This is a genomic window from Arthrobacter sp. TJ-265 (assembly GCF_058269135.1).
Map to the genome: position 1 here is coordinate 787,064 of NZ_JBZCND010000001.1, position 111,403 is coordinate 898,466.

The following is a 111,403-nucleotide window of genomic DNA, read 5'->3' on the forward strand; positions in this document are numbered from 1 at the left end:
CATATCCCCGGAGCCGTCAGCGCCCCGACGGCCGACAACCTCGGCGACGACGGCCGCTTCCGGTCCGCGGAGGAGCTCCGCCGCCGCTTCGGCGCCCTGGGTGCCGGCCGCGGGCGCACCGCCGTCTACTGCGGGTCGGGTATCACCGCGGCGCATGCCATCGCCGCGCTGGACATCGCCGGCTTCGACGCGGCGCTGTTCCCGGGCTCGTGGTCCCAGTGGTCGACGACCGAGGGACTGCCCGTCGCAACGGGTGCCTGACGCCGCCCGGGGTGCGGGACGAACCGTGCGGCGGGGCCCGTGGTGGCCCCGCCGCACGGTGGCGCGGTAGCGTCGGGGCATGACCCCAGGACGACCCGCGCCGCCGCCCCTGCGTGGCGGCATCCCGCTGCCCGCCGGCCGGGGGCGCCGCGGCGTCCCGCCGGCAGCAATCCCAGGAGGACCACCGATGGCCACGCTCTTCACCAGAATCATCGACGGCGAGATCCCCGGACGCTTCGTGTGGCAGGACGACGACGTCGTCGCGTTCCTCACCATCGCCCCGATCACCCCCGGGCACACACTCGTGGTCCCGCGGCGGGAGATCGCGCACTGGCTCGAGGCCGATCCGGAGACCCTCACCCGGGTGATGGCCGTCGCCCAGACCATCGGCAGGGCGCAGGAGACGGCCTTCGGCGCGAAGCGCGTGGGGGTCCTGCTCGAAGGCTACGAGGTGCCCCACCTGCACGTGCATGTCTGGCCGACGCAGTCACCGGAGGATTTCGACGTCCGGCGCGTGGACCACGCGCCGGACCCCGCCGCGATGGACCGCAGTGCCGAGGCATTGCGGAGCGCGCTGCGCGACGCCGGACACTCCGCCTCCGTCCCCGCCTGAACGGGCCGCCGGCCGCTACCGCGAACCGCTCCCCGCTGGTAGGTTGCCGGTGCATGGAAGCTATCGAGAGCATGTTGACCGGCGGGCATCCCAACTCGATGGGGCGCACGGTCGAGGTCGTGGAACTCGTGGTGGCGGACCGATCGCGGCTGGAGGAGTTGTTCGGGTGCTACGGCAGCACCGACCCGGTGGTGCGGCTGCGCACCTCGAGCGCCCTCAAACGCCTCGAGGCCGCGCGGCACGAGTGGCTGGTCCCGTTCGCGGACCGGCTCATCGACGACGTCGGCATGCTGGACCAGCCCTCCGCACAGTGGACGCTCGCGAAGCTGCTCCTGCGGCTCACCCCGGACCTGACACCGGACCAGCGCCGCCGCGCCACGGTGATCCTCCAGCGCAACCTGGAGCAGCAGCACGACTGGATCGTGCTGATCAACACCATGGAGACGCTGTCCGCCTGGTCCGCCGGCGATCCCGCCCTGCGTGCGTGGCTGGACCCCCAGCTCGAGCGCCTGGCCGGCGATCCGCGGACGTCGGTCGCCGAGAGGGCACGGAACCTCACCGCCCGGGCCAGGGGCGACCGGATGCCGTCCGGTGCTCCGTCACCGGACGGCGCCCTGCGGGTCGCGGTCAGCGCGTCTCGGCGAGGGCCTCGTTGAGGGCCGTCCTGACACGCTTCTCGGACACCGAGTAGGCGGTGCCGAGGTCCTGCGCGAACAGGCTCACCCGCAGTTCCTCGATCATCCAGCGGACCCGGGCCAGGGACGCCGGCCGGTGCCGTCCTGCAGCGAGGGACGCGACGGCGTCGTCGTACTCGTCCTCGAGCCGCTGGACGACCGCCGTCCCGAGGCCGTCGCGCTGCACGTTGGTCGGCAGCTTCTCGAGCCGCACCTCGACGGCCCGCAGATAGCGCGGGAGGTGCGCCAGCTGGGCGTAGCCCGTGGCCGCGACGAAGCCGGGTCGCACGAGGTGCTCGAGCTGGCTCCGGACGTCGTTCAGGGCCGTGATCAGTGCCAGGCTCGTGGTCCCCTTGAGCTGCTTCTGGATGCGCCGGTTGCTGGCGAGCACCTTCTCCACTGTCGCGGTCACGATGAAGACCGTGTCGATGAGCTCCGCGCGGACCTCCTCGTACAGCCGGTTGAACGCCTCCTCGGTCCAGGGCAGCTGCTCCGGGACGAGCTTGTCGATCGCCGCGAGCGAGCAGTCCCGGATGAGCTCGGCGACACTGCCGTGCGGGTTCTGGCTGAAGGTGAGCTTCTCGGTGTTGCTGAGGTGCTCCAGGACGTACTTCGCCGGGCTCGGGATGCGCAGGGACAGGAGCCGGATGATCCCGGCCCGCATCGCCGTCGACTGCTCGCCGGCGGTCGGGAACACCCGCAGGCCCACCGAGGTTCCCTCGTCGACGACGGCGGGGAACCCCGTGACACGGTGCCCGGCGACCGTGCGGGACACCTCGCGCTCGATGTCCCCGAAGACCCAGGTGCTCTCGCCCGTCCGCTCGGCGACCGCGGGCGCCTCCGCCACGGCCACCGCTCCGTGGGGCAGGGCGGCGCCCTGCTCGGCCTGCCCGCCCGCCGCGGTGTCCGCTGCGTGCGTCCGCCCGGAGCCGCGGCCTGCCGGCTCGGTCCGCGTGCCGTTCCGGCCGGCGGGACCGGCGGACGCCTTCCCGCGGCCCCCGCGGCGCGGACCGCCCGCCGGGCGGGTGCTCCCGGGCGTCGCTCCGAGGGATTCCGCGATCGCGCGGCTGACCGCCGGTGCCAGGGCCTCCTTGAGCGCCTCCAGGTCGCGGGACTCGTCGAGCACGCGACCGCCGGCGTCGACGATCCGGAACATCATGAGCAGGTGCGGCGGCACCGCGGACCAGGTCCACGACCCGGGCGGGATGACATGGCCCCGCAGGCGGCGCAGGGCGAGCTCGAGGGACGCCTCGAGGTCGTCCTGCGCGGGATCGAAGTCGGCCGCGAGGGCGGCGACGGCGCTCCGGGCGACGTCCGGCGCGGGCACGAAGTTCTTCCGCACCTGCTTCGGCAGCGACTTGATGAGCGAGGTGACGAGTTCCACGCGCTGGCCGGGGATCTGCCAGCGGAACGGCTTCGGGTCCAGCTGGTTCAGGAACAGGACGGGGATGGTCACGGTCACGCCGTCGTGCGCGCCCGGGGTGAGGGGTGAGAACTCGTAGGCCAGGGGCAGCTCGAAGCCCGCCTGGTGCCAGGTACTGGGGAAGGCCGTCTCGTCGAGCTCCGCCGCGTCCTCGCTGAGGAGCTGCTCCGGGTCGAAGTCGAGCAGGTCGGGCTGCTCGTGGCGTGCCTGCTTCCACCAGGAGTCGAAGTGCCGCTCGGAGACGACGTCCGGGCCGATCCGCTGGTCGTAGAACTCGAACAGGGTCTCGTCGTCGACCCGCAGGTCCCGCCGTCGGAGCCGGTTCTCGAGTTCCTCCACCTCGGCGAGGCGGGCCTGATTGCGACTGAAGAAGGTGTGGTGGGTCTTCCAGTCGCCTTCGACGAGGGCGTGCCGGATGAACAGCTCGCGGGCCACCTCCCGATCGATCCGCCCGTAGTTGATGCGGCGTTGGGGCACGATCGGCACGCCGTAGAGCGTCACCTTCTCGTACGCCATGACCGAGCCCATCTTCCGGGACCAGTGCGGTTCGCTGTACGTGCGCTTCACCAGGTGCGGCGCCACCTGCTCGGCCCACAGGGGGTCGATGCGCGCCACGACGCGTGCCCAGAGCCGGGAGGTCTCCACGAGTTCGGCGGCCATGACCCAGTCCGGTGACTTCTTGAACAGCGCGGACCCGGGGAACACGGCGAAGCGGGTCCCGCGTGCGCCGGAGTACTCCCGCTTGCGCTGGTCGTAGAGGCCGATGTTGCCGAGCAGACCCGCGAGCAGGCTGATGTGGATCTGCTCATGGAGTCCCACGGGGTCCACGGGGCCAGCGGGCAGGGTGATGCCGAGCGGCTTCGCGAGCTGGCGCAGCTGCTGGAACAGGTCCTGCCACTCGCGCACGCGCAGGTAGTTGATGAATTCGGTGCGGCACAGTTTGCGGAACTGCGTGGACGAGAGTTCGTCCTGCTTCTCCTGCAGGTACCGCCACAGGTTGAGGTAGGCGGTGAAGTCCGAGTTCTCGTCCACGAAACGCTTGTGCTTCTCCGCGGCCTGCTGCTGCCTGGCCGGCTGGTCCGCCGACGGCCGCTCCCGCGGGTCCTGGATGGTCAGCGCCGCGGCGAGCACCATGACCTCCTTGACGGAGCCACGCGTCCCGGCCTCGACGATCATGCGCCCGAGGCGGGGATCCACGGGGAGCTGGGCGAGCTTGCGGCCCACCGGGGACAGGCCGCCGTCGTCCTTCAGCGCACCGAGCTCACGGAGCAGGGCGACGCCGTCGTTGATCGCCTTGGTCTCGGGGGGCTCGACGAACGGGAATTCCGCGATGTCCTTGGGGCTGCGGGTCACGCCCATGGCCGCCATCTGCAGGATGACCGCGGCGAGGCTGGTCCGCAGGATCTCCGGCTCGGTGAACGGCCGCCGCGACGCGTAGTCCTCCTCCGAGTAGAGGCGGATGGCGATGCCGTCGGACACCCGGCCGCTGCGGCCCGACCGCTGGTTCGCGGAGGCCTGGGAGACACGCTCGATCGGCAGCCGCTGCACCTTGGTGCGGTGCGAGTAGCGCGAGATGCGTGCGGTGCCGGTGTCGACGACGTACTTGATGCCGGGCACGGTGAGGGAGGTCTCCGCGACGTTCGTCGCGAGGATGATGCGGCGGTGGCTGCCGGTGGGGCGGAAGACGCGGTGCTGCTCCTCGAGGGAGAGCCTCGCGAAGAGGGGGAGGACCTCCGTGCCGCGCAGGCGGGTGGTGGACTGGATGCGTGCGCGGAGGGCGTCGGCGGCGTCGCGGATCTCGCGCTCGCCGGAGAAGAACACGAGGACGTCGCCGGGGGCTTCGAGGGACAGCTCGTCCACCGCGTCGCAGACGGCGTCGAGCGGATCGCGTTCCTCCTCGAGCTCGCTGTCCGCGCCGCCCTCGCCGTCGTCGAGCCCGCCCGGCGGCTGGTCCAGGGGCCGGTAGCGGATCTCGACCGGGTACGTGCGGCCCGAGACCTCGATGATGGGTGCGGGGGAGGTGTCCGCGACGGCGGCATCGGCGGCGAAGTGTGCGGCGAAGCGCTCGGGGTCGATGGTCGCCGAGGTGATGATGACCTTCAGGTCCGGGCGCTCGGGCAGGATCCGCTTGAGGTAGCCGAGGATGAAGTCGATGTTGAGGCTGCGCTCGTGGGCCTCGTCGATGATGATCGTGCTGTACTTGCGCAGCATCCTGTCGTGCTGGATCTCGGCGAGGAGGATGCCGTCCGTCATCAGCTTGATCTTCGTCCGGCGGCCCACCGACCCGGTGAAACGGACCTGGTAGCCCACCTCCTCGCCGAGCGGCACCTGCAGCTCCTCGGCGATGCGCTCGGCGACGGTGCGGGCCGCGAGGCGCCGGGGCTGGGTATGACCGATCAGCCCGTGCTCCGCCAGGCCGAGCTCGAGGCACATCTTGGGGATCTGCGTCGTCTTCCCGGACCCGGTCTCGCCGGCGATGATGGTGACCTGGTTGGCCGCGATGGCGGCCATGATGTCGGCCCGGCGTTCCGAGACGGGAAGATCCGCGGGGTAGGAAATAGTCAGTGGCATAGTTGCCTGCCAGTCTAGTTCCTCGCACCGGGCCGCAGGCGGGATGTTCACCGAGGGCCGGACTCCGGCCCTCCGCCGTCGTGCAGCATGCCCGGCGCCGCCGTCCCTGTGGCCTCGCCTGCGCGGCGGAGCCGGTCGGCGACGACGGCGGCGCGGTCACGCATCGCGGCCGGTTCGAGGACCTCGAAGTCGATGTCCCAGCTCGCCAGGTAGGCCAGCGGGAAGTCGAGGGAGTCGAAGCCCGCCCTCAGGAGCGTGTGGTGGTCGCCGTCGGCCTCGAGGGTGCCCGTGCTGGGCGGGACGTGCGCTGCCAGCTCCTCGAGCGGCGCGTGGAACCGGATCACGGCATCGTAGGAGAAGGGCGAGCGCGTGATGGACTCCTGCACGTAGACCGCGAGGTCGGGCGCGGGCAGCGGGCGCGGCACGAAGCGGTCCCGTGCCACCGGCACGCTCCGGCACCGGTCCACGCGGAACGTCCGCCAGTCCTCCCGGGTGCGGTCGAAGGCCACCAGGTACCACCGCCGGCCGGTGTCCACGAGCCGGTACGGTTCGACGACGCGCCGGGAGGACTCGCCGTCGTGCCGGTCGTAGCGGAACGCGACGCTGCGACGCTCGGTGATCGCCGCGGAGAGGGCGGTCAGGATCTCCGGGTCCACCGGGGTGCTCACCGCGGCCATGCGCGTCACCGCCGAGCGCAGTCCCGCGAACCGGGGCCTCAGCCGGGGCGGCAGGACCTGTTCGAGTTTGGTGAGCGCGCGCACCGAGGCTTCCCCCACGCCGGAGACCGGGCTGGCCGTCACCGCGGTCAGGCCGATCGCGACGGCGAGCGCCTCGTCGTCGTCGAGCAGGAGGGGCGGCAGCTGGGCCCCGGCGCCGAGCTGGTATCCGCCGGCTACCCCGGGGGAGGCGTTGATCGGGTAGCCGAGCGTGCGGAGCTTCCCGATGTCCCGCCGGACCGTCCGCTCCGTGACCGCCATGCGCTGCGCGAGGGCGGGTCCGGTCCACTCGCGCCGGAGCTGGAGGAGCGAGAGGAGCTGCAGCAGGCGCGCCGAGGTCTCGATCATGGGTCAACGGTACGGCGGAAAGCGGACGGGAGCTGTCCTGATTCAGGTCTCTTCCCCGGATGGTCCGCTGTGGTGCGTGTCAGGGGCCCGGGCGCCGGATGAGCCATCCCGCCCACGCGATCAGGGCCGCCACACCGGCCAGCACCGCGGGCAGGCTGGATCCGGCATCGCCCAGCAGGAGGGCGAGGACGGCCACCGGCTGCGCCACGGCCTGGATCCGGAGGAAGGACACGGCGAGCCGACGGAGCGCCGCGACGCTGACCCATCCCCGCAGGGGCAGGTGCAGGAGCAGGAGGTAGAGGATGAAGACGGCGTGCAGCCCGGCGACGACCACGAGGAGCCACGGGGACCCGGCGGGCACGTTCACCGCGTAGGCGACGACGAGCAGCAGCAGGGACAGGGCCACCACGCCGACCGACGGGAGTACCGCCGCGCCCACGGCCACCACGACGGGCAGGACGATCCACAGGGAGCCGCTCCAGGCGATGCTGCCGAGGAGAACGGCAAGGAGGGCGGTCGCGCTGCGCACCACCCACAGGGGTACGAGGCCCCGCCGGTCGGGCACGGCCGGCGAACCCGGAGTCCGGGCACCCCGTTGCAGGGTCATGGCGTCCTCCGGGCGGACCCCTGGCCCGTACGCCGCCCGGCCCGGCGCGCCAGCAGCCGGAATCCGGTCTCGAGGTCCGGCCCGAAAGGCGCACCGAGGCCGCCCGCCCGGTCGGGCTGTGGAGCGAGCCGTGCGGCCGGCTGCGCGTCGGCGGTCGCCCCGGCGATCACCGGGATGCCGTCGCCCTGCAGGTCCTCGAGCAGGAGGCGACGCCGCAGGAGCGTGAGCCGCACCGCCTCGGCCTGCGCCGCCGTCGTCTCCGTCCGGTCGAGCGGCAGCATGCAGTCGACCCCCGCCACCACATGCCCCTGCGCGTGCCAGAGCCGCAGCAGGCGTGCCGGCTCGCCGTCCAGGAAGGCGGAGAACACGACGACGACGGCGCCCTGCGGCGGCACGGGATCCCTCCGGCGCCGCCGCCGCGGCACCACCGCCGTGCCCGCGAGCCGGACCCGGATCTGTTCGAGATGCCGTGCTCCGGCTGCCGAGCGCAGGGCGCGCCGCGTGCCGGACAGGTCATCGACGCCCACGCGGTCACCGACGGAGAGGTAGGAGGCCGCGACCGTCGTGGCAGCCGTCCGTGCCACGTGCAGCGATCCGGCCGCCAGGCGTGGAGGAGCCGCAGCGAACCAGTCGGCGGTCGAGGACGGCAGATCGTGCGCCTGGTCGACGACGAGGACGACCGAGGCCTCCGCGTCCGCGAAGGTGCGCCGCACCATGAGCCGGTCCTGGTCGGCCGACCGGCGGGCCGTGGCACGCCAGTCGATCCTCCGCAACTGGTCTCCGGGTTGCAGGGGAGCGACGGACCGCAGCTCGCCGCCGTCGCCCGGGCGTCCCGAGCGATGCGTGCCGGCGAGGCCCACCAGCCGTCGGGAGACCGGGCGTGCGAGCGTCGCGCCGATCGGCGGCAGGATGCCCACGCGCACCGGTGGCGCGGCCACGAACGCGGACGGCCGGGCGAGGTCGGCACCGAAACTCGCGGCGCCGTAGGCGAGGACGTCCTGCTCACCGGAGGGCGGCGCGTCCACCAGCAGGGGGCACTCCTCTCCGGCCAGCAGGACGACGGCGTCCTGAGGGTACCCCGGGGCAGCCAGGGTGGTGACGACCAGGCGTCCCGGGTCCGGGGTGCCGCCGGCGTCCCTCGGGGCCAGCAGCAGGCGCAGGCGCGGGCCCCGGGTCTCGGTCCGCCGGTCCGCGGCGATGCGCACCTCGCACGCGCTCCCGGGTTGCGGCCCCGCGCGCCCGGCGAGCGCGAGGAAGGCGAGCGGTGCCGCGAGTGCCACGGTGTCCGGGCGGCCGGAGACCAGGCCCGCCACCACGCAGACGAACGTGATGATGACGGCGAGAGCCCAGACGGGGGACCGGACGGCGGCGGCCCTAGCCACGGGGCACGGTCGGCGGGGTGGGCACCTCGGCCAGCACGTCCCGCACCACCTTCTCCGTCGCCACGCCCTGCGCCCAGGCCGACGGCGTCAGCGTCAGCCGGTGCGCGAGGACGGCCGCTGCGCCCTCCTTCACGTCCTCCGGCAGCACGAAGGTGCGGCCGTCGAGGACCGCGAGCGCGCGGCCGAGCAGGACCAGCCCCTGCGACCCGCGGGGGGATGCGCCCACCTCGACCGCCGGATGGTTCCGCGTCGCGGCGGTGAGCCGGACCGCGTAGTCGATGACGTCGTCGTCCACGCCCACGGATTCGACGGCGGCCTGCAGGCGCAACAGTCCCTCGGCCGTGGTCACGCTCGCCACCCGCGTCTCGTCCTGCCGCCGCGCGATGCGTCGCGTGATGATGTCCTGCTCGCCGCCGGGGCCGGGGTAGCCGAAGCGCAGGCGGACCAGGAAGCGGTCCAGCTGCGCCTCGGGCAGCGGGTAGGTGCCCTCGAACTCGATGGGGTTGGAGGTGGCGAACACGTGGAAGGGGCGCCGGAGCGGCAGGGTGGTGCCTTCGGCGGACACCTGCGCCTCCGCCATGGCTTCGAGGAGCGCGGACTGGGTCTTCGGGGACGTCCTGTTGATCTCGTCGGCGAGGAAGAGGCCCGCGAAGATGGGGCCGGGCTTGAACTCGAACTCCCGGGTGGCCGGGTTGAAGATGGACGAGCCGGTCACGTCCGAGGGCAGGAGGTCCGGCGTGAACTGCAGGCGCCGGAAGTCGAGCCCCAACGCCTGGGCGAGGGTCTTGGCCGCAAGGGTCTTCCCGAGGCCGGGCAGGTCCTCGAACAGGACATGGCCACCCGCGAGCACGGCCGCGAGGGCCAGGCGCAGGGCGCCCTCGGCGCCGACGACGACCGTCCCCGCGCGGGCGAGGACCTCGCGGCCCACGCGAGCGGCATCGAGCCGATCCGCGCCCGGTGTGTCGGCAGGGCCGGTCAGGACCGCGCCGGGGTCCGCGGCGGCGCTCGACGGGGAGGAGCTCGGCTCGGTCATGGGGCCTCCAGGCGATGGATCGGCGGGTCGGTCTGCGGGGCGAGGACGATGCGCTCCAGTTCCGCGCCGAGCTCCCGGAGCTCGCGGTGGGTCAGCGCGGGCGGCCGGACCTCAGCGAGGAAGGCATCGAGCCCTTCACTGCGGGGCGTGCCGGGCCGCGCCGCCGCCACGGAGCGGGCAAGGCCGTGAACCTCGAGGACCGCGCGCATCCCGGGGTCCGTCGACGCGAGGGAGAACTCGAGCGACTGGACGTCCGCGAGGCCGCGCTCCGGCTCGGGCGGACGCGCCAGGACGATCCGCGGGACATCGACGGCCTCGAGGACACCGTTCGCGATGCCCGCAGCGCCTGCTGCGCCGACGAGGACGACGCCGTGGCGGGCGTCGAGCCCGAAGAACCAGACGGCGACGAGCGCGAGGCCGACGAGCACGACCGTGACGGCCCATGCGGACCGCTTCACGGCCGGACCCCCGGGTGCCGGGCGCGTGCGGCCAGGGACCGCGTCAGCTCGTCCACGCTCGCCACCGCCGTGTCCCGATCGGCGGGACCCAGGGGATCGGTGGAGCGACTCCGGCCTGCCTGCCCGAAGCGGGCGCGCTGGTACAGGTGGTTGAGGGTGGTCAGCGGCAGGGGAGGGACATCGAGGGTGGCAGCCAGGGCGGAGGCGAAGTCCGACGTCGTCTGCGAGGGCGTGCGGCCGGCGCCCGCCTCCGCGCACACGCGCTCGAGGTCGAGCCAGCACCGGATGATCGTGTCCGAGGTGGCGCCGCCGCTCACCAGCGCGGCATGCGACGTCGCCGCCCACGCCGGCAGCGTCACCGATGCGAGGGCGACGGTGCCGGCGTGGTCGAGATCGGCCTGCTCCAGGGGAGCCCCGCCGGGTCCGTGCCGGCCGCGGAAGCGCAGCAGGAACCGCGTCAGGAGGGCCAGCGCGAGCATGAGGAGGACAAGCGTGACCGCCGCCAGGGTGCCTCCGTCGACGACGATGCGCTCGCCGTCGGGCAGGGAGGAGGCCGTGACCGTCACGGTCGGGGCGGGGGACTCCGGCTGTCGGGGGGAGCTGACCGCCGGGTCCATCACGGGATCGGCGGAGAAGTCGCCGACGAAGGCTGCGGCGAGGACGACGAGGACCAGGACGACCAGGGTCAGGGCGGCGGAGGCGCGCGGCGGTCCGGCTGCTGTCCCCACGATCCCCCCGCCGGTCGGTGCCCGTGCGCACCCCGAGGCCCGCATCCTGTGGAGCCTACCAAAACAGAACCGCCGCCGGCCTGATGGCCGACGGCGGTGGATGTGCCCTCGATAGGATTCGAACCTACGACCTTCTGCTCCGGAGGCAGACGCTCTATCCCCTGAGCTACGAAGGCAGATACGGGAACTCCCGTACCCGTTAGGGACTCATCGAGCTTAGCAGGTGGCGCTTGTGTGGGAAAACGCCGGCGCGGGGAGCGGAGCGCCGGGCACTCGGGTCCGCGGAAGTGTCCGCCCGCGACCGGGGCGCCCCACGGTGATCCGCGCCAGCGGTCAGAGTGTGATGGCGACCTTGCCGCGGACCTTCCCGGCGTGCAGGTAGCGGATGGCGTCCGGAGCCTCTTCCAGGGGAAAGGTACGCTCGAGCGGCGCGCGCAGCCGGCCCGCCTCGACGAACCCCGTGAGGGCGGCGAGATCGTCGCGGCTTGTGACGGCCATGAGACCCCGGAGTTTCTGACGGGTGACGAGCGACAGGGCCGGTGCGCCGACCATGGCCCGCTCGAAGCCGCCCAGCAGTCCACGGCCGCCCTCCCCGCCGACGAGGACGAGCGTTCCATCGGGGGCGAGGGCCCGCCGCAGCTTCCGCAGCGGGCGGTTGCCGCCGGTGTCGAGGATGAGGTCGAAGCGGCGTGTGCCGTCCACCGGGTCCTGCCGGGTGTAGTCCAGCACCTCGTCAGCGCCGAGGCCGCGGACGAAGTCGAGCTTGCCTGTGCTCGCTACTCCCGTGACGTGGGCGCCGGACGCCTTCGCCAACTGTGCCGCGAATGATCCGACGCCGCCCGAAGCGCCGAGCACGAGCACGCGCGTGCCCGCTGCCACGCCACCCCTGCGGAGACCCTGGAGCGCGGTGCAGCCGGAGATCGGGAGGACCGCCGCCTCGGCGAAGCTCAACCCTGCAGGCTTGGGCGCCAGCCCTTTCTCCGACGAGGCGAGCGCGAAGTCGGCGAAGCTGCCGGATGCGACGCCGAAGACCTCGTCGCCCGGGGCGAACCGAGTGACCTCGGGGCCCACCGCTTCGACGATGCCCGCGACATCCGCCCCGCGGGTGCGCTGCCGCGGCCTGCGGACGCCGAAGGCAGGTCGCACCCCGATGGGCCGGCCCGCCATGATGTGCCACACACTGGGATCGACGCCCGCCGCGCGGACGCGGATGAGGACCTGGTGGCGCCCGGGCTCCGGCCGCTCGACCTCCTCGAGGCGCAGCACGTCCGCGTCTCCGTATTCGTCCTGCACGATCGCCCTCATGTGGATGCTCCTTCGTCGGTGTCCGGGTACTGGAAGACGGCGTCGAGTCCGACGCCGAAGACTCGCGCGATCTGGAACGCGAGCTCGAGTGTGGGGGAGTAGCGGCCCTGCTCGATGGCGATCACGGTCTGGCGGGTGACGCCGATCCGGTCTGCGAGCTCGGCCTGGGTCATCTCGCCGTGCGTGGCGCGCAGGGCGCGGATCCTGTTGCGGACGCGGGTGGGCTTCACCATTCCGGCAGCCCCCGCCGGTAGCCGACGACCTTGGTGATCGATCCGAGGACCGCGGACAGCACGAACCCCAGGTAGATGACGTTCGCGATCCAAAAGGAGTCCGCCTCGAGCATCGCGAGCAACAGCGCCGAGACAGCGCCGAGGATGACGAACGACTGGCCGACCTGGTCACCGAATCGCGCGATCTGCCGGTCCCGCTGGTCGACGCGCCCGGCATCCCGTCGGAACATACCGGAGACGATGCCGACAAGGATGTTGATCACGATGCCGGCGACGATCCCGCCCACGATGGTCCAGAGCATGATCGGCGCGTAAGGGCGCTCCGTCAGTGCGCCGAAGCCGCTGCCGAGCAGCAGGCGGAGGTAGACCGCGTACCCGAGCACCGCGACCATTCCGAGAATCCACGCGTTCTTCTCCTGCGCTGACACGGCCACTCCCTTGTAAAACATTATTGACACGCACAAGCTATGCCTGCCTCGGGGATGTGTCAAGGATCTTTTACATGATCGGGTGGTCGGGCCCCTGTGACACGACGCCGGCCGTCAGGACAAAGCCACTCGCCAGGAGGGCGGCGACGTCGAACGCGGAGTGGTGCTGCACCGATTGCCGAGAGGGATGGTCTGCGCCGTTGCGGGAGTCGATCTCGAGCGATCTCTGCCGGCGGTCAGATGAGGGAGAGGACGAAGGAGAGGACGAAGCCGGCGGCGGTGCTCATGGCAACTGCGGGTCCGCCGTGCTCGTAGGCTTCGGGCATGAGGGTGTCGGCCAGAGATGCGATCACAGCGCCGGCGGCGAAGGCCAGGGGCAGGGAAATGGCTTCCGGGTCTGCCCCGGACAGGGGGCCGGCGCCGATCACGACGGCCAGGACCAGCAACACCGCGCAGGCGCCCCACAGTCCGAGGATGCGTCCCGTCGACCTGCCCTGGGCGCGCATGGATGATGCTCCTACGAGAGCTTCGGGGAGGTTGGACACGAAGATCGCGGCCAGCAGAGCCAGTCCGCCGGTTCCTCCGCCGAGGGCGACGCCCAGCGCCACATTCTCGGGCACGCCGTCGAGTGTGACAGCGGCCAGAAGAGCGAGACCTGCTGCGCCGCGCGTCGATGCCTTGGAGGATGTCTCCCCAGTCGCCGCGGCGTCGGTGTCCAGTTTGGCGCTGCCCTGATAGTCGTCTGCGGCCTCCGGTTCGGGACCGGCCTGGGCCCACCGGTCGAGGAGTGCGCTGAGAACGGTGAAGACCAGGGCGCCCGCGAGCAGGCCAAGCGCTGCCCGCCAGATCCCGCCCTGTTCGAAGGCGTCCTCGAACAGCTCGAACGCCAGCGCGGTGATGAGAGACCCCGCCGCGAAGGACAGAAGGATCGCCAGCACCCGTTTGGGCAGATCGAACCGGACCCCGATCACTGCTCCGATGATCAGCGCACTGGAAGCCACCACACCGAACATCAGCGACATCATCATGGGCCCAGTATAGGAATCCGTGCCACGGGGTGAAGGAGTGCGGCGACAAATGCATCGGGTGCTCAGTCAGGTGCTCGGTCAACTGCTCCAAGGACGGCCTCATCGGATTCGCCCACCACGAACCGCTCCAGCTCCGATACGCATCCTGTTCCTCAGGCGGCTGTTCAATGGGATTGCGGAAGTATTCGTGAGGTACTGGGATGAGTCCCAGCCGCTGACGGGCAGTGTCGCGGGCGAGCGGGATACCTTTATCGGAACAGTGGAAGGACGGATTGATGGTCGCGAATGCACTCGGGGTGGTGGTGACAGGGATGGGGGCCATGACTCCTGTCGGAGAGACGGTCGCCCGAACCTGGGACAGCCTCATCGAGGGTCGGTCCGGCATCGCGGTCCTGGACCAGCCATGGGCGCAGGAGCTGCCGGTACGGGTTGCCGGTCTTGTTGCTGCCGATCCCGCGGCATCGCTCTCCACCAGGGAGTATCGGCGGATGGATCGGTGCGGGCATTTCGCACTGGTCGCATCAAGGGAGGCATGGCACCAGGCCGGCAAGCCGGCCGTCGAGCCGGACAGGCTCGCCGTGGTCATCGGGTCCGGTTACGGAGGTCTGGGTACGGTGTTGTCCCAGGTCCGGACCTTGGATGCCCAAGGCTCGCGTCGAGTGTCTCCGCATACGTTGACGCAGATCATGGCCAATGGTCCGTCGGCGTGGGTGTCCATCGATATCGGCGCGCAGGGAGGCGCCCGGACGCCGGTGAGTGCCTGTGCCTCCGGGGCCGAAGCGATTGCCCAGGGCGTCGAGATGATCATGTCGGGGGCGGTCGACGTCGTCGTGGCCGGGGGAGTGGATGCCTGCGTGAACGAATTGGCGATCAGCGGTTTCGCCCAGCTCCGGGCTCTGTCCACGAGTGAAGGGGATCCGGCGGGTGCTTCGCGGCCTTTTGATCGGGACCGGAACGGGTTCGTGATCGCCGAGGGTGCCGGCGTCGTCGTCCTCGAGCGGGAGGACTTCGCCCGGGCGCGGGGAGCAGAGATCCTGGGGCGGATCGCAGGGGCCGCCGTCACCTCTGATGCAGGGGATATTGTGGCCGCGGATCAAGCCATCCAACACCGGGTCATGCAAAAAGCTCTTGCGATGGCAGGGCTGACAGGGTCGGATATCGACTTCGTCCACGCGCACGCCACGTCCACCCCCATCGGTGACCTGGTCGAAGCCGGTGCGATCACTGCGGTGGTCGGCAATGATGTGCCTGTCACCTCGACCAAGTCCCTGACCGGTCACCTGCTAGGAGGAGCCGGAACGCTCGGCGCCATTGTGGCCATCGAGGCCCTTCGGACAGGACAGCTTCCCGGCACGCTCAACTACGAGAATCCCGACCCGAAGATCCATCTGAACATCATCAATATGACGACGGGATGTGCAGCCTCGAAAGCTGCCATCACCAACGCCTTCGGATTCGGCGGCCACAGCGCCGCCCTCATCATCACCGCTGCCTGACGGACTCCTCCTGGAGGGCGGTGTCCCGCCGCCCTCCAGTCGCTCCAGCACGCAGCTGTGGCACGAAGAAGAGCACGCAGATACGGCTCCGGTCCGAGCGACAGCTCGAGGGCCTGATCGACCTTCGGCGCGTAGCAGCAACAGCGATGGTGATGCCTGCAGATGTCAAGACCCCAGTAGGTTGCTCAGCCTGTGAAGCAAAGCAGCCTTACTATCAGTATGCTTAGGTTGTGTACGTGGAGGCTTGCCTCTGCGAAGGAGTTATGACGAGGCTCTTTCAACGCCTGAAGGCGGGCGAACAATCAACCGCGCGCTGCCGCGGCCTTCCACTTCGGACCCTCCGACGCTATGTCGGAGGCGCAGTTCGGAGAAGGTTCCCACGAAGCGGCACGTGTATGACTGAGACGAAAGAAGATCTGACATGGCAGAGAACAACACTTCCGGGGCGAGTACCCCCAAGAGCCGCAGGAACGACGTCGTCGCTGCGGAGAAGGAACGCTTCGGCGGCATCAAGTGGGGCTCGGCGTTCTTCGGCTGGCTCACCGCCATCGGACTGACCGTCCTGCTCAGCGCGCTCGCCACCGCAGTCGGTGCAGGTGTAGGGGCCGCGAACACCAGCGGCGCCTCGGACGCCGCGAACCAGGCTACGCAGAACGCGGAGACCCTCGGCATCGTCAGCGGGATCGTCCTCGCGATCATCCTGTTCGTCGCCTACTACTGCGGCGGGTACGTCGCCGGGCGCATGGCCCGCTTCGACGGTGTGAAGCAGGGCGTCGCCGTGTGGGTATGGGGCATCATCATCGCGATCATCGTCGCGATCCTCGCCGCCATCGCCGGCGACCAGTTCAACGTCCTCTCGAGCATCGGCGGCGCACCGCAGATCCCCGTCGACGGCAGCCTGCTCACCGCCAGCGGCCTCATCGCCCTCGCGATCGCCGTCCTGGTCCCCCTGATCGGGGCCATTCTCGGCGGAAAGGCCGGCATGCGCTTCCACCGCAAGGTCGACCAGGTCGGCATCGACCACCAGACCGGTATCACCCACTAACACCGGCCTCCGGCACCGCCCCAGCAACACATCAGCAGGACCAGCGACATCGACCGGCCCCGCACGGGTCCGGTTCCACATCAGTCATTGCCTCACGTAGATCGGAGGAAGCCGGGTATCACTCCCGGTGTCCTCCGGAAGGAGATCTCATGATCACGCAGAACGACATCGACACCATCCTCTCCGGCCGCGGCCACGTCCTGGACTCCCACGGATCCAAGATCGGATCGGTGGGCCAGGTGTACCTGGATGACCAGACGCAGGACCCGAGCTGGGTCACCGTCAAGACCGGCCTGTTCGGCACCTCGGAGTCCTTCGCGCCCCTGCAGGGAGCGAACGTCAACGGCAACGATGTGACCATCGGGTACACGAAGGATCAGGTCAAGGACGCGCCCCGCATCGAATCCGACGGAGACCTCAGCCCCGAAGAAGAGAACCGCCTCTACCGTCACTACGGCCTCTCCGGACACACCACCGGTACGCCTGCCGGGACCACGGGCACGTCCGGCGGCGACTTCCTCGACAGTGACACCACCTCGGGCACCACGAGAGGGACTGCCGGTTACGAGGCGGGGTACCAGGCCGGCGACGAGCGTCACGACCGCTCGGGCACCACGGTCGGTCATGACACCTCCGGCCCCACCACCGATGACGCGATGACCCGCTCGGAGGAGCAGCTCCACGTGGGTACCGAGCGGCGCGAAGCCGGCCGTGCCCGTCTGCGCAAGTACGTCGTCACGGAGAACGTCACCAAGACTGTTCCCGTCACGCACGAAGAGGTTCGCATCGAGCGTGAGCCCATCACCGACGCCAACCGGGGTGACGCCCTCGACGGCCCGTCGATCAGCGAAGAGGAACACGAAGTCGTCCTCCACGCCGAGCGTCCCGTGGTCGAGAAGGAAGCCGTTCCGGTCGAGCGCGTGCGCCTCGACAAGGAAACCGTCACCGCCCAGGAAACCGTCACCGAAGAGGTCCGCAAGGAAAAGATCGAGATCCTCGACGCCGACGGCACCGACGTCGGCGACACCACCGACGGCACGGGCCGTCGCACACAGTAGGGTCAACGGCGGGTAGATCCGCCGGCACCACCAGCTACACGGAGGGGCGCTGCCTAGGCAGCGCCCCTCCTCATTGTCCAGGAGTTCCACCGTAGGACCGATGCTGACGGGCGTCGGGGTGGGCATTTCGACAGTCCTACATCAGCCACGCGGTAGGAACCTCACGGCCGCCCCGCCGAACTGCCAGGTCAGGTCTTCAAGCCCCGCGCCCGCGTGGGGTCACCCCGGGTGGGTGACGCGCCGCTCGGCACCGGCACACAGGATGTGACTGCGGCGGCCTGTCGGATCGCCCGACACTGAGAAAACGGGGGCCTTCAGCCTGGCTGAGACGGTCCCGGGAAAGCATTTGCAAAGGAGCCTCCGATGTCGAGATCAGGCCCGGGCCTTGCTGGAGTCGTCGCACTCGGGGTAGCTGTCGCAGTGCTCACGGGCTGCAATACGTCGACCCCCGGCACGTCGACCCCCGGCACCTCGATCCCCAGCACAAGCGCCAGCAGTAGGGCGCCGGAGAACGTCTCGGAGGTGTGCACGGCAGCGAGCGACTTTGCTGCAGCCCTGACAGCTTTCAAACAGACACTCACGCCGGGTGTCACCGTGGAACAGCTCGATGCGGCGCGGGATGAGGTCGTGACAACCTACGGCGACCTGATCGATGCGAGTCAGGACGTCGCGGAGGACCAGGTGGGCGCTGTGCGGACGGCCAAGGATGAGTTGGTTCGAGCCGTCGAGGCCGTTCCCGACGATGCCACCCTGAGTCAGGCGATCGCCTCCCTGCGGGATGAAGCCGCCGACGTCCAGGCCACGGTCAGTGATCTGCAGGCGGAGGCCACGTGTTGAGTGTGCAGAAGTCACGGGCCGGCTCCGGGCTTGTTCTGGCCGTCCTGGCGTCCGGCCAGTTCCTGATGACTCTCGACAGTTCCGTGATGAACGTCTCGATGGCCGCGGTGGCCGCGGACCTTGGGACGACGATCACCGGCATCCAAACCGCTATCACCCTGTACACCCTGGTCATGGCGTCGCTGATGATCACCGGCGGCAAGGTGGGGACCATCATGGGCCGTCGGCGTGCTTTCGCGCTGGGTCTGATCATCTATGCCGCAGGTTCACTGACGACGGCGCTTGCGCCGAACCTGGGAGTGCTGCTCGTCGGCTGGTCCCTTCTGGAGGGTATAGGGGCTGCATTGATCATGCCCGCGATCGTGTCGCTCGTCGCGGCCAACTTCCCGCCGGAACGCCGAGCCGGGGCATACGGACTGGTGGCCGCTGCAGGGGCCATGGCGGTCGCCGCAGGTCCTCTCATCGGTGGCGCCGTGACCACGTTCGCATCGTGGCGTTATGTTTTCGTCGGCGAGGTGATCATCGTCCTGGCGATCCTGCTGGTTCTGCGCAAGGTCGAGGACGTCCCTGCGGCCAAGGTCCGGCTCGATTTCGTAGGATCCGCATTGTCGATCGTGGGACTGGCCATGGTTGTCTATGCCGTGCTGCGTTCGGGTGAGTGGGGATGGGTGCAGTCGAAGCCCGGCGCGCCGACGGTTCTGGGTCTGTCCCCTGTGGTGTGGCTGATGATCGGCGGGCTGCTCGTCCTTTATGTGTTCCTGCGGAGAACAACGCATCTTGCCGCAGTGGGCGGCGAGCCGCTGATCGACCCCGGACTGTTCCGGAACGAGCGCCTCACCGGGGGGCTCAGTATATTCTTCGCTCAATTCCTCGTGCAGGCCGGCGTATTCTTCACCATTCCGCTGTTCCTGTCGGTGGTGTTGGAACTGAGCGCTCTGGAGACCGGGATCCGGATTTTCCCGCTGTCCGTGGCGCTGATTCTGGCCGCGGCAGGAATCCCGAAGGTGTGGCCCCGTGCGAACCCGCGCCGTGTCATCCGCCTGGGTCTGATGTTGATGATCGTCGGCATTCTCATCCTCGTGGGAGGTATGGATCCAGGGGCGGATGCGGGCATCGTCGCAATCCCGATGCTGCTGATGGGCTTCGGATTGGGGGCGCTGTCGTCGCAGCTGGGCGCCATCACGGTTTCGGCGGTCCCGGACTCCCAGAGCGCGGAGGTCGGCGGGCTGCAGAATACGGCCACCAACCTCGGGGCCTCCCTGGGTACCGCGCTGATCGGGTCGGTACTCATCGCGACCCTGAGTACCTCGTTCATGGCCGGCATCCAGAATAATCCCGCGGTTCCGAGTTCGGTGCAGGAGGAAGCATCGGTCCAGCTGGCCAGTGGTATCCCGTTCATCTCCGATACGCAGCTCCAGGAAGCGCTGGACAACGCCGACATCGACCCGGAAGCCGCTGATGCCATCATGGCGGTCAACTCGGACTCGCGGCTGGAAGCACTGCGGGTGGCACTGGCTCTGGCCGCACTGCTGGCGACCGCCGCCCTGTTCCTCACCGGACGGCTCCCCGAAGAGGCCGTCGGAGCACCGGACGAAACCCCACACGGTGCGGAGCCCACGGAACCCGCGGAGTCCCGCTAGGTTTCCCACGGCGACCAATGAGCCGTCATCAGTCCCACGAAGAAGCCGTCGAAGGCGGCGATGGATCGTTGGGATCCACCCGTCCTTTCAGGGACGTATGGCCCTAGCAGGCACGGCTGGCAGGGGATGAAGCTGACATTTGGTGTCATCACGAATTCATGAAGAGCCACTTGGATGGCGTGAAAGGCGGCCCGGATGCAGGCGATAAGGCTCAGCAGGTGAAGGACGTCACGGTATTCCTCCTCGATGACCACGAACTGGTGCGGCGGGGGCTGCGAGAACTGTTGGAGACCGAGGGGTGTGTGATTGTCGGGGAAACCGGTTCCGCCGAGGAAGCCACGCGCCGGATCCCGGCCCTGTCACCGGACGTCTCGATCCTGGATGTGAGGCTCCCGGATGGAACGGGGATCGAGGTATGCCGGAATGTGCGCTCCATCAACCCTTCCCTCTCCTGCGTCATTCTGACCAGTTACGACGATCGCCAGGCCGTGCGCGGGGCGGTACTCGCCGGTGCCGCGGGGTACATCCTGAAGGAGATTCTCGGCTCGGATCTGGTCGGGAAAGTCCTCCGGGCCGCCGCGGGTGAGTCCCTGTTCGAGCCCGGCATGAAGGAGCGCATCATTGCCGGGCTGAACGATCCACCGGAGGAAGATGCCCGCCTCGCCCGCCTGACGACGCAGGAAAGGAAGATCCTGACCCTGATCGGGAAGGGGCTGTCCAACCGGGAAATCGCCGGCGAACTGTTCCTGGCCGAGAAAACCATCAAGAACCATGTGTCCTCGATCCTGGCGAAACTGGGCTTCCAGCGGCGGACCCAGGCTGCCGTCTACATTTCCACATCGGTCGAGCCCTTGCCCAGCTAGCTACGCAGGGGCACAGCGAGCACGACCTCGGTCCTGGACCGAGCGCCCCCGAGATCGACAGGGTGCACTGCAGAGTTCCGATCGGAGACGCGTGCGAAAAGGACGCATGAAGGGGTTGGACATGTTGCGTCGGGCACGTCGCAACGCCACTTGGTCGAGTACATTCCGACGCCACACATCTGTCGTGGTCGGGGCCTGTGACATTGAGGTCGGGTGTGGTCGTTCTGCATTGGATGCGTCCGGGAGTCCAGGTGCGCTGCATCCAATGGGTGGTGCGCTTGGCCTTCGAGATCGAAGTCGAGGTCGAGCCATTCGGGACCGGTAAGTTCCTGCTAGGTCGAGGTGATCCGGGCGGTGGGCAGTGCTGCGGCCATGGTGAAGATTGTCCGCAAGAGGATCTCGAGCCGTGCAGCACCGGCGTCGAGCGAACTGGATCGCAGGTCCGCGGAGTCCTGCATTCATCGAGTCGGTTGCGTTGGGCGGGAAATCGGACTCCAATAGTGCGATGACCAACGAGCCCGGCACGACTACATCAGGTGCACCAAGTGGATTGAAGCGGGCGATCGGAGCCCCGCTGCTGTTCGCGTTCATCGTGGGAGACACCCTCGGTGCCGGCATCTACACCCTGGTGGGCACCATGGCGGCTGACATCGGGGGTGCGATCTGGATACCGCTGCTTATCGCACTGGTCGTAGCACTGCTCACTGCCGGGACATACGCGGAACTCATCACAAAGTACCCGCACGCGGGAGGAGCCGCACGCTACGTCGACCGGGCCTTCGGCATTCCCTATCTGTCTTTCCTCGTGGGCTTCCTCATGATGGCCTCGGGCATCACCACGGCCGCTGCCCTCGCGAATGCCTTCGCCGGCGACTACCTGACAGCGCTCATCGATGTGCCGGCCGCTCCCGCAGCGGTGGTGTTCATCATCCTGTTGACCTTGATCAATCTTCGCGGCGTCCGGGAGTCCCTCACCGCGAACCTCATCGCGTCGATCATTGAGGTGACCGGCCTCGTGCTCGTCATCGTCGTTGCCGCCATCGTGCTCGCCAGCGGTAACGGTGAACCATCCCGGCTGCTCGAGTTCGCGCCGGACGTACCACCGCTCCAGGGCGCGTTCGCCGCATCGATCGTCGCGTTCTTCTCCTTCCTCGGCTTCGAGGCAGCCGCCAACATGGCTGAGGAGGTCCGTAACCCCTCCAGGGCTTATCCTCGCGCCCTCTTCGGCGCCATCGGCACCGCGGCCGTCGTCTATCTCCTCATCGCCCTCGGCGCGGTCATCGTCCTGCCCCCGGCCGACCTCGCCGAATCCACCGGCCCGCTGCTCGACGTCGTCGCCGCCAGCGGGGTGGGGATTCCGCTCGGACTGTTCAGCCTGATCGCCCTGATCGCCATCGCGAACGGTGCGCTGCTGTTCATGGTCATGGCCAGCCGCGTCGGCTACGGACTGGCAGAAGCAGAACTCCTCCCGCGCGCATTCGGTCGTGTGCTGCCGGGACGCCGCACCCCATGGGTCTCGATCGTCGTCGTCGCCGCGTTGACCATCGCACTGACCCTCACCGGAAACCTCTCGACACTGGCCGAGACGACCGTGCTGTTACTGCTCCTGGTGTTCCTCTCGGCCAACGTCAGTGTCCTCGTCCTCAAGAAGGACAAGGTCGACCACGACCACTTCACAGCCCCGCGGGTCGTGCCGGTACTCGCGATCATCGCCAGCATCGCACTTCTCACGCAGCAGACCGGGATCGTCTGGCTCGGCGCCGTCGCCTACATCATCGTCGGGTCCCTGCTGTTCCTCGCCGCGCGCGCCGGACGCAAACGCGAAGACCGCGCCCGCGCCAGCTGACCACCAGCCCCGCTGCTGGAACCGATCAGACCTACTCAGGGCACCGAACCATGAACCAAAAGGCCCGGGCTCGGGTTCCCAAGCGCCGGACAGCAGCCCGCAACGTCAACCCGCCGGCGTCGGAAGTACAGACAGCCACGAGAAGGAAGTGACACTGATGAGTGCGGATACCAGCAAGAGCAGCACCAACTCGGGTGGTTTCTCGGAGGAGGAGCGGACTGCCATGACAGAGCGTGCCGCCGAACTCAGGAAAGAAGCAAGCCGAACACGCGGTGGTAAAGCAGCTGCCGAGGAGCTGGAGGTGTTGTCGAAGATCGCTGGGATGGAGATGCCCGACCGCGCCGCAGCGGAGCGCATCCACGCCATCGTCACCACCCATGCCCCCGAGCTGTCACCGAAGCTCTGGTACGGTCAGCCCGCTTACGCGCGCAAGGGGAAAGTGGTGTGTTTCTTCAGGAGTGGGCACACCGACAGCGAACGGTACTCGACCTTCGGCTTCTCGACCGAGGCCCGCCTCGACGATGACTCCGGACTCTGGCCCACTTCCTACGCAGTGAACGAGCTGACCAACGAGGCCGAGATGGCGATCATTGCCCTCGTCAAGAACGCGGTGCGCTGAACCGTCGGCGCACCGGTCCTACTTCTCAGGAGTGGTCTGGCGTGAGTGCTGATCATCCGGAGCTGCTCGTAGAGGCAGGGCTCTTGGTATTTCCCCGGCGCCTCCCGCCCAGGCCTAAACTTGAGGTACTGAGTGTCCATCTGGAGATATTCCGGTTCTTCAGTGGTGTTTCAAGGAGCACGGGCACGTTTCGTTTCCGGTCGCACGTGTAAGCAGGTCTGGCTATGACCGCACAGGCTCAACAGCGCAGCGCACGGTTCGCCGCCGACGCCGCGGAACTGACCGTGCAGGAGCTCTGGCTGCACTACTTCAGCATCGGGGGCAACGTCCGGGCCTTCGAGCTCGATGCCTATCTCAACGGCGTCTATCCGCTTCCGGTGGGGGACCGTAACCTCGTAGCCCTTGCGCTGAACGAGTTGATCGACGATCTGCCGCAACGGCCCAGGGCCGTCTTCGACGACGATGTGGTATCTCCCTAGCCCCTACGAGACCGGGCGTCATGGCCGGCCCAGCCGTGGCTTGCGGGTCCCTCTGACGGCCGGCTACCTGATCATTGGCCGGCCGTCACGCCCTGCCCGTCATCCCCATGAGGTCTGCTCAGGTAGCGTACGTGCCGATTGTGCTCTCGAGAGGAAGGGTCATGCTTCAAAACGTGTTGTGCACACTGAATCTGCGCCATCTCTGGCACATCGAATCTACCGACGACGGCAGTCGTTACAGGCGTTGCGGGCACTGCGGGAAGTACGACCGCGACAGAGACAGCAGTGGCTTCATGCATTGAACAGTTCCGTTGGAGGCCTCCTGTGAGGCGCCGGTCCGGCAGCGCTCTGCGCCCGGGTGGAACAGCGCGCAGCGCAGGCAGGCTGCAACAAGCTCCACCCCGCCGTCTGCACCGAGAACCCCGCTTGGCCCGATGGCTCTGCCAACACTTAGGCGTGCGTGGGCCGATCAACACCACAGCGGTCTCGTTCTTCCGTGGTAGACAAGGATCATCTCATCGATGGAGGACCACTCGTGACTCATGCGAAGCAGCACCTATTGACCGATCCGGCGTCACCGGTTTTCGGCATCACATCGACGGCGATCATGGGGAGTCTTACCCTCATCGATCCATCCAAGCTGGACGACCAGCAGCGCCGCGCTGTCCACGTCGCGACCGCTGCTGTCACCGGCCTGTACATCGGCGTCACGGTCGGTGGCAGGCGGTCACTGTTGCGAGCACTTGCGGGGCTTGCGGCAGCAGCCGCCGCCCTTCGCTTTGCTGATGTCGGAGATGTGATCGATGCCCGTCTCGAGGAGAAACTTCGGCGGGCCGGCACGCGGTACCCGCGCCGGTGGATGGCAGCAGGCACCGCAGCATTCACCTTCGCTGGTTTCCTCGGTGACCGTGCTGCAGCCAGGAGGGAGCAGTTCATGGCGATGCTGGACGATGAACCTGAGCAGGTGAGGTCGCTGGACCCGCGCATTCGAGGCCTCATCGAAGGCATGCTCGATGCGACCGAAACGGCGGGAGTTCGCGAGCTCCGCGCGCAGCTGGCCGTCGCGCACGAGGTCCACTGGGCCGACGAATTCACCTCGACCGTGTACTTCGAAGTCCCAGCCGACGTGCCGCGCGCAGTACCACATGACCAGGTCTTCCCGGTGCGCGCTCAATTCGTCGGACCGGAAGGTGCGCCGCATCAGGTCCTCCTGCAGCTTTCCGCCGGCCGGTTGGATCACCTGACTGCAGAAGCGTCCGACCAGGAGACCGTCGAGTTCGTCGAAAGTCTCCTGTCGGAATGGCCCGATCCTTCCAAGGTCGTTTACGTCATGGACAGCGCGGACGGGACGAACTCACCGATCGGTTCGTGACGCGATGTCGTCCGAGCCGGCTTCGCCGCGGAACTCGGTGAGCGGCCCGCAGCGGCCGTCACGTTGTCGGACTTCTCCTTCGACGAGGAAGAGATCCTGACCTGATCGAGTCCGCCGCGGAGCAGTTACGGCAGGACGCGGGATGCTCCTGCTGACGCTCGATCCGACGGAGGACGTGGCTGCGGTCACCGAGGCTCATACGGACGGGCTCGGCGACATGCTCGCCCGGTTCAACTCCAACGGTGTCCCGGTCATGGTGCTGACCAGCCCGCCGGGCAGAACGACGGTGCGAACGGTGATGATTCGATGCTCCCGGACTTGTATGGTCGCGAACCACGGATGTAGGCCTGGGTGCTCTCATCGGATGTGGCGACGCCGACGCATTGGTGTGCGCAAACGCATCCGTTACCGGCCGGTGCCTTTCCGTCGTACCCCGGTGGTCCGCATGCCGAAGAATACGCGGTCAGCGTCATCGCGCTTCGTCTCATCAATGCTGTCGGCTACTTCTTCATCCCTCCCTGATCGATCAGGTGGGCCGCCATGACACCGGAACCATCCGCGGCATCGTGGTGGCGCTCCCGATCGGCTGGTGGGCACCCCGTCAGGACGAAGAACTCTGTGGATGGTCTTGTGTTTGAAGTAGGTTCAGGTCCATGAATGCTCAGCAACTCATGGTCACGGCCTCGGATGGCAGTCAGCTGGCTGTGACGCGGTGGTCAGCACCGGGACCTGCGGTTGTCCTTCTGCACGCTGGTGTCGCCGACCGGCGATCCTGGACCACGGTGGCGGACGCGCTGCAGGGCGACGGTCTCGATCTCATCGCCTATGACAGACGCGGCTACGGAGACACCCCGGCAGCGGCGGACTCATCGTCATTCACACACGTGGACGACCTGCTTCACGTCATGGACGAACTCGCCCTGGACCGGGCCCTTCTGGTCGGCAACTCGATGGGCGGGGCAGTCGCGCTGGATATGGCGCTGCTGCATCCTGATCGCGTCAGCGAAGTCGTGCTGATCGGCGCTGCGGTATCAGGAATGACCGACGAGGACACCCCGTTCGACTGGGAACCGGACGACTCCTCCGCCCCGCTCATGGCACGTGCAGACGACCCGACCGTGGCAGACGACGACAGGATTCGGGCGCTTGCCCACCTGTGGTTGGACGGCCCAGGAGCCGCGGAAGGCCGCGTCGCAGGAGATGTCCGTGCCCTCTTCGAGGCGATGAACCGGAAGATCCTGGCGGCCGCTGCACCCGATTCTGCCGGCAGTGCCGGTGTCGATGCCTGGACCCGACTCGGCGAGGTGACCGTGCCGGTGCTGTGCACCTGGGGTGACCTCGATCCGCCCTGCGACGTGCCGTTCTACAAGGAGACCGCACGCCGCATTGGACAGGGGGCAGGACGCGTCCTCCCTGACGTGGCACACCTGCCTAGCCTCGAGCAGCCCGCACTCATCGCGGAGATGGTCCGAAGCGCCGCACACCACTAAGCCATACCCAGCGAGGTATCCGATGTGCCCGAGGAAGTTGCGCGACGCTCACAAGGGCTTAGGGCAAGTTTGCAGTAGTCGCAGAACCCATCAGCGGATGAGGTGCCCCCTTGGCGGGGACGGACGTCCCGCTGACGAGGTGCATGCGCGGGTCGTGGATCGCATCGACTGACCGGGCCATGGTGCTGAAGGCAGCTACGTGCGGCTGAAGTTCCACGCCTGGACGTGGTGGATGGTTGCTGCCTTGGGGTAGCGGCCTGAGGCGGGCCCGATTTCGAAGAGGTCGATCATGAGGAGCAGCGGGTAGGTCGGCGCTTGGGTCAGGCGCCGCACAACGCGGCCTTCACAGCCGATGATCGTTTCGTTGTTGCCCCAGATCACGGTCCACGTGTGGGGCTCGGCGGCGTCGAGGGGGACGGCGACCTCGGCGATGTCCGTGACCAATCGGGAGTCGTGGTGCGCCTTGATACCGGAACGAGCAATGGTGGTCTCGCCGATCGTCTCAGCGTCGATCTCGAATATGCAGATCTCTCCAGAATGCTCGGCAGAGAGATGCTCGGTGCCGACCAGCCACGCCGCCAGCATGCAGCCCTCGTCTCGGCTGGCCGTGACGGTTACGTCGATGCGCCCGCTGGAGGGCGCGAACAGCAGTCGCTGTGGGGTCTGGGTTCGAACGTGGAGTTCGTCATCGCGATGGCGGTGTGTTCCGTTCGGAGATCCGACCGGACCCGAATAGGTGCCGGTCTGGAGGTTCGAGACGCGCAGAGGCGCGTCCTCGGGCCGCCAGTCGCGTTGATCGGCTTCGATCCTGAGCTCGACACCCTCCGGAGTGACGCGGTAGCGGGCTTCGGATCGGTCCGGCGTCGTCCAATGCGGCAGATAGTGCGGGACCCACCACCGCGTGGACAGTCCGTCCGAGAAGTTGTCGTCGAGGTCTGGAGTCCGGTCCGGTGGCGACGGCAGCTCTTCGGGAGTCACTTCTGTTCCCTCCGTATCCAGCCGTCCAGAAGCATATCCACGAAACCGCGGCCGAGCTCCGTTTTCACTTCGGGGGATGGCAGGTACCGGGCCGGCACGGAGTGGACGCTTTGCACGAGGGCTACCAGGGCCATCGCTGCCTGATTCAGGTCCGTGATCGACAGCGTCTCGGATTGCGCATCCCGCGCCGCCGCGAGTGCGGCCGAGATAGGTTCTCGCAGCGAGTCGTACGCCAGCGCAGCGAGCTCGTCCGCCGCGGCTGGAGGGAGGGCAGGGAAATCGGCCAACGCCATTCTCGCCACATCGACCGGGGGGTGGGAGGTGAACCAATCCGCCACGGCGTAGAGCGGGCCCCGGACTCCGGAAGGAGCAGTCGCGACGGCTTCCTCGAGTCCGCGGCGATGTTCGTGGAAGCTGGCTGTCATCACGTCGACATAGATCTGTTCCTTGCCGCCCGGGAAGTAGTAGTAGATCGAGGCGTGATGCAGGCCCGAGGCCTCCGCGATGTCCCGCAGCTTGACCGATGAGAATCCGCGGGCAGCGAACAACTTCTCCGCCTCGGTGAGCAACTTCGCGCGGGAGGGACTGTTGAGGCTTGTCGGCCGTGCCATCTCAGGCTCCCGCCGCGGGGTCGGAACCCGGAGATGGACGGGGAGATGCACTGGCGGGAGGTTGATCGATCCGCTGCGTTCGGGTCACCGGTCTGCTTGTCCGCAGGTGCGCCACGGTCGACCAGGTCAGCATGAGGACCGCGAAGCCGAGTACCAGGCCGGAGAGGAGAACGACGCTCAGCGCGACCTTCGCCGCTTTCGCTCCCACCCCGATCAGGGCCCATGACCCGAGGCCTTCCGGGTTCCAGATCGCCAGGGCGAAAAAGACGTTCTCCGTCCAGTCGAACAGCGCCCCGACCAGCGGGATGAGCACCACCCTGTTGACCGACGGGAGCCCCCGCAGCCGCTGCAACACCGTCAGCGACCGCGCCAGAACGAGGCAGAGGAGCAAGGAAGCCGCCAGGGGGAAAACCGTGTCGACCAGAAGGAACAAGAGGTAGGCCTGCCGTGCGGGCCCGTCGTACAGCGGAGCCTGTACGAGGATCGACTCGACGCCCAGAGGGGTCTGCAGGTCGAACGGCGGATATCCGACGAATTGATCAACCCGGGCACCCACACCCTGCAGCACGATCAGGGAGGCCGCCGTCGCGGCGGCGGTCACAGCAACCACCCACCACCTTTGCGACGCGGCGACGATAGCGGCTGCCAGCCGGTGCGTCATCACCCACCTCCTTCCCGATTCGTCCACCAACATGTTGGTTGAATTATTGCTTGGTAGACCGCACCAGACAAGAGACAATCTCGAAAACCTCCCGTCACACGACGTCCCAGGGGCAGCATCGTACTGTTCCGCATCCTGAGCAACGGCCGCGGCGTGATCACCCTCTCTTGATGCGCCTCCCGTCGACGATTCAGTGCGCACACCTGATTCGAAGGACTTTCGGCCCTGAACGTGCACAGGCCCAGGGGTGAGTGTAGAAGGACGGTGGGACTCGCTTTCTCGGACGGGCGCCGCTGTCTCGGAGACAACGATCTCCCGTCACCGCACGATCGGAGTCACCACAGTGAGAAAGGAAATCCTCATGCCCCTCTCCGATGATCTGAGCAGGCTCGCGGCCAGAGCCAAAGAGGCTGAAGACCGCTTTGCCGCCGCCGAGCAGGATGCGCACGCGAAGTTGCAGCAGGACGTCCGGAGCGCACGGAACTCGCTGCAGAAGGGCACGGACCGGCTGCGCGAGACCGCCGAAGCGAACCAGGGAAAAATCGCCGCGTGGTGGAGCGACGTAGAGAAAAGCTGGGACGATGACATCGCGTCGATCCGTCGGTCGCGACATCGGATCAAAGAAGGCAGAGCACGACGTCAAGGCCGCGCAGCGAACAGCAGAGGACGCCGAGGACGACGCGAGATTCGCGATCACGTATGCCTATTGGGCGGTAGAAGAAGCCGAGTACAGGGTCCTCGACGCGGCGTTGGCTCGAAAGGACGCCGATAGCAAGGCATCGGCGGGAAGGTGATGCTGGCGGGCAGCACCTCGATGCCGACGGTATTGCCGCCGGCATCGCGGCCCACAGGCAGATGCACTTCCTCCCCATAGGTGAGACACCACCGATTGTGGTGCAGCGACTCTAGGAGCAGAACGTGGCTCCCGTCCTCTTCAGCGGACCGCCCGGCGCGGACGCGCAGCAACGCTCTGAGGTTCTGAAGGAGCGTGTGTACGTCACGTTCACCACCCTGGCCGTGACGATCGCCTTCGAACGCGACTCCGAACACGCCACAGTAGGCGGCGCCGCGTTGACGCTGCTGCTCACCGTCGTGGGCACGCTGCTGGCGGTGTTCGTCGCAGATGTAACCGCACACATGGTGCGGGAGAGTTCCCTGCCATCCCGGGCCGAACTCGCCCACCTCACCTATGTCAGCTTCGGGTCCCTGGGAGTGCTTCTGGCACCGATGGCGATCCTCGGGCTCAGCGCCTTTGGCGTGCTCGAACTGGCACCCGCACTCCGGCTGATAGCGGTAGCGCTCGTCGCCACGCTGATCGTGGTCACGCTGTTCGCCGTGCGTCGTCTGCGCGTGAGGCCATGGCTCAAGATCCTGGTCCTTGCCATCATGGCGGCGCTCGGACTGGCAGTACTCGCTATCGAACTCGCCATCCACTGAGCGAGGATCCTCCGGCGGACGGCATGTATCTACTCAGGAGCCGGAGCCGAGGGCAGCTGTGATCGATTTGATGTGGCCTGTAAGACGATCTGCGTCGATGGCTGACATCGTTTCGGTAAGCGCGAGGACACGTTGGGCGGCAGGGCGATAGTGCCGGCCCAGTATCTGCCAGACCTTCGGCGTCAGTGTCACCAGTTTCACCCTGCGATCCGTCGGTGACGGCTCGCGGGCGACCAAACCTGCAGCAGCCAGTCGATCAACGATCGTGGTCACCGCCGCGCGGGTGACGTGCAGGTGGTGCGCGAGGTCGACCTGCGAGGTCGACCCTCCTTCCAACCGGTTGAGGAGCCGAAGCTCGGTCCGCGATACCCCCAATCGCTGGGCCACGAGTGCGTCATGAGCGTCGAATGCCGCTCCGAGCGCCCTGCACGCCAGAAGCAAAGGATGCTGAGTGTCAAAGTCCATTAGCTCGAGTATATTACAGTCAAATCGCTTGACTATTTTCAGAGGCATCTCATGAAGTGGACCGAGACCATCACGATCGAAGCACCCAGGGACGTCGTGTATCAGGCCTTTCGTGATCAGCACACCCTGATGCAATGGTCGGCGTGGCCCGAAGCCACCGGGTTCACCTGCCGGGTCGACGGTGACGGGACGAGTCCCGGCTCCCAGATCGTCTTCGCCGACCAGAAGGGCGTCGAACAGGGTCGCCAGACCCTGGTTTCCGCTGACGCCGGTGCCGTCCGGAATACGATGCGCAATAGGGGCCCCCGCGGTCGCTGGGTGAGCCCGAACGTCGACTTCCATATCGATTCCGCGACACCGACCCGTACCCGGGTGGCGCTTGCCTTCGATGTCGATCCTCCCGTGCCGCGCATCCTGAAACCCCTGGCGAACAGGTGGCTGCGCCGCTCGATCCGGCCGCTGCACGTGAAGGACTTGCAGCAACTCAAGGACCTCGTAGAGGCGCCGCATGTCCGCTGACCCACACTCGGCGGCCGTTGCCCCACGGGCATGGGCTGAAGATGAACGTGCCCGGAAACGCGGGCGGGTGCAGATGTTCAACGCGACCCGGCCTGATGGCTTGGACGGATGGACCATCGCACTCGAGCAGTACGAACTGCTCGTCGATGTCATCCTGACCACGATCGACGCCTTCGCCGCCGACGACGGCACCGTGCCGCTGCAGGTCATCGTCAACGAAGGGCAAACCAGACTCGGGTCCCATCCGGCTTTCCCCAACGGACGGCTCGCCAACTACGTCCGCTACACCAAAGTCGACCTCGAAGCCCGCGGACTCGTCGAGCGCGTCCCCAAGAGCTCACCCCAACGCATAGGCCGATTCCACGAACCCTCCGATCAACAGTGACTTCAAACGGCCTCACCTGGTAAGTCCGCATGCGCTTCGGCGAGATGTACCCGAAAGTGATTCCCCGAACCACTCGACGGCCGGAGCAGACGACGTCGATCGAAACCACGTCGGGCACACGTGACTTCGAATATCTCTGCGCGGATGGTCGTTCAGGAACGGAGTGGCCCGTTGTAGGAGGACGACAAGAAATTGTTCCAGGGTGTAGTGGTGAACTGAACAGGCGTCTAGCATATTAAACATGCGTTCAGCACCCGAAGATCTGAGCACCCGCGCGCGGATACGTGACGCTGCGGTGGCTCTCTTCGGGCGCGACGGTTTCGGCACAACAACTGTTCGTGCGATTGCCGCTGCGGCGGATGTCAGCCCTGGGCTCGTGCTGCATCACTTCGGCTCGAAGGATGGACTGCGTCAGGCGTGCGACCGCTACGTGGTGGAGGAGTTCGTCGGCCGGAAGGACGAACTGACCCGAGACGCGACCTCGGCAATTGCTCGCTGGCTAGCCGATGTTGATCGGTTTCATCCGCTCATCGATTACCTCGCCCGCATGCTGTCCTCGGGAACAACCGCCGCGGATGAGCTTTTCGACGCGCTGCTCACCGGTACGTCCCGGATGCTGGACGAGCAAATCGCCGCAGGCATCATGCGGGAGCCCGAAGACCGCGACATCCTCGCGCTGTACCTCACGCTGCACGGCTTGGCCCCACTGGTGATGCGCCGGCAGGTCACGCGGGGTCTCGGCCTCGACCAACTGAGCGAGGAAGGCATCCGTCGATCGACGATCCCGATACTCGACCTCTACACGCACGGCCTCTACTCCGACGATCGGATGCTTGTCGCCGCGCGCGAGGCACTGACGAGGACGAGTGGACCTCGCTCCGACAAAGGGGAGAACGACCCCAATCAGGACCCGGACCCGCCGCGCCCCCGCCGGTCCTGACTCCATCCACTTCATTCGCACGAAAGGAACACGGGGCGATGATCCCTGCTATCGAAACCTTCGAACTGACCAAACGCTACGGCGCACATCAAGCACTCCATGGCCTCGATCTCGACGTGACACCAGGGGCGGTGTTCGGACTGATCGGCCCGAATGGGGCCGGCAAGACCACGACCCTGCGTATCCTGCTCGACATCATCCGGCCGACGTCCGGAACCGCGAGGATCCTGGGTACCACGCCCGGCGGGGGCGGCCCGGCCTTACGGCGGCGTATCGGCTATGTCCCCGGGGAACTGCGGCTCGAGGGACGCCTCCGGGGCCGGCAACTGCTTCGGCATCTCGCCGAGATCAGCGGTCCGGTTCCACCAGGGACGATCGACAGGCTCGCCGATCGGCTCGGCGTGAACCTCGACCGACCGGTCCGCGCGCTCTCGAAGGGCAACAAGCAGAAACTCGGACTCATCCAGGCATTCATGCACCACCCTGAACTGCTGGTGCTCGACGAGCCGACGAGCGGGCTCGACCCACTCGTGCAGCGAACCTTCCTTGAAATGGTGCGCGAGGCGCGCGACGCGGGTCAGACGGTTCTGCTCAGTTCGCACGTGCTCAGTGAGATCCAGCAGACCGCCGACGAGGTCGCGGTGCTCAGTGGTGGCAGGATCGTCGCTCAGGGTCGCGTCGACTCGCTGCGCCTCAGCAGCGTCCGGCATGTGCGGGCGGGCGTCGACGGGACCTCCCTTGCACTGCTGCGCGGGGACCTCGAGAAACTGCCCGGACTGAGCGACATAGCCGTCACCGGTGACGGAGGCGGTGGGATCGCGCGCCTCGGGGCGAAAGTCGAGGGCGACATCGATCCGTTCGTGAAGCTGCTGGCCCGCCACCGGGTTGTCGACCTCACGGTCGAGGAACCGGATCTCGAGGAGTCGGTGCTCCAGCTCTACGGTTCCGGCAGCGTCGAGGAGGCGACTCATGTCTAGGATCCTGCCGGTCTTCCGTCGTTCGCTCGGTGACTCGTGGCGTTCACTCCTGGGCTGGAGTCTTGGGGTCGCAGCCGCGCTGCTGCTGTACCTGCCACTGTTTCCGAGCATCGGAGGCAACGGTGAGATGCAGCAGATCATCGACAGTCTCCCGCCCGAGCTCGTGAAAACGCTCGGCTACGAGCAGATCGCGTCAGGTCCGGGGTACGTGCAGAGCACGTTCTACGGGCTCATCGGATTCCTGCTGCTGGTCATCGCCGCGGTGTCCTGGGGGTCGTCGGCGATTGCCGGCGCCGAGGAGTCGGGCCAGCTCGAGCTCACGCTCGCGCACGGGGTCAGCCGCACGCAGGTCGCACTCGAGTCGGCACTGTCGGTGATCGTTCGACTGGCCTGGCTCGGGCTGCTCGCCGCGGCGATCGTGGTCATGCTCATCGAACCAGCCGAACTCGCCATCGACCCGCCCGATGCAGTGGGCACCTCCGCGGCGCTTGTCGGACTCGCAGCACTGGCGGGCGGGTTCGCCCTTCTCGTCGGCGCCGTCACGGGCCGACGGATCCTCGCCATAGGTGCCGGCGCGGGCATCGCCGTCCTTGCATACGTGGGAAACGCGATAGCGAACCAGGTGACAGACGCACAGTGGCTTCGCGCGGTCTCACCGTACTCCTGGGCGTACCGCGACCAGCCGCTCACCGACGGCACCGACTGGGCAGGGCTCGTGCTCCTGTGGGGGGTGAGCACAGTCCTGGTCGTCCTGGCGACGATCGCGCTTCGACGACGTGACGTGATCGGATGACATCCTCGGCATGGTGGCGTGTCGCGCCACCGTGCCCTCCTGTCACCGACCGAGCTGCAGCCGCTTGCAAGCGACGGTGGGGGCGATGCCGCGCACCGCCCGAGCCTGGTGCGCTACAAGAAAACGTCGCTTACCGCTGCGGTTCACACGGGGAGTGGTGATGGTTCGACCGGCCGTGCTGCATCCTTTCGAGGTGCGGGATTCGAGTGGTCGTATCCGGATGCTGTTGTTCGAAGCTGGACACGAGGAGGACAGATAACTCCGTTCGAAGGCAGCCCTTGGTATCCCTGAGAGAAACCCATCCGGCCGGCCCGCATACCTGCTGGTGTCTTCTATGCTGAGCCGATGAGGAGACGGGTGGTGCTGGCATCGGCGGCGTCGGGGCTTGCCGGACTCGCGGCGCTTCTGACGTGGCGAGGGCCTCGCCTGCCGCCCGGCACCGGGAGAACGATTGCGCGCATCCGCGCCGGCCCCGTGACGGGAGTCGTCAGCGGTACATCGGGGTACGCCCGGTCCGGCGGGGTCCGGATCTGGTACGAGTCCCTCCCTCCTGTCGGTGCGGAGAGGGGTGTCGTACTGCTCGACTCCTCACTCGGAGTGGGCTCCCTGTTCTGGCCGCCCGCGTTCCTGCGCGGGCTGGCGGCGGCGGGGTACCGCGTGGTCCGGTACGACCACCGGGGCACCGGCGCGTCCAGTTGGATGACAGGCTGGAGCCGGAAGCACCCGTACTCCTTGATCGACATGGCGAACGATGCGATCGCCGTCCTCGACGAGCTCCGCGTCAATAGGATTCACGTCGTCGGGCTATCCCTCGGAGGATTCGTCGCCCAGGAGGTCGCGCTCGCCCACCCTGAGCGTGTCCGCTCCCTCACCCTCATGTCCACCTCGGCGGACCCGACCGACCCCTCGATGCCCGGACCTCGGACCTGGCCGCTGATCCGGTCTGCGATTGCGGGGTTCCCACTGCTGCGATACTGCTTGCTCGGTGGGGAAACGAATCGCGTGAAGGAGCTCCTGACGGGACTGGTCGCGCACGGCGGAGACGAACCCGTCGACGTGGAAGAGTGGACCAGGATCATCCTCTACGACCTGCGGGAACGACACGGACTCAACCTCCGCGCACTGCTGCAGCACCAGGCAGCTGTCGCCATCACCCGCTCCCGATACCACCTGCTGGCCGGCATCACGGCACCCACCCTCGTGATACACGGCAACGCCGACGCGCTCCTGCCGATCGAGCACGGCCACCGCCTCGCCGCAGCCATCCCGTCCGCCCGCGGCCTGTGGCTGAAGGACGCCGGTCACCCGTTCCCCTACCCTGACATGCCGATGGTGACGGCCGCGATCACGAACCACCTCGACGCCACCCGTGCCCGCCTCCGGACCAGGCGGCAGCCGGCTTCCGAGCAGCACGACACCAGGAAATAGGTGAAGACGGAAGACATCGACGAGATGGGGATGTCCCGTTGCGTCGCACACGCGAGCCTCCTGTCACCGGTCGAGCTGCAGCCGGTTCCAGGCGACGGCGGTTGCACCGGCGAATGCCGCGGAGGCGAGCAGTGTCGGTAGAAGCTGGATCGGCGTCACGGCTCCTGGCGTCATCGCCCACAAGGCGGGAGCCCCGAACAGTGCCCATCCACCCAGGCCGGACAGCACGCCCACCTGAGCGATCACGAGGATCACGATCGTGGCCGCGATGCCCGGCAGGATCCCGCGACCGCGCGTCGCGGCCCAGCCCGCGGGCGCCGCCGAGAGCGCGGTGAACACCGACAGCACAAACAACCGGAGCAAAGCGAAACCGCTCTCGTACGTAGGAAGCCCGTATCCCAGCAGCACTCCGAGCAGCCCCGTCGTCACCGTCAGCCCGAGCGCGACCATCACCGCCCAGACGAGGAACACCGCGAGTTTCGCGACCGCGATGGTCGACCGGCGGATGGGGAGTGCGAAGAGGCCGGTGATCGTTCCATCGGCGAACTCACGTGCAACGATCCAACTCACGGCGACGCCGAATGCGAGCAGCCCTCCGGCGGCCGCAATCTGCATCACCGCGCCGATGAGCAATGGCCAGCCGTCGAGGGCGCCGAGCGGTCCGAGTTGCCCGGCGACCTGCTCGTTGCCGGCCTGCACGGCCAGCACGAGGCTGCCGCTCAGCACGCCGAGGCCGGCCAGGAGCAGCCACGTGATCGTACGGAAGACCTGGGAAGCCGCGGCCTTCCGCGCCTCGACGGCGAACGCGACGCCGAGGTACTTCATCGTCGTGCCTCGTCGTCGGCGTGTACCGCGGAGAAGAAGGAGCGTTCGAGGTCGAGGGTGTCGGGATCGAGGCTGCCGATGACACGTCCCCTGTTCATCAGCGTGATGCGGTCCGCGATCCGGGCGACCTCGTCGAGGTGGTGACTGGACACGAGAATCGCGGCGCCATCATCGCGACGTCGCAGCAGGGTCTCGCGCAGCAGGAGAACGCCGGCGGGGTCGAGCGCGTTGGACGGCTCGTCGAGCACGACGGTGCCCGGCGCGTGCTGCAGCGCCGCCGCGAGCCCGACCCGCTGCCGGTTGCCCTGCGAGAGCCGCCGCGCGGCCACCCCGGCATACGCACCGAGTTCGAAGGCAGACAGAGACCACTCGACCATTCCGTCGATCCGGTCCGACCCGACGAGGCGAAGACGCGCGGCGATCTCCAGATTCTGCCGTACATCGAGCTCCGGGTACGCAAAAGCCGTCTCGAGAGTGTGCCCGACCCCCGCCCATGCCGCGGGCTCGACCCCGGAGAGCGCAACACCGCCGAGCGTGACCGATCCGGAGTCAACACTGAGCATGCCGAGCAGCACACGCAGGAGAGTGGTCTTGCCCGCACCATTGAGGCCGACCAGGGCATGCACCTGCCCGGGCTCGACAGCGAGCGAAACCCCATCGAGGGCGAGCGTGTCACCCAGCCGGCGGCGCACCCGGTCCGCGCGCAACCCGCCGACGTCGTCCATGCTTCATACCCTAGGAGACCCGATCCGCCCGCGATAGACAACCCCGACCGAGGACGATCCATGACGGCTCGCGGACCTCACGTTCGCCCGACGGCGGTACCGCCGGCGGGCCGACGGGATCAGGGCAGCGAAGGAACGCGGCGTCTGCCAGGGCAGAGCCGGCGAAGGTGTGAAGGTATTCGGCTGTGTGGAGTACAGGACGAGCGCGGCGACGGTGCCTTCATCGGGCGGGGGGTCCGGTTCTGATTCACCCGCAACTGGTGATGGTCGCGTGCACCGAAAGCAATAGCTTGGCAACCGTGTGGGCGGCGGAAGGAGAAGGGATGCCCACCTGCGAGCAAGGGCGCACCGACATCGTTCTGTCGAGTACTTCGGTGCCTCAGTCCACGGGGAGTCCGCCTTCCGGGCGAACGTGGGCTGCCTGCGTGTCGGGTTGCCGGGAATGAGCGGGACGGCCGTATCACCGCCCGGTATCGATCCGATTGCCGTGATTCGGTCCAGGGCCTACATCGCTGCACTCGTTCTGGCAGCGGTTCTGGGTGTTCCCATCTCGATCATTGCGTACGGCTTTCTCGCTTCGGTCACGGCGGTCCAGCAGTTCGTCTTCGTCGGGCTGCCGGATCAGTTCCTCGGGGGTCCCGCTCCTGCGTGGTGGCCTGTTCCGTGGTTGGTGCTCTGTGGGCTGCTGACGGCGTTGACCATCCGGTATCTGCCGGGAACCGGGGGTCACTCACCCGCCGAGGGATTCAGGACGGGCGGCGCTCCGCCCAAGGGCCGGGAGCTCGTGGGGATCGTCCTCGCGGCGCTGACCACGCTCAGCCTCGGTGCGGTGCTCGGTCCGGAGGGCCGTGCCCTCGATCCGCCTCCTTCCAGCGTGAGTATCCTGATGCGCATGGTCGGTTCCGTGTATTGCCTGGAGGGTAGAGCCGCGTGAAGGCCGTCGTCTACGAGCGCTACGGCCCACCGGACGTGCTGAGGCTGAGCGATATCCCGATGCCGACGCCCGGAGCACATCAGGTGCTCGTCGAGGTCGCTGCGACGTCGGTCAATCTGTCGGACTGGGAGGGGCTTCGCGGCAAGCCGATGTACGCACGGCTCGGCGGGCTGCGCGCCCCGGCCCGCCCGGTGCTCGGCTCCGACATCGCCGGACGCGTGACCGCCGTCGGCTCCGGCGTCACCCGGTTCCGGGTCGGCGACGAGGTGTACGGCGACAATCTGGGACTCAAGGGCGGCTTCGCCGAGTACGCAGTGGTCCCCGCCGCCGCGCTCTCCCACAAGCCTGCCGAGCTGACGTTCGCGGAGGCTTCGACGCTACCGCAGGCAGGCTCGATCGCTCTCCAGGGAACCGCCCGCGCGCACCACGGGCAGCGCGTGCTGATCAACGGGGCGGGCGGCGGCTCGGGATCCTTCGCGATCCAGCTCGCCAGGCTCTCGGGCGCACACGTGACAGGTGTGGACAACGCCGGCAAGCTCGACTTCATGCGGAACCTCGGGGCCGACGAGGTGATCGACTACCGCCGCCAGGACTTCACCAGACTCGAGCCCTACGACCTGGTGCTCGATCTCGTCGCCCAGCGATCCGCGTTCGCCTACCGGAGGGCGCTGACCCGCGGCGGCCGGTATCTCTGCGTGGGCGGAACCGTGGGAACGCTCCTGCAGGTCGTCGCCGTCGGAGCCGCTTCGGGCTTCCTCACCGGGCGGCGGCTCGGCGTCCTCGCTGTCAGACAGGGCCCAGCGCATTTCGAACCCGTCGCGCAGCAGTGCATCGACGGCGATCTCGACATCCACATCGACCGCACCTTCCCGCTCGGCGAGGTACCGCAGGCCCTCACCCATGTCGGCGAGGGGCGCGCGCTCGGCAAGGTGGTCGTTGTCCCGTGACGTCGCTCGCGCTCCGGAGGTCCGGGACCCTGCCGTGAGTCCATCAGGCCAGGGGCTCGTCCGTGTCCACTGCTCGTGGAAGGTGTTCCACGGCCCCTTCCATCGAGCGGATGCAGGCCGCGTTGCCGCTGATCGCCGCTTCGTAACGCCCGATATCGGAAGCGCCGAGGTGGGCCACCACCAGATCGAGCAGTGACGCGACGGATTCGTTCGACCGGCCCGCAGCCTGCAGACTGATGGCTTCGAAGACCGCCAGGGCAGGGGAGTCGGGGAACAATCCGCGCGCGGTTCCGAGGACCTCGAGCGACGTCCCGTACTCGCCCGGATTCCTGAGCGTCGATCCGTACTGGAGGTAGCACCTGCGCAGCAGGTCCCCCTCGAGCCCGGCAGCAAGAGCCTTCTCATAGAATCCCTGCGCGAGGTCCTCCCGGCCGGCGGTGTCGTAGGCCCCGCCGACCTCGTAGAGTACGCGCGCATCCTCGGGGTATGCGGCGTGGAGGGGGAGCAGCGCATCGATGGTCGGCCGCATGTTGTCGCGGTCCCGACGCCCGACGATCAGGTCGAGCTCGTCATCCAGAGTCATGGCGCCACTCTCGCACAGGTGACGCACCGGATGCCGTCCCGAGGGGTGCGGCTCCCTCAGCGTTTCGTGACCGTACCCGGCAGTTCAGCCGCGTAGTCGGTGAGCGCCCTGCGGTAACCGTCGAGGGTGGGGATGAGGGCGAGGAGCGCTGTCCTCAGTGCGTCCCCGTGGCGGCCTGCGTCATGCAGTGCCAGGGCAAGGAAGGCCTGCCGTGCGCCTTCATCGACGCCGGCGTCGGGCATCGATTCGAGGATCGCCACGGCTTCGGCGGGGTTGCCGGTGTTGCGCAGCGTGCTCGCCAGCTGGATGGAGACGCGCAGCGCGCTCGAGCCCTCCAGCCCTGCTCCGATGGCTCGCCGGTACAGCGGGATCGCCTCGTTCTCGAGCCCGAGAGCATCGTGGACCCCGCCCAACTCGAAAAGTGCTTCTGCATCGCCCTCGGGCCGAACCGAGACGAGATCCCGCATCCTCGCGATCGAGCCCTGCGGATCGGCGTCGTCGAACTCCTGCTCGTAGAAGCGGTCGATCGCCTGGTGCCACGCTGCGTCAGCCATCCCGCCAGCTTGCCATGTCGCACGAGCACGGTCGGATCGACCTCGCCGATGCCCCGCCGAGGGATCGACGTGCCTTCGTCGCCACGAGACCTATCCGGCGAGGGCATCGACCGCTTCCTGCGTGTAGGGAAGGGTGCCGTCGAGCGGTGTCAGCGTGAACCACTCGCCGTCCTGCCGGGTGGCGAACACGAGCAGAGCATCGGAGGTATCCAGGGGGTCGCCGTCCGGGTACTCCGCGGTGCCGCTGCAGGAGTCGGGCATCGACGAGATACGCACGCTTCCTCCATCGACCCGGCCCTTCAGGACCTCGTCCGCCCGGACCTCGTACGCGTGGGCATCGACCCCGAAGATGCGCGCTGTCCCGTCGCGCGTGCTCGACGACGTGACGATCACGAGGTCGGCGGCGTCGTACTTCTCCTGCGGCGTCGGAAAGCCCGCCCAGCTGGGGCAGGAGACGGACCCGTAGCCACATCCCGAGAGGGCGCACGCGGCAAGGACGGCCGGCACGGACCGCGCGCCGCGCCCCCTTGGTCGCCGAAGGCATTGAACCCCGGCACCGGAGTCGGGAGCGATCACTCGTCCGGCTTCGGTTCCATGAGCTGGATGAGGTTGCCGCACGTGTCATCGAAGATCGCGACGACGGCGGCGCCGATGTCGAGCGGCGGCTGGGTGAAGACCACGCCCAGGCCGGTCAGTCGGGCGTGCTCGGCCTCGACGTCCGCGACCGCGAACTGGGCCAGCGGGATGCCGTCATGGACAAGGGCGTCCCGGTACGGCTTCACCGCCGGGTGGCTGGACGGCTCCAGGAGCAGCTCGGGTCCGTCGGGCGATTCGGGGGACACCACGGTGAGCCAGGAATGGATGCCGAGAGGGATGTCCTGGCGCTTCACGAAGCCCAGCACATCGGTGTAGAAGGCGAGTGCCTCCCGCTGGTCATCGACGAACAGACTCGTCAGGGCTATCTTCATCGCTCACTCCTCTTCCTCACCGACCACCGTGAGGCCCAGAGTATGCCGCATCGCGAGTGCGGAACAGGCCCCGAACCGGGCTGCCGATCGACCGTCGGCTCAATAGCCCAGGAAGGCGTCCGTGGTCACACGGGAGACGCCCGCCGTGCGTACCGCCGCACGCAGGCGTCCGATGAAGGCGGGGGAGCCCGAGACGAGGACCCTGCGGCGGGGCAGGTCCGGCACCGCCGCGAGGAGGTTGTCCGCCGTCGGCTCGGCCCCCGCGAGGGTCCACCCCGCGGGCAGGGCCGGGGCATCACCGGACGTCGGCATGTACAGCACGACGCGCGTCCCCAGGCCGGTCAGCTCGTCGCGGAAGGCGATCTCCTGCTCGCTGCGGACCGCATAGACGAGCACGACGTCGCGCTCCTCGCCGCGCTCGCCGAGGTCACGGAGCTGGCTGATGAACGGCGTCACGCCGATACCGCCGGCCACCAGCAGGACCGGGACCGCCGGATCGCGGGGGAGGCGGAAGTCGCCCCCGACGAGCGTCCCGGTGACCTGCGCGTTGTCCGGGAGGTCGAGGAGGGCGTTCTTGAAGGAGCTGCCCCCCTCCGTGGTCCGCAGGCCGAACGTCACGGCATCGCGCCGCTGCGGCGCGGAGGTGATGCTGAAGACCCGGCGGCTGCCGCGGCCGTCGACCCCGCGATGCGGCAGGTCCAGCTCCATGTACTGCCCGGCCCGGAACCGTACGGGGCGCCGGGTCGCGAAGACCAGCTCCGTGCTGGTCGGAGTCAACTGCCGCCTACCCGCAAGGGACAGCCGCACGCCCCGGCGCTGCCCCATGGCGAACGCGACGGCATTGCCGAGCACGAGGGCGAACTCGGGCCCGAGGAACACCGGTCCGATGGACAGCTGAAGGGCGAACACCACGCCCACGACGGCGGCGACGAGCCACTGCTGCCACCGGAGCGGCGGCAGGGTCAGCGGCTCCGTCATCATGAAGCCGAGCAGGAACAGCACAGGGTACGAGGTCAGGATGAGCTGGAGGCCGGCTCCGGGCATCATGCCGTTCTGCACCAGGCCGTAGAGCAGGATGCCGACGGTGACCACGAGGAATGCTGCCGCCATGGACATCCTCCGCGTCCGGTGGAGCAGGAGCGCACCGCCGACCGCGACAACGGGGAGCATGTAGGCGTTCGCGACCCACCACCCGGCAACCCCCACTCCGAGGAGGGTGGCGACAACTGCCCCCGTCGCCGCCGGATTGAAGACATGGCGTCCCCTGACGGCCAGCAGGAACTTCGAGGCTCCTGCCGCCACGCCCGCGGCGAGGATGCCCCCGAGTCCGGCTCCCGTGCCCGACGGGAACATGATCAGGAACAGGATGAGTCCCGTGATGAGCGAGGACTCGCCGTGGGGCCGGAGCCGGAGGATCAGCGCCATCAGGCGGGTGCCGATGATCGTGCCGCCCACGGCAGCCACCAGGGTTCCGCCGATCTCGGCGGGGGTGAACGCCAGCAGGCCGGCCAGCGAGAGGACCAGCGCTTCGACGGTCAGGATCGCCAGGAGTGTCAGCGTCAGCCGGTACATGGTGATGCGGCCCAGGAGGCCGTCGAGTGCTGCGGTCATGAGAACAGGGCTCCTGCGAGGGGTGCGGAATAGCGGGCGCGTCCGTCCGAGTACATCAGGACGTAGTCGAACTCGAACGATCCCGCGAGGTCCGCGGGATCGGTGAGGAACAAGGCGGTGCACAGGCCGTCGGCGGTCATCGCATCCTCCGCGAGAACCCAGGTCGCGACGACGGTGTCCACGCTCCTGCCGGTCCTCGCGTCCAGGACGTGGTGCAGGCCATCGCCCCAGGCTCGGCGGTTCGACGCCGACGCGCACAGCGCGCCGGTCCCCAGGCGAACCGCACCGATCGCCGACGACGGGTCGTAGGGGTGCTCGAGGGCGACGGTGATGGTTCCGTCGCCCGCCCTGCGCATGTCCCCGCTGGCATCGACGACGACGTCCCCGTGACCCTCGGCGCACAGGTACTCCAGCATGAGGTCGACGAGCTGTCCCTTGCCGGCGGCACCGACGTCCAGGATCGCCGGTTCGCGCAGCGTGACGCCGTCGTCCGTCCAGGTCAGGACGTCGTCCCAGGCCCGGGAGGGGGCAGGGTCCTTCGCGGGCGTCAGCGAGTAGTCGGCGTCGTAGCCCAGCGCGGCGAGAGGGTCACCCACGAGCGGCGAGACGCCGCCGTCCGTGAGGTCGTACAGCGAGCGCAGCAGGAGCCCGAGTTCCGCGCCGTGGGGAGGCAGGGGCAGCGAGCCGCCGGCAGCGGCCAGGGCCATGACGCCGGAGTCGGCGCGGAACCGCGAGTAGAGGGCGTCGTACTCTCCGGCAAGGCGTAGCAGCTCTGCCCGCTGGCCGGGCACCAGTGCAGCGCCGGTGTCCACGCGCCAGCCGGTGCCGATCGCCTCGAAGCCGAAGGAGTCCGCCACGCCGACTCGCCTAGAGCTGCGCTTCGCTCTTGATCTTGCCCAGGGCGTCGTTGAACCCGCCGCTCGTCAGGGACGAACCGGCCACCTTGTCCACGGAGAGTTCGTCCAGCTTCTTCCCGACGACGGCGTCGGAGATGCCGCCCGCGAAACGGCCCTGGTACTCGGTGGTGGTGGGGTTGTCGGGCATCGGCTCCACCTCGACGGCGGTGACGACGTCGGCCTCGAGCGTGAGCGTCACGCCCACCTCCTCCTGCCCGGCGGGGGACTGGTAGCTGCCCGTCCCGGTGTAGGTGCCGTCCCTGTAGGCCTCGCCGGTGGATCCGCCGGCAGCCGGCGTCTCGGCCGGGGCGTCGGCCGCCGGCTGTCCGGAGGCCGGCGCTCCTGGGGCGGGTTCTTCTGCGTCGGCGCCGGCGCAGCCTGCAGCGCCGAGGATCGACACGGCGGCGAGCGCCGTCAGGACCCTCCTATGGCGGGGGAAGCCGGGCGTGCCGGCTGCCGCGCGGGTAGCCGTTCGGGTCAGGCCTGTTCTGGTCACTGGGTGCTCCTGTCGGGGTGCCGCGACGGGACGGAGCGGGCATCCGAACCGTCGACATCATTGAACCTGAAACTAACATCAGTGGTCAGCCCAACGATCTATGCGTCCATTCGTTTCCGTGGCCGCTGCGGACGGTTCAACCGTGGATTCCGCGTGCGCTTGACCCTCGTCACGAAAATCCGGGGGGCCGGGGCCGCGCCGCTATGCTGGACGAGTGACTCCCGAAGAACTCTCTGCCGCCATTTCCGCATGCCTGAAGGCCGCCGTCGAGGCCGGTGACTTCACCATCGACCTTCCCTCGGAGGTGCGGGTCGAGCGGCCGAAGAATCGTGAGCACGGCGACTGGGCGACGAACATCGCCCTGCAGCTCGGCAAGAAGGCGGGGATGAATCCCCGCGACTTCGCCCAGATCCTCAGCGAGCGCCTCGCCGGTATCGAGGGCGTCAAGAGCGTGGAGATCGCGGGCCCCGGCTTCCTCAACATCACGCTCGACGCCGGAGCAGCGGGCGAGCTCGCCCGCACGATCGTCGAGGCGGGCCCTGCCTATGGGACCAACCAGGCGCTCGCGGGCCACACCGTCAACATGGAATTCGTGTCGGCGAATCCGACCGGACCGCTGCACCTGGCCCACACACGCTGGGCAGCCCTCGGTGATTCCATCGCCCGCGTCCTCCGGGCCAGCGGCGCGAACGTGACCACCGAGTACTACATCAACGACGCCGGCACGCAGATGAACAACTTCGCGGACTCCGTCCTCGCGACCATCAAGGGCCGCCCGACACCCGAGGGCGGCTACCCGGGCCAATACATCGCCGATCTCGGCCGCACGGTGCTCGCCGCCCGCCCCGACGTGGCGGACCTCGACGACGACGCCGCGCTGCCGATCGTGCGGGCCCTCGCCTACGAAGCGCAGATGGCCGACATCAAGGAGACGCTGACGGACTTCGGTGTGCACTTCGACGTGTTCTTCTCGGAGTCGGCGCTGCACGACGGCGGCGCCGTGGAGCAGGCAGTCGACCGCCTGCGGGAACAGGGACACGTCTTCGACGAGGACGGCGCCGTATGGCTCCGTACGACCGACTTCGGTGACGACAAGGACCGCGTCCTCATCAGAGCCAAGGGTGAACCCACCTACTTCGCTTCCGACGCCGCCTACTACCTTTCCAAGAAGGACCGTGGTTTCCCCGAGAAGATCTACCTCCTAGGGGCGGACCACCACGGCTACATCGGCCGCCTGAAGGCCATCGCAGCCTGTGCCGGCGACGACATGGAACAGAACATCCAGGTCCTGATCGGCCAGATGGTGTCGGTGAACGGCGCCCGGCTCTCCAAGCGTGCCGGCAATATCATCGAATTGCGGGATCTGCTCGACTGGCTGGGCAAGGACGCGCTGCGGTACTCCCTGGGGCGCTCGCCGGCCGACTCTGCCATGTCCATCGATCCTGAGCTGCTGCGGAAGAACACCAACGAGAACCCCGTGTTCTACGTGCAGTACGCCCACGCCAGGACCCACGCCGTCGCCCGCAACGCGGTCTCGGCGGGAGTGGACACCGGCTCCTTCGACGCGGCGTCGCTCAGCCACCCCACGGAGGGTGAGCTGTTGGCCGCGCTCGGCCAGTTCCCCGGCGTCGTCGCTCAGGCCGCCACTTTCCGGGAGCCGCACCGCGTGGCCCGCCACCTCGAGGTGATCGCCGGCACCTACCACCGCTGGTACGACGCCTGCCGTGTCGCGCCGCTCGGCGACGCACCGATCGAGGACGTCCACCGCTCACGCCTCTGGCTGAACAACGCCACCCGGCAGGTCCTGGCCAACGGCCTCGACCTCCTCGGTGTCTCCGCGCCGGAGAGGATGTGAGCGGCATGACCGCGCCGGACGGAGCGTCACCGCTCGCGCCCGCCTGGCTGTCGCTCCCTGAGCACCAGGCCCGGCTGGAGCCGAAGCTGTGGGCCGAGGACGTGGAGCGCGGCGACGACGGCGTCCTGCGCGTCGACGGCGTCTCCGTGGCCGATCTCGCCGCGGACTACGGCACCCCGCTGTTCGTCATGTCCGAGCGCGACTTCCGCTCGCGTGCCGCCACGTTCCGCGACGCCTTCAACGAGGCCTTCCGCGACCTGTGCGGAGGGGTGGACGTGTTCTACGCGGGCAAGTCCTTCCTGTGCACCGAGGTGGCCCACTGGGTGCGGGAGGAGGGACTCGGGCTCGACACCTGCTCCGGCGGCGAGCTCGCCGTCGCCCTCCGCGCCGGCATGCCCGGCCACCGGCTCGGGCTGCACGGGAACAACAAGTCGGCGGCGGAGATCACGCGCGCCATCGACGCCGACCTCGGCCGGATCGTCGTCGACAGCCTGCAGGAGGTCGCCCTCGTGGGAGACCTGGCCGTGCAGCGCGGGCGCCGCGCCAACGTCATGCTCCGCCTGACGCCGGGGGTCCACGCCTCCACCCACGAGTTCATCGCCACGGCGCACGAGGACCAGAAGTTCGGCCTGTCGCTGACCACCGAGCAGGGCCCGGGCCAGGTCGGGGGAGGACGCCCGCCAGAGGACGACGGCGCCTCGTCGCCCGCCGCGCGCGCCGTCGCGGACGCCCTCGCCCACCCGGGCATCAACCTCCTCGGTGTGCACTGCCACATCGGGTCCCAGATCTTCGAGCCCGAGGGCTTCGAACTGGCGGCGCAGCGGCTGCTCGGCTTCCTCGCGGAGGTCCGGGACCGGCACGGCGTCGAGCTCACCGAACTCGATCTCGGCGGCGGCTACGGCATCGCCTACACCGAGGAGGACGAGCCGCGACCGGCAGCGGAGATCGCCCGCGCCATGGCGTCCGTCGTCGGCGCGACCTGCCGCGAGCTGCGCCTGCAGGTCCCCCGGATCTCGATCGAACCGGGCCGCGCCATCGTCGGCCCCACGACGTTCACGCTGTACACCGCCGGCACCACGAAGACCGTCCGGGTGGACGCCGCGGCCCACGGCTCCGGGGAGCTGCAGGACGCCTCCGTTACGCACCCGCGACGCTATGTGTCGGTGGACGGCGGCATGAGCGACAACGCCCGTCCGGTGCTCTACGGCGCGGATTACTCGGCCGTCCTCGCGTCCCGGACGCCCGAGGCGGACCCCGTGCTCTCCCGCGTGGTTGGGAAACACTGCGAGAGCGGTGACATTGTGGTGCGGGACGTCTACCTCCCCGAGGACACCGGTGCCGGTGACCTCCTCGCCGTGCCGGGCACCGGAGCCTATTGCTGGGTGCTCTCGAGCAACTACAACTACCTGACCCGTCCGCCCGTCGTGGCGGTGGCCGACGGCCGTGCCCGGCTGATCGTGCGCGGCGAGACCGAGGAGGACCTGTTCCGCAGGGACGTCCAGCGTCACCCGGCCCCGCACGACCCCGCCTTGCCCGCCCCGGAACCAGGAGCCCCTCGGACCGCATGAACACTCCAGCCACGCCTTCCCGCCAGCCCCTCCGCGTCGCCCTGCTCGGCTGCGGCAACGTCGGCTCGCAGGTTGCCCGCATCCTGCTCGAGGACGCGGAGAACCTCGGCCGCCGTGCCGGAGCGCCCCTCGAACTCATCGGGGTCGCCGTCCGCACCCTGGACGCCGAGCGCGACGTCCGGCTGCCCGCCGGGCTCCTGACGCTCGACGCCGAGAAGCTCGTCGAGGACGCCGACATCGTCATCGAACTCATGGGTGGCATCGAGCCGGCCAAGTCGCTGATCCTCCGCGCGATCGAGCACGGGGCGACGGTGGTCAGCGGCAACAAGGCGCTCCTCGCGCAGGACGGCCCCGAGCTCTACGAGCAGGCCGACGCCGCCGGCGTCCAGCTCTCCTACGAGGCCGCCGTCGCCGGTGCGATCCCGATCCTGCGGCCCATCCGGGACAGCCTCTCCGGCGACCGCATCACCCGGGTGCTCGGCATCGTCAACGGCACCACCAACTACATCCTCGACCAGATGGACTCCACGGGAGCCCAGTTCGCGGATGCGCTGAAGGCAGCCCAGGACCTCGGCTACGCCGAGGCGGATCCCACGGCCGACATCGAGGGCCACGACGCCGCCGCGAAGGCCGCGATCCTCGCCTCCCTGTCCTTCCACACACGCTTCGCCCTCGACAACGTCCACTGCGAGGGCATCACCTCGGTCACGGCCGACGACATCGCGGCCGCGGCGGAGGACGGCTACGTCATCAAGCTGCTGGCGATCGCGGAGATCCTCACCGACGACGCCGCTGAGGCCGGGATCGGCGTGCGCGTCCACCCCACCCTCCTGCCGCGCTCCCACCCGCTGGCCGCCGTCCGCGGTGCCTTCAACGCCGTGTTCATCGAGGCGGAGAACGCCGGGGAACTGATGTTCTACGGCCAGGGCGCCGGCGGCACCCCCACGGCCTCGGCGGTGCTGGGCGACGTCGTCAGTGCCGCCCGCCGCATGGTGCTCGGCGGCCCGGGCCGCACCGAGACCACCACCGGGCACGTCCCGCCGCTCGGCATCGACACCGTCCGCACGAGCTACTGCATCGGGCTCGAGGTCGCGGACCAGCCGGGCGTCCTGGCCCGGATCGCCCAGATCTTCGCCGAGAACGGCGTCTCCATCGAGACGATGCGCCAGCGCATCCACCAGGGCGGGCCCGACGGCGCCACCACCGCCGAGCTGCGCATCGTCACCCACCGCGCGCCCGAGGCGTCCCTCGCCGCGACCGTCCGGCAGGTCGCCGCGCTCGACGTCATCACCGCCGTCTCATCCGTGCTCCGAGTAGAGGGAATCTAAGTGGCCCACCAGTGGCGCGGAGTCATCCGCGAATACGCAGAACGCCTGCCTGTCACCGACGCCACCGAGGTCATCACCCTCGGCGAAGGCGGCACGCCGCTCGTGCACGCCCGGCACCTGAGCGAGCTGACGGGGTCCACCGTCTACCTCAAGGTCGAGGGGATGAACCCCACGGGGTCCTTCAAGGACCGCGGCATGACCATGGCGATGACCGCCGCCGTCGCCGCCGGGGCGAAGGCCGTGGTCTGCGCGTCCACGGGCAACACCTCCGCCTCGGCCGCCGCCTACGCCACGCAGGCCGGCATCACGTGCGCCGTGCTCGTGCCGGACGGCAAGATCTCGATGGGCAAGCTGAGCCAGGCGATCGCCCACGGCGCGCAGCTGCTGCAGGTCAACGGCAACTTCGACAACTGCCTCGACGTCGCCCGGAAGCTCGCGGAGGCGTACCCGGTGTTCCTCGTGAACTCGGTGAACCCCGCGCGGCTCGAGGGTCAGAAGACGGCGGCCTTCGAGGTCGTCGACACCCTCGGCGACGCCCCGGACTACCACCTGATGCCCGTGGGCAACGCCGGCAACATCAGCGCGTACTGGAAGGGCTACAAGGAGTACGCCGCGCCCTACGACTCCATGTACCACGGGGAGCTCCCCGCCGTCGCCACGCACACCCCGATCATGTGGGGCTTCCAGGCGGAGGGCGCCTCACCGCTCGTCAAGGGGCACCCCATCACCGAGCCGGACACCATCGCGACCGCCATCCGCATCGGCAACCCGGCGTCGTGGGACTTCGCGGTCGCCGCACGTGACGAGTCCGGCGGACTCATCGAGGCCGTGACCGACGACCAGATCCTGGACGCCCACCGCTGGCTGTCCTCCCGCGAAGGCGTCTTCGTGGAGCCCGCGTCCGCCGCGGGCGTGGCCGGCCTGCTGAAGAAGCACGCCGAGGGCCTCGTCCCGGAGGGCAAGACGATCGTCATCACCGTCACCGGCCACGGCCTCAAGGACCCCCAGTGGGCGCTGCGGACCGCCGACGGCGCCGACGTGGAGCCCACCAAGGTGGAGTTCGACGTCGTGAGCGTCGCCGCCGCGCTGGGACTCGAGGACTGACATGCTGCACGCGGCACCCCTGCCGGAGGATGTGCTCGACCTCCCAACCGTCGACGCCGGCCAGGACGTCGAGGTCAGGGTCCCCGCGACGAGCGCGAACCTCGGACCGGGCTTCGACGCGCTCGGACTCGCTCTCTCGCTCTACGACACCGTGCGCGTCCGCACGACGACGTCGGGTTCGGTGACGGTGCGACCCACCGGGGAGGGCGCCGGCGACCTGCCGCTCGACGGGAGCCACCTCGTGGCACGCTCCCTGATCAGCACCCTCCACCGGGCGGGGCGCCGCGCTCCGGGGCTCGAACTCGACACAGTGAACGTGATCCCGCACGGCAGGGGCATGGGGTCCTCGGCCTCGGCGATCGTCGCGGGGGTCCTCGCAGGCAACGCGCTGCTGCCGGTCGGGGAACGCACGGACGCCGCACACCTCCTGCAGTGGGCGGCCTCGATCGAGGGACACCCGGACAACGTGGCTCCCGCCCTGGTGGGCGCCCTCGCGATCTCCTGGGAGAGCGGGCGGGCGTTCCACAGCACGCGCGTCGAGGTGCACCCGGACGTCATCCCGATCCTCGCGGTTCCGGACCGGGCGCTGTCCACCGAGAGCGCCCGGGCGCTGCTGCCGGCATCGGTGTCCCACGCCAGTGCCGCCGCCAACGCCGGGCGGGCAGCCCTGATCGTGCACGCGCTCGGCACCGATCCGTCCCTGCTGTTCCCCGCCACGCAGGATGCGATCCACCAGGACTACCGCGCCCCGGCCATGCTGCCGAGTGCCACCCTGCTGCGCGGACTGCGTGCCGCCGGGTTCGCCAGCACCATCTCCGGGGCGGGACCCAGCGTGCTGACCCTCGCCGTGGGGGAGTCCGGTGCCGACGCCGCCGAGGGGGAACTCCGACGCCTGATCGATACCGGCGACACGCCGGGGGCGTGGCGGGTCCTCCGGCTGGCAGTGGAGCGGGAAGGTGCTAAAATAAGAGGGCACCAGGGGTAGCGAGGCGGTCACGCCGACCTACTGTGCATCTCGAAGAGTACGTTTCGGGAAGTACCGTGTGCTTCTGTTGAGTCGGCCGTCCTGTCTGGACCGCCGCAACACTGCAGGTCCCATCAGCAGCAGCACATCCTGACGGTGTAGCCTCCGATCTATCCCGGAGCGTATGGACTCAACCTCCCGCGCAGGGACATTCTCAGGCTCCCAGCATCACCCAGGTCTGCCGGATCTCATCCGGTTCGGCTGATCCCCCGCCTGCTTCATATGCGGCACGGGGCAAACCACCGCGGACCACTGATCATGTGGCCGCCCGACGAGGGGGAAGGATCCTTCGTGACTGAAACCACTGACCTGTTACCAGGTGTGGCCACCCAAGACGCTGAAGAAACCGGCGCAACAACTTCCAAGAGCAGCGGTCTTGCCGGCCTGAAGCTCGCCCAGCTGCAGGCGCTTGCCGGTCAGCTCGGCATCACCGGTGGATCGAGGATGCGCAAGAGCGATCTCGTCTCCGCGATCTCGGACCACCAGCGCGGCTCCGCGGTCGCCGACCGCCAGAAGGCCCCCAGCGTCCGCACCGAGCGCAGCGCCGACGCCGAGCGCCCGGCCACGGCGGGCACCCCGGGCGGGGCAGAGGACGGCCAGGACCAGGACGCGCAGTCCGCCCCGGCCGAGCGCCAGCCCCGCACCCGCAACCGCAACCGCCGAGCAGGCAGCGACGGCGTCGTGTCCGTGCCGACGACCGAGGCCGCCGACCAGGCCGAAGCCCCGTCGCGGGACGGCGCCGAGGACGGCTCGGGCTCCGAGCAGCAGGACCGCGGCGACCGCGAGAACGGCGGGCGTAACCAGCGCAACCGTCGCAACCGTCGCGGCGAGGACCGCCCGGACGCGCAGTCGGGCCAGAACGAGTCCGTGAACGGTTCGCAGGGCGAGTCCCAGAACGCCGGGCAGGGCGAGGCGCAGGCCGAGTCCCCGTCCGGGCAGCAGGGCGACGCGCGCAGCGACCGCGGTGAGCGACGCAGCCGTTCCCGCAACGGTCGCGACGACGACCGTTCGGGCAACGGCTCCAACAACCAGTCCGGCAACCAGTCGAACGGCCAGTCGGGCAGCCAGTTCAACAGCCCGTCGACCAGCCAGTCGACCAACGACGGCCAGAACGACGGCGGCCGCAGCGGCAACGAGCGCAGTGACAACCGCAACGGCTCCAACGAGGACGAGGGTCGCGGGCGCAACCGCCGCAACCGTGCGAACCGCAACGGGGGTAACGGCCCCGAGGACCGCAACAGCCGATTCCGCGACCGCAACGAGCGCAACGACCGCCGTCGTGGCCGGAACCAGAACCCCGAGGTCGACGACGTCGAGGTCACCGACGACGACGTCCTGCTGCCCGTCGCGGGCATCCTCGACGTCCTCGAGAACTACGCCTTCGTGCGCACCTCCGGCTACCTGCCGGGCCCGAACGACGTCTACGTCTCGCTCGCCCAGGTCAAGAAGCACAACCTCCGCAAGGGCGACGCCGTCGTGGGCGCCATCCGCGCCCCCCGCGAGGGCGAGACCCAGGCCAGCGCACGCCAGAAGTTCAACGCCCTGGTCCGCGTCACCTCCATCAACGGCAAGCCTGCCGAGGAGCTGAAGGACCGCGTCGAGTTCGCGAAGCTCGTGCCGCTCTACCCCTCCGACCGTCTGCGCCTCGAGACGGACCCGAAGAAGATCGGTCCCCGCGTGATCGACCTCGTGGCCCCGATCGGCAAGGGCCAGCGCGGCCTGATCGTGTCGCCGCCCAAGGCCGGCAAGACCCTGATCCTGCAGGCGATCGCCAACGCCATCACGATCAACAATCCTGAGGTCCACCTCATGATGGTCCTGGTCGACGAGCGTCCCGAAGAAGTCACGGACATGCAGCGGACGGTCAAGGGAGAGGTCATCGCCTCGACGTTCGACCGCCCCGCCGACGACCACACCACGGTCGCCGAACTCTCCATCGAGCGCGCCAAGCGCCTCGTGGAGATGGGCATGGACGTCGTCGTCCTCCTCGACTCCATGACCCGCCTCGGCCGCGCCTACAACCTGGCCGCTCCGGCATCGGGCCGTATCCTCTCCGGTGGCGTCGACTCCGCGGCGCTGTACCCGCCGAAGCGTTTCTTCGGCGCCGCGCGCAACATCGAGAACGGTGGCTCGCTCACCATCCTCGCGACCGCCCTCGTGGAGACCGGGTCCAAGATGGACGAGGTCATCTTCGAGGAGTTCAAGGGCACCGGCAACATGGAGCTCCGCCTCTCGCGGAACCTCGCCGACAAGCGCATCTTCCCCGCCGTCGACGTCAATGCCTCCGGCACGCGTCGCGAGGAGAACCTGCTCTCGCCCGACGAGGTCAAGATCATGTGGAAGCTGCGCCGCGTGCTGTCGGGTCTCGAGACCCAGCAGGCACTGGAGCTGCTCACCAACAAGATCCGGGAGACGCAGTCCAACGTCGAGTTCCTGATGCAGGTCCAGAAGACCACCCTGGGCTCCAAGGACTCCGACTAGCACCGGGCAGCCGTCCGGGACGAGCGGGCCATATCCTGGCCGGCTCGTCCCGGACGGCTTCCTCCTTTAACCGGCATCCTGCGTCGAGACGGCAGGATCGGCCGGATGGAGCACCGCCGCGTGGTCCTCTCTGCCTTCTCGACCTTCGTAGACTGGCTGCACAAGCCGAAAGAGGTACATCCGATGTTTGAGTCCATCCAGGGACTGCTCGACGAACACTCCGAGCTGCAGGACCAGCTCGCCGACCCGGCCGTCCACGCCGACCAGGCGCTGGCCCGGAGGCTCGGACGCCGATACGCCGAGCTGGGGCGCATCGTCGACGCGCACAACCGCTGGAGCGCGCTCGACGACGACCTCGAGGCGGCCCGCGGCATGGCGTCCGAGGATCCCGAGTTCGCGGCCGAGGTCCCCGTCCTCGAGGAGCAGCTCGCAACAGCGCAGGAGAAGCTGCGCCGGCTCCTGATCCCGCGCGATCCGAACGACAGCCGCAACGTCATCATCGAGGTCAAGGGCGGTGAGGGCGGCGACGAGGCCGCACTGTTCGCCGGCGACCTGCTGCGCATGTACACCCGCTACGCCGAGTCCCGTGGCTGGAAGACCGAGCTCCTCTCCGCCAACGAGTCGGATCTCGGCGGCTACAAGGATGTCCAGATGGCCATCAAGGGGTCCTCGAACGACCCCGCGGAGGGCGTCTACGCCCGCCTCAAGTTCGAGGGCGGGGTGCACCGCGTCCAGCGCGTACCCGTCACCGAGTCGCAGGGCCGCATCCACACATCGGCCGCGGGCGTGCTCGTGCTGCCCGAGGTGGACGAGCCCGAAGAGGTGGAGATCAGCCAGAACGACCTCAAGATCGACGTCTACCGGTCCTCGGGCCCGGGCGGGCAGTCCGTGAACACCACCGACTCGGCCGTTCGCATCACGCACCTCCCCACCGGGATCGTCGTCGCGATGCAGAACGAGAAGTCCCAGCTGCAGAACCGCGAGGCCGCCATGCGGGTACTCCGCTCACGCATCCTCGCCCACGAGCAGGAGAAGATCGACGCCGCGAACTCGGACATCCGGAAGTCGCAGATCCGGACGATGGACCGCTCGGAGCGCATCCGCACGTACAACTATCCGGAGAACCGGATCGCCGACCACCGGACCGGCTACAAGGCCTACAACCTGGACGCCGTCATGAACGGCGACCTGGAACCGGTGGTGCAGTCGGCCATCGAGATGGACGAGCAGGCCCGCCTGGACGCCATCGGCGCGGACGAGTAGCCGTGGAGGAGGCCCTGCGGGCCGCCGAACGGCAGCTGCGCTCGGCGGGGGTGCCCAGCCCGCGGGTCGACGCCGAGCTGCTGGCCGCCCACCTGCTGGGAGTCTCACGCGGTCGGGTGCGTGCCCTGGCCCTGATCGGCACGCCCGTCCCCGAAGGCTTCCAGGCCCTCGTCGACGAGCGTGCCCGGCGCGTGCCGCTGCAGCACCTGACGGGGGTGGCCCATTTCCGCCGCGTCGACCTGTCCGTGGGGCCCGGTGTCTTCGTCCCGCGGCCGGAGACCGAGACCGTCGCGCAACTCGTGATCGATCGGGCGCTGGGTCTCGCCGCGCCCAGGATCGTCGACCTCGGCACGGGGTCCGGGGCGATCGCCGCCGCCGTCGCCGACGAGGTGCCCGGCGCCGAGGTGTACGCCGTCGAACTCAGCGACCTCGCACTCGCCTGGGCGGGACCGAACCTCGCGCGCTTCGGGGTCCACCTGGTGCAGGGCGACCTCGCCACCGCCCTGCCGGAGCACGATGGGACCTTCGACGTCGTGGTCTCCAACCCGCCCTACATCCCCGCGGAGGCCGTTCCCAACGAACCGGAGGTCGCCGAGCACGATCCACGGATGGCGCTGTACGGCGGGGGAGCGGACGGCATGGAACTGCCCCGCGCGGCTGCCCGGTCCGCGGCCCGCCTGCTCAGGCCCGGCGGGTACTTCGTGATGGAGCACGCGGAGGTGCAGGCGCCGTGGGTCGCCGCCTACCTCGAGCGGACGGGCGCCTGGACCGCGATCACCACGCATCAGGACCTCAGCGGCCGCGATCGCGCCACGAGTGCCGTGTCGACGACCGCCCGCACATCCCCCGACACCCCCCGAGAGGCACACCGATGACGGAGCACACCCCACCCGGACGGCCGGACGCCGCCCCGCAGGCGACGGTCGCCGTCGCAGCGGTCACCTACGACCGGCACGACGAGCTGGCACAGCTCCTGCGGTCCCTCGCGGAGCAGACCGCGCCGATCGGGACCGTGGCCCTCGTCGACTCGGGGACGAAGCCCGCGACGGACGTCGTCGACGCCGCCACGGCGGCCGGCGGCACCATCCACTACCTGCGGTCGGAGGCCAACCTCGGCGGAGCAGGGGGCTTCGCGTTCGCCATCCTCGCGGCCATCGCGAGCGGAGCGGAGTGGATCTGGCTCATGGACGACGACGGCCACCCCGAGGACGGGCGCTGCCTCGCCGAGCTGCTGGAGGCCGCGCTGGAACACGACCTCGACATCGTGAGCCCGCTCGTCGCCGCGACGTCGGACCCCTCGCGGCTGTCCTTCAACTTCCGCATCAACGGGCTGCTGACCAACGACCGCGCCGTGCTCGAGTCCAGGGGCTATCTGCCCGACATGGTGCACTTCTTCAACGGCGCGCTGATCCGCGCGGACGTGTTCTCGAAGATCGGCCTGCCGGACATGAAGTTCTTCATCCGCGGCGACGAGGTGGACTTCCTGGCGCGCGTGCGGAAGGCCGGCCTGAGGTACGGGACGCTCGCGACCGTCGCGGTGCGCCACCCGGCCACGTGGTCGGAGATGAAGCCGATCTTCGGTGGCTTCATCACCCCGGTGATCCCCGACGGCGACTTCAAGCGCTTCTCCTACTTCCGGAACCGCGCCTACCTCGCCCGCAAGTACCGCAACCTCCGGTGGTTCGGGGCGGACGTCATCGGCTTCCCCTACTACTTCATCACGCAGCGCGACCTCACCGGCCTGCGCGCGTGGTTCACGGCGTATTCCGCGGGGCTCCGCGGCACCGGCTTCGGGCCGCCGCCCCCGTCCTGATCGCCCGCCGGCCGGCCGGCGGACGCGCCGATGTGCATGGCCGCGGGTAGCAGTGAAAGGATGATCGGGTGACAACGAGCTACGACTGTTCCAAGCCCACCCAGCGAAGCGAAGGGCTGGCGGCCGCCCAGCGCGCGGTAGCGCTCAAGCAATGCATCGTCCTGCCGACCGACACCGTCTACGGCATCGGGGCGGACGCCTTCTCGCCGCAGGCCGTGGCCACCCTGCTCGCCTCCAAGGGACGCGGACGGAACATGCCACCGCCGGTGCTCATCCCGCGGATCCAGACGCTCGACGGCCTGGCGACCGAGATCCACCCCGACGCCCGCCGTCTCGCCGAGGCGTTCTGGCCCGGTGGCCTCACCCTCATCTGCCTGGCACAACCGTCACTCACCTGGGACCTGGGCGACACCCTCGGGACCGTCGCGCTCCGCATGCCCGACGACGACGTCGCCCTCGAACTGCTGACGCTCACGGGACCGCTCGCGGTGTCCTCCGCGAACCGGACGGGCCGGCCGGCCGCTACGACAGCCGCAGAGGCCGCCGAGCAGCTCGCCGAGTCGGTGGCCGTCTACCTCGACGCCGGGCCGCGGGCCGACGCCGGAGGCACGGGATCCACCATCGTCGACACGACGGGGGAGGTGCTCCGGGTGGTCCGGCAGGGCACCGTGTCGCTCGAGCAGCTGCGGGACGTGGTGCCCGGCGTCGTAGGGGTCGACGGCGGGACCCCGGCCGGGCCGGAGGCGGGGACGCCGGGCAGTAGGTCCGAGCCCGCCGCCGGGCAGTAGGTCAGAGCCCGCCGGCATCCTTCGCCGCACGGTCCGCGCCGGCGAGGACCTGACGGATCCGGGCCGTGGGGGTCAGGCCCTGCGCGTCGGCCCACCCGGGCACCTGGTCCTGACCGAACCACATGAGTTCGACGCGGCGAACATGCCCGTCGAGGCGACCGCGCACCAGGGACGACACCACGTAGCCGCCACGGACCGCCGCCCGGCACAGCGCCGCCGGTAGCACCCGGGGGTGTCCGCCCGCCGCCTCGAGGACGGTCCGCACGGTGAGTCCCTCCCAGGGCTGGAGGACCCGCGCCGGAAGAGCCCCGGGGTGGGCACCGAGGGCCAGCACCAGGTCCGCGAGGGAGTCCACCGAGGTGATCGGCGATCGTGCGGTGCCCGGGGACGCCACGGATGCGAGGTTCGAGCGGGCGAGACGCGCCAGGGCCGCCGTCGTCGGACGCCCCTCGCCCTGCACGGAGGTGGCCCGCACCGTCACGACGGACAGGGACTGCTCCCGCGCCGCCACGAGGTCCAGGACCTGTTCGCCGAGCGCCTTGCTGCGCGAGTACGCCGAGAAGGGACGCACGGTCCCGGTCTCGTCCAGCAGGGGCGTCCGGCCCTGCACTGCCGCGCTGCTGAGGTGGACGAGGCGCCGCGCGCCGGCGGCCGACGCTGCCCGGGCGAGAACGGCGGGCAGCAGGGCGTTCGCGCCGAGCAGGTCCGCCCCGCCGGTCGCCGAGGGGGTGGCGAGGCCGGCCGCGTTCACGACGACGTCGTACCCTGCCATCGCGGCCTCCAGCCCGGTGGTGTCCGTGGCATCCGCGGCGGCGAGGAGTGCCTGCGGCGCATCGGCGGTCGTCGCCAGCCGTGGCGCCGGCAGCGCGTGCGCGTCGATGCCCGCCGCGTGCAGGGTCCGCAGCACGGCGGAGCCGACGAAGCCGGAACCGCCGAGCACCAGCCAGCGCATCAGGATCTGCCCGTCCGGCCGGCCGGGTCCCGCAGGGGCGGTTCCGGCTGCCAGTCGGGATCGCGCAGGATCACCCGGGCGGCCCTCCACCCGCGCCACACCTGGGAGGCGCCGGAGACGGAGCGCTCGACGGCGAGAAGGCGGACGAGCTCCTTGCCGGCGGACAGGAGCGTCCCGAGGCCGAACCCCACCCGGTGGTAGCGGCCGTGCAGCCGGAGGTACCGCGCGAGGTACCCGCGGTTGCGCATGCCGCAGAACCGTGACAGGTCGCTCGACTCGTTCAGGTGCCGGACGCCGAGGTCCACCTGCCGCTGCGCGCGCGTCTTCCGGAGGACGAAGGCGTCGACGTACGCCACCGGGTACCGCTGCGAGACGAGCCACCCGTACGTGAGGTCGTCCCCGTTGAGGAAGAACCGGGCGTCGGGCAGGCCGATCTCGCGGACGACGTCGGCCGCGACCAGCATGCCCTCGAAGCACGCGACATTGGTGTGGAAGACCGGCGACGCCGCGAAGACGTCGCCCCGCACCGGGAAGTGGACGCCGGTGAACTCGTCGAGGACGTGCTGCCAGAAGAAGGGCCGGCCGGCGGCGTCGTAGCGGCGTCCGTGGATGCACGAGTACCGCCCCATCCAGGGCGCGAAGGACGCGAGGGCGTCGGGGAGGGCGACGACGTCGTCGTCCATCAGCCAGAGCCAGTCGGCTCCTTCCTCGAGGGCGCGCGCGACGCCGGCCGCGAACCCGCCCGAGCCGCCCACGTTCACGGGCAGGCGTTCCACGAAGAGGGGGACCGGGAGGTGCGCATCGGCGAGGACGTCGCCGGTGGCGTCGGTGCTGGCGTTGTCGACCACGACCACGCCGGCCGGCGCGGGTTCGAGGGCCGCGATCGAGTCGAGGAGCTCCCGCAGGAGGGCCGCCCGGTTGAACGTCGTGATCACGAGGAAGACACGGGGCGAGCCGGCGTCGGGGACGTGCAACCTGTTCCTTCCGGACCGCGCCCTGACAGTGCGCAACGGGCCTGGCACAGGTGGGGCAGTTAGTATTCTGGGGTAATAGCAGTCTATTACACCGTGTTCCAGCCCCGGTCGGACGTGTCCCCACACCACGGGTGCGGGGCTTCCGGGCCGCGGCCACGCCCGGTGACGCGGTGGACGCCTGCATGACACCGTTAGGAATCATGGGACTCAACGAAGGCCGGGCCTCCGCCCGGACACCCGGCTCCACGGCCGTAGCCTCCTCCGGCGACAAACCGGCGATCTGGCTGTGGTCGCAGTACCTGCTCGACGCCGCGGCCTGGATCGTGGCCATCCTCCTCGCGCTGATCCTCCGCTACGAGCTCCTCGTCAAGGAGATCAACGTCCCGGGTATCGCCACGTTCTGCGCGGTGGCCGTCGTCGCCCAGCTGGTGGTGGGGCTCAGCTTCGCGCTGTACCGGGGGAGGTACAGCTTCGGGAGCTTCCACGAGGCGAAGCTGCTCGTCATCGTGGCGGTGCTCGTCGCCGTCATCCTGGTGCTGGTCAGCGTCGCGTTCTTCACGGTGATCGAGGTCCCGCGCAGCATCGGCATCATCGCCTTCCCCTTCGCGTGCATGTTCCTGGCCGCCACCCGCTACCTGAAGCGCATGTACGTGGAGAGCAAGGCGAAGCCCGGCGAGGACGCGCAGCGCACGCTGATCTACGGGGCGGGGTTCCTCGGCAACTCGCTCGTGGGCCGCATGATGCAGGACCCGGGCTCTCCCTACTTCCCCGTCGGCCTGATCGACGACGATCCTGCCAAGAAGCACCTGCGGCTCTCCACCGTGCCGGTCCTCGGGCGGGTCGACGACCTGCGCGACATTGCGGCGAGGACGCAGGCCTCGGTCCTGGTCATCGCGTTCGCGGAGGTGGAGGCCGCGCAGGTGCGCCGCGTCTCCGACCTCGTCGCGGGGCTCGGCATCAGGGTGCTCGTCCTGCCACCGCTGCGGGACATGCTCGGCGCCGCCGGCGCCGCCATCGCGGACTTCCGGGAGGTCGCCGTCGAGGACCTCATCGGTCGCCGTCCCGTGGACATCCATCCGGACGAGGTCGCCGGGTACGTGACCGGGAAGCGCGTGCTCGTGACCGGGGCCGGCGGGTCGATCGGCTCCGAACTGTGCCGCCAGCTGGCGACCTTCGCCCCGGCGGAGCTCATCATGCTCGACCGCGACGAGACCGGCCTCCAGTCCACGCAGATCTCCCTCACCGGGCGCGGCCTGCTGACCGGTCGTGACACCGTCCTCGCCGACATCCGGGACGCGGACGCGCTGCTGAACATCTTCGAGGACCGCAAGCCCGAGGTCGTCTTCCACGCGGCCGCCCTCAAGCACGTGTCGCTGCTGGAGCAGTATCCGGAGGAAGCCTGGAAGACCAACGTCCAGGGTTCGCTGAACGTCCTCCGTGCCGCGGCCGCCGTCGACGTGACCAACTTCGTCAACATCTCCACGGACAAGGCGGCGGACCCCACGAGCGTCCTCGGGCACTCCAAGCGCGTCGCCGAGAAACTCACCTCGTGGCATGCGGAGGACACGGGCAGGGGGTACGTGTCGGTCCGTTTCGGCAACGTGATCGGCAGCCGCGGGTCCATGCTCCCGCTGTTCACCGAGCAGATCCGCAACGGCGGTCCGATCACCGTGACCGACCCCGAGGTGACGCGCTTCTTCATGACCATCCCCGAGGCCTGCCAGCTCGTCGTCCAGGCGGGGGCGATCGGCAGGGGAGGGGAGGTCCTCATCCTCGACATGGGCGAGGCCGTGAAGATCCTCGACGTCGCCCAGCGCATGATCGCGATGTCCGGCAAGGACATCGACATCGTCTTCACGGGCCTGCGGCCCGGCGAGAAGATGCACGAGGACCTGATCGGCGTCGGTGAGAACGACTCCCGCCCCCTCCACCCGAAGATCTCCCACACGTCGGTGGCGCCGCTGCATCCGGAGACGCTGAGCCTCCAGCGCTGGAAGGCCGAGGGCGGCTTCGGGCGGGGGCAGATCGGTGTCCTCCTGGGTGACGCCGTGGAGCACTCCGCCCGCACCGCACCGTCCACCGCCGGCACCGCGGGGCCCGCCGCATGACCGCGCAGCTGGTGATCGTCGGGCTCGTCGCCCTGGGACTGTCCCTCGCGCTGCCCTTCGTCGTGAAGCCCCTGCTGAGGCGGTGGGGCGTGGTCGACATCCCCAACAGCCGTTCCTCGCACAGCACCGTCGTGATCCGGGGCATGGGGATGGCCGTCGCGATCGCGATCCTCGTGGCCCTCGCCGTCTCCCTCGCCATCCGCCTGGTCGCCGTCGACCGCTCGCTCGTGCTCGTCGTCATCGGCATGGTGGCCGCCGCAGCGACGCTCGGCTGGATCGAGGACCTCAGGGGACTGTCCGTCAGGGTGCGCGCCGCCGCGCAGCTCCTGATCGGTGCGCTCGGTACGATCGTCCTCGCCACGACGATCGAGGACAGCAGCTACTGGTGGGTGCCGGTCGGGGCCGTCGCCGTGGCCACCTACATCAACGCGGCCAACTTCATGGACGGCATCAACGGGATCTCCGGCATGCACGGGGTGGTCGTGGGCCTCTTCTACTCGTGGGCAGGGGTCCTCAGCGACCAGCTGTGGCTGACGGTCGCGGGGCTCGTGGTCGCGGCCGCCTTCGCGGGCTTCCTGCCCTGGAACCTCGGCCGGGGTTTCGTGTTCCTGGGCGACGTCGGCAGCTACCTGCTCGGAGCGTCAATCGCGGCCATCGCGGTCACGGGGCTTCTCGCGGGCGTCTACCTCGAGTACCTCCTCTCGCCGGTGCTCATCTATCTCGCCGACACGTTCACCACGTTCCTGCGCCGGGCACGACGCGGGGAGCGTCTCTACGTCGCACACCGTCAGCACGTGTACCAGAGGCTCACCGACACCGGGCTCACCCACGTGCAGGTCGCACTCCTCGTGAGTGTCCTGTCCGCGCTCACCGGGGCCGCGGGCTTCGTGCTCGCCACCGCCGCCGCACCCCTCGCGGTGTCCGCCTCGCTGTTCGCCGCGGCCGTGGTCGCGCTGTACCTCTTCTCGCCGAGGATCTTCCGCGCCATCGCCCGTCGTCGGACGGCGGTGGGGGCCTGAGCCGGGGCGCGAACCCCGCCGTGGGGTAGAATTTCAGGCGCCGGGCGCGGTGACCTGCGGTCCCGCGCATCCGGCTCCAACCCTCACGACGCCGTCGACCGGGGACCAGCAGGGCGCCCACGGCGCAGCCAACAGAGCGGACAGCACGTGCCACGACCGGAGAACCCGGCCACCGGAGCCGACGACGCCACGCTCATCCCGGCGTCGGGACCCACCCGGAGTCCCTGGCTCCGCATCCTCGGGTGGAGTGCCGCCGGGGGCGCGGCGACCGCGGTCCTGCTTGCTGCCGCGGCGCTGGTCGCCGCCTCAGCCACCGCCGGCCTGAGCGTACTGTTCGGCGCGGCCCTCGTCATCGTGTTCTTCGGCATCAGCCTCCTGATCGGCCACTTCACGGGCAGGACCAATCCGTCCGGGGCGCTCGGACTGTTCGCCGTCACCTACGCCATCAAGGTCGTCGGATTCGGCGCCGTCCTGTTCCTGTTCGGCACCCCGGACTGGCTCGAGCGCACGTGGTTCTTCTGGGGCGCCCTCGCGACCGTGATCGTCTGGCAAGTGGCCGAGGTCGTCGCGTTCTCGCGGCTCCGCACCCCCCTCTACGACGACCAGCCCGGGACGGCCGCGACGCGCCCGGCCACGCGGCCACCGGAAGGACCCTGATATGAGCGGTGTCTCCCCGGGTCCCGACGACCCCGCCGACGGCAGTCCGGCGCCGGGCGAGGCCCGTTTCTCCAACGGCGGCTACAACGCCGGCATCGCCGTCCTGAGCTACATGATTGGCGGGATCGCGGTATGGAGTTTGATAGGCTGGGGGCTGGATAATCTCCTCGACACGCGCTGGTTGGTGCTGGCGGGAGCGTTCTTAGGTGCAGCAGGGGGTTTCTATCTCTCCCACATGCACAACCTCACCCGGAACCACACACCGAATCCGCACGGCGGATCCCGGTCGACGCCCGGTGCCGAGGAAGAACCGTAGTGAATCCCCATAACTTCATGAGTCGGACCAGTCACGCTGCGGCCGAACAGATCTTGCCCAACGATGGACACTGCAGAGAGGAAACGCGTTGATCGCGCTTGCGCTCCCGGCCGCAACTACCGAAGAGGGATTCGTAGCCCCGACGATCGAGGACACCCACTACCGGGACATCCTCCCCTGGGGTGACCCCTACGGCGTCTGGTTCGACCCCGGCTTCGGCAAGCAGATGCTCATGGTCATCCTGTCCGTGGTCATCATCGCCACCTTCTTCCTGATCGCGTCACGACGCCGCCAGATGGTCCCCGGCAAGGTGCAGTTCCTCGGTGAGTCGGCGTACGGCTTCGTCCGCAACTCCATCGGCAAGGACATCATCGGCGGCCGGGACTTCATGAAGTACGTCCCCTGGCTCTTCACCGCCTTCTTCTTCGTGCTGGTGAACAACATCTTCGGGGCCATCCCGTTCCTGCAGCTGCCCACCTTCTCGCACCCGGGCAGTGCCTACGCCATCGCGGCGATCTTCTACCTCCTCTGGGTAGGCATCGGTATCCGGAAGCACGGCCTGCGGTACTTCAAGCTGGCCGTCGTCCCCTCGGGCGTCCCCTGGTACATCCTGCCGATCGTCGTGCCGATCGAGATCATCTCGAACTTCATCGTCCGTCCGGTCACCCACTCGCTGCGACTGTTCGCCACGATGCTCGCCGGCCACCTGATCGTGACCCTCGCGGGATCCGCCATCGAGTACATGGTGATGACGGGCAACATCCTGCTGCAGGGCACCAGCGTCCTGGTCCTCCTCGGCGCCGTCGCGATGTACATGCTGGAGGCCCTGATCATGGTCCTGCAGGCCTACGTCTTCACGCTGCTGGCCGCGATCTACATCGAAGGCGCGCTCAACGCCGACGCCCACTGATTCACACAAGTCTTCCCCGTCGGGGATGATCCCAAACAACCTGTCGCATCAAGGCGGCATCTTGAAAGGAACACAATGGAAGTACAGGGTAGCCTCAACCTCGTTGGATACGGTCTCTCCGCAATCGGCGGTGGTGTCGGTGTGGGTCTCGTCTTCGCGGCCTACATCAATGGCGTAGCTCGCCAGCCTGAGGCACAGCGTGTCCTCCAGCCCATCGCCTTCCTCGGCCTCGCGCTGACCGAAGCCCTCGCGATCCTGGGCCTCGTCTTCGCCTTCGTCATCGGCGCCTGACAAGGCCGCCCTGACCGACCGAAGACAAGCTGAAGAAAGACGGGTGAAAAATGCTTAACGCAGCGATTATGGCGGCGGAGGAGGGCTCGAGCCCGCTCGCACCGAACTGGTGGGAGTTCCTCGTGACACTGGCCGGCTTCGCCGTGCTGATGTTCATCGTCATCAAGTACGTCATGCCGGCATTCGAGAAGACGTTCGAAGAACGAACGGCTGCCATCGAGGGTGGTATCGCCAAGGCGGAAGCCGCCCAGGCGGAAGCCAACGCGGCGCTGGAGGAGTACAAGCAGCAGCTTGTGGATGCCCGCACCGAGGCCAACCGCATCCGTGAGGAAGCGCGCGCCGAAGGTGCGCAGATCCTCGCGGACCTGAAGGAGAAGGCGGCCGCGGAGTCGGCACGCATCTCCGAGCAGGCCCACGTGCAGATCGAGGCCGAGCGCCAGGCCGCCGTGGTCTCGCTCCGTACCGAGGTCGGTACGCTCGCGACCGATCTGGCCAGCCGGATCGTCGGGGAGTCCCTCGCCGACGACGCCCGTTCCTCCCGCGTCATCGACCGCTTCCTCGCCGACCTCGAGACTTCGTCGCAGGGTGCGGTCTCGAACAGTGCAGGTGCGGCGAAGTAATGGCAGGAGTATCGAGCCAGTCCCTGGCAACGGTCCGTGAAGGGCTGGAGTCCCGACTGCAGGGCGCAACCCTCGGCCTCGCGGAAGAGCTGTTCGGCGTGCTGTCGATCCTCGACACCAACGCCGGTCTGCGCCGTGCGCTCACCGACCCGTCCCGCACCGGCAAGGACAAGGCGGTGCTCGTCGACCAGCTGATCGCCGGCCGTGTCTCGTCCGAAGCCGCAGCCGTGGTCAGGGACCTCGTCAGCGAGCGGTGGGCCAACGCCCGCGACATCGGTGATGCCCTGGAGACCCTCGCGGCGACCGTGGTCATCGCGGTGGCCGAGCAGGGAAGCGGTGTGGAGGGCCTGGACCGGCTCGAGAACGAGCTGTACTCCTTCACCCAGGTGGTCGCCTCGAACCACGCCCTGCAGAGGGCGCTCTCGGATGCGCAGGCCACCCCGGAGTCGAAGGTCGTCCTCGGCCTGAAGCTCGTGCCGCAGGCCGGGCCGGCGGGCAGGCTCCTCATCAGCCAGGCCGTGCGCTCGCCGCGCGGACTCAAGCCCGCGATCCTCGTCGAACGGTTCCTCGAACTGGTCGCCGCGCGCCAGCAGCGCTGGATTGCCAACGTCAGCGTCACCCGTCCGCTGACGGCAAGCCAGCTCGAGCGGCTGGAGTCCGGCCTCAACGCGATGTACGGCCGCGAGCTCAAGGTCAACGTCAAGGTAGACCCCACACTGATCGGCGGAGTCCGTGTCAGCGTGGGCGACGAGATGGTCGATTCGACCGTCATCACGCGGCTGTCCGAACTGCGCCGCAAGCTGGCGGGATAGGGCGCTCGCGCCCTATCCGATCCGCGCCACACCCACTGAATCACACACCGGTCGCCACGCATCCCATGGTGATCACAACACAGGAGAGCAGGGACTGAGATGGCCGAATTGACCATCAACGCCGAAGACGTCCGTAGTGCGTTGAACGACTTTGCGGCGTCCTACGAGCCCGGAAACGCGGAGCGCGTCGAAGTCGGCCGCGTGACCACCGCCAGTGACGGCATTGCCCGTGTCGAGGGTCTTCCCTCCGTCATGGCCAACGAGCTGCTGCGGTTCGAGGACGGCACGCTCGGACTCGCCCAGAACCTCGACACCCGGGAAATCGGTGTCGTCGTGCTCGGTGACTACAACGGGATCGAAGAGGGCCAGGAAGTACACCGGACGGGCGAGATCCTCTCGGTTCCCGTCGGTGACGCCTTCCTCGGTCGCGTCGTCGACCCCCTGGGCCAGCCGATCGACGACCTCGGTGAGATCGTCGCCGAAGGACGCCGTGCCCTCGAGACCCAGGCTCCTGGCGTCACGCAGCGCAAGTCGGTGCACGAACCCATGCAGACCGGCCTCAAGGCCATCGACGCGATGATCCCGATCGGCCGTGGACAGCGCCAGCTGATCATCGGCGACCGCCAGACCGGCAAGACCGCGATCGCCGTGGACACCATCATCAACCAGAAGGCCAACTGGGCTTCGGGTGACGTGAACAAGCAGGTCCGCTGCATCTACGTGGCCATCGGCCAGAAGGCGTCGACCATCGCCGCCGTCCGCCAGACCCTCGAGGACAAGGGCGCCCTGGAGTACACGACCATCGTCGCGTCTCCCGCCTCCGACCCCGCGGGCTTCAAGTACCTCGCCCCCTACGCCGGTTCCGCCATCGGGCAGCACTGGATGTACGGCGGCAAGCACGTCCTCATCGTGTTCGACGACCTATCGAAGCAGGCCGAGGCCTACCGTGCGGTGTCCCTCCTGCTGCGGCGTCCGCCGGGACGCGAAGCCTACCCGGGCGACGTGTTCTACCTGCACTCCCGCCTGCTGGAGCGTTGTGCCAAGCTCTCCGACGAGCTCGGTGCCGGTTCGATGACGGGCCTCCCGCTCGTCGAGACGAAGGCCAACGACGTCTCGGCGTACATCCCGACCAACGTCATCTCCATCACCGACGGCCAGATCTTCCTGCAGTCGGACCTCTTCAACGCCAACCAGCGTCCCGCCGTGGACGTCGGCGTGTCGGTGTCCCGCGTGGGCGGTGCCGCACAGGTGAAGTCGATGAAGAAGGTCTCGGGCACGTTGAAGCTGGACCTCGCCCAGTACCGCGACATGCAGGCTTTCGCCATGTTCGCCTCGGACCTGGATGCGGCGTCACGGCAGCAGCTGACCCGCGGCGCACGCCTGATGGAACTGCTGAAGCAGGGCCAGTACTCGCCGATGCCGGTCGAGCAGCAGGTCGTGTCCATCTGGGCCGGGACCAACGGCCACCTCGACGATGTCCCGGTGGAGGACATCAACCGCTTCGAGACGGAGTTCCTGGAGCACCTCGGGCACAAGTCGCAGATCCTCACCACGCTCGCCCAGACGGGCAAGCTCGAGGATTCGACCGCCGAGGAGCTGAAGTCGCAGATCACCGGCTTCAAGCAGGGCTTCTTCGGTGCCGGGGCGGACGGCTTCGGCGCAGGTCACGAGGAATTCCAGGCGATCGACGCGGATTCGGTCGAGCAGGAGAAGATCGTTCGACAGAAGCGCTAGAGGATCTGCACGACGGGAGGGGCACAGCCCCTCCCGTCGGCAGGACCCTGGCCTGATCGCTTCCCGTAGCGGGGGCGAAGGAAAGGACAACAATGGGAGCCCAGATCCGGGTCTACCGCCAGAAGATCGCCTCGACCACGTCGACGCGGAAGATCTTCAAGGCGATGGAGCTGATCGCGACTTCTCGCATCGGCAAGGCACGTTCGCGTGTAGCGGCGGCACTGCCGTACGCCAACGCGATCACGCGTGCCGTTTCGGCCGTATCGTCGCAGTCTGAAATAGACCACCCGCTGACCACCGAGCACGGCGAGGTCCGACGTGCCGCCGTCCTGGTGATGACCTCGGACCGCGGTCTCGCCGGGTCGTACTCGGCCAGCGCGCTCAAGCAGGCGGAGGGTCTTTTCGAGACGCTCCGATCGGAGGGCAAGGAGATCCAGGCCTTCCTGGTCGGCCGGAAGTCCCAGGTCTACTTCGATTTCCGTGGCCGCGACTACGAGAAGGTCTGGACGGGTTCCACCGACGCTCCCGAGTTCTCCACGGCCCGCGAGGTCGGCGAGGCGCTGCTCGCGGCATTCCTGAAGGACTACGAGGACGGCGGCGTGGACGAGATCCACGTCGTCTACACGAAGTTCCGCTCCATGGTCGTGCAGGAGCCGTCGGTCATGCGTCTGCTCCCGCTCGAGGTCGTGGAGGAGGAAGTCACTCAGGAGGGTGACCTCCTGCCGCTGTACGAGTACGAACCGGAGCCGGAGCAGGTCCTGGACGCCCTCCTGCCGCGCTACATCGAATCGCGCATCTTCGCCGCCATGCTGCAGGCGGCTGCGAGCGAACTCGCCGCCCGCCAGCGGGCGATGAAGTCCGCGGGCGACAACGCGACGGAGCTGATCAAGAAGTACACCCGCCTCCGCAACACGGCCCGCCAGGCCGAGATCACCCAGGAACTCTCGGAGATCGTGGCCGGCGCGGACGCATTGAGCGCCTCCTGACGCACCTCCCCATCCGGGCCCTCGAGGGTGCCGGGTGCACAGCTAGACTTAGTTCCACGCCATCTACGTAAATGAAGTGAGAGAGATGACTGCCCAGACTGTTGAACACGGTACGGACTCAGTTGCCCCCGGCGCCACCGGCCGTATTGCACGTGTCATCGGCCCGGTTGTCGACGTCGAGTTCCCGGCCGACGCAATCCCCGCAATGTACAACGCCCTCACCACCGAGATCACTCTCAACGGTGAGACCCGCCTGATCACCTTCGAGACCTCGCAGCACCTCGGCGACAACCTCGTGCGCGCCATCTCCCTGCAGGCCACCGACGGCCTCGTCCGGGGGACCGTGGTGCAGGACACCGGAGCGGCGATCTCGGTGCCCGTCGGCGACGGCGTCAAGGGACACATCTTCAACGTCCTGGGCAAGCCGCTCGACGTCGACGAGTCCGAGCTGCAGATCACGGAGCGCTGGCCCATCCACCGCAAGCCCCCGAGCTTCGCCTCCCTCGAGGGCTCGACGGAGATGCTCGAGACCGGCATCAAGGTCATTGACCTGCTGACGCCGTACATCAAGGGTGGGAAAATCGGCCTGTTCGGTGGTGCCGGTGTCGGCAAGACCGTGCTCATCCAGGAGATGATCACGCGTGTGGCCCGCAACTTCGGTGGCACCTCGGTGTTCGCCGGCGTGGGCGAGCGCACCCGTGAGGGCAACGACCTCTGGGTCGAGATGGAGGAGGCGGGCGTCCTCAAGGACACCGCGCTCGTCTTCGGCCAGATGGACGAGCCGCCCGGAACGCGTCTCCGCGTGGCGCTCTCGGCCCTGACCATGGCGGAGTACTTCCGCGATGTGCAGAACCAGGACGTGCTGCTCTTCATCGACAACATCTTCCGGTTCACGCAGGCGGGTTCCGAGGTGTCGACCCTGCTGGGCCGTATGCCGTCCGCCGTGGGCTACCAGCCGAACCTGGCCGACGAGATGGGTCTCCTGCAGGAGCGCATCACCTCGACCAAGGGCCACTCGATCACCTCGATGCAGGCGATCTACGTCCCCGCCGACGACTACACCGACCCGGCTCCGGCAACCACGTTCGCGCACCTCGATGCGACCACCGAGCTCTCCCGTGAGATCGCGTCCCGTGGCCTGTACCCGGCCGTGGACCCGCTCGCCTCGACCTCGCGCATCCTGGATCCGCAGTACATCGGCCACGACCACTACAACACGGCCGTGCGCGTGAAGCAGATCCTGCAGAAGAACAAGGAACTGCAGGACATCATCGCGATCCTCGGCATCGACGAGCTCAGCGAAGAGGACAAGGTCGTCGTCGCGCGTGCGCGCCGCATCCAGCAGTTCCTCTCGCAGAACACCTACACCGCCAAGCAGTTCACCGGCGTCGAGGGTTCGACGGTCTCCATCAAGGACACCATCGAGGGCTTCGCGGCGATCTGCAACGGCGACCTCGACCACATCGCGGAGCAGGCGTTCTTCAACATCGGCGGACTCGATGACGTCGAGCGCCAGTGGGCCAAGATCCAACAGCAGACCGGTAAGTAACGCCCATGGCATCACAGGGCGAACTCGAGGTCGAAGTTGTCGCGGCCGACCACTTCGTGTGGTCGGGCGCGGCACGCAAGGTCAACGCACGCACGGCGAACGGACAGATCGGGATCCTCCCCGGTCACGCACCGATCCTCGCGATCCTTGAAGCCGGCGAGATTTCGGTGGAACCGGTCAGCGGCGAGCGCCTGGTGGTCGGCGTGGACGGAGGATTCTTCTCGGTCGATTCCAACCGCGTCGTGATCGTGGCGGACAACGCCAGGGTCGGCGGTTCGGTGACTCCGGAATCCGCCTAGGCCTTCCAGCATGGAGGCACTGGGTGTGACGTTCATCTGCCTTGCGGTCGCCTTCGGCCTGCTCGTGCTCGTGATCGGAGCATTCCTCCTCCGCCGGTTCCAGCTCAATCGTGCCCTCGGCACATTCGATGCCTCCATCCGCCTCCCTCCCCAGGGATGGCGGGTGGGGGTTTGTCGTTACACGGACAATCACCTGGAGTGGCTCAGCCTGCTCTCGCTGAGCCCCATCCCGAAGTTCCGATTCCTCCGGAGCTCCCTCGAGGTCGAGGGCTGGCGTGCGCCCACCGAAGCCGAACGCGTGCGGATCCAGCCCGGCGCCATCATCGTCCAGCTGGCCCACGAGGGCGAGCCGTTCGACCTCGCCATGCGCTACGACGTGTACGCGGGCCTCTCCTCCTGGATCGAGGCCGGCCCCGTCATCGGCATCGGTACCTGGCGCTGATCCCCGGCGGCGTCATCCTGCAGGCGCCCGCCTCAGTCCTCGATCGGCCTGACCCACGTCCCGTCGCGCAGTACGCCCTTGAGCTGGAGGTCGGGCGAGACCACGACCGCGTCGGCGCGCAACCCCACGTGGAGGCTGCCCACCTCGTCGCCGAGCCCCAGGACCATCGCGGGCACCGCGGTCGCTGCGCGCACCGCGTCGACGACGTCGACCCCCGCTCCGACCGTGCACCGGACGACGTCCAGCAGGCTCCCGGCACCGCCGGCCAGGACACCCGTGGCCGTCAGCACGGCCGCGCCGTCGACGACGGTGATGGCGGCCCGACCGAGGCGGTACTCACCGGATGTGCGGCCCGCTGCCGCGGTCGAGTCACTGACGAGGCAGATGTTCTCGGAGCCCGCGATCGTGAAGGCCATGCGGATCGTCTCCGGGTGGAGATGGACGTTGTCGGCGATGAGTTCGACGGCGATCTCCCCGGCGCGCGCCCTCTGCAGGAGCAGGGGGACCGGACCCGGGGAGCGGTGATGCATCACGGGCATCGCGTTGAACAGGTGCGTCGCCGTCGGGCGTCCGCTGAAGCCCGCGAAACCGGTCGAGGCGAGTTCCTCGTTGATGAGGTCCAGGGCGTCCGAGGTCTCCTCCGTCGAACTGTCCGTGTGCCCGATCGAGGGGATCACGCCGTGGGTCACGAGTTCGAAGACCAGGACGTCGCAGCCCGGCAGCTCCGGGGCGTACGTCATCGAGGTGAGGTGCCCTCGGCCCGCGGTGACGAGGCGCGCGACGTCCTCCTGCGTGGGCAGGATCAGGAAGGCCGGATCCTGGGCGCCGTGGCGCTTCTTCGACAGGAACGGACCCTCGGCGTGGATGCCGGCGATCAGCCCCGCCTCCGCGGCCCCCGCGAGCCTGCCGAACGCGGCCTCGAGGTCCACCAGCGGCGCCGCGCACGTGCTCGCGAGCACCGTCGTCGAACCACTGCGATGCAGGTGGGCCGCGGCGCCTGCGATGTCGGCGTCCGAGCCCGAGGTGAAATCGCCCCCGCCGGCGCCGTGGCAGTGCAGGTCGATGAGTCCCGGGAGGATGAGGTAGCCCTCGGGCAGCTGCTCCGGGGGTGCGCCGCCGTGCGACATCCCGGCCTCGGTAATGCGTGAGCCCTGCCATCGCAGGACGCCGTCGTCGACGATACCCTCGCCGGTCACCAGTCGGCCGGACAGGGCGGTGGGCGTTCTGCTGGAGAGAGCCATGGTCCGAGTGTAGGGGCCCGGGCGCGGCCGCCCTAGAAGAGCCGGGACGCGCTGTCGTCGACTCCGCGCATGGCGTCGTAGTCCAGCGTCAGGCAGTCGATGCCGCGGTCCGTGGCGAGCACGCGGGCCTGGGGCTTGATCTGCTGGGCCGCGAACACACCCCGCACGGGGGACATGAGCGGGTCGCGGTTCAGCAGCTCGAGGTAGCGGGTGAGCTGCTCGACGCCGTCGATGTCCCCCCGGCGCTTCAGCTCGATGGCCACCGTGCGGCCCTGGGCGTCGCGGGCGAGGATGTCCACGGGACCGATGGCCGTCATGTACTCGCGCCGGATCAGCGTGAAGCCTGCCCCGAGCAACTCGATCTGCTCGGCGAGGAGGCGCTGCAGGTCGGCCTCCACACCGTCCTTGACAAGCCCAGGGTCGACGCCCAGGTCGTGGGAGGAATCGTGCAGGTGCTCGCGGATGTTGATGACCAGCCGGTCGTCGCTCTTGGCGTGCTGCACCGTCCACACCTCGGTGATGCCCTCGGCGCGATCGGCCTCGTCGGGCGCGCTCACGCGGAGGTTCGCCGGCGGGCTCATCCAGTTCAGGGGCTTGTACGAGCCGCCGTCGGAGTGCACCAGCACGGAGCCGTCCGACTTCACCATGAGGAGCCGGGTGGCCAGCGGGAGATGGGCGCGGAGGCGGCCGATGTAGTCGACGGAGCAGCGGGCAATGACAAGACGCACGGGGACGACTCTACCGGGCGGGGAGCGCAGCGCATGATTCGCGGACCGGTCCCCGGTAGGACCGCCTCAGCACCGGGCCGGGTGGCAGACTGGAGCGGTGCCCCGTTCCAACCGACCCAGCCGACCCGGTGGTGGTGCGCGGAGCAAGTGGACCCCGCCGCCCGAACTGGACCTCGAGCGCGCCCGTGCGGGCATCCCCAGCCGTGAGAGCGCGCCCGACGGCGAGTGGTCGGTGCGCCGCATCACGGAGCGGAACGCCGCCAAGACCTACACCTGTCCCGGGTGCCATTCGTTCATCCTCCCGGGGATCGCGCATCTCGTCGTCTGGCGGGAGGACTCGCTGTTCGGTCCGCAGACCGCGCTGGCCGAGCGCCGCCACTGGCACGTGCGGTGCTGGCAGACCCGCAGTTTCCGCTACTGACCGCGCACGCGTCCAGCCCTCGCGCGCCGGGCGGCGGTCCGCCCCGACCTAGACTGGGGGCATGGCGAGCGACATCACCGACCACACCTCCACCACCGACGAGCCGATCGAGATCCGCGCGTCCACCGTCCTGCCCGCCGATCGGCGCGACATCGAGCTGCACACTGCCGATGGTCTGACGCTCGTGGGGGAGTTCGCCGCGCCGGCCGGCGACCGTACCCCGAAGGCCACCCTCGTGACGCTCCACCCGCTGCCCACGCACGGCGGCTTCATGGACTCCCACGTCTACAGGAAGGCGTCCTTCCGGCTGCCCGCCCTCGCCGACATCGCCGTCCTGCGCTTCAACACGCGCGGCACGTGCTCCCCTCGTGGGTGCAGCGACGGGCAGTTCGACGGCGGCGACGGCGAGCGGCTGGACCTGCAGGCGGCCGTCGACTGGGCGGTGGCGCAGGGGCTGCACCACATCTGGCTCGTGGGCTGGTCCTTCGGCACCGAGCTGTGCCTGAAGTACGGCGCCCAGGACCCGGTGGCCGAACTCGTCGAGGGGGCCATCCTGCTGTCGCCACCGCTGCACCGCGCGGGCGACGCCGACCTCGACGCCTGGGCTGCCAGCGGCCTGCCCCTGAAGGTCCTGGTGCCGGAGTTCGACGACTACCTGGTGCCCGACGCTGCCGCCGCCCGGTTCTCCCGCGTGCCGCAGGCCGAGGTCGTCGGCATCGACGGGGCGAAGCACCTGTGGGTGGGGGAGAAGTACGCGGCGCGCGCCCTCAACGAGATCGTCGGCGTCGTGCGCCCCGAGGTGGACCTCCCGCTGCCCACGCAGTGGACCGGCCCGTCCGCCGTCGCACCGTCCACACCGGCAACGCGCTGACCGGGCCCGCGCGCATGGCGGACCGGTCTACAGCCGGTCCTGGCGGGCGATGAAGACCTCCTTGAGCAGCAGCATCACCGCTGCCGCCGTCGGGATGGCGATCAGGGCGCCGAGGACGCCGAGGAGGCTGCCGCCCGCGATGACCGCGATCACCGCGACCGCCCCGGGCACCGCGACCGCGCGGTGCATGATCCGCGGGGAGATGAAGTACGCCTCGAACTGCAGGTAGGCGACGTACGGGATCGCGAACAGCAGGGCCGTCTGCCAGCCCACCGTCAGGGCGATGAGGGAGACGAGGACGGCCGCGGTGGCCGCACCGATCAGCGGGATGAAGGCCAGGAGCACGACGACGAAGGTCAGCAGCACGGAGAACTGCACACCCGCGATCGACATCACGATGAACGCGAACGTGGCATTGAGCAGCGCCACGCATGCCTGGCCGATGACGTAGAGACCCACACTGCGCGTGATCTCCTCCGAGAGCACCTCGACGCGCGGCCGGCGGGAGCGGGGGGCCAGCCGGTAGGCCCACTTCTTCATGCCCGGCAGGGATGCGAGGAAGTAGAGGGCGAGGACCAGGATCACGAGCGCTCCGAAGAGCCCGTTGACGATCACCGTCCCCACCCCGAGGACGCCGCCGAAGATCCCGCCCACGGCCTCGCTGTTGGCGAAGAACTTGTCGATCTCGGAGCTGACGCGCTCGCGGACCTGGAACTGCCGGTCGACGCTGGTGAAGAACTCCGAGTTCAGGAAGCTGTCCGCGTAACCCGGCGCGCGGTCGACGATCTGCGAGGTCTGGCTCACGATCGTCGGGATGAGCAGCGCGAAGAACCCCACCACCACGCCCATGAGGATCAGGAGCGAGACGGCGATGCCGGCGGGCCTCGGGACGTACTTCGTCTCGAGCCAGCGGACGATCGGGTCCAGGCCGAGGGCGATGAAGAGCGCCGCTCCGATCCAGACCAGGAGCTGGCCGACATTCGTGATGATGAAGAAGGCGAGCAGCGCGAGCCCGACGCCGACGCTCATCATGAAACCGAAGTGGATGGGGTGCGCGCGCATGGTGGGCGCGTTGTTGCCTCCGAACTTCAGGCGCTCGTCGGCCAGGGACACTTCATGGTCTACCGCCACCTCGGACGGCTCCACGTCCGGCGGGAACTCGAAGCGTGGGCGCGGCTGGGCGGACGGGAACGAGTTCCGGGCGAGGGTGAAGAGGGAGCGCCACGCCGACGACGGCCGCGTGGCCGGCCGTGCCTGATCGTCGGTCGACCGTTCGTCGCTGCCGTTCGCGGACGCCTCGGGCCGCGGGAGCGGCTGATCGAGCGGGACGTCCTGGGGGTCTGTCAACGAAGGGCTCTGCTTTCACGTGCGCGGTGTCCGGCCGCGGGAGGGAGGACTAGCGAAAACCCTAACAGCCGGGTGCCGGCGGCCGGGTTCTTGACGAACGACGGTCCGGGTGCGCCGGGCTCGCGCGGGGCCGGATCGGTCGGACGATTGTCGTTACCATTGAGGAACTGTTCCGGGGTGGGGCCGCAGCGGCATGCGGCACCACCCGAGCGGAATCAGAGCGGACGGGGCCACGCGGTCCGCCGTCACGGACAACGATAGGCAACGAGTGCGCGTGAAGACAGCAGTACCGATCATCGTGGCAGGGCTCCTGCTGATGCTCCTCGGCATCGGACAGCGGACGGTCTGGGCTCCTGCCGAGACCGTGACCGCCGGCGTCGCACAGGACGCCGAGGCCGGACCGGTCACGGTGATCGAGCCCGGCGCCCGAGCGGACGTCGAGGGCCCGGTGGAGGTGACGGTCGAGGCCGAGGGTCCCTTCACCCTCGCCGTCGGGCGTGCGTCCGACGTGGAGGCGTGGGTGGGCGACGCAGCGCACCTGAGTATTACGGGGCCCGGCGAGGAGGCGCTGGAATCCGGATTCTCCGAGGGCGAGGACTCGGTACCGGATCCGCGCGGCAGCGATCTCTGGATCGCGGAGGAATCCGGGGACGGATCGCTGACCTACCGCTGGAACGCGCCCATCGAAGGCGACTGGTCCATCCTGCTCGCGGCCGACGGCGACGCACCCGCCCCCACGCAGGTGTCCGTCACCACTCCCAACGACCAGTCCACCCCCCTCGCCCTGCCGCTCATCATCGGCGGCGCAGTCGTCGTCGTGCTCGGCATCGCGCTCCTTCTGATCCCGCCCCGCCGACCCGGGAACGGGCATCGGCCCGCACCCGTCGAGGGAACGCGCGCCTACGCCCGCCGGCACGCCGCTGCCGGCACTCCCGGCGGAGCCTCCCGCATCGCCGCCCCCGGCGCGGCCCTTCTGGTCTCAGGCCTCGTGGGGTCGGGGTCGCTCCTGGGCATCGCTCCCTCGATGGCGACGACGACGCCGTCGCCCGCGCCGTCCTCCGCGGCCGCCGTCAACGGGGCGCCGTCGGCCGGCAGCGAGGCCAGCGGACCTCCCGTGGTCCTCGACGCCCAGCTCGACCGCATCCTCGGAGCCGTCGCGTCCACCGTGACCGACGCCGACGCGGCCGCCGACGCGGAACTCCTCGCCCCCCGGGTCGACGGCGCAGCCCTCGAGCTCCGCACCGGCGCCTACGCGGTGGGCGCCAAGGACAAGGAGGCCACGGCGCCCGTGCCCGTCGCCGCGACGCCGCTCCTGCTCGACATGGTCCCCACGGGTACCGGGTGGCCCCGGACGATCGTCGCCCTGACGCAGGGTGAGGACAACCCGGTGCCGCAGGCACTCCTGCTGGTCCAGGAGGCGCCGCGGGAGAACTACCGGCTGACCTCGGCCGTGCAGATGCTGCCGGGCAGCACGTTCCCCTCGCCGCCGGCTCCGGGCGCCACCGGACCCGTGCCCCTCGACGACGCCGGCGTCCTGGCGAGCGCACCGCAGGCCTCCGTCGCGTCCATCGCCGACTTCCTCACGAAGCCCTCCGGCCCGAACGCGGAGACGTTCGAGGAGAACTCCTTCGCCGAGGCGATCACCGGGTTCCAGGCCGACGTCGTCGCGGATCCGGGCAACAAGGCGGCGAGGATCACCTTCACGCACGCGGCTCAGGAGGACCAGACGCAGGCGCTCCTGACCGGTGACGGCGGGGCCATGGTCTTCGGATACCTCACCCACACCTACTCCAGCGTCCCGAAGGCACGCGGCGACACGATCGACCTGAAGGGCACGGTGTACCAGTCACTGACAGGGAAGGCCGTGAGCGGGAAGGGCATCGACGTCAACTACGGCGAGGCCGTGATGATGTACGTACCGCCCGCCGGCAGCGAGGATAGGATCCGGGTCATCGGTGCCGCCCAGCAGTTGCTGTCGGCCACCCTCCGCTGACCCGCGCCCTTCCCGGTCCTCTCCGGTTCCAACCAGTAGCAGTCACAGAAAGGCAGAGCATTGTCCACACCAGCACAGCGGGGCGGGATGCCGCCGTCGAGCATGAACCTGCGGGGAGCGGTGGACCTCTCCGCCCTCAAGGCACGCGCGGATGCGGCCGCACGGCCGGCCGCGGCACGCCAGGCCGCCGCGCCGAGCCCGTACATCGTCGAGGTGACGGAACAGACCTTCCCGCAGCTCGTGCAGCTCTCGTCGCAGGTGCCCGTGGTCGTGAACCTCCGCGCCACCTACAGCGACCAGTCCACCCAGGTCACCACTGTGCTCGAGGCCGTCGCCGTCGAGTTCGACGGGCGGATGCTGCTCGCCAACGTCGACCTCCAAGCGCAGCCGCAGATCGCGCAGGCCTTCCAGGCCCAGGGTGCGCCGACCGTCGTCGCCGTGGTGAAGGGCCAGCCCGTCCCCCTCTTCGAGGGTGTCCTCCCGGACCCCCAGATCCGCGCCTACCTCGACGAGCTGATGAAGGTCGCCGAGGCGAACGGAGTGACCGGGACGCTCAACGACGGCTCCCAGCCCGGACCGGCCGGCGCGGAGGAGCCGCCGCTGCCGCCCCTTCACCAGGAGGCGTTCGATGCGATCGAGCGCGGCGACTACGGGGCGGCCGCGATCGCGTACCGTCGTGCCCTCGCGGAGCAGCCGGCCGACGCCGACGCGAAGGCCGGCCTCGCGCAGGTGGAACTCATGGAGCGCGTCCAGGACCTCGACGCCGCCGGCGTCCGTCAGCGCGGGGCCGACGAGCCCGACGCCCTAGAGGCCCAGTTGGCCGTCGCCGACCTGGACCTGACGGGCGGGCATGTCGAGGACGCCTTCGGCCGCGTCATCGCCTTCATCGGCAGGACCTCCGGCGAGGACCGGGAAGCGGCCCGCAGGCGGCTGCTGGAACTGTTCGACGTCGTCGGCGTCACGGACCCGCGCGTGACGAAGGCGCGCAGCGCGCTGGCCCGAGCCCTGTTCTAGGCGCTTCTCCCGGACGCCCTCCCGGACGCCCTCCCGGACGCCCTGCCGGGCGCCCCGGCGTCGACCCACTCTCCACCAGAGGACCACGATGACTCCCGCAGCTTCCCCGGCCGGCGTGCCCGGCCTGTTCGATCCGCTGACGCTCCGATCCCTCGAGCTGCCGCACCGCGGCTGGGTCGCAGCGATGTGCCAGTACTCGTGCGACCCCGTCGGCGCCGCCGGCGTGCCGACCGACTGGCACCTCGTGCACCTCGGGCAGTTCGCCCTCGGCGGTGCGGCGCTCATCATCACCGAGGCGGCCGCGGTGAGCCCCGAGGGCATGATCAGCCCGCGCGACGCCGGTATCTACACGCGGGAGCAGGCCGAGGCGTGGCGCCGGATCAACGACTTCATCCACGAGCACAGCGCCGTCGGGACGAAGACCGCGGTCCAGCTCGCCCATGCAGGCCGGAAGGCCTCGACGTACTGGCCGTTCAGCGGCAGGCGCGACTCGGTGCCGGAGGCCGACGGCGGCTGGCAGACCCTCGGTCCCACGGACGAGGCGTTCGGCGCGTACGCCGCGCCGCGCGCGATGACGGAGGAGGACATCCAGCACGTCATCCGCGACTTCGGCGCCGCCGCGTCGCTCGCCGTGGAGGCGGGGTTCGACACGATGGAGATCCACGCCGCGCACGGCTACCTGCTGCACCAGTTCCTCTCACCCCTGGTCAACACGCGGACCGACGGCTGGGGCGGCTCGGAGGAGGCCCGGTTCCGGCTCACGCTCGAGGTCGTCCGGGCGGTCCGCCGGGCCATCCCGGAGGGCATGCCGCTCCTGCTGCGCATCTCGGCGTCGGACTGGACCGAGGGCGGGCTCGACGGCGACACCTCCGCCCGGCTGGCGAAGCGGGCGGCCGAGGAGGGCGTCGACTTCGTCGACGTGTCCTCGGGCGGTGCGGTCCCGGCCGCCGCCATCCCCGTGGGGCCGGGCTATCAGGTGTCACTCGCCGAGGAGGTGCGGTCCTCCGGCGTCCCGACGGGCGCCGTCGGCCTCATCGATGATGCGGGCCAGGCGGAGGAGATCATCCGCGGGGAGCGGGCCGACGTCGTGCTCATCGCGCGGGCCGCCCTGCGCGACCCGCACTGGTGGATGCGCGCTGCCCACGAGCTCGGACACGAGCTGGCACCCGCCCCGCAGTACGAGCGTGCCGGGTCCTACTGACGACGCCCTTTTCCTCCTTTGGGATGACGATCGGCGGAGCGGCGCGTTGCTAGCGTGGAGCCATGAGTTCCCCTGCGCCGTCGCCATCCGTCGAGAACGAACCCGGGGGGCGAGCCGGCAGCGCCGCCCTCAGCATCCGCGGGCTGGCCAAGCGGTTCGGCGAGAAGATCGCCGTCGACGGCGTCAGCCTCGAGGTCCCGCAGGGGTCCTTCTACGGGCTCGTCGGGCCGAACGGTGCCGGCAAGACCACCACACTCTCGATGGCGACGGGTCTGCTCCGCCCCGACTTCGGGCAGGTGCTCGTCCACGGCGTCGACGTCTGGGGCCGGCCGCTGGAAGCCAAGAAGCTCATGGGGATCCTGCCCGACGGCGTCCGGCTGTTCGACCGGCTGACCGGTGAGCAGCTGGTCACCTACGCAGGACTGCTGCGCGGCATGGACCGTGAGACCGTCGCCGAACGGACCGGCGACCTGCTGCGTGCGCTCGATCTCGCGAACGACGCCGGCACGCTCGTGGTGGACTACTCGGCGGGCATGACGAAGAAGATCGCGCTCGCCTCCGCCCTCATCCACGCCCCCCGCCTGCTGGTTCTCGACGAGCCGTTCGAGTCCGTGGATCCGGTCTCGGCCGCGAACATCCGCGACATCCTGGCCGGCTACGTGGAGTCCGGAGGGTCGGTCATCGTCTCCAGCCACGTCATGGACCTCGTGCAGCGCATGTGCGACCACGTCGCCGTCATCGCCGCGGGCACCGTCCTCGCCGCAGGGACGATCGACGAGGTCCGCGGCGACGCGACGCTGGAGGACCGCTTCGTGGAACTCGTGGGTGGACGCAACACGTCGGAGGGGCTGTCGTGGTTGCGGACCTCCTGAAGCTGAAGCTCCTCCTCCTGCGCAACTCGCTCAAGCGGAGCACCGCGCAGCTGGTCGGCGTGATCCTCGGCGGCCTGTACGGGCTCGGCGTCCTGGGGACGATCGTGGTCGGGCTCGTGTTCCTCGGTGCAGCCGACCCCGAGTTCATCCGGACCGTCCTCGTGCTCGGAGGATCCGCCGTGGTGCTCGGCTGGATCGTGATCCCGATCGCAGCGACCGGTATCGACATGACGCTCGACCCCGCACGGTTCGTGACCTTCGCCATCCCGCAGCGGCAGCTCCTCACGGGGCTCGTGCTCGGTGGACTCGTGGGCATCCCGGGCGTCGTGACCCTCGTCGCCGCCCTGGCGCAGGTGTTCACCTGGATCCGGTATCCGGCCGCGGCGGTGACCGCCCTGGTGTGCGGGCTGGCCGCCGTCCTGCTGTGTGTGGTCGCCTCACGGCTGGTGACGACGGCGGTGTCCTCCATGACCGGCTCGCGCAGGTTCAAGGACATCAACGGCATCGTCGCCTTCATCCCGCTGATCTTCCTCGGGCCGATCATCGGGGGAGTGACGGCAGGGTTCCAGAACTCTCCCGGCTTCGCCGCCACGCTGGCCGACGTCCTCGCCTGGACGCCGCTGGGTGCGCTGTGGGCCGCGCCCGCCGACGTCGCCGCCGGCAACGCCGGGATCGCTGCGCTCCGGTTCCTGATCGGCCTCGGGACGCTCGGTCTGTTCCTCCTGCTGTGGAGCCGCAGCCTCAGCCACGCGCTGGTCACTCCTCCGTACAACGCCGTGGCCAAGCGCGCGGGTGGGAACCTGGGGTGGCTCGGCCGGTTCCCGCCCACGCCCGCGGGTGCTGTGGCCGCGCGTGCCCTGACCTACTGGCTACGGGATCCGCGCTACTCCGCCTCGCTCGTGGTGATCCCCTTCATTGCCGTGCTGCTCTTCTTCTCGGGCGGTGGAGGCGGGGCCCTCGCGTACCTCGGTCCGATCACGGCATTCTTGCTGGCCTGGTCCATCTCCGCCGACATCTCCTACGACAACACGGCGTTCAGCCTGCACCTCTCGACGGGGGTCAGCGGACGCGACGATCGTCTGGGCCGGGCGCTCGCACTGCTGGTGTTCGCGGTGCCGACCACCCTGGTGTTCACCGTGGGTCCACTGCTGATGATGGGACGGCTCGAGGACCTGCCGGTGATGCTCGGCCTGGGGATCGGTCTCCTACTGACTGGGACCGGGCTGTCGAGCCTCGTGTCCGCGCGCTACACCTACAACGTTCCGCTCCCGGGGGAGAGCGCCTTCAAGACACCGCCGGGAACGAACTTCCTGATGTTCGCCGTGCAGTTCATCGGCTGGATCGTCATGCTGCTGCTGGCGCTGCCGGAGATCGCCCTGACGATCGCCTACTTCGTGACCGGGGACGCACTGTTCGGGTGGCTGAGCCTGCTGGTCGGAGTGGTTCTCGGCGCAGTCCTGCTGGTGGTCGGGATCCGGACCGGAGGCCGATGGTACGACCGCAGGGCTCCCGAACTGCTGCTGGCGGTCTCGGCGAACCGCTGAAGCTTTGGCCACCTGCCGCGCAGGTCTCCTGCCCGGAGCGCTCCCGCGGCCCGGGCGGGCAGTCCGGACGTACGCCGACGGTCACCCTAAGGCCAGCAGATCCGCCTGACAAGGGTGGTTCGACTCGAGTAGCGCGGCTGCCCTCCCGGCTGTGCATAACCTTCTGGGCGCCGACTGCTCCGGGCTATGCTGAGGCCCATTCCGGCGAGATCGGCGAAGTGATGGGGGAGTTGCGTGTTTCCTGTGCGTGCAGAGGGCCATCGACGGGCAGCACCGATCCTTGCCGGGGCAGCAGTGGCGCTGGCGCTCCTGACCGGTTGCCAGAACGGTGCGGACGCCTCGCCCGCACCGACTTCCGATCCGCCGCCGTCAACGGCTGCGCCCTCGACCGCTGGGGCGTCCACCCCTTCGGCCGCACCTGAACCATCGCCGGCGTCGTCGGCCGGTCCGGCCACCAACATCCCCGTCCCAGTGAAGCCGGCGCTCGCGGACCAGAACACGGCCGAAGGGCTCGAGGCCTTCACGGAGTACTGGCTCGAGCTGTTCTCCTACGGCTACGAGACGAATGATTGGGCGCCGTTCGAGGCGGTGACTGATCCTGGGTGTCGCACCTGCAACAAGTACGTTGAAATCGTGCAGAGCATCTACGCTGATGGCCAATATATTAGTGGTGGCAATTTCACCATGAGCGACTTCGGCACTGACTTCATCGTCAACACCCAAGGTTCTATACAGGCTTTTGTCACTAATGAGCAATCTGATATTACCTTCTATCAGAGCAATGGAACAGTTATTCGAACTGACAAAGCCCCGGAACCGGTTGTCGACGTGATATTTGCGGCACATTCGAGTTACGGCTGGAGAATTCTTGACTACGGGAAGCCTGAGGGTACCTGATGAGTGCGCTCGGCTTGAGTTTGACCATTCTTTTGCTGGCTCAGGCGCAGTCAGTGCCTACAACTACCAACACTTTGGAACGTAGAGATCCGCCCAGCGCGTTTGTATCGGAAGGGTCGTTCTCAGCTGTGTCAGGAAAACAAACTGTCAGGGCGGGTGAGCCGGCCGCAAAGAAGCCAGCACTCGACACTACGCCCGTAGCGCTTCCTCAGGACGACGGGATCTCTTACACCTACGTCCGCGCCTGCACTGCCGGCGCCGGGAGTACCCTGGATCCGGCGACCTGCCCTCGCATGGACGCCCAGTGCGATGCCCAGGACGACGGCATCCTCGTGAACTGGATCGAGGTGAACAACAACGCACAGCCGGCAACTCGGACGCCGACCGGCAGGTCGTCCTGCATGTATCCCGGAGAGCCTCCCGCACCGCCGGTCGAGGGAGCAGAGGTCGCCGAGGAGATACCGATCGTGATCACCCTCGAAGAGTTCCAGAAGCAGCCCGTCCTTGCAGCGACCATCGTGTCGCAGCCCTCGAACTTCGGGCTCAGGAATGCGCACTCCAACATCTACGCGCAGGCGCGGGAGCAGGAGTTCACCTTCGAGTTCCAGGACGCCTCGATCGTGTTGAAGGCCCGCCCTGTGTCCTACCAGTGGAACTACGGCGACGGGACCAGCGCTACGACGACCACCCCGGGAGGCCCGGTGGACGGGGCTGCCTTCGACACCCAGACGCCGACGAGCCACCAGTACACGCAGACCGGTGATTTCCAGCTCACGCTGACGACCTTCTTCGCCGGTGACTACTCGGTGGATGGAGGGCCCTTCCAGCCGGTCGCCGGTCAGGCGGCGGTCGTGTCGGAGCCCCACCTCATGAGTATCTGGCGCACCAAGGGGCACAACGTGAGCGAGAACTGCATCGAGAATCCCCGAGGAATCGGCTGCGAAGCTCCTACCCGATAGCCCGCCGATGTTCTCCTGCGACGTGGTGGTTCCAATCAGAAGGGTGGAGGCTCGGGATCGCAGGCGTAGGTCCTGCCCGCAGGTGAGGTGGCGACGAGGGTGCCCGGCGCGGGCTGGTCATAGTGCCAGAGGCCTTCGCTCTTGAGCATGTGGTGTTTGCGGCAGAGGTGGGCGAGATTGTCGTGGCTGGTGGGTCCGCCGCGGGACCAGGGGGTGGTGTGGTCCAGTTCGCAGCGGGCCGCGGGGACGCTGCACCCCGGGTGTCGACACGTGCGGTCGCGGACCCGCAACCACTTCTTCAGGTCCGCGGGAACGGTGTACGTGGTGCGTCCGACGCTGAGGACGGCCCCTGTCTCGGGGTGGGTGAGGAGCCGGGTGAAGGAGGGTGCGTGAGCGGCGAGCCGGCGGGCGAGGTCGGCGGGAATGGGCCCGTAGCCTTCCAGATCCGCGGGGGCGTCGTCGACACCGAGCAGGGTCAGGACCGGGACGGTGACGTTGATGTGCGCCCGGACCGGGTATCCGTCCGGTGCCACCGGGCCGGAATCGGGCCCGGGTATGCCGTCCTGGCGTTCGGGCTCGCCGAGGAGGAGATCGGTGAGGATGTCGGTGCGCAGCTGCGGGAGCGTTCGGCGTTCGGTGGGGGCCTGGAGGGCGCGAGCCGTGGAGGTGAGTCGTGCATCGATGGCGGCGGCATCCGTGGCCGGCAGGTGGACGTGGAGCCAGGCCATGGCGTCGTCGGCGGGTTCGAAGTCCACGCGCCGTCCCTGGGCCGCGGTGCGGGCGCGCTCCTCGAGGGCTTCGGGGTGGAGCTGAGTACGGAGCCGGCGGGCCCGGTAGCTCAGGCGGGAGACGGTGGTGTCCGCGGCGATGGGCAGCAGGGCCTCTTCGAGGCGGGCGGCGGCGTGGTGGGGCAGGCCGAGGTATTCGTGCAGGAGTGTGGTGGCGTGCGGCCAGGAGATCGTACCGTCGCGGAGGGCGGTGAGCGTCCGGGGATGGTAGTTGACCAGCAGGGCGGAGTATTGGACCAGACGGTGCGCGGTGCGTTCGGAGATGCGCAGCAGGCAGGCGATCTCCGTGGCGGTGGTGGTGTCGGCGAGATTGGTGCGGTGCGGTCCGGGCCGACCGGGCCAGAAATGGTCCATCATCTTCGTCTCGAAGACTTTCCGCAATTCTTCGGTACTCGCGGCGAGTTCGGCGTCGATCCGCGCTTTCTCGGCACTCAGGTCGGTGATCCGAGCGGATATCCGATCGAGTTCCAACCCGTGTTCCGTCGACGTCCTCATGAATACATTCTCCCGCCCGCCACCGACATTATCCGGGCGCTCGCCAGTCCATTGTCGCGCCCCTCGGACAATGCGATTCCGGGGTCGGGCGTACTCCGGACGCCGATATGCGGGGCGTGCTCCCCGGGCCTCGAGGGCGCGGGGGACGGGCGATAGACTGGCTCCATGACTATGCCTGCTGATCCCTTTGCAAACGATCCACGCGATCCCGGCACCGGTGGCTCGACTGCGACCATCGAGCGTGAGGAAGTCCGCCAGGAGGTCGAGCCCGGCGACGCAGAGCGCTTCGCGCACTATGTCCGCAAGGAGAAGATCATGGAGTCGGCCTTCACCGGCGAGCCCGTGATCGCCCTCTGCGGCAAGGTGTGGACCCCCGGACGCGATCCCGAGAAGTTCCCCGTCTGCCCCGAGTGCAAGGAGATCTACAATGGTCTCCGCCCCGGCAACGACAAGCCGAAGGACTGACAGCGGCGGACCTTCGGCGCGCCACTCGGCGTCGGCCCATGGTCGGCGCTACTGGTGCGCCCCGATGGGAGTACCCCATCACTCGCGGCGGGACGCGCCCCGACCTGAACCCGAGGTGACATGAGCAAGACTGCGGATACATCCACGGGTGCAACCGGAGGGGCGATGTCGCCCGAGCTGCGCCCCCTGACCATCGGGATCCTGGCGATCATCACGTGCGCGGCCTTCGAGGCGATGGCCGTGGTGACGGCCATGCCGTCGGTGGCGCGTGAGCTCTCCGGGGAATCGAGCTACGGCCTCGCCTTCTCGATGTACCTGACGGCGTCGCTGCTCGGTACGGTCGTCGCCGGCTCATGGTGTGACCGTAAGGGGCCCCGGCCTGCGCTCGCCGTCGGGCTGGGCCTCATGGTCCTCGGCCTGCTGGCCGCGGGTGCCGCACCCGCCTTCTGGCTCGTGACGGTGGGCCGCGCCATCTCCGGGCTGGGCGGCGGATTCATGATCGTCGCGGTGTACGTCGTCATCGGGCGGTCGTTCCCGGAGAAGGCCCGGCCGGTGGTCTTCGGCTGGCTGGCGGCTGCGTGGGTGCTGCCCGCGCTGATCGGTCCTGTGGTGGCCGGGTTCGTGACCGAGCACCTCGGCTGGCGCTGGGTGTTCCTCGGCGTCGTACCGATCGTGCTCGCCGCGGTCGTCATCGTCTGGCCGAAGACGAGGAACCTGGGACCGGTCGAGGCCCCCGACGCCGGATCGGCGAAGGCCCGCACCCTGCGTGGCCTCGCGCTGGCCTCCGGCGTCTTCGCCGCGCAGTGGTCGCTGGTCCATCTCGCGGACACCGAGGATCCCGGCGGTGCGACGGTGGTCGGGCTGGTGAGCCTCGCGGCCGCGGGAGTCGTCGTCGCCCTCCTCGTGCTCCCCGCCCTGCTGCCGAAGGGCACGCTGGTCCTGGGGCGCGGGTTGCCGAGCATCATCGCCACGCGCGGCTTCGTCAATGTCGCGTTCTTCGGCACCGAGGCCTTCATCCCGCTCATGCTCGTCAGCTCGCGCGACATCAGCCCGGGAACGGCAGGACTGACACTGAGCGCCGGCGCGCTCGGCTGGAGCGCGGGGTCCTTCGTCCAGGCACGCGTGACCTTCGCGCGCCAGTGGCTGCTGGTCGCCGGGTCCTCCATCCTGTCGCTGAGCCTCGGCGGCTTCGCTCTGGCCACGGCGGTGGAGGCGCCGCTGTGGGTGCTGGCCGTGGTGTGGGGACTGTCGGGCTTCGCCATGGGCATGACGCTCTCCAGTACCTCGGTGCTGGTGCTGAAACTGTCGGCGCCGAACGAGCAGGGGCGCAACTCGGCAGCCCTGCAGATCTCCGACCAGCTCGGCGGGGTGGTGGGCACGGCGGGTGCGGGAGCCCTCTTCGCCCTCCTGCACGACGACGCCGATCCGGGACACGTCCCCACCTTTGTTGCGATCTGGCTGGCTCTCTGGGTGTTCACGGCAGCAGGTATAGTTTCGGGTCTGAGAGGGGCCCGGTCACCCGGTGACGGCCCCGGTCTCTCCCCCAGAAAGTCAATGGAAGGTACTGTCCCGGCGTGAGTAATGACACCCTGTTCGGTGCCGGCGCAGCCCTGCCTCCCGCGTACCCGGAGCGCGCCGCCTGGGGGACAGCCCCCAAGCTGCGCCAGTGGCAGAGCGAAGCGCTGGAGAAGTATTTCCAGGAATCCCCGAGCGATTTCCTCGCGGTCGCCACGCCCGGCGCCGGCAAGACCACCTTCGCGCTCCGCGTGGCGACCGAGCTCGTGGAGCGGGGCATCGTCAACCGCGTCACGGTCGTCGCCCCCACTGATCACCTGAAGCGCCAGTGGGCCGACGCCGCAGCCCGGGTGGGCCTCGCGATCGACCCCAACTTCAAGAACGCCGACGGACGTCACGGCGGGGCGTTCATCGGCGTCGCCGTGACCTACGCGCAGGTCGCGAGCAAGCCCATGCTGCACCGCGCCAAGACGGAAGCCGCCCGTACCCTGGTGATCCTCGACGAGATCCACCACGGCGGTGACGCCCTCTCATGGGGCGACGGCATCCGTGAGGCCTTCGAGCCCGCGACCCGCCGCCTCGCCCTCACGGGGACGCCCTTCCGCTCGGACACCGCGGCCATCCCCTTCGTCGAGTACGCCGAGGACCGCGACGGCATCCGCCGCTCCCGTGCCGACTACACGTACGGCTACGGCCAGGCCCTCAAGGACCACGTGGTGCGCCCCGTCATGTTCATGGCGTACTCGGGCCAGATGCGCTGGCGCACGAGCGCGGGCGAGGAGATGGCGGCGTCCCTCGGTGAGGCCTCGGTCACGAAGGACATCACCGCCCAGGCCTGGCGGACGGCACTGAATCCGGCGGGCGAATGGATCCCCGCCGTCCTCGCCGCCGCGGACAAGCGCCTCACCGAGGTGCGGCGCACCGTGCACGACGCCGGTGGCCTCGTCATCGCCACCGATCACGACGACGCCCGCGCCTACGCCGGCCAGCTCAAGCGGATCACGGGGGAGTCCCCGACCGTCATCCTGTCCGACGACGCCAAGGCGTCCTCGAAGATCGAGGAGTTCTCCGCGGGGGACAAGCGCTGGATGGTCGCGGTCCGCATGGTGTCCGAGGGCGTCGACGTCCCGCGTCTCGCGGTGGGCGTCTATGCGACGTCGACGGCGACCCCGCTGTTCTTCGCCCAGGCCGTCGGCCGGTACGTCCGGGCGCGACGGCGCGGGGAGACGGCGTCGATCTTCCTCCCCTCGGTGCCGAACCTCATGGCGCTGGCCAACCAGCTCGAACTCGAGCGTGACCACGCGCTCGACCGCCCGGAGAAGGACGACGAGGGGTTCGGCCTCGAGGACGCCCTCATGGAGGCCGCGAACCGCGAGGACAAGGCGTCGGATTCCCTGACCAAGCAGAAGTTCGAGGCGCTCGAGTCACAGGCGTCCTTCGACCGCGTCCTCTTCGACGGCGGCGAGTTCGGCACCGGCGGCGAGATGGGCAGCGAGGACGAGCAGGACTTCCTGGGCATCCCCGGACTGCTCGACGCCGACCAGGTGGGCCAGCTGCTGCGCCAGCGCCAGCAGGAGCAGCAGGTCCGCCGGAAGTCCAGGCCGGCCGCAGCACCCGCCGCCGAGCCGCTCGTGGTGGATCACCGCCAGCTCACGGAGCTGCGGGGCCTGCTCGCCAAGAACGTCTCGGCGTGGGCGGCCCGCACCGGGATGCCGCACGGCCAGGTCCACACGGAGCTGCGGCGCCAGTGCGGGGGACCCGCGGTGGCGCAGGCCAACGAGGACCAGCTCCAGCGCCGCCTGCAGAAGCTGCAGGACTGGTTCATCGGGAAGAAGTAAGGAAGTGAGCGAAGGCCCTAGCGGACCAGCTCGGCGCCCGCGGCCTCCAGCTCGTCGAGGGTCTCCTCGGAGCTGTCCTCGTGCACGCCGCGCGTGAGCCCGGCCTGCACGGTGACCGTGTAGCCCGCCTGGAGTGCGTCCAGCGCTGTCGCCCGGACGCAGTAGTCCGTCGCCAGGCCGACGACCACGACGTCGTCCACGTCGTGGTCCCGCAACCAGTCGTCGAGGGTCATCGGGTCCTCATCGCTGTCCACGGCGGCCCCGCTGAGCTTCTGGTCGCCGGTCGGCACCTCGTCGTCGGGTGCCTTGACGCCCTCGAACCCGGAATAGGCGGCCTCGAACCGACCCTTGCGGAACACCGCGTCGATGCTCTCGGTGTCGAGGTCCGGGTGGAAGTCGGAGCCCTTGGTGTCCGCGACGCAGTGGACGGGCCAGGAGTCGACGAAGTCCGGCGTCTCCGAGAAGTGGGTCCCCGGATCGATGTGCCAGTCCTGGGTGGCGACGACGTAGTCGTACCGTGCGGCGTGCTCGTCGATGTGGTCGCTGATGTCGGCGGCCACCTGCGCGCCCCCGACGACGGCGAGCGATCCGCCCTCACAGAAGTCGTTCTGCACGTCCACGATGATCAGTGCGCGCGTCATGATGCTGCCTCCTCGTATTCGGTGGGGATGACGGGCTCGCCGCGCTGCAGCCGCCGGACGGCTCCCGGCAGTTCGGCGATGGAGCGCAGGTGCCGCTCGGCGGCGCGGGTGACGGCCTCCGGTCCGGTCCAGCCGGGCAGCACGACGCCGTCGCTGACGAACTGCTGCGTCAGTGGGCGGTCGTTGCCGTCGTCGCCGGGGCTGATGCCGATCCCCACGATCTCGGCCTGCGCCCTGCCGTGCTCGTCGAGGCGGCGCAGCGCGCGCTTGTGTCCGCCGACCGACGCCTTGTTCTTGGCCGCCTTCGCGACGGACACGAAGGTGCCGTGGTCGTCCTGCCTGCTCACGAGTTTGTACACCATGCCCGCGGTCGGCGCGCCGGAGCCCGTCACGAGGGACGTACCCACGCCGTACGAGTCGACGGGCGCCGAGGCGAGCAGCCCGATGGCGAACTCGTCGAGGTCGGAGGTCACGACGATCTTCGTGAGGTGGTTGCCGAGGTCGTCGAGGAGTTCACGCACCCACCGCGCCTGGGCCACGAGGTCGCCGGAGTCCAGCCGGACGGCGCCCAGCTCGGGCCCCGCCACGTCGACGGCGGTCCGGACGCCCTGTTCGACGTCGTACGTGTCCACCAGGAGCGAGGTGCTGCGTCCGAGGGCGGCGACCTGCGCCTCGAAGGCCGCCCGCTCGGAGTCGTGCAGGAGCGTGAAGGAGTGCGCGGCCGTGCCCACCGTGGGGACGCCGTACCGCCGGCCGGCCTCCAGGTTGGACGTGCTGGCGAAGCCGCCGATGATCGCGGCGCGCGCCGCGGCCACCGCGGATTCCTCGTGCGTGCGGCGCGAACCCATCTCGATGCAGGGGCGTCCTGCCGCGGCGCCCGTCATGCGGGAGGCCGCCGAGGCGATGGCGCTGTCATGGTTCAGGATCGACAGGATGAGCGTTTCGAGGATGCAGGCCTCGGCGAAGGTCGACTCCACCGTCAGGATGGGGGAGTTGGGGAAGTAGGCCTCGCCCTCCGCGTATCCGGAGATCGATCCGGTGAAGCGGAAGCCGGCCAGCCAGGCGAGCGTGGCGTCGTCGACGATCCGGTGGTCGCTGAGGAACGCGAGCTGCACGTCGTCGAACCTGAAGGCCGCCAGCGCCTCCAGCAGCCGCCCCGTGCCCGCGACGACGCCGTAGCGGCGGCCCGCGGGGAGGCGGCGTGCGAAGGCCTCGAACACCGAGCGGCGGTGGGCCGCCCCGGAGTGCAGCGAGGCCTGCAGCATCGTGAGTTCGTACTGGTCGGTGAACAGGGCACTGTTCGGCGCGGTCACCGCCGGCGGTGTGGGACCGGCAGCGGCCGGCGGGTTCGTGGTCAGGGCATCGGTCACCCTGAAAACGATAGCCGGGCGTCCGCCGAGAGAGTACCCGGCCACCCCGCGCGGGCGAGCCGCCCTAGAATGGCGATCATGACAGTTGGCTTTGCAACCGGTACCGACACCCGGGAAGAGACGGGCACGGCCGAGAAGACCGACCTCGACCAGCCCTGGGTCGTGGTGGTGTGGAACGACCCCGTGAACCTCATGAGCTATGTGAGCTTCGTCTTCCAGTCCTACTTCGGCTACAGCGAGGCCAAGGCGCGCACGCTCATGCTCGAAGTGCACGAGCAGGGCCGCTCCGCCGTCGTCTCGGGCACCCGCGAGAAGGTGGAGCAGGACACCGTCGCCCTCCACTCGTACGGGCTGTGGGCCACCTTCGAAAAAGCCGGAAGCGAGTAGGCGGACCCCATGGCGAAACCCTTCAAATCGACGCGCCGGGGCATCACCGGAGCGTTGGAGCCCGGTGAGGCGCGCCTGCTCGGCGCCCTCCTCGACGACGTCATCTCCATGCTCGAGCCCGAGTCCGCTCCCAGCGAGGATCCGCTGGCGGCGCTGGTCGGCATGTCCGGTGCCGACGCCGAGGCCACGGCCCCCGAGGATTCCGCCGTCCGGCGCCTCCTGCCGGATGCCGTGCGGGGCGACGACGACGAAGCGCTCGCCTTCCGCCGCCTGACGGAGCGCTCCCTGCGGGAGCAGAAGATCGGCGCCCTCCGCAGCAGTGCGCTGCTCCTCGAGTCCAGCCCCATGACGCTCACCGGGGAGCAGGCCCGCCTGCTCGCGCAGGCCCTCAACGACGTCCGGCTGGTCCTCGCGGACCGGTTGAGCATTGAGACGGAGGAGGACGCCGAACGGCTCCACGACATCGCGGACTCCAAGGACGTCGACGACGTCGAGTCCTACCTCGCCCTCGTCTACAACTTCATCACGTGGCTCCAGGAATCGCTCGTGCAGGCGATGCTGAAAGCGGCGAAGCTGGAGCGCTGACCCGTCGGCCCACCGGACCGGCCGCGTGCGGTCGGACAGGGGCTGTGACAGAACCCACGGATCGGCGAATAGTTTTCAACGGCGACACGTCATATTGTCGAAGGATCATGAGCCCAGAGCCAGCGAACACGGACCGCAGCGAAGCGCCCATCGGGATCTTCGACTCCGGCGTCGGCGGACTGACGGTCGCCCGAGCGGTCATCGACCAGTTGCCCCACGAGTCCGTCATGTACGTCGGCGACACCGCCAACGGCCCGTACGGCCCGCTGCCGATCGCCCGGGTGCGCGCGCATGCGCTCGGGGTGATGGACGAACTCGTGGACTCGGGCGTCAAGCTGCTCGTCATCGCCTGCAACTCGGCCTCGGCGGCGGTCCTCCGCGATGCGCGGGAGCGGTACACGGCCCGCTACGGCATCCCCGTGATCGAGGTCATCCAGCCCGCGGTGCGCCGGGCCGTCGCGGCCACGCGCTCGGGCAGGATCGGCGTCATCGGGACGACGGCGACCGTCGGCTCCCGCGCCTACGACGACACCTTCGCGGCCGCCCCGCACCTGGAGATCACCTCCGTGGCCTGCCCTGCGTTCGTCGAGTTCGTGGAGGCCGGTGTCACCGGCGGTGAGGCCCTGCTGCGGACGGCGGAGGAGTACCTCCGACCCCTCAAGGCAGCGGGCGTGGACACGCTCGTGCTCGGCTGCACCCACTATCCGCTGCTGACCGGCGTCATCTCCTACGTCATGGGGGACACCGTCACCCTGGTCTCGAGCGCCGAGGAGACGGCCAAGGACGTCTACCGCGCCCTCGTCCTGCACGGCCTCGAGCGCGAGACCACCGCACCGGGCGTGCATCGGTTCATCGCGACCGGCGACGCCGCAGGATTCGAGGTCCTCGCCCGCCGCTTCCTCGGCCCCGAGGTGCTCAGCGTGCAGCACGTGGACCACGTGGCCGCGCAGTACCCGACGGGTAGCCTCGCGCGGATCACGCCCGAGATGATCGCGGCCGCGGGGTTCCCACGGGCATGAAGCTCACGATCGTCGGGTGCAGCGGCTCCTTCCCCGGCCCCCAGTCACCGGCCTCCTGCTACCTGCTCAGCGCGCACTGGCAGGGCCGCACCTGGCGGATCCTCCTCGATCTCGGCAACGGGTCGCTCGGCGCACTGCAGCGGCACATGGACCTCCGCGAGATCGACGCCATCTTCCTCTCCCACCTGCACCCCGACCACTGCATGGACCTGTGTGGCCTGCACGTCGCCGTCCACTGGGATCCCTCCGGCTGGGGGCTGCCCCGCATCCCCGTCTGGGGACCGGCGGCGACGGCGGACAGGATGGCCAGCGCCTACGGACTCGACCCCGACCCGGGCATGCACGAGGACTTCGACTTCCAGTCCTGGACCGACCGCGGCCCCGTGACGGTAGGGCCCTTCACGATCACCCCGTTCCAGGTCCTCCACCCCATCGAGGAGGCGTACGCGCTGCGCGTCGAGGTGGCCGAGGCCGATGCCGACGGCGTGGACCGCACGCGCGTCATCACCTACTCCGGCGACACCGACGCGTGCGACGGCCTGGTGGACGCCGCCCGCGACGCGGACATCTTCCTGTGCGAGGCCGCATTCCACGAAGGCCGCGACGACGGCATCTCCGGCGTGCACCTCACGGGCAAGCGGGCGGGCGACGTCGCCACCCGGGCGTCGGCCAAGCGCCTCCTCCTGACCCACCTGCCGGTCTGGAACGACGCCAACGTCGCCGTGAGCGAGGCCCGCGAGAGCTACGACGGCCACCTCGCCGTCGCCGTCGCCGGTGTCTCCTACACGGTCTGACGGACGGCGCCGGCCCGCCCGGTGACGAGCGGTGGTCGTCCCTGCCAGCGTTCTCCCATGCGTCCCCGTCTAGACTGGAAGCCATGACCCCCGCGAACCCGACGTCCGTCCCTGCCCCCGGGAGCACCGCCCCCGTCCTCCGCGCGGACGGTCGGGCACCCGATCAGCTGCGCACCATCACCATCACGCGAGGCTGGTCGAAGCAGGCCGAAGGATCGGCCCTCATCGAGTTCGGCAACACCCGCGTGCTCTGCACGGCATCGCTGACCAGCGGGGTGCCGCGGTGGCTCAAGGGGGAGGGGAAGGGCTGGGTGACCGCCGAGTACGCCATGCTTCCCCGCGCCACCAACACGCGCTCCGACCGCGAGTCGGTCAAGGGGAAGATCGGCGGCAGGACGCACGAGATCTCCCGGCTGATCGGACGGTCGCTGCGCTCCGTCATCGACACGAAGGCGCTGGGCGAGAACACCATCGTCCTCGACTGCGACGTCCTGCAGGCCGACGGCGGCACGCGGACGGCCGCGATCACGGGAGCGTATGTCGCGCTCGCCGACGCGATCCGGTACGCCAAGGACAAGAAGCTCATCTCCGCCTCGGCCTCCCCGCTCACGGACACCGTCGCCGCCGTGAGCGTCGGCATCATCGACGGCGTCCCCATGCTCGACCTGCCCTACGTCGAGGACGTGCGCGCCGAGACGGACATGAACGTCGTCGTCACCGGGTCGGGTACCTTCGTCGAGGTCCAGGGGACCGCGGAGGGCGCGCCCTTCGACCGCGCCGAACTCGATGCCCTGCTCGACCTCGCGCTGGTGGGCACGGCCCAGCTCACGCAGATCCAGATCGACACCCTCCGGGACTCGCAGGATGCCTGAGCCGTCCCGGCCCCGGCTCGTCCTCGCCACCCGGAACGCCGGCAAGCTGCGCGAACTGCGTGAGCTGCTCCGCGGGCAGGTGCCCGGGCTCGACGTCGACACGCAGGTCGTCGACGCCGCCGCCGTCGGCGCCCCGGACGTCGTCGAGAGCGGTGTCACGTTCGAGGAGAACGCCCTGCTGAAGGCCGAGCAGACCGCGCGGGCCACCGGCCTCCTCGCCGTCGCCGACGACTCGGGGCTGGCCGTGGACGTCCTGGGCGGGGCCCCTGGCATCTTCTCCGCCCGGTGGGCGGGCCGGCACGGCGACGACGCCGCCAACCTCGACCTCCTCCTCGCGCAGCTCGCCGACATCCCGCAGGAGCGGCGCGGCGCGGCCTTCGTCTGCGCGGCGGCCCTCGCACACCCGGACGGCGGGCCGGCCGGGTACACCGAGCGCGGCGAGCTGCGGGGATCGCTCCTGACCGCACCGCGTGGCGCGGGCGGGTTCGGCTACGACCCCATCCTCGTCCCCGAAGGACTCGACCGGACGTGCGCGGAACTCGCCCCGGAGGAGAAGAACGCGATCAGCCACCGCGGTATCGCGTTCAGGGCGCTCCTGCCGCACCTCGTCGACGCACTGCAGTAGCGGTCGACCGACGCACCTGCCAGCACCACCTGCCAGCACCACCTGCCAGCACCGCACGCCGACCGTCCCGCAGGACGGACCATGAGAGGGACGGATACACCGTGAGCATCACCCAGACAGTCCAGACGATCGACGTCGCAGCGGCGACCACGACGTCGGACGGCTCGGCCCTCGGCGCCGTCACGGACTGGGCGGTGAACCTGATGGAGACCATCGGAGCGCCCGGTGCCGGCCTGGCCATCGCCCTCGAGAACCTCTTCCCGCCCCTGCCGAGCGAGGTCATCCTGCCCCTGGCAGGCTTCACCGCCAGCCGCGGCAACTTCTCCCTGTTCGAGGCGATCCTGTGGACCACCATCGGCTCGGTCGTCGGCGCCTACGCGCTGTACGCCCTCGGGGCGTGGCTGGGCCGGGACCGCATGCGGCGGCTCGTGTCCAGGGTGCCGCTCATCGACCTCGAGGACGTCGACAAGGTGGAGGCATGGTTCGACCGGCACGGCTACCGGGCCGTCTTCTTCGGCCGCATGATCCCGCTCTTCCGGAGCCTCGTGTCCATACCGGCGGGCATCGAACGCATGCCGATCGGCAAGTTCCTCCTCCTCACCACGGCCGGAAGCCTCATCTGGAACACCATCTTCGTGATGGCCGGGTTCTACCTGGGCGAGAGCTGGCACATCGTCGAGCAGTACGCGGACACGTTCCAGAAACTCGTGATCATCGCCGTCGTCCTGTTCGCCGTCTACTTCGTCGTCTCCAAGGTGCGCAAGCACCGCGCGAAGAAGCGGATCCAGTGACCGGCGGGCCCGCCGGTGCCGCCGCGGACCCCCTGGTCCGCGTCTGGCCGCTGTTCGGGCTCGTGCTCACGACACCGCGGCTGGTGCTCACCCCGGTCCGCGACGATCATCTGCCGGAGCTGGTCGACGCCGTCCTTGCCGGCATCCACGACCCCGCGGAGATGCCCTTCAGCGTCCCGTGGACGGACGCGCCGCGGGAGGTCCTGATCACGGAGACGGCGAAGCACCAGTGGCGGATCCGCGCGGGGGTCTCGGCGGACGCCTGGACCATCAACTTCGCGGTGCTGCACGAGGGCCGCGTGATCGGCGTCCAGGACCTGACCGCCCACTCCTTCCCGCTGCTCCGGCGCGTCGGTTCCGGCTCCTGGCTCACCCGGTCCGTCCACGGTCGGGGGCTCGGGACCGAGATGCGGGCGGCCGTGCTGCAGTTCGCCTTCGACCACTCGGGGCGACCTCCGCGGTGTCCGAGGCCGCGGCCTGGAACGGTGCCTCGCTGGGCGTGTCCACGCGGCTCGGTTACGCCCCGAACGGGACCTCGCTCGTGGAGGCCCGCCGCGGGGAGGTCGATGTGCAGCAGAACCTCCTGCTCGCCCGGGAGGACTTCGTCCGACCGGACTGGGTGGCCGACGTGCAGGGAGCCGACGCCGTCCGGGACCTGCTCATTCCCGGTACGCACCACTGACCGCGCGGCTCTCCGTGAGCAGGCGCGAGAGGTCCGCCGACGGGTCGAACAGCACCGCGTGGATGCCCAATTCCTTCGCCGTGGCGATGTTCGCGGGCGAGTCGTCGACGAAGGTCACCTGCTCCGGCCCGGCCCGGAGTTCGGCGAGGACGTGGTCGAAGATCGCGCGGTCGGGCTTGACCAGCCGCAGCGACGAACTGAAGAAGCTGTGCCTGAAGAGCCTCGTCCACGATGCGCCCGCGAACCGCGCGGCCATGGCCGCCGGCATATTGGACAGCACCGCCAGGCGGTCGCCCCGCGCGTCCAGGTCCTCGAGGACGTCGAGTGTGTCGAGATTCAGGTGCGACCACTGGTTCGCGTCGAGGATGTCGAGCCAGCCGGCACGGAGGGACCCGACGCGGCTGCCGCACACGAGCGACCAGTACTCGTCGGAGGTCAGGGACCCGGCGTCATAGGCGAAGCGGTGCCGCCAGTAGGCGGAGCCCTGGTCCTGGAGGTGGTCGACGCCGGCCGCCTCCGCGAGCAGGTCCCAGTCCTGGGGTGTCGGGGGCGTGGAGATCACGTTGCCGTAGTCGAAGAGGTACCACCGGTGCTGACTGTCAGTGCGGGCCATGGTCCAGCATAGGAACGCGCCCCGGGATACGGCACCGATGCTGCGGTGAACTTCGGGTGAACGGTCGGCGCCGGGGCAGCGGTAAACTGGGGACCGTGGGAATCGCGTTCACGGCCATCGACTTCGAGACGGCGAATGGCTTCCGCGGCTCCCCGTGCGCCGTCGGCCTGACCAAGGTCAGGGACGGCCGGGTCGTCGAGGAGGCCTCCTGGCTGATGCGTCCGCCCGTGGGCCACGACCACTTCGACTCCCGCAACATCGCGATCCATGGCATCACCTCGGCGATGGTCGAGGACGCCCCCCGCTTCGGCGAGCTCTTCCCCGAGATCGGGGGCTTCATCGGCTCCGACGTCCTGGTCGCGCACAACGCGGCGTTCGATCTCGGCGTCATCCGGTCGGCGCTCGAGGTCTCCGCGCTGTCGGGTCCCGCGTGGGACTATGCCTGCACCGTGGTGCTCTCCCGCAAGAGCTATTCGCTGCCCTCCTACTCCCTACCGTTCGTCGCGGAGGCGGCCGGGGTGCCCCTGCTCAACCATCACGACGCCGTGGAGGACGCCCGGGCCTGCGCCGGCATCATGATCGACATCGCGCGCCGGTACGACGCGCCGACCGTCGAGGGCGTGCTCGAACGCCACAACCTCCGGCTCTCGCGCGCCGAGCCCTACGCGCCCGGCGTCGACGAGCTGTCGAAGGCGACGCGCACGGCCCTCGAGCGCGGCACGTCGCCCACGGGCTGGTCCGGCTGGCCGGAGGAGGGGGAGAACCCCCACGCAAACGCCCAGGCCGATCCGCGGCACCCGCTGTACGGGCAGACCGTGGTCTTCACCGGCAATCTCGGCATCCCGCGCCCCCAGGCCAAGGAGCGTGCGGCGCGCCTCGGAGCGCAGCCGGCGAGTTCCGTCACCCGGCGTACCACGGTCCTCGTGGTCGGGGACGGCTTCGTGGCATCCGACCTCCGCAACGGCCGCGTCACCGGCAAGGCACGGCGGGTGCTCGAACTGCACGAGCGGGGCCAGGAGATCGAGGTGCTGTCCGAGGCGGAGTTCCTGCAGATGACCGGCGGACGCTGGCCTGCCGACAGCCAGTGACCGCGACGCCGGCTGCCCACCCTCCGGTCAGAAGCGGAGGTCGACGCCGGTCAGCCGGGCCGACAGGTCGATCAGCCGGCTCGCGGCGTTGCGCTCCAGCGCGTGCCGCTTCGCGGGCACGACGACGGGCTGCCCCGTGAGCTGGAACCAGCCGTCCGGACCGCAGTAGGCGCCGTTCGGGATCTGACGGTCGATCGTGGCGCGGACCAGCGGCCAGGCGCCGTCGTCCTTCCCCTGCGCCACCGGCTCCATGACCCGCTGCCTCCACCGGGGCGCGGAGCGGTGCGCGGCGACCCCGGGGCGGTCCGGGGTCAGCATGCCGAGGGCCAGTCCCGGATGGGCGACGACGCTGGTCGCCTGGCTGCCGGTGGCGTCGAGGCGCCGGGCGAGCTCGAAGCCGAAGGCCATGACGGCGAGCTTCGACGTCGCGTAGGCGCGCGCACTGCTGTACGACGACGGCTGGAGGAACGACGGCGTGAGCCGCGCCCAACGGTGGCTGATGCTGCCGAGGTGCACGATCCTCGTGCCCGCGGCGGACAGCGACGGCAGGAGGCGGGCGATCAGCGCATAGTGCCCGAGGTGGTTGGTGCCGAACTGGAGTTCGAAGCCGTCCGCCGTCGTCCGCCGTCGCCCGGACCCCACCACGCCTGCGTTCGCGAGGAGGCCGCTCAGCGGCGCTCCGGCAGCGATCGTCGCGGCGGCCGTGCGGACGGACGCGAGATCCGCCAGGTCGAGGGGCTGGAAGGAGAGACCGGCGCCGGGATACCGCCCGCGGATGGCGTCCATGGCCCGCGCGGCCTTGTCGGCGCTCCGTGACGCCAGGATCACGTGGGCGCCCGCGGCGGCCAGCTGCTCGCAGGCGAAGTAGCCGAGACCGGCGTTGCCGCCCGTGACGAGGATGCGCTCGCCGGCGAGCGGAGGGAGCTGGACAGGGTTCCACATGGGACCAAGCCTAGAGCGCTCCGCCGTCCCCGGCCGCTGGGATCCGGCGGCCGCGGACGGGACGGGTCAGGAGCCGGTGGTCGCCTTCAGGAGGGTCCTGGCCATGGACCGGACGACGCCGGCCGCCCCGGGAGCGGTCAGGTAGGCGTCAGGCAGCGCGATCGTCCCGTGCAGTGCTCCGACGATGCCGCCCACGAGCGAGGCCGCGACCACGGGTGAGGCGTCGGGCCGGCCGGCGGCCGCCGCATGTGCCAGCGCTGCAGCGAGCTGTTCGCGGGGCGATGCCGCGGACGCCCCCTCGCGAGCAGCCTGGAGGGCCGTTTCGAGGGTCGCGGCGGCCGTCGTCGCGTCCGCCCCCGTCCGTTCGGCGGGGGATCGGTGCGCGGTGACCCCCTCCGAGGCGGCACGTGCCGGATCCGTCCCCGTGTCCTCCGCCAGGTGGCGCTCCTCGCCGCGCTCGGCGAGGACGGCCTCCTCGAGGGTGAGGCCGTCGATGGCGAGGGAGCGGATGACCCCGCTGTACAGGGCCGCGGTGGCCCGGGCGGCGGCGGACCCGTGCGTGAGGGCGGCGGCCTCGACGGTCAGCCGCTCGACCAGGCTGGCCGGGATGCGGGGCACCAGGCCGAAGGGTGCCGAACGCATCAGCGCACCCGCTCCCTCCGCCTCCGGGTTCAGCGGCCGTGCGCGGGTCCCCATCTCGCCGGTGAGGAGGGCCCGGACGGTGTCGGCGTCCGGTTCGTGCACCGGGAGGATGTCCTCCTGCCGGTCGAGCCACCGGGCGGGCGCTGCCGGCGCCCTGGGCGGGAGGTGCTCTCCCTGGCGCGTGAGCCACCGCAGATAGGCGAGCCACAGGCAGGCGGTCTCGTCGGCTGCGACGCCGTCGTTCGCCCACTCCAGCGCGTCCGTCAGCCCGTCGACGGTGTACAGCGTCAGGTGGGTGGCGTCCGAGACGGCCAGGTCCGAGGGATCGACCAGGGCGGGCAGCGGATCGTCCCCCGCTGCGTACAGGAGGCCGTAGGCGTCACCCGCCATCGTCCCGAGGAGGCACCCCAGCACCCGGTCCTCGTAGGCGGCCGCGGCCCCCTGTCGTGCATCCCCGGCGGCCTGCGCGTCGCCCGTGCCGAAGTCCGTGTCGCCGCCGGCGGCGGTGTTGTTCGTCATCACCCGACCAGTCTAGGAGGCGGGGCCCGGACCCCCACCCGATCGCGGCCCCGCCGCGCGCTGATCCATGGAATGTCGGCGTACAGCGGTAGCGTGAAAATCATGAAGATCCTTCACACGTCCGACTGGCACCTGGGCCGGTCCTTCCACGGCACCGGCACCCTCGACGCCCAGCGGATCTTCGTGGACAACATGGAGAAGACGGTCCGTGAGGAGGGCATCGACGTCGTCCTGGTCTCCGGGGACGTCTACGACCGGGCCCTGCCCGCGGTGGACGTCGTCGCACTGTTCGACGAGGCGCTGGACCGGCTGACGATCGCCGGTGCCCGGGTGGTCATCAGCAGCGGCAACCACGACTCCGCGACCAGGCTCGGGTTCGGCGGGCGCATCCTCGCCCGCGGCGGGGTCCACCTGCGGACGCGCCTCGAGGACATCGCCGTCCCCGTCGTCCTCCCTCTCGGCGGGGAGGCCGACCTCGCGATCTACGGTGTGCCCTACCTCGAACCGCGGGTCGTCGCGGAGAGCCTGCAGGCGGAGGCCCCCACGCATACGGCGGTGACCACGGCGGCGCTCGACCGCATCCGCGAGGACCTGGTCCAGCGATCGGCCGCGCGGCGCACGGTCTCGATCGTCCTCGCCCACACCTTCGCCGCGGGGGGTGCCGGCTCGGACAGCGAACGCGATCTGGCGATCGGCGGTCTCGGAGCCGTGCCGCTCTCCCTCTTCGACGGCTTCGACTACAGCGCCCTGGGGCACCTCCACGGACGGCAGAGACTCTCGGAGACCGTGCGCTACTCGGGGTCCCCCCTCGCATATTCCTTCTCGGAGGCCAACCAGGCCAAGGGTGCCTGGCTCGTCGAGGTAACCCCGGACGGGATCGGTGGTATCCAGGCCGTGGAGTGGCCCGCGCCCCGCGACCTCGCGGTCCTCAGCGGGCGGCTCGAGGACCTGCTGGTCCGGGACGACCTCGCCTGGGCCGAGCAGGCCTACTGCCAGATCACACTCACCGACCCCGAACGGCCGGCGCGGGCCATGGAGCGCCTGCGCGCCCGGTTCCCGGACACGCTCGTCCTCGCCTTCGCGCCCGACGGTGGAGAGCAGGCCGACACCCGCACGTACAGCCAGCGCCTCGCCGAGGCCCGGGACGACGCCGAGGTCTGCTGCGGCTTCCTGGAGCACGTGCGTGGCCGGAAGGCGTCGTCCGAGGAGCAGGCGCTCGTCCGGTCGACCGTCGACGCCGCACTGAGCCTCGCCCACGAACGGTAGGCCACCCCATGAGACTTCATCACCTCGAGATCCAGGCCTTCGGGCCCTTCGCCGACCGGCAGAGCGTCGACTTCGACGCCCTCTCGGCCCAGGGCCTGTTCCTCCTCAACGGGCCCACGGGCGCGGGCAAGTCGAGCGTGCTCGACGCGGTCTGCTTCGCGCTGTACGGCTCCGTCCCGGGGGCGCGCCAGGCGGCGAAGAGACTCCGGAGCGACCACGCGGCCGAGTCCCTCGCCCCGGAGGTCTCCCTCGAGTTCTCCGTCTCGGATCGCCGCTTCAGGGTCGAACGGTCACCGGCCTGGGACAGGCCGTCGCGACGCGGGAGCGGCACGACCACCGAACAGGCGCGCACCCTGCTCAGTGAGCGGATCGGCAGCGACTGGGTCCAGAAGTCCGCGCGGAATGACGAGGCCGGGCTCGAGCTGCAGTCGCTGCTCGGGATGGACAAGGAGCAGTTCACGAAGGTGGTGATGCTGCCGCAGGGCGAGTTCGCGGCCTTCCTGCGGGCGGACGCCAAACCACGCCGGGAACTGCTGCAGCGGCTCTTCTCGACCGCACGCTTCGAGGACCTCGAAAGGCTGTTCGCCGAGGAGCACCAGCGGACCGCCCGACGCCTCGCGGAGCAGGAGGGCCGGCAGCGGCACCTGTTCCAGCGTGCCGTCGACGAGGCCGGACGCCACGATCTCGCACCCGCGGACGTGGGCGCCGATCCCGATGCCCCGGACGCCTGGGCCGCAACCCTGCAGGCGCTGTCCCTGGCGCTCTCCGGACGCCGCGACGCCGCCGCCCGCGAATCCACGGAACTCGCGGAGCAGAGTGCACTCGCCGACGGTGCGTTGGCGACGCTCAGGCACCGGCGGCACCGCTTCGACGCGCTGGCGCAACTCCGGGCGCAGCGCGAGGAGCACCGCGGCCGGGCGGAGGAGATCGCCGAACTGGCGGACCTGGCGCGACGCCACGACCAGGCCCGCGGGCTCGCCGCCCATCTCCGGCTCGACGACGAGGCGGTATCGCTGGTCGAGCAGGCGCGCGCCCGGCACACGGAAGCGCTCGACCGCCTCCGACACAACGACACGGCCGGCGAGTACCTCGACGTCGGACCCGGGATCCCCGGGGGAGAGGGGGATGGCAGCGTCTCACGTGACGCCCTGACGAGCGCCTGCACGGCGTCCTCCTCCGTCCTGGCCGTGCTGCGGGCGGCCCTGCCGGACGAGCAGCGGCTGCTCGACGTCCGCGAGGGGTTGGAAGCCCTCCGGTCGACGATCCGACGCCTTGATGACGGGCTGGACGACGCCCGCGAGGGCATCGCGCGATTGCAGCGTCAGCGCACCGACGACGCCGGGAGCCTCGTCCCCCTGAGGGAGGCCGCCGACGGGCTCGCCCACCTCCGCACGGGCCTCGCCGCCGCGGTGGCCGCCGAGGAGACGGTGCAGCAGTACAGTGCCGCGACGAAGCGCCAGGCCGCAGCGGAGGCCGGCTACGTGCTGGCCTCGGAGCGGTTCCTGACGCTCAAGGAGGAGTGGCTGGCCAAGCTGCAACTCCGGCTCGAGCAGGCGGCGCAGGAACTCGCCGAACAGCTGGAGGACGGCCACGCGTGCCCCGTGTGCGGGAGCACGGAGCACCCGGCCCCCGTGCCGTCGCCGGAGGGCGAGCGGATCAGCCTCGACGAGGAACAGGCCGCACGGCGCCTGCAGGCCGAGGCGGAAGCGGCACTGCAGACGGCGCGCGAGGTGCGGGACCACGAGCGGCTCGCGGTGGCGCAGCTGGCCGCCCGCGGCGGCGAGGCCGTCCCCGAGGACGCCGCGGCAGCGACACGGGCAGCGCGCTCCACACTGCAGCGCGCCGAGGCCGCCGAGGTTGAGTGCGCCGCCGTCGAGGAGCGGATGCGCCGGGCGCTCGCTGAGGAGGCCAGGATCGGTGAGCTGCGGGACGCGCTGCGCGAGGAGCGCGCCGCCGCCGAGAGCCGGCGATCGTCCCTGACGGACCAGGACGCCGAGCTGTCCCAGCGGATCGCCGGGCTGCAGGCGGACGCACCGTCGCTCGCCGCCCGGATCGACGCCGTCCAGCGCGCCCACGACGACCTCGACCGCGTCCGGGAGACCCTCGACGTGCTGGCCCGGGCCACCGGCACGCAGCAGGAGAACGCCCTGCGGCTCCGGGACGCCCTCCAGGGGACACCGTTCGATGCGGCGGAGGAGGCGCGCACCGCCCTCCTGCCGGAGGAGCGCTCCGCGAGCCTCGCGGCCACGCTGAAGGAGTACGAGCAGCGCGGGCACCGCCTCGATGCCGCGGAGGACGACGGCGCCGTCCGTGACACCCTCCGCGAGGAGCAGGAGGGGATCCTCGCGCCGACCGACGACGACGAGCGCCTCGCCGGCGCCACGGCCGACGACCTGAGGGCGAGGGCGCACCGGGCGGGCATCGGCGCCGAGGTGCTCGGGCACTCGGTGGTACAGCTCGAGTCGTACACCGGGCAGCTCGCCGACCTCGAGAAGGACATCGCGCCGCTCCGCGAGGAGGCCCACCTGGCCGCGGCGGTGGCCGACACCGCGCGCGGCGGCGGGGAGAACCTCTACAAGATGTCCCTCGCCACTTACGTGCTCGCTTCACGCCTCGAACAGGTGGCGGCCGCTGCCACCGAGCGGCTGCTGCAGATGTCGGACGGCCGGTACCAGCTCGTCCACAGCGACGCCACCGCGGGCAACCGGCGGTCCGGTCTCGGCCTGAACGTGATCGACGGCTGGACGGGGAACCGGCGGGACACCTCGACGCTCTCCGGAGGAGAGTCCTTCATGGCCTCCCTCGCCCTCGCGCTCGGACTGGCCGATGTGGTGCAGCAGGAGGCCGGGGGGCTCGACATCGAGACCCTCTTCGTCGACGAGGGTTTCGGCTCCCTCGACGACCAGGCGCTCGAGCAGGTCATGGATGCGCTCGAGGGACTGCGGAGCGGCGGACGCGTGGTGGGACTGGTCAGCCACGTGCCGGAGCTGAAGCAGCGGGTGAGCGCGCAGCTGCAGGTCGTGAAGGGCAGGCAGGGCTCGGTCCTCCGCTATGTGGAGCAGCCAGCCAGCGTGTAAACTCGGGGCGTTACCGGGTCGGGCGCATCGGGAGGAGGGACGATGCGCGTTCGATGCACCCGGAAAGCGCATGTACCAGACTCCTTCACCGGCCTCGCCGGACCCCACGCCGTCCCAGGACGCCCCTTCGACCCCGCCGCCGCCCGGGCCCGAGCGGTCCCGCCTCGGCAGGTTCGGCGTCCTCCCGCACCTCGCTGGCACCTCCTTCCTGGTCCTCGGCCTCTTCGCACGCCTTCCCCTGGCCATGCTCACCGTCGGCGCCCTGACGCTCGTCACCACGGCGAGCGGCTCCTATGCCGCGGGTGGCTTCTCGGCCGGCGCCGTCGGCCTCGGCTCCGCGCTCGGGGCACCCCTGCTCGGTCTCCTCGCGGACAAACGCGGGCAGCGGATCGTCCTGCTCGTCTCGGCCCTGCTCAACACGGCGGCGATCGTGGCCCTCCTGATCGTGACGCTGACCAGCGCGGTCTTCACGGGGGGCGCGCTGGCGCTCGTCCTCGGGGCAGCCTTCGCCGTCGGCTTCACCTGCCCCCAGATCGGTCCCCTCGCCAGGGTCCGCTGGATGGCGATGACCCGGCGGAGCCCCCGGTCGGCCCTGGACACCGCGCTGTCGTACGAAGGGACGGCGGACGAGCTGACCTTCGTGCTCGGGCCGGCCCTCGTCGGGCTGCTCGCGAGCCTGATCGCCCCGTGGCTCCCGCTCGCGCTGGCCGCGACCCTCACCATCACCCTCGTGAGTGCCTTCGCCGTGCACCGGACCGTGGTCTACAGCGATCGGGGATCCCTGGACGCCCGCACCCTCGCCGACGACGCCGGCACACTCGCCGACGGTGGCCTGAGGGCTGCGTCGCACGCGGCCCGCCCCTCCGCGGCCGGGGCCCCCCGATTCGCCCTCGTCCTGCTGCCCGTGGCGGGCATGGTGGCGGTGGGCACGTTCTTCGGCTCCACCCAGACCTTCCTGACAGCCTTCTCGGGCCAGTTCGGAGCGACCGAGTCGTCGGGCCTGCTCTACGCGGTCATGGGCCTGACCTCGGCGGTCGCCGCGCTGTCCGTCGCCTACTGGCCGCAGCGCCTCCGCCACACGACCCGGTGGATGGCCTCGGCCGCGGCCATGACGGTCGCCGCGGCCGCCCTGGCCCTGCCCGCCTCGATCGCCGCCATGCTCGTCGCCCTGCTGTTCCTCGGGCTCTTCGTGGGGCCCACGATGGTCACCATCTTCTCCATCGGCTCCGCGGTCGCACCGGCCCACCGCCTGGGCACGGTCATGACGCTCCTCGCGAGCGGCATCGTCGCCGGCACCGCCGTCGGGTCCGGACTGGCAGGGATCCTCGCCGAGACCGGGGGTGCTGCGGCCGCCGTCGTCGTCCCGGCAGCCGCCGCGGCCGTCCTGCTCGTCCTCGGGTCCGTGTCCGCCATCGCGCTGCGGCACGTCAGCCGGGCCTGAGGCGCCCGCCCCGATGCTCAGCAGGCTGACAATCGCCGCGCGTCACGCATAGGATCGTAGGACACCCAGATCCAGGAGGACGCATGAGCACCGAAGGCACCGAGCGCGACGACGCCGCAGAATCACAGGGCGCCGGCCCCGAGGGCACTATCCCGGTCAGTGAGGACGGGGTGGCAGCCGGCTCCACGGACGAGGCCAGCAACTTCGAGCCCGAGGAAGATGCGGGCGAGGGGCGCTAGCCGGCTCGATCGTACGACGACACCGTGAAACTGCGCCCCCCACCGGATCGACCGGCGGGGGGGGGCGCCGTTCCACGGTGAGGACCACGAGCACACCGGCTGTCCGGCCGGCGACGCCCGGGGTCAGCTGATGCGGGGAGCGCGGGCGGGCGGATCGGGGATGTGGACGTTCCCCGTGAAGACACCGCCGGTGACGAGGTCGCCGTCGTCGGTCCCGCCGGCGTCCACCGGCGAGGCGAGGCGGGCCACGGATGCGACGGACGCCATGGCCCGGGCGTCGACCGGGACCTCGTCACGGCTGCGGAGCTGCAGGGCCACCTCGTGCGCGTCGGGTCGGAGTGCCGGATCCCTCGCCGTCATCCGGCGCAGGAGTCCGCTCCACTCCGGCTCGAGGGAATCGGGCACGTGGGGATTGCGCAGGAGCCGGGCCAGCGCGGCCTCGACCACCGGGCCGGGGAACGACTTCTCGCCGGTCAGGCATTCGAGGAGCACGAGGCCCAGCGAGTAGATGTCGCTCCGCTCGTCCAGGGGGTCGCCCTTGGCCTGCTCGGGGCTCAGGTAGTTCGCCGTGCCGATCGTCGCGCCGACGGCCGTCGCCGTGGTGGCCTCCACCATGCGGGCGATGCCGAAATCGGTCAGTTTCGGGTACAGCCGCGTCCCGTTGTCCCCGCTGTGGAACATGAGGATGTTGGCGGGCTTCACATCCCGATGGATGACGCCCTCCGAATGGATGTACGCCAGCGCATCGGCGAGGTCCGCCCCGAGCTGCGCGACGTCGTCGGCGGGCAGTGCGCCGCGCTTGAGCAGGTGCCGGAGATCCTCGCCGTCCACGAGCTCCATGACGAGGAAGCCGGCCGTGCGACCCTCGTGGTCCTCGTGCATCCCTGCATCGTGGAGGGTCACGAGACCCGGGTGGTTCAGGGTGGAGAGCAGGATCGTCTCGGTGTGCTGGCGGCGGTAGTCGTCGTCGGTGGAGGTCGTCGGGTTGAAGAGCTTCACGGCGACGTCGCGCCCGAGGTTGCGGTCCACCGCGCGGTATACGGATGCCGTGCCGCCGACCCCCAGCAGGTCCATGGTCTGGTATCGGTCCCCGAGGAGAACGGTCACGCGTGTCCTCCCGCTGGTGGTGATGGTCGGCGATCGCCGGCGCACCCTAAGTGTGCTGATCAAATGTCAGTATAACGCGAGGGCTCGGTGAAGATACCGCACTGCCATGCCCTTTACCAAACCTTGATCAGGAGTGGGTCACGCCAGGAAAGCGACCGCCGCATCCTTGAAGAGCCTGGCGGTGATGGCGTTGGAATGATCCCTGCCCGGCAGTGTCGTGATGCGGGCATCGGGCGCCCAGTCCCGGAGGTCGGTGATGCCCTCCGCGTACTCGTCCTGGTCTCCGGCGACCAGGAGCAGGGGCATCTTCGGGACGGCCCGCTGCGGGTCGAACGGCTCCGTCTTGATGGCGGAGACCATCGCGAGCAGCGAGGGGAGATCGTTGTGCGGTCCGGCCTGCGCCATGCGCAGGAGGTCCGCCGTCGTCGGGTCCTGCGAGGCGGGCCCGCCCGCGAGGTGGAGTTCGGCCCCCGGAAGATCGAACGTCGCGAGCGGATCGGCGGTGCCCGGCCCGCCGAGCACCATCCTGCGGACCAGCTCGGGTTGGGTGGCGCCGAACTCCCAGGCCAGGCGCGACCCGAGGGAGTAGGCGACGACGTCCACGCCGGACCCCGGCACGTCACTGCGCAGGGGGAGGACCCGCTCGTCGAAGAGGGCCTGCAGGATGTCCGCGCGCATGCGGCTCGGCGCGTAGGCTCCCGCGTCCTCCGGCGCCGCGCTGTCCCCGTGCGCGGGGAGATCCACCATGATGACGCTTCGCCCGGCGTCGTTCAGGAAGCGGACCCAGCCCGTGTCCACCCAGTTCTGCCGGGACGAGGAGCCGAAGCCGTGCAGCAGCAGGACCGGCGGCAGCTCGAGTGGCTCACCCGCATCGCTGCGCGTGATGGACAGGCGGGGGTCGACGCCTTCGACGAGGTGTACGGAATGGTGGTCCATGCCTTCCATCGTAAGCGCGCCGGGATCGGGCAGGTCGCGGGACACCCCTTCGAGGGCCGAGGCGGGACGAGAAGGCTGGTCGAATCGTCCGGCGTGAGTTATAGTCATTCTGACCCTAACAAGTGGGACTCATCCAGCGGACGGAGGACGGGCGTGTACGGCTCGGCCAACGTCTCGGAGCGGCAGTCCCAGGCTCCCGCCCTCGCCATCTCGACCGTGATCTTCGCGCTCCGCACCGACCCCTCATCGGGCCGGTCGGAGATCTGGCTGCCGCTCGTCCGCCGCATCAGGCAGCCGCACCTCGGCAAGTGGGCGCTGCCCGGCGGCCCGCTCGGCGCCCGGGAGTCGCTGCAGGACGCCGCCTCACGGAACCTGCGGGACACGACGGCGCTCGATCCGACCTACCTCGAGCAGCTCTACGCCTTCGGCGGGCTGGACAGGTCCGCCACCCAACGGCTCGTGTCCATCGTGTACTGGGCCCTCGTCCGTCCCGATCAGGCGGATCTGGCCCGCGACTCGGAGAACGTGCGCTGGTTCCGCGCCGCCGAGGCGGTGGGCCTCGCCTTCGATCACGACGAGATCGTCGCCTACGCCCTGGAGCGCCTGCGCGGAAAGGTCACCTACGGGTCCGTCGCCTATCACTTCCTCGGCGATCGCTTCACCCTCGCGCAACTGCGGGGCGTCTACGAGGCCGTGCTCGGCAAACACCTCGACCCGGCCAACTTCCGGCGCCAGCTCCGATCGGCGCAGGACATCGCCGCGACGGACGAGGTCCTCCAGGGCGGCCGGAACCGGCCGCCGCGCCTCTACCGCTACACGGGACCGCATTCCGGGGCGCCTGCTCCCGGGACGTCGACCTCCGGCGCCGAGCCACCGACCGCGCCGGCGTCCTAGCCCACCCCCGACGTCGTACCCGAGGTCGGCCCCACCTCCAGCCCCGCTGCCGACCGCCGTGCCGGCCCCATCCCAGGGAGAAGCCCCATGTCCGTCACCACCGCCATCCAGTTGATCACCCGCGGAGAGGCCGGGGCCCCCGGGGCCGCCGGCGCCACCGGGACCTGCACGCCGGACCTCGCGCAGAACCCCTGGGCCTTCGATGCCCTTCCCCTGCCCGACTACGGCCCGGGCGCGTCCATGTTCGACACCGCCCCGGCCGCGACCCCCCGGCAGGGGGAGCTGCCCGAGGAGTACAGGACGGCGTCCGCCGAGGACCTCGACCGGCGTATCCGCGTGGCCCGGGATACCCTCGGCGAGTCCGTCGTCATCCTCGGCCACTTCTACCAGCGCGACGAGGTGGTGCAGTACGCCGACTTCGTGGGCGACAGCTACCAGCTCGCCCGCGCCGCCACGGAACGCACCGCGGCCGAGGCGATCATCTTCTGCGGGGTGCACTTCATGGCGGAGACGGCGGACATGCTCTCGACGCCGGAGCAGGCCGTCATCCTCCCCAATCTCGCCGCCGGCTGCTCGATGGCGGACATGGCGGACATCGACTCCGTCTCCGAGTGCTGGGACCAGCTCACCGCGCTCCTCGGCTCCGCGCCGGACGCCGACGGCCGCCGGCCCGTGATCCCCGTGACGTACATGAACTCCTCGGCGGCCCTGAAAGGCTTCTGCGGGGAGAACGGCGGGATCGTGTGCACCTCCTCGAACGCGGCCGCCGTGCTGGAGTGGGCGTTCGAGCGGGGCCAGCGGGTCCTGTTCTTCCCGGACCAGCACCTCGGACGCAACACCGCCAAGGCCATGGGTGTGCCGCTGGAGCAGATGCCCCTGTGGAACCCGCGCAAGCCCTGGGGCGGCACGGACGAGCAGACGCTCACGGACTCCCGCGTGATCCTCTGGCACGGCTTCTGCTCGGTGCATCGGCGCTTCACCGTGGCGCAGATCGAGAAGGCCCGCGCCGACCACCCCGGCGTGCGCGTGATCGTGCACCCCGAGTGCCCCATGGCCGTGGTCGACGCCGCCGACGAGGCGGGATCCACCGACTACATCCGCAAGGCGATCGACGCCGCCGCACCCGGCAGCACCTTCGCCGTCGGCACCGAGATCAACATGGTAAACCGCCTCGCCGCCCAGTACCCGCAGCACACCATCTTCTGCCTGGACCCGGTCATCTGCCCGTGTTCCACGATGTACCGGATCCACCCGGGCTACCTGGCCTGGGTGCTCGAGGGGCTCGTGGAGGGCCGGGTCCTCAACCGCATCACGGTGTCCGACGCCGTCGCCGAACCGGCCCGCGTCGCGCTGAACCGGATGCTCGCGGTCCGGCCATGACGGCGGATGCCGTGCAGCGCGCGGTCATCGTGGGCTCGGGCGTCGCCGGACTGCAGACAGCACTCGTGCTGCGCAGGCTCGCGCCGCACTGCGAGGTGGTCCTCGTCTCCAAGACGGCGCTCGCC

At 69.5% G+C, this 111,403-nt stretch carries 113 protein-coding genes, 1 tRNA gene and 1 pseudogene (2 of these 115 cut by a window edge); 76 read left to right on the forward strand and 39 right to left on the reverse strand.

All coding sequences use genetic code 11. From position 1 onward, the window contains the following. The 3 genes from AC4D2E_RS03720 to AC4D2E_RS03730 all read left to right on the forward strand — a co-directional run. Positions 1-261 carry the end of a sulfurtransferase gene (locus AC4D2E_RS03720; protein WP_490951690.1) on the forward strand. 567 nt of this gene lie to the left of the window's left edge, so the window shows 261 of its 828 coding nt (coding positions 568-828); its start codon lies beyond the left edge, outside the window; it ends in the stop codon at positions 259-261. A 187-nt stretch (positions 262-448) separates the two neighbouring features. Then, on the forward strand, positions 449-874 hold the full coding sequence (locus tag AC4D2E_RS03725) for an HIT family protein (protein WP_104165766.1): 426 nt from the start codon (positions 449-451) through the stop codon (positions 872-874). Between the two features lie 53 nt (positions 875-927). Further along, positions 928-1,530 (forward strand): hypothetical protein, encoded by a 603-nt coding sequence (locus tag AC4D2E_RS03730; protein ID WP_146067388.1) that lies wholly within the window; start codon positions 928-930, stop codon positions 1,528-1,530. Here AC4D2E_RS03730 and hrpA read toward each other — a convergent pair. The 12 genes from hrpA to AC4D2E_RS03790 all read right to left on the reverse strand — a co-directional run bounded on the left by hrpA (position 1,502) and on the right by AC4D2E_RS03790 (position 13,808). After that, positions 1,502-5,542 (reverse strand): ATP-dependent RNA helicase HrpA, encoded by a 4,041-nt coding sequence (gene hrpA, locus AC4D2E_RS03735; protein WP_490951691.1) that lies wholly within the window; start codon positions 5,540-5,542, stop codon positions 1,502-1,504. The two genes, AC4D2E_RS03730 and hrpA, sit on opposite strands and share 29 nt — an antisense overlap. A 47-nt stretch (positions 5,543-5,589) precedes the next feature. Next, positions 5,590-6,606 (reverse strand): helix-turn-helix transcriptional regulator, encoded by a 1,017-nt coding sequence (locus AC4D2E_RS03740; protein ID WP_490951692.1) that lies wholly within the window; start codon positions 6,604-6,606, stop codon positions 5,590-5,592. 79 nt (positions 6,607-6,685) lie between these two features. Then, entirely contained in the window at positions 6,686-7,213 is a 528-nt protein-coding gene (locus AC4D2E_RS03745; protein ID WP_490951693.1) for a hypothetical protein, read from the reverse strand. Continuing rightward, on the reverse strand, positions 7,210-8,595 hold the full coding sequence (locus AC4D2E_RS03750) for a DUF58 domain-containing protein (protein ID WP_490951694.1): 1,386 nt from the start codon (positions 8,593-8,595) through the stop codon (positions 7,210-7,212). The genes AC4D2E_RS03745 and AC4D2E_RS03750 overlap by 4 nt, the downstream gene beginning before the upstream one ends. Next, the gene (locus AC4D2E_RS03755; protein WP_490951695.1) at positions 8,588-9,628 is read right to left on the reverse strand and encodes an AAA family ATPase; all 1,041 of its coding nucleotides are present in this window, start codon (positions 9,626-9,628) and stop codon (positions 8,588-8,590) included. The genes AC4D2E_RS03750 and AC4D2E_RS03755 overlap by 8 nt, the downstream gene beginning before the upstream one ends. Next, entirely contained in the window at positions 9,625-10,086 is a 462-nt protein-coding gene (locus tag AC4D2E_RS03760; protein ID WP_490951696.1) for a hypothetical protein, read from the reverse strand. The genes AC4D2E_RS03755 and AC4D2E_RS03760 overlap by 4 nt, the downstream gene beginning before the upstream one ends. Further along, on the reverse strand, positions 10,083-10,859 hold the full coding sequence (locus AC4D2E_RS03765; RefSeq protein ID WP_490951697.1) for a DUF4129 domain-containing protein: 777 nt from the start codon (positions 10,857-10,859) through the stop codon (positions 10,083-10,085). The genes AC4D2E_RS03760 and AC4D2E_RS03765 overlap by 4 nt, the downstream gene beginning before the upstream one ends. A gap of 58 nt (positions 10,860-10,917) precedes the next feature. After that, positions 10,918-10,990 (reverse strand) — tRNA-Arg (locus AC4D2E_RS03770). Positions 10,991-11,147: 157 nt separating this feature from the next. Next, entirely contained in the window at positions 11,148-12,119 is a 972-nt protein-coding gene (locus tag AC4D2E_RS03775; RefSeq protein ID WP_104165748.1) for an NAD(P)-dependent alcohol dehydrogenase, read from the reverse strand. Beyond that, the gene (locus AC4D2E_RS03780) at positions 12,116-12,352 is read right to left on the reverse strand and encodes a helix-turn-helix transcriptional regulator (RefSeq protein ID WP_104165747.1); all 237 of its coding nucleotides are present in this window, start codon (positions 12,350-12,352) and stop codon (positions 12,116-12,118) included. The genes AC4D2E_RS03775 and AC4D2E_RS03780 overlap by 4 nt, the downstream gene beginning before the upstream one ends. Then, positions 12,346-12,780, reverse strand: a complete 435-nt coding sequence (locus AC4D2E_RS03785) for a hypothetical protein (protein ID WP_104165745.1) — start codon at positions 12,778-12,780, stop codon at positions 12,346-12,348. The genes AC4D2E_RS03780 and AC4D2E_RS03785 overlap by 7 nt, the downstream gene beginning before the upstream one ends. Positions 12,781-13,016: 236 nt before the next feature. Further along, entirely contained in the window at positions 13,017-13,808 is a 792-nt protein-coding gene (locus tag AC4D2E_RS03790) for a ZIP family metal transporter (RefSeq protein ID WP_104165743.1), read from the reverse strand. 275 nt (positions 13,809-14,083) lie between these two features. Here AC4D2E_RS03790 and AC4D2E_RS03795 point away from each other — a divergent pair, with 275 nt between their 5' ends. The 6 genes from AC4D2E_RS03795 to AC4D2E_RS03820 all read left to right on the forward strand — a co-directional run bounded on the left by AC4D2E_RS03795 (position 14,084) and on the right by AC4D2E_RS03820 (position 20,747). Then, entirely contained in the window at positions 14,084-15,304 is a 1,221-nt protein-coding gene (locus AC4D2E_RS03795) for a beta-ketoacyl-[acyl-carrier-protein] synthase family protein (protein ID WP_490951698.1), read from the forward strand. 421 nt (positions 15,305-15,725) lie between these two features. After that, entirely contained in the window at positions 15,726-16,349 is a 624-nt protein-coding gene (locus AC4D2E_RS03800) for a hypothetical protein (protein ID WP_490951699.1), read from the forward strand. A 149-nt stretch (positions 16,350-16,498) separates the two neighbouring features. Then, positions 16,499-17,407 (forward strand): YsnF/AvaK domain-containing protein, encoded by a 909-nt coding sequence (locus AC4D2E_RS03805; RefSeq protein WP_490951700.1) that lies wholly within the window; start codon positions 16,499-16,501, stop codon positions 17,405-17,407. 594 nt (positions 17,408-18,001) lie between these two features. Beyond that, positions 18,002-18,244: a hypothetical protein gene (locus AC4D2E_RS03810; RefSeq protein WP_490951701.1), complete on the forward strand. Its 243-nt coding sequence runs from the start codon at positions 18,002-18,004 to the stop codon at positions 18,242-18,244. Beyond that, a complete protein-coding gene (locus AC4D2E_RS03815; protein ID WP_490951702.1) occupies positions 18,238-19,884 on the forward strand; it encodes an MFS transporter in 1,647 nt (548 codons plus the stop codon). Before AC4D2E_RS03810 ends, AC4D2E_RS03815 begins: the two co-directional genes overlap by 7 nt. 158 nt (positions 19,885-20,042) lie before the next feature. Then, positions 20,043-20,747: a response regulator gene (locus AC4D2E_RS03820; protein ID WP_490951703.1), complete on the forward strand. Its 705-nt coding sequence runs from the start codon at positions 20,043-20,045 to the stop codon at positions 20,745-20,747. A 332-nt stretch (positions 20,748-21,079) separates the two neighbouring features. On the opposite strand, the gene AC4D2E_RS03825 is transcribed toward AC4D2E_RS03820, so the two are convergent. Next, positions 21,080-21,205 (reverse strand): hypothetical protein, encoded by a 126-nt coding sequence (locus AC4D2E_RS03825; RefSeq protein ID WP_490951704.1) that lies wholly within the window; start codon positions 21,203-21,205, stop codon positions 21,080-21,082. A 47-nt stretch (positions 21,206-21,252) separates the two neighbouring features. Between AC4D2E_RS03825 and AC4D2E_RS03830 the strand changes: the two genes are divergently transcribed. From AC4D2E_RS03830 to AC4D2E_RS03850, 5 genes are all read left to right on the forward strand, one after another. Continuing rightward, positions 21,253-22,593 (forward strand): APC family permease, encoded by a 1,341-nt coding sequence (locus tag AC4D2E_RS03830; protein WP_490909659.1) that lies wholly within the window; start codon positions 21,253-21,255, stop codon positions 22,591-22,593. A gap of 157 nt (positions 22,594-22,750) precedes the next feature. Continuing rightward, entirely contained in the window at positions 22,751-23,212 is a 462-nt protein-coding gene (locus tag AC4D2E_RS03835; protein WP_490951705.1) for a DUF1801 domain-containing protein, read from the forward strand. A 224-nt stretch (positions 23,213-23,436) separates the two neighbouring features. Then, positions 23,437-23,691: a hypothetical protein gene (locus AC4D2E_RS03840; protein WP_104165728.1), complete on the forward strand. Its 255-nt coding sequence runs from the start codon at positions 23,437-23,439 to the stop codon at positions 23,689-23,691. 535 nt (positions 23,692-24,226) lie between these two features. Further along, positions 24,227-25,063 carry a hypothetical protein gene (locus AC4D2E_RS03845; RefSeq protein WP_490951706.1) on the forward strand — a complete coding sequence of 279 codons (837 nt, stop codon included), beginning with the start codon at positions 24,227-24,229 and terminating at the stop codon, positions 25,061-25,063. Between the two features lie 671 nt (positions 25,064-25,734). After that, positions 25,735-26,553, forward strand: coding sequence for an alpha/beta fold hydrolase (locus AC4D2E_RS03850; RefSeq protein ID WP_490952316.1), 819 nt, complete (start codon positions 25,735-25,737; stop codon positions 26,551-26,553). 195 nt (positions 26,554-26,748) lie between these two features. Here AC4D2E_RS03850 and AC4D2E_RS03855 read toward each other — a convergent pair whose 3' ends face one another. The 3 genes from AC4D2E_RS03855 to AC4D2E_RS03865 are packed head-to-tail and all read right to left on the reverse strand — an operon-like array spanning position 26,749 to position 28,803. Further along, complete coding sequence (locus AC4D2E_RS03855; RefSeq protein WP_490951707.1) at positions 26,749-27,531, reverse strand: family 16 glycosylhydrolase; 783 nt, start codon at positions 27,529-27,531, stop codon at positions 26,749-26,751. After that, entirely contained in the window at positions 27,528-28,100 is a 573-nt protein-coding gene (locus tag AC4D2E_RS03860) for a TetR/AcrR family transcriptional regulator (protein ID WP_490951708.1), read from the reverse strand. Before AC4D2E_RS03860 ends, AC4D2E_RS03855 begins: the two co-directional genes overlap by 4 nt. A gap of 43 nt (positions 28,101-28,143) precedes the next feature. Continuing rightward, positions 28,144-28,803: a hypothetical protein gene (locus AC4D2E_RS03865; RefSeq protein ID WP_490951709.1), complete on the reverse strand. Its 660-nt coding sequence runs from the start codon at positions 28,801-28,803 to the stop codon at positions 28,144-28,146. 361 nt (positions 28,804-29,164) lie between these two features. Here AC4D2E_RS03865 and AC4D2E_RS03870 point away from each other — a divergent pair, with 361 nt between their 5' ends. Both AC4D2E_RS03870 and AC4D2E_RS03875 read left to right on the forward strand, forming a co-directional pair. Then, entirely contained in the window at positions 29,165-29,575 is a 411-nt protein-coding gene (locus tag AC4D2E_RS03870) for a hypothetical protein (RefSeq protein WP_490951710.1), read from the forward strand. 146 nt (positions 29,576-29,721) lie between these two features. Then, positions 29,722-30,240: a hypothetical protein gene (locus AC4D2E_RS03875; protein WP_490951711.1), complete on the forward strand. Its 519-nt coding sequence runs from the start codon at positions 29,722-29,724 to the stop codon at positions 30,238-30,240. A gap of 33 nt (positions 30,241-30,273) precedes the next feature. Here AC4D2E_RS03875 and AC4D2E_RS03880 read toward each other — a convergent pair whose 3' ends face one another. Beyond that, positions 30,274-30,705, reverse strand: a complete 432-nt coding sequence (locus AC4D2E_RS03880; protein WP_490909650.1) for a MarR family winged helix-turn-helix transcriptional regulator — start codon at positions 30,703-30,705, stop codon at positions 30,274-30,276. A 51-nt stretch (positions 30,706-30,756) separates the two neighbouring features. Between AC4D2E_RS03880 and AC4D2E_RS03885 the strand changes: the two genes are divergently transcribed. From AC4D2E_RS03885 to AC4D2E_RS03910, 6 genes are all read left to right on the forward strand, one after another. Continuing rightward, positions 30,757-31,224 carry an SRPBCC family protein gene (locus AC4D2E_RS03885; RefSeq protein WP_490951712.1) on the forward strand — a complete coding sequence of 156 codons (468 nt, stop codon included), beginning with the start codon at positions 30,757-30,759 and terminating at the stop codon, positions 31,222-31,224. 73 nt (positions 31,225-31,297) lie between these two features. Beyond that, a complete protein-coding gene (locus AC4D2E_RS03890) occupies positions 31,298-31,609 on the forward strand; it encodes a DUF6958 family protein (RefSeq protein ID WP_490951713.1) in 312 nt (103 codons plus the stop codon). A gap of 241 nt (positions 31,610-31,850) precedes the next feature. Then, entirely contained in the window at positions 31,851-32,549 is a 699-nt protein-coding gene (locus tag AC4D2E_RS03895; protein ID WP_490951714.1) for a TetR/AcrR family transcriptional regulator, read from the forward strand. Between the two features lie 38 nt (positions 32,550-32,587). After that, on the forward strand, positions 32,588-33,526 hold the full coding sequence (locus AC4D2E_RS03900) for an ABC transporter ATP-binding protein (protein ID WP_490951715.1): 939 nt from the start codon (positions 32,588-32,590) through the stop codon (positions 33,524-33,526). Next, complete coding sequence (locus AC4D2E_RS03905) at positions 33,519-34,319, forward strand: ABC transporter permease subunit (RefSeq protein ID WP_104165711.1); 801 nt, start codon at positions 33,519-33,521, stop codon at positions 34,317-34,319. The genes AC4D2E_RS03900 and AC4D2E_RS03905 overlap by 8 nt, the downstream gene beginning before the upstream one ends. Before the next feature lie 345 nt (positions 34,320-34,664). Continuing rightward, positions 34,665-35,747, forward strand: a complete 1,083-nt coding sequence (locus AC4D2E_RS03910) for an alpha/beta fold hydrolase (protein ID WP_490951716.1) — start codon at positions 34,665-34,667, stop codon at positions 35,745-35,747. Positions 35,748-35,810: 63 nt separating this feature from the next. Here AC4D2E_RS03910 and AC4D2E_RS03915 read toward each other — a convergent pair whose 3' ends face one another. Next, positions 35,811-36,572, reverse strand: coding sequence for an ABC transporter permease (locus AC4D2E_RS03915; RefSeq protein ID WP_490909643.1), 762 nt, complete (start codon positions 36,570-36,572; stop codon positions 35,811-35,813). Next, complete coding sequence (locus tag AC4D2E_RS03920; protein WP_490909642.1) at positions 36,569-37,297, reverse strand: ABC transporter ATP-binding protein; 729 nt, start codon at positions 37,295-37,297, stop codon at positions 36,569-36,571. Before AC4D2E_RS03920 ends, AC4D2E_RS03915 begins: the two co-directional genes overlap by 4 nt. A 487-nt stretch (positions 37,298-37,784) precedes the next feature. Between AC4D2E_RS03920 and AC4D2E_RS03925 the strand changes: the two genes are divergently transcribed. Together AC4D2E_RS03925 and AC4D2E_RS03930 are read left to right on the forward strand one after the other, a co-directional pair. Beyond that, positions 37,785-38,231: a hypothetical protein gene (locus AC4D2E_RS03925; RefSeq protein ID WP_490951717.1), complete on the forward strand. Its 447-nt coding sequence runs from the start codon at positions 37,785-37,787 to the stop codon at positions 38,229-38,231. Then, positions 38,228-39,178, forward strand: coding sequence for an NAD(P)-dependent alcohol dehydrogenase (locus AC4D2E_RS03930; RefSeq protein WP_490951718.1), 951 nt, complete (start codon positions 38,228-38,230; stop codon positions 39,176-39,178). The genes AC4D2E_RS03925 and AC4D2E_RS03930 overlap by 4 nt, the downstream gene beginning before the upstream one ends. A gap of 43 nt (positions 39,179-39,221) precedes the next feature. On the opposite strand, the gene AC4D2E_RS03935 is transcribed toward AC4D2E_RS03930, so the two are convergent. The 7 genes from AC4D2E_RS03935 to AC4D2E_RS03965 all read right to left on the reverse strand — a co-directional run bounded on the left by AC4D2E_RS03935 (position 39,222) and on the right by AC4D2E_RS03965 (position 44,286). Next, positions 39,222-39,761 (reverse strand): tetratricopeptide repeat protein, encoded by a 540-nt coding sequence (locus AC4D2E_RS03935; protein ID WP_490951719.1) that lies wholly within the window; start codon positions 39,759-39,761, stop codon positions 39,222-39,224. Between the two features lie 56 nt (positions 39,762-39,817). Next, on the reverse strand, positions 39,818-40,315 hold the full coding sequence (locus AC4D2E_RS03940) for a tetratricopeptide repeat protein (protein ID WP_104165693.1): 498 nt from the start codon (positions 40,313-40,315) through the stop codon (positions 39,818-39,820). 90 nt (positions 40,316-40,405) lie between these two features. Continuing rightward, positions 40,406-40,822, reverse strand: coding sequence for a hypothetical protein (locus tag AC4D2E_RS03945; protein WP_490951720.1), 417 nt, complete (start codon positions 40,820-40,822; stop codon positions 40,406-40,408). A gap of 65 nt (positions 40,823-40,887) precedes the next feature. Then, positions 40,888-41,283, reverse strand: coding sequence for a VOC family protein (locus AC4D2E_RS03950; protein ID WP_104165690.1), 396 nt, complete (start codon positions 41,281-41,283; stop codon positions 40,888-40,890). 99 nt (positions 41,284-41,382) lie between these two features. Beyond that, positions 41,383-42,894 (reverse strand): FAD-dependent oxidoreductase, encoded by a 1,512-nt coding sequence (locus AC4D2E_RS03955; RefSeq protein WP_490951721.1) that lies wholly within the window; start codon positions 42,892-42,894, stop codon positions 41,383-41,385. Next, positions 42,891-43,751 carry an FAD:protein FMN transferase gene (locus tag AC4D2E_RS03960; RefSeq protein WP_490951722.1) on the reverse strand — a complete coding sequence of 287 codons (861 nt, stop codon included), beginning with the start codon at positions 43,749-43,751 and terminating at the stop codon, positions 42,891-42,893. Before AC4D2E_RS03960 ends, AC4D2E_RS03955 begins: the two co-directional genes overlap by 4 nt. 10 nt (positions 43,752-43,761) lie before the next feature. After that, positions 43,762-44,286, reverse strand: a complete 525-nt coding sequence (locus AC4D2E_RS03965) for an FMN-binding protein (protein ID WP_490951723.1) — start codon at positions 44,284-44,286, stop codon at positions 43,762-43,764. Positions 44,287-44,500: 214 nt separating this feature from the next. Between AC4D2E_RS03965 and argS the strand changes: the two genes are divergently transcribed. The 10 genes from argS (at position 44,501) to AC4D2E_RS04015 (ending at position 57,510) form a co-directional block, all read left to right on the forward strand. Continuing rightward, positions 44,501-46,141, forward strand: coding sequence for an arginine--tRNA ligase (argS, locus tag AC4D2E_RS03970; protein WP_104165682.1), 1,641 nt, complete (start codon positions 44,501-44,503; stop codon positions 46,139-46,141). Between the two features lie 5 nt (positions 46,142-46,146). Beyond that, positions 46,147-47,709, forward strand: a complete 1,563-nt coding sequence (locus AC4D2E_RS03975; RefSeq protein WP_490951724.1) for a diaminopimelate decarboxylase family protein — start codon at positions 46,147-46,149, stop codon at positions 47,707-47,709. Then, positions 47,706-49,037, forward strand: coding sequence for a homoserine dehydrogenase (locus AC4D2E_RS03980; protein WP_490951725.1), 1,332 nt, complete (start codon positions 47,706-47,708; stop codon positions 49,035-49,037). Before AC4D2E_RS03975 ends, AC4D2E_RS03980 begins: the two co-directional genes overlap by 4 nt. Beyond that, positions 49,038-50,141: a threonine synthase gene (gene thrC, locus AC4D2E_RS03985; protein WP_490909631.1), complete on the forward strand. Its 1,104-nt coding sequence runs from the start codon at positions 49,038-49,040 to the stop codon at positions 50,139-50,141. 1 nt (position 50,142) lies between these two features. Further along, positions 50,143-51,126 carry a homoserine kinase gene (gene thrB, locus AC4D2E_RS03990; RefSeq protein ID WP_490909630.1) on the forward strand — a complete coding sequence of 328 codons (984 nt, stop codon included), beginning with the start codon at positions 50,143-50,145 and terminating at the stop codon, positions 51,124-51,126. A 330-nt stretch (positions 51,127-51,456) separates the two neighbouring features. Next, entirely contained in the window at positions 51,457-53,646 is a 2,190-nt protein-coding gene (gene rho / locus AC4D2E_RS03995) for a transcription termination factor Rho (RefSeq protein ID WP_490951726.1), read from the forward strand. A 183-nt stretch (positions 53,647-53,829) separates the two neighbouring features. Then, positions 53,830-54,909, forward strand: a complete 1,080-nt coding sequence (prfA, locus tag AC4D2E_RS04000) for a peptide chain release factor 1 (RefSeq protein ID WP_490909628.1) — start codon at positions 53,830-53,832, stop codon at positions 54,907-54,909. A 2-nt stretch (positions 54,910-54,911) separates the two neighbouring features. Beyond that, a complete protein-coding gene (gene prmC, locus AC4D2E_RS04005) occupies positions 54,912-55,784 on the forward strand; it encodes a peptide chain release factor N(5)-glutamine methyltransferase (protein WP_490951727.1) in 873 nt (290 codons plus the stop codon). Next, complete coding sequence (locus AC4D2E_RS04010) at positions 55,781-56,722, forward strand: glycosyltransferase (RefSeq protein WP_490951728.1); 942 nt, start codon at positions 55,781-55,783, stop codon at positions 56,720-56,722. The genes prmC and AC4D2E_RS04010 overlap by 4 nt, the downstream gene beginning before the upstream one ends. Positions 56,723-56,790: 68 nt before the next feature. Next, positions 56,791-57,510 carry an L-threonylcarbamoyladenylate synthase gene (locus tag AC4D2E_RS04015; protein WP_490951729.1) on the forward strand — a complete coding sequence of 240 codons (720 nt, stop codon included), beginning with the start codon at positions 56,791-56,793 and terminating at the stop codon, positions 57,508-57,510. Position 57,511: 1 nt separating this feature from the next. Here the strand turns inward: AC4D2E_RS04015 and AC4D2E_RS04020 are convergent, their stop codons facing one another. Both AC4D2E_RS04020 and AC4D2E_RS04025 read right to left on the reverse strand, forming a co-directional pair. Further along, positions 57,512-58,462, reverse strand: coding sequence for an NAD-dependent epimerase/dehydratase family protein (locus AC4D2E_RS04020; protein WP_490951730.1), 951 nt, complete (start codon positions 58,460-58,462; stop codon positions 57,512-57,514). Continuing rightward, positions 58,462-59,436, reverse strand: a complete 975-nt coding sequence (locus tag AC4D2E_RS04025) for a glycosyltransferase (protein ID WP_181033550.1) — start codon at positions 59,434-59,436, stop codon at positions 58,462-58,464. The genes AC4D2E_RS04020 and AC4D2E_RS04025 overlap by 1 nt, the downstream gene beginning before the upstream one ends. 200 nt (positions 59,437-59,636) lie before the next feature. On the opposite strand from AC4D2E_RS04025, the gene AC4D2E_RS04030 reads away from it, so the two are divergent. From AC4D2E_RS04030 to AC4D2E_RS04090, 13 genes are all read left to right on the forward strand, one after another. Further along, the gene (locus AC4D2E_RS04030; RefSeq protein ID WP_490951731.1) at positions 59,637-61,544 is read left to right on the forward strand and encodes a polysaccharide biosynthesis protein; all 1,908 of its coding nucleotides are present in this window, start codon (positions 59,637-59,639) and stop codon (positions 61,542-61,544) included. Then, positions 61,541-62,563: an MraY family glycosyltransferase gene (locus AC4D2E_RS04035; protein WP_490951732.1), complete on the forward strand. Its 1,023-nt coding sequence runs from the start codon at positions 61,541-61,543 to the stop codon at positions 62,561-62,563. The genes AC4D2E_RS04030 and AC4D2E_RS04035 overlap by 4 nt, the downstream gene beginning before the upstream one ends. Positions 62,564-62,710: 147 nt before the next feature. Continuing rightward, positions 62,711-63,220 (forward strand): Cg1360 family ATP-synthase-associated protein, encoded by a 510-nt coding sequence (locus AC4D2E_RS04040; RefSeq protein ID WP_490909621.1) that lies wholly within the window; start codon positions 62,711-62,713, stop codon positions 63,218-63,220. 1 nt (position 63,221) lies between these two features. Then, a complete protein-coding gene (locus tag AC4D2E_RS04045; RefSeq protein WP_490909620.1) occupies positions 63,222-63,536 on the forward strand; it encodes a hypothetical protein in 315 nt (104 codons plus the stop codon). A gap of 88 nt (positions 63,537-63,624) precedes the next feature. Next, positions 63,625-64,446 (forward strand): F0F1 ATP synthase subunit A, encoded by an 822-nt coding sequence (gene atpB, locus AC4D2E_RS04050; protein WP_104165657.1) that lies wholly within the window; start codon positions 63,625-63,627, stop codon positions 64,444-64,446. Between the two features lie 75 nt (positions 64,447-64,521). Then, positions 64,522-64,737 (forward strand): ATP synthase F0 subunit C, encoded by a 216-nt coding sequence (locus AC4D2E_RS04055; protein WP_104165655.1) that lies wholly within the window; start codon positions 64,522-64,524, stop codon positions 64,735-64,737. Between the two features lie 50 nt (positions 64,738-64,787). Then, positions 64,788-65,357: a F0F1 ATP synthase subunit B gene (locus AC4D2E_RS04060; protein WP_104165654.1), complete on the forward strand. Its 570-nt coding sequence runs from the start codon at positions 64,788-64,790 to the stop codon at positions 65,355-65,357. Then, positions 65,357-66,169 carry a F0F1 ATP synthase subunit delta gene (locus tag AC4D2E_RS04065; RefSeq protein WP_490951733.1) on the forward strand — a complete coding sequence of 271 codons (813 nt, stop codon included), beginning with the start codon at positions 65,357-65,359 and terminating at the stop codon, positions 66,167-66,169. The genes AC4D2E_RS04060 and AC4D2E_RS04065 overlap by 1 nt, the downstream gene beginning before the upstream one ends. Before the next feature lie 99 nt (positions 66,170-66,268). Further along, complete coding sequence (gene atpA, locus AC4D2E_RS04070) at positions 66,269-67,903, forward strand: F0F1 ATP synthase subunit alpha (protein WP_104165650.1); 1,635 nt, start codon at positions 66,269-66,271, stop codon at positions 67,901-67,903. A 92-nt stretch (positions 67,904-67,995) separates the two neighbouring features. Further along, positions 67,996-68,889: a F0F1 ATP synthase subunit gamma gene (locus AC4D2E_RS04075; RefSeq protein ID WP_104165648.1), complete on the forward strand. Its 894-nt coding sequence runs from the start codon at positions 67,996-67,998 to the stop codon at positions 68,887-68,889. Positions 68,890-68,974: 85 nt separating this feature from the next. Then, on the forward strand, positions 68,975-70,438 hold the full coding sequence (atpD, locus tag AC4D2E_RS04080) for a F0F1 ATP synthase subunit beta (protein ID WP_490909617.1): 1,464 nt from the start codon (positions 68,975-68,977) through the stop codon (positions 70,436-70,438). A 5-nt stretch (positions 70,439-70,443) separates the two neighbouring features. Beyond that, entirely contained in the window at positions 70,444-70,737 is a 294-nt protein-coding gene (locus AC4D2E_RS04085; protein ID WP_104165645.1) for a F0F1 ATP synthase subunit epsilon, read from the forward strand. A gap of 10 nt (positions 70,738-70,747) precedes the next feature. Then, positions 70,748-71,179 (forward strand): DUF2550 domain-containing protein, encoded by a 432-nt coding sequence (locus AC4D2E_RS04090; protein ID WP_104165643.1) that lies wholly within the window; start codon positions 70,748-70,750, stop codon positions 71,177-71,179. A gap of 32 nt (positions 71,180-71,211) precedes the next feature. Here the strand turns inward: AC4D2E_RS04090 and AC4D2E_RS04095 are convergent, their stop codons facing one another. Continuing rightward, positions 71,212-72,420: an N-acetylglucosamine-6-phosphate deacetylase gene (locus tag AC4D2E_RS04095; protein ID WP_490951734.1), complete on the reverse strand. Its 1,209-nt coding sequence runs from the start codon at positions 72,418-72,420 to the stop codon at positions 71,212-71,214. A 32-nt stretch (positions 72,421-72,452) separates the two neighbouring features. Beyond that, positions 72,453-73,148: an endonuclease NucS gene (nucS, locus tag AC4D2E_RS04100; RefSeq protein ID WP_490909615.1), complete on the reverse strand. Its 696-nt coding sequence runs from the start codon at positions 73,146-73,148 to the stop codon at positions 72,453-72,455. A gap of 97 nt (positions 73,149-73,245) precedes the next feature. Between nucS and AC4D2E_RS04105 the strand changes: the two genes are divergently transcribed. Further along, a complete protein-coding gene (locus AC4D2E_RS04105) occupies positions 73,246-73,569 on the forward strand; it encodes an Rv1322 family protein (protein WP_490909614.1) in 324 nt (107 codons plus the stop codon). Positions 73,570-73,630: 61 nt separating this feature from the next. Further along, on the forward strand, positions 73,631-74,440 hold the full coding sequence (locus tag AC4D2E_RS04110) for an alpha/beta hydrolase (RefSeq protein ID WP_490951735.1): 810 nt from the start codon (positions 73,631-73,633) through the stop codon (positions 74,438-74,440). A gap of 27 nt (positions 74,441-74,467) precedes the next feature. On the opposite strand, the gene AC4D2E_RS04115 is transcribed toward AC4D2E_RS04110, so the two are convergent. Then, on the reverse strand, positions 74,468-75,787 hold the full coding sequence (locus AC4D2E_RS04115; RefSeq protein WP_490951736.1) for an AI-2E family transporter: 1,320 nt from the start codon (positions 75,785-75,787) through the stop codon (positions 74,468-74,470). Between the two features lie 274 nt (positions 75,788-76,061). On the opposite strand from AC4D2E_RS04115, the gene AC4D2E_RS04120 reads away from it, so the two are divergent. The 7 genes from AC4D2E_RS04120 (at position 76,062) to AC4D2E_RS04150 (ending at position 84,267) form a co-directional block, all read left to right on the forward strand. Next, complete coding sequence (locus AC4D2E_RS04120; protein ID WP_490951737.1) at positions 76,062-77,780, forward strand: DUF8094 domain-containing protein; 1,719 nt, start codon at positions 76,062-76,064, stop codon at positions 77,778-77,780. Between the two features lie 60 nt (positions 77,781-77,840). After that, positions 77,841-78,794 carry a co-chaperone YbbN gene (locus AC4D2E_RS04125; protein WP_490909611.1) on the forward strand — a complete coding sequence of 318 codons (954 nt, stop codon included), beginning with the start codon at positions 77,841-77,843 and terminating at the stop codon, positions 78,792-78,794. 88 nt (positions 78,795-78,882) lie between these two features. Beyond that, positions 78,883-79,995, forward strand: coding sequence for an NADH:flavin oxidoreductase/NADH oxidase (locus tag AC4D2E_RS04130; RefSeq protein WP_490951738.1), 1,113 nt, complete (start codon positions 78,883-78,885; stop codon positions 79,993-79,995). A 62-nt stretch (positions 79,996-80,057) separates the two neighbouring features. After that, the gene (locus AC4D2E_RS04135) at positions 80,058-80,867 is read left to right on the forward strand and encodes an ABC transporter ATP-binding protein (protein ID WP_258069703.1); all 810 of its coding nucleotides are present in this window, start codon (positions 80,058-80,060) and stop codon (positions 80,865-80,867) included. Continuing rightward, positions 80,849-82,411, forward strand: a complete 1,563-nt coding sequence (locus AC4D2E_RS04140) for a transporter (RefSeq protein WP_490951739.1) — start codon at positions 80,849-80,851, stop codon at positions 82,409-82,411. Before AC4D2E_RS04135 ends, AC4D2E_RS04140 begins: the two co-directional genes overlap by 19 nt. 234 nt (positions 82,412-82,645) lie before the next feature. Further along, positions 82,646-83,308: a DUF6318 family protein gene (locus AC4D2E_RS04145; protein WP_490951740.1), complete on the forward strand. Its 663-nt coding sequence runs from the start codon at positions 82,646-82,648 to the stop codon at positions 83,306-83,308. A gap of 293 nt (positions 83,309-83,601) precedes the next feature. Continuing rightward, positions 83,602-84,267: a PKD domain-containing protein gene (locus tag AC4D2E_RS04150; protein WP_490951741.1), complete on the forward strand. Its 666-nt coding sequence runs from the start codon at positions 83,602-83,604 to the stop codon at positions 84,265-84,267. Between the two features lie 35 nt (positions 84,268-84,302). On the opposite strand, the gene AC4D2E_RS04155 is transcribed toward AC4D2E_RS04150, so the two are convergent. Further along, the gene (locus tag AC4D2E_RS04155; protein ID WP_490951742.1) at positions 84,303-85,550 is read right to left on the reverse strand and encodes an HNH endonuclease; all 1,248 of its coding nucleotides are present in this window, start codon (positions 85,548-85,550) and stop codon (positions 84,303-84,305) included. 165 nt (positions 85,551-85,715) lie between these two features. On the opposite strand from AC4D2E_RS04155, the gene AC4D2E_RS04160 reads away from it, so the two are divergent. From AC4D2E_RS04160 to AC4D2E_RS04170, 3 genes are all read left to right on the forward strand, one after another. Then, on the forward strand, positions 85,716-86,015 hold the full coding sequence (locus AC4D2E_RS04160; RefSeq protein WP_104165625.1) for a DUF3039 domain-containing protein: 300 nt from the start codon (positions 85,716-85,718) through the stop codon (positions 86,013-86,015). A gap of 120 nt (positions 86,016-86,135) precedes the next feature. Further along, positions 86,136-87,593 carry an MFS transporter gene (locus tag AC4D2E_RS04165; protein ID WP_490909604.1) on the forward strand — a complete coding sequence of 486 codons (1,458 nt, stop codon included), beginning with the start codon at positions 86,136-86,138 and terminating at the stop codon, positions 87,591-87,593. After that, entirely contained in the window at positions 87,590-89,368 is a 1,779-nt protein-coding gene (locus AC4D2E_RS04170) for a DEAD/DEAH box helicase (RefSeq protein WP_490909603.1), read from the forward strand. Before AC4D2E_RS04165 ends, AC4D2E_RS04170 begins: the two co-directional genes overlap by 4 nt. A 17-nt stretch (positions 89,369-89,385) precedes the next feature. Here the strand turns inward: AC4D2E_RS04170 and AC4D2E_RS04175 are convergent, their stop codons facing one another. Together AC4D2E_RS04175 and AC4D2E_RS04180 are read right to left on the reverse strand one after the other, a co-directional pair. Then, positions 89,386-90,009 (reverse strand): isochorismatase family protein, encoded by a 624-nt coding sequence (locus tag AC4D2E_RS04175; RefSeq protein WP_490909602.1) that lies wholly within the window; start codon positions 90,007-90,009, stop codon positions 89,386-89,388. Further along, a complete protein-coding gene (locus tag AC4D2E_RS04180) occupies positions 90,006-91,274 on the reverse strand; it encodes a nicotinate phosphoribosyltransferase (RefSeq protein ID WP_490910520.1) in 1,269 nt (422 codons plus the stop codon). Before AC4D2E_RS04180 ends, AC4D2E_RS04175 begins: the two co-directional genes overlap by 4 nt. Before the next feature lie 183 nt (positions 91,275-91,457). Between AC4D2E_RS04180 and clpS the strand changes: the two genes are divergently transcribed. The 9 genes and pseudogenes from clpS (at position 91,458) to AC4D2E_RS04225 (ending at position 97,134) form a co-directional block, all read left to right on the forward strand. After that, positions 91,458-91,766: an ATP-dependent Clp protease adapter ClpS gene (gene clpS / locus AC4D2E_RS04185; RefSeq protein ID WP_490909601.1), complete on the forward strand. Its 309-nt coding sequence runs from the start codon at positions 91,458-91,460 to the stop codon at positions 91,764-91,766. A 9-nt stretch (positions 91,767-91,775) separates the two neighbouring features. Continuing rightward, entirely contained in the window at positions 91,776-92,351 is a 576-nt protein-coding gene (locus AC4D2E_RS04190) for a DUF2017 domain-containing protein (RefSeq protein WP_104165618.1), read from the forward strand. A 107-nt stretch (positions 92,352-92,458) separates the two neighbouring features. Then, complete coding sequence (murI, locus tag AC4D2E_RS04195) at positions 92,459-93,370, forward strand: glutamate racemase (protein WP_490951743.1); 912 nt, start codon at positions 92,459-92,461, stop codon at positions 93,368-93,370. Further along, positions 93,367-94,164 (forward strand): MBL fold metallo-hydrolase, encoded by a 798-nt coding sequence (locus AC4D2E_RS04200; protein WP_104165614.1) that lies wholly within the window; start codon positions 93,367-93,369, stop codon positions 94,162-94,164. Before murI ends, AC4D2E_RS04200 begins: the two co-directional genes overlap by 4 nt. An 83-nt stretch (positions 94,165-94,247) precedes the next feature. Continuing rightward, complete coding sequence (gene rph / locus AC4D2E_RS04205; RefSeq protein WP_490951744.1) at positions 94,248-95,036, forward strand: ribonuclease PH; 789 nt, start codon at positions 94,248-94,250, stop codon at positions 95,034-95,036. After that, entirely contained in the window at positions 95,029-95,661 is a 633-nt protein-coding gene (gene rdgB, locus AC4D2E_RS04210) for an RdgB/HAM1 family non-canonical purine NTP pyrophosphatase (RefSeq protein WP_490951745.1), read from the forward strand. Before rph ends, rdgB begins: the two co-directional genes overlap by 8 nt. Positions 95,662-95,762: 101 nt before the next feature. Then, entirely contained in the window at positions 95,763-96,452 is a 690-nt protein-coding gene (locus AC4D2E_RS04215) for a DedA family protein (RefSeq protein WP_490909598.1), read from the forward strand. An 83-nt stretch (positions 96,453-96,535) separates the two neighbouring features. After that, positions 96,536-96,844: pseudogene (locus tag AC4D2E_RS04220) on the forward strand (GNAT family N-acetyltransferase); the annotation flags it as partial. A gap of 68 nt (positions 96,845-96,912) precedes the next feature. Next, a complete protein-coding gene (locus AC4D2E_RS04225; RefSeq protein WP_490951746.1) occupies positions 96,913-97,134 on the forward strand; it encodes a hypothetical protein in 222 nt (73 codons plus the stop codon). Here AC4D2E_RS04225 and AC4D2E_RS04230 read toward each other — a convergent pair. Further along, complete coding sequence (locus AC4D2E_RS04230) at positions 97,112-97,747, reverse strand: HAD family hydrolase (protein ID WP_490951747.1); 636 nt, start codon at positions 97,745-97,747, stop codon at positions 97,112-97,114. The genes AC4D2E_RS04225 and AC4D2E_RS04230 overlap by 23 nt on opposite strands. A gap of 95 nt (positions 97,748-97,842) precedes the next feature. On the opposite strand from AC4D2E_RS04230, the gene AC4D2E_RS04235 reads away from it, so the two are divergent. Further along, on the forward strand, positions 97,843-98,835 hold the full coding sequence (locus AC4D2E_RS04235) for an exonuclease domain-containing protein (RefSeq protein ID WP_490909595.1): 993 nt from the start codon (positions 97,843-97,845) through the stop codon (positions 98,833-98,835). Positions 98,836-98,862: 27 nt separating this feature from the next. Here AC4D2E_RS04235 and AC4D2E_RS04240 read toward each other — a convergent pair whose 3' ends face one another. Together AC4D2E_RS04240 and AC4D2E_RS04245 are read right to left on the reverse strand one after the other, a co-directional pair. Next, on the reverse strand, positions 98,863-99,777 hold the full coding sequence (locus AC4D2E_RS04240; protein WP_490951748.1) for an SDR family NAD(P)-dependent oxidoreductase: 915 nt from the start codon (positions 99,775-99,777) through the stop codon (positions 98,863-98,865). Between the two features lie 66 nt (positions 99,778-99,843). Further along, positions 99,844-100,938 (reverse strand): ADP-ribosylglycohydrolase family protein, encoded by a 1,095-nt coding sequence (locus AC4D2E_RS04245; RefSeq protein WP_490951749.1) that lies wholly within the window; start codon positions 100,936-100,938, stop codon positions 99,844-99,846. A 102-nt stretch (positions 100,939-101,040) separates the two neighbouring features. Between AC4D2E_RS04245 and AC4D2E_RS04250 the strand changes: the two genes are divergently transcribed. The 4 genes from AC4D2E_RS04250 (at position 101,041) to AC4D2E_RS04265 (ending at position 106,961) form a co-directional block, all read left to right on the forward strand. After that, positions 101,041-102,204, forward strand: a complete 1,164-nt coding sequence (locus AC4D2E_RS04250) for an exonuclease SbcCD subunit D (RefSeq protein WP_490951750.1) — start codon at positions 101,041-101,043, stop codon at positions 102,202-102,204. 8 nt (positions 102,205-102,212) lie between these two features. Then, the gene (locus AC4D2E_RS04255) at positions 102,213-105,281 is read left to right on the forward strand and encodes an AAA family ATPase (RefSeq protein ID WP_490951751.1); all 3,069 of its coding nucleotides are present in this window, start codon (positions 102,213-102,215) and stop codon (positions 105,279-105,281) included. A 70-nt stretch (positions 105,282-105,351) separates the two neighbouring features. Then, complete coding sequence (locus AC4D2E_RS04260) at positions 105,352-106,722, forward strand: MFS transporter (RefSeq protein ID WP_104165596.1); 1,371 nt, start codon at positions 105,352-105,354, stop codon at positions 106,720-106,722. A gap of 83 nt (positions 106,723-106,805) precedes the next feature. After that, positions 106,806-106,961: a hypothetical protein gene (locus AC4D2E_RS04265; RefSeq protein ID WP_181033548.1), complete on the forward strand. Its 156-nt coding sequence runs from the start codon at positions 106,806-106,808 to the stop codon at positions 106,959-106,961. Positions 106,962-107,084: 123 nt separating this feature from the next. Here AC4D2E_RS04265 and AC4D2E_RS04270 read toward each other — a convergent pair whose 3' ends face one another. Both AC4D2E_RS04270 and AC4D2E_RS04275 read right to left on the reverse strand, forming a co-directional pair. Continuing rightward, positions 107,085-108,068, reverse strand: coding sequence for a serine/threonine-protein kinase (locus AC4D2E_RS04270; RefSeq protein ID WP_258069701.1), 984 nt, complete (start codon positions 108,066-108,068; stop codon positions 107,085-107,087). 138 nt (positions 108,069-108,206) lie between these two features. After that, a complete protein-coding gene (locus tag AC4D2E_RS04275; RefSeq protein ID WP_104165594.1) occupies positions 108,207-109,004 on the reverse strand; it encodes an alpha/beta fold hydrolase in 798 nt (265 codons plus the stop codon). A 153-nt stretch (positions 109,005-109,157) separates the two neighbouring features. On the opposite strand from AC4D2E_RS04275, the gene AC4D2E_RS04280 reads away from it, so the two are divergent. The 3 genes from AC4D2E_RS04280 to nadB form a co-directional block, all read left to right on the forward strand. Beyond that, the gene (locus tag AC4D2E_RS04280; RefSeq protein WP_258069700.1) at positions 109,158-109,898 is read left to right on the forward strand and encodes an NUDIX hydrolase; all 741 of its coding nucleotides are present in this window, start codon (positions 109,158-109,160) and stop codon (positions 109,896-109,898) included. Between the two features lie 87 nt (positions 109,899-109,985). Next, positions 109,986-111,278 carry a quinolinate synthase NadA gene (nadA, locus tag AC4D2E_RS04285; RefSeq protein ID WP_490951752.1) on the forward strand — a complete coding sequence of 431 codons (1,293 nt, stop codon included), beginning with the start codon at positions 109,986-109,988 and terminating at the stop codon, positions 111,276-111,278. Further along, positions 111,275-111,403, forward strand: the 5' end (the start) of a protein-coding gene (gene nadB / locus AC4D2E_RS04290) for an L-aspartate oxidase (protein ID WP_490951753.1). The gene runs 1,530 nt beyond the window's last position; 129 of the gene's 1,659 nt are visible here — the first part of the coding sequence; its start codon is at positions 111,275-111,277; its stop codon lies off the right edge, out of view. Before nadA ends, nadB begins: the two co-directional genes overlap by 4 nt.

Excerpts from the sequence above, each read along its gene's own strand:
- AC4D2E_RS03775 (WP_104165748.1), bottom strand. The coding sequence starts at position 12,119 with ATGAGGGCGATCGTGCAGGACGAATACGGAGACGCGGACGTGCTGCGC.
- AC4D2E_RS03880 (WP_490909650.1), bottom strand. The coding sequence starts at position 30,705 with ATGGACTTTGACACTCAGCATCCTTTGCTTCTGGCGTGCAGGGCGCTC.
- AC4D2E_RS04135 (WP_258069703.1), top strand. The coding sequence starts at position 80,058 with ATGAGTTCCCCTGCGCCGTCGCCATCCGTCGAGAACGAACCCGGGGGG.
- AC4D2E_RS04245 (WP_490951749.1), bottom strand. The coding sequence starts at position 100,938 with ATGACGAACAACACCGCCGCCGGCGGCGACACGGACTTCGGCACGGGC.
- AC4D2E_RS03725 (WP_104165766.1), top strand. The coding sequence starts at position 449 with ATGGCCACGCTCTTCACCAGAATCATCGACGGCGAGATCCCCGGACGC.
- AC4D2E_RS03905 (WP_104165711.1), top strand. The coding sequence starts at position 33,519 with ATGTCTAGGATCCTGCCGGTCTTCCGTCGTTCGCTCGGTGACTCGTGG.
- prfA (WP_490909628.1), top strand. The coding sequence starts at position 53,830 with ATGTTTGAGTCCATCCAGGGACTGCTCGACGAACACTCCGAGCTGCAG.
- AC4D2E_RS04155 (WP_490951742.1), bottom strand. The coding sequence starts at position 85,550 with ATGAGGACGTCGACGGAACACGGGTTGGAACTCGATCGGATATCCGCT.
- AC4D2E_RS03830 (WP_490909659.1), top strand. The coding sequence starts at position 21,253 with ATGACCAACGAGCCCGGCACGACTACATCAGGTGCACCAAGTGGATTG.
- AC4D2E_RS04265 (WP_181033548.1), top strand. The coding sequence starts at position 106,806 with ATGAGCACCGAAGGCACCGAGCGCGACGACGCCGCAGAATCACAGGGC.
- rdgB (WP_490951745.1), top strand. The coding sequence starts at position 95,029 with ATGCCTGAGCCGTCCCGGCCCCGGCTCGTCCTCGCCACCCGGAACGCC.
- AC4D2E_RS03795 (WP_490951698.1), top strand. The coding sequence starts at position 14,084 with ATGGTCGCGAATGCACTCGGGGTGGTGGTGACAGGGATGGGGGCCATG.
- AC4D2E_RS04255 (WP_490951751.1), top strand. The coding sequence starts at position 102,213 with ATGAGACTTCATCACCTCGAGATCCAGGCCTTCGGGCCCTTCGCCGAC.
- rph (WP_490951744.1), top strand. The coding sequence starts at position 94,248 with ATGACCCCCGCGAACCCGACGTCCGTCCCTGCCCCCGGGAGCACCGCC.
- nadA (WP_490951752.1), top strand. The coding sequence starts at position 109,986 with ATGTCCGTCACCACCGCCATCCAGTTGATCACCCGCGGAGAGGCCGGG.
- AC4D2E_RS03980 (WP_490951725.1), top strand. The coding sequence starts at position 47,706 with ATGAACACTCCAGCCACGCCTTCCCGCCAGCCCCTCCGCGTCGCCCTG.
- AC4D2E_RS03780 (WP_104165747.1), bottom strand. The coding sequence starts at position 12,352 with ATGGTGAAGCCCACCCGCGTCCGCAACAGGATCCGCGCCCTGCGCGCC.
- AC4D2E_RS04200 (WP_104165614.1), top strand. The coding sequence starts at position 93,367 with ATGAAGCTCACGATCGTCGGGTGCAGCGGCTCCTTCCCCGGCCCCCAG.
- AC4D2E_RS04065 (WP_490951733.1), top strand. The coding sequence starts at position 65,357 with ATGGCAGGAGTATCGAGCCAGTCCCTGGCAACGGTCCGTGAAGGGCTG.
- AC4D2E_RS03920 (WP_490909642.1), bottom strand. The coding sequence starts at position 37,297 with ATGGACGACGTCGGCGGGTTGCGCGCGGACCGGGTGCGCCGCCGGCTG.
- AC4D2E_RS03740 (WP_490951692.1), bottom strand. The coding sequence starts at position 6,606 with ATGATCGAGACCTCGGCGCGCCTGCTGCAGCTCCTCTCGCTCCTCCAG.
- AC4D2E_RS04150 (WP_490951741.1), top strand. The coding sequence starts at position 83,602 with ATGGACGCCCAGTGCGATGCCCAGGACGACGGCATCCTCGTGAACTGG.
- AC4D2E_RS03935 (WP_490951719.1), bottom strand. The coding sequence starts at position 39,761 with ATGACTCTGGATGACGAGCTCGACCTGATCGTCGGGCGTCGGGACCGC.
- AC4D2E_RS03910 (WP_490951716.1), top strand. The coding sequence starts at position 34,665 with ATGAGGAGACGGGTGGTGCTGGCATCGGCGGCGTCGGGGCTTGCCGGA.
- AC4D2E_RS03755 (WP_490951695.1), bottom strand. The coding sequence starts at position 9,628 with ATGACCGAGCCGAGCTCCTCCCCGTCGAGCGCCGCCGCGGACCCCGGC.
- AC4D2E_RS04190 (WP_104165618.1), top strand. The coding sequence starts at position 91,776 with ATGGCGAAACCCTTCAAATCGACGCGCCGGGGCATCACCGGAGCGTTG.
- AC4D2E_RS03825 (WP_490951704.1), bottom strand. The coding sequence starts at position 21,205 with ATGCAGGACTCCGCGGACCTGCGATCCAGTTCGCTCGACGCCGGTGCT.
- murI (WP_490951743.1), top strand. The coding sequence starts at position 92,459 with ATGAGCCCAGAGCCAGCGAACACGGACCGCAGCGAAGCGCCCATCGGG.
- AC4D2E_RS04160 (WP_104165625.1), top strand. The coding sequence starts at position 85,716 with ATGACTATGCCTGCTGATCCCTTTGCAAACGATCCACGCGATCCCGGC.
- AC4D2E_RS03835 (WP_490951705.1), top strand. The coding sequence starts at position 22,751 with ATGAGTGCGGATACCAGCAAGAGCAGCACCAACTCGGGTGGTTTCTCG.
- AC4D2E_RS04130 (WP_490951738.1), top strand. The coding sequence starts at position 78,883 with ATGACTCCCGCAGCTTCCCCGGCCGGCGTGCCCGGCCTGTTCGATCCG.
- AC4D2E_RS03850 (WP_490952316.1), top strand. The coding sequence starts at position 25,735 with ATGGTCACGGCCTCGGATGGCAGTCAGCTGGCTGTGACGCGGTGGTCA.
- AC4D2E_RS04090 (WP_104165643.1), top strand. The coding sequence starts at position 70,748 with ATGGAGGCACTGGGTGTGACGTTCATCTGCCTTGCGGTCGCCTTCGGC.
- AC4D2E_RS04060 (WP_104165654.1), top strand. The coding sequence starts at position 64,788 with ATGCTTAACGCAGCGATTATGGCGGCGGAGGAGGGCTCGAGCCCGCTC.
- AC4D2E_RS03895 (WP_490951714.1), top strand. The coding sequence starts at position 31,851 with ATGCGTTCAGCACCCGAAGATCTGAGCACCCGCGCGCGGATACGTGAC.
- AC4D2E_RS03975 (WP_490951724.1), top strand. The coding sequence starts at position 46,147 with ATGACCGCGCCGGACGGAGCGTCACCGCTCGCGCCCGCCTGGCTGTCG.
- AC4D2E_RS04055 (WP_104165655.1), top strand. The coding sequence starts at position 64,522 with ATGGAAGTACAGGGTAGCCTCAACCTCGTTGGATACGGTCTCTCCGCA.
- AC4D2E_RS04230 (WP_490951747.1), bottom strand. The coding sequence starts at position 97,747 with ATGGCCCGCACTGACAGTCAGCACCGGTGGTACCTCTTCGACTACGGC.
- AC4D2E_RS03950 (WP_104165690.1), bottom strand. The coding sequence starts at position 41,283 with ATGAAGATAGCCCTGACGAGTCTGTTCGTCGATGACCAGCGGGAGGCA.
- AC4D2E_RS04110 (WP_490951735.1), top strand. The coding sequence starts at position 73,631 with ATGGCGAGCGACATCACCGACCACACCTCCACCACCGACGAGCCGATC.
- AC4D2E_RS03955 (WP_490951721.1), bottom strand. The coding sequence starts at position 42,894 with ATGACCGCAGCACTCGACGGCCTCCTGGGCCGCATCACCATGTACCGG.
- atpA (WP_104165650.1), top strand. The coding sequence starts at position 66,269 with ATGGCCGAATTGACCATCAACGCCGAAGACGTCCGTAGTGCGTTGAAC.
- AC4D2E_RS03805 (WP_490951700.1), top strand. The coding sequence starts at position 16,499 with ATGATCACGCAGAACGACATCGACACCATCCTCTCCGGCCGCGGCCAC.
- AC4D2E_RS04085 (WP_104165645.1), top strand. The coding sequence starts at position 70,444 with ATGGCATCACAGGGCGAACTCGAGGTCGAAGTTGTCGCGGCCGACCAC.
- AC4D2E_RS04075 (WP_104165648.1), top strand. The coding sequence starts at position 67,996 with ATGGGAGCCCAGATCCGGGTCTACCGCCAGAAGATCGCCTCGACCACG.
- AC4D2E_RS03890 (WP_490951713.1), top strand. The coding sequence starts at position 31,298 with ATGTTCAACGCGACCCGGCCTGATGGCTTGGACGGATGGACCATCGCA.
- clpS (WP_490909601.1), top strand. The coding sequence starts at position 91,458 with ATGACAGTTGGCTTTGCAACCGGTACCGACACCCGGGAAGAGACGGGC.
- AC4D2E_RS03940 (WP_104165693.1), bottom strand. The coding sequence starts at position 40,315 with ATGGCTGACGCAGCGTGGCACCAGGCGATCGACCGCTTCTACGAGCAG.
- AC4D2E_RS04020 (WP_490951730.1), bottom strand. The coding sequence starts at position 58,462 with ATGCGCTGGCTGGTGCTCGGCGGTTCCGGCTTCGTCGGCTCCGCCGTG.
- AC4D2E_RS03765 (WP_490951697.1), bottom strand. The coding sequence starts at position 10,859 with ATGCGGGCCTCGGGGTGCGCACGGGCACCGACCGGCGGGGGGATCGTG.
- AC4D2E_RS04275 (WP_104165594.1), bottom strand. The coding sequence starts at position 109,004 with ATGGACCACCATTCCGTACACCTCGTCGAAGGCGTCGACCCCCGCCTG.
- AC4D2E_RS04010 (WP_490951728.1), top strand. The coding sequence starts at position 55,781 with ATGACGGAGCACACCCCACCCGGACGGCCGGACGCCGCCCCGCAGGCG.
- thrB (WP_490909630.1), top strand. The coding sequence starts at position 50,143 with ATGCTGCACGCGGCACCCCTGCCGGAGGATGTGCTCGACCTCCCAACC.
- AC4D2E_RS04250 (WP_490951750.1), top strand. The coding sequence starts at position 101,041 with ATGAAGATCCTTCACACGTCCGACTGGCACCTGGGCCGGTCCTTCCAC.
- AC4D2E_RS04175 (WP_490909602.1), bottom strand. The coding sequence starts at position 90,009 with ATGACGCGCGCACTGATCATCGTGGACGTGCAGAACGACTTCTGTGAG.
- AC4D2E_RS04240 (WP_490951748.1), bottom strand. The coding sequence starts at position 99,777 with ATGTGGAACCCTGTCCAGCTCCCTCCGCTCGCCGGCGAGCGCATCCTC.
- AC4D2E_RS03745 (WP_490951693.1), bottom strand. The coding sequence starts at position 7,213 with ATGACCCTGCAACGGGGTGCCCGGACTCCGGGTTCGCCGGCCGTGCCC.
- AC4D2E_RS03840 (WP_104165728.1), top strand. The coding sequence starts at position 23,437 with ATGACCGCACAGGCTCAACAGCGCAGCGCACGGTTCGCCGCCGACGCC.
- AC4D2E_RS04035 (WP_490951732.1), top strand. The coding sequence starts at position 61,541 with ATGACCGCGCAGCTGGTGATCGTCGGGCTCGTCGCCCTGGGACTGTCC.
- AC4D2E_RS04045 (WP_490909620.1), top strand. The coding sequence starts at position 63,222 with ATGAGCGGTGTCTCCCCGGGTCCCGACGACCCCGCCGACGGCAGTCCG.
- AC4D2E_RS04260 (WP_104165596.1), top strand. The coding sequence starts at position 105,352 with ATGTACCAGACTCCTTCACCGGCCTCGCCGGACCCCACGCCGTCCCAG.
- AC4D2E_RS03790 (WP_104165743.1), bottom strand. The coding sequence starts at position 13,808 with ATGATGATGTCGCTGATGTTCGGTGTGGTGGCTTCCAGTGCGCTGATC.
- hrpA (WP_490951691.1), bottom strand. The coding sequence starts at position 5,542 with ATGCCACTGACTATTTCCTACCCCGCGGATCTTCCCGTCTCGGAACGC.
- AC4D2E_RS03870 (WP_490951710.1), top strand. The coding sequence starts at position 29,165 with ATGCCCCTCTCCGATGATCTGAGCAGGCTCGCGGCCAGAGCCAAAGAG.
- AC4D2E_RS04030 (WP_490951731.1), top strand. The coding sequence starts at position 59,637 with ATGGGACTCAACGAAGGCCGGGCCTCCGCCCGGACACCCGGCTCCACG.
- AC4D2E_RS03820 (WP_490951703.1), top strand. The coding sequence starts at position 20,043 with ATGAAGAGCCACTTGGATGGCGTGAAAGGCGGCCCGGATGCAGGCGAT.
- AC4D2E_RS03885 (WP_490951712.1), top strand. The coding sequence starts at position 30,757 with ATGAAGTGGACCGAGACCATCACGATCGAAGCACCCAGGGACGTCGTG.
- AC4D2E_RS03900 (WP_490951715.1), top strand. The coding sequence starts at position 32,588 with ATGATCCCTGCTATCGAAACCTTCGAACTGACCAAACGCTACGGCGCA.
- atpD (WP_490909617.1), top strand. The coding sequence starts at position 68,975 with ATGACTGCCCAGACTGTTGAACACGGTACGGACTCAGTTGCCCCCGGC.
- AC4D2E_RS03915 (WP_490909643.1), bottom strand. The coding sequence starts at position 36,572 with ATGAAGTACCTCGGCGTCGCGTTCGCCGTCGAGGCGCGGAAGGCCGCG.
- AC4D2E_RS04165 (WP_490909604.1), top strand. The coding sequence starts at position 86,136 with ATGAGCAAGACTGCGGATACATCCACGGGTGCAACCGGAGGGGCGATG.
- AC4D2E_RS03730 (WP_146067388.1), top strand. The coding sequence starts at position 928 with ATGGAAGCTATCGAGAGCATGTTGACCGGCGGGCATCCCAACTCGATG.
- AC4D2E_RS03865 (WP_490951709.1), bottom strand. The coding sequence starts at position 28,803 with ATGACGCACCGGCTGGCAGCCGCTATCGTCGCCGCGTCGCAAAGGTGG.
- AC4D2E_RS04180 (WP_490910520.1), bottom strand. The coding sequence starts at position 91,274 with ATGCTGCAGGCCTCGCTGCACTCCGGGGCGGCCCACCGCCGCTCGGTG.
- AC4D2E_RS04095 (WP_490951734.1), bottom strand. The coding sequence starts at position 72,420 with ATGGCTCTCTCCAGCAGAACGCCCACCGCCCTGTCCGGCCGACTGGTG.
- AC4D2E_RS03800 (WP_490951699.1), top strand. The coding sequence starts at position 15,726 with ATGGCAGAGAACAACACTTCCGGGGCGAGTACCCCCAAGAGCCGCAGG.